Annotated in this window: 110 protein-coding genes, 1 rRNA gene, 1 pseudogene and 2 riboswitches (2 of these 114 only partly in view); of the genes and pseudogenes, 30 read left to right on the plus strand and 82 right to left on the minus strand. The window is 53.5% G+C overall.

Going from position 1 to position 115,343, the window contains the following annotated elements:
* A 16S ribosomal RNA gene (locus tag CIG75_RS18440) occupies positions 1-525 on the minus strand (it extends 1,020 nt beyond the left edge of the window).
* 439 nt (positions 526-964) lie between these two features.
* Here CIG75_RS18440 and CIG75_RS18445 point away from each other — a divergent pair.
* The gene (locus CIG75_RS18445; protein ID WP_094237948.1) at positions 965-1,405 is read left to right on the plus strand and encodes a hypothetical protein; all 441 of its coding nucleotides are present in this window, start codon (positions 965-967) and stop codon (positions 1,403-1,405) included.
* Positions 1,406-1,479: 74 nt separating this feature from the next.
* Here the strand turns inward: CIG75_RS18445 and CIG75_RS18450 are convergent, their stop codons facing one another.
* From CIG75_RS18450 to CIG75_RS18460, 3 genes are all read right to left on the minus strand, one after another.
* Positions 1,480-2,379 (minus strand): EamA family transporter, encoded by a 900-nt coding sequence (locus CIG75_RS18450; protein ID WP_094237949.1) that lies wholly within the window; start codon positions 2,377-2,379, stop codon positions 1,480-1,482.
* A 213-nt stretch (positions 2,380-2,592) separates the two neighbouring features.
* Entirely contained in the window at positions 2,593-3,507 is a 915-nt protein-coding gene (locus CIG75_RS18455; RefSeq protein WP_094237950.1) for an AlbA family DNA-binding domain-containing protein, read from the minus strand.
* Positions 3,504-4,820, minus strand: coding sequence for a glucose-6-phosphate isomerase (locus tag CIG75_RS18460; RefSeq protein WP_094237951.1), 1,317 nt, complete (start codon positions 4,818-4,820; stop codon positions 3,504-3,506). The genes CIG75_RS18455 and CIG75_RS18460 overlap by 4 nt, the downstream gene beginning before the upstream one ends.
* Before the next feature lie 249 nt (positions 4,821-5,069).
* Here CIG75_RS18460 and CIG75_RS21045 point away from each other — a divergent pair, with 249 nt between their 5' ends.
* Together CIG75_RS21045 and CIG75_RS18470 are read left to right on the plus strand one after the other, a co-directional pair.
* Entirely contained in the window at positions 5,070-6,488 is a 1,419-nt protein-coding gene (locus CIG75_RS21045) for a hypothetical protein (RefSeq protein ID WP_193791325.1), read from the plus strand.
* A gap of 199 nt (positions 6,489-6,687) precedes the next feature.
* Entirely contained in the window at positions 6,688-8,727 is a 2,040-nt protein-coding gene (locus CIG75_RS18470; protein WP_094237952.1) for a hypothetical protein, read from the plus strand.
* A 78-nt stretch (positions 8,728-8,805) separates the two neighbouring features.
* Here the strand turns inward: CIG75_RS18470 and CIG75_RS18475 are convergent, their stop codons facing one another.
* Genes CIG75_RS18475 through CIG75_RS18520 form a run of 10 tightly spaced genes read right to left on the minus strand, consistent with a single transcriptional unit; the run spans position 8,806 to position 20,605 of the window.
* Positions 8,806-10,725 carry a polysaccharide biosynthesis protein gene (locus CIG75_RS18475; RefSeq protein ID WP_094237953.1) on the minus strand — a complete coding sequence of 640 codons (1,920 nt, stop codon included), beginning with the start codon at positions 10,723-10,725 and terminating at the stop codon, positions 8,806-8,808.
* A gap of 30 nt (positions 10,726-10,755) precedes the next feature.
* Entirely contained in the window at positions 10,756-11,880 is a 1,125-nt protein-coding gene (locus CIG75_RS18480; protein ID WP_094237954.1) for a DegT/DnrJ/EryC1/StrS family aminotransferase, read from the minus strand.
* A 12-nt stretch (positions 11,881-11,892) separates the two neighbouring features.
* Entirely contained in the window at positions 11,893-12,516 is a 624-nt protein-coding gene (locus tag CIG75_RS18485; RefSeq protein WP_094237955.1) for an acetyltransferase, read from the minus strand.
* Between the two features lie 10 nt (positions 12,517-12,526).
* The gene (locus CIG75_RS18490) at positions 12,527-13,138 is read right to left on the minus strand and encodes a sugar transferase (RefSeq protein ID WP_094237956.1); all 612 of its coding nucleotides are present in this window, start codon (positions 13,136-13,138) and stop codon (positions 12,527-12,529) included.
* A gap of 25 nt (positions 13,139-13,163) precedes the next feature.
* Positions 13,164-14,336 (minus strand): glycosyltransferase family 4 protein, encoded by a 1,173-nt coding sequence (locus tag CIG75_RS18495; RefSeq protein ID WP_157729642.1) that lies wholly within the window; start codon positions 14,334-14,336, stop codon positions 13,164-13,166.
* Positions 14,324-15,601 (minus strand): nucleotide sugar dehydrogenase, encoded by a 1,278-nt coding sequence (locus CIG75_RS18500; protein ID WP_094237958.1) that lies wholly within the window; start codon positions 15,599-15,601, stop codon positions 14,324-14,326. The genes CIG75_RS18495 and CIG75_RS18500 overlap by 13 nt, the downstream gene beginning before the upstream one ends.
* Position 15,602: 1 nt before the next feature.
* On the minus strand, positions 15,603-16,625 hold the full coding sequence (locus CIG75_RS18505; RefSeq protein ID WP_094237959.1) for an NAD-dependent epimerase: 1,023 nt from the start codon (positions 16,623-16,625) through the stop codon (positions 15,603-15,605).
* Positions 16,626-16,657: 32 nt separating this feature from the next.
* Positions 16,658-17,839: a glycosyltransferase gene (locus CIG75_RS18510; protein WP_094237960.1), complete on the minus strand. Its 1,182-nt coding sequence runs from the start codon at positions 17,837-17,839 to the stop codon at positions 16,658-16,660.
* Positions 17,836-19,365 carry a hypothetical protein gene (locus CIG75_RS18515; protein WP_094237961.1) on the minus strand — a complete coding sequence of 510 codons (1,530 nt, stop codon included), beginning with the start codon at positions 19,363-19,365 and terminating at the stop codon, positions 17,836-17,838. Before CIG75_RS18515 ends, CIG75_RS18510 begins: the two co-directional genes overlap by 4 nt.
* Positions 19,331-20,605, minus strand: coding sequence for an oligosaccharide flippase family protein (locus CIG75_RS18520; RefSeq protein WP_094237962.1), 1,275 nt, complete (start codon positions 20,603-20,605; stop codon positions 19,331-19,333). Before CIG75_RS18520 ends, CIG75_RS18515 begins: the two co-directional genes overlap by 35 nt.
* A gap of 663 nt (positions 20,606-21,268) precedes the next feature.
* Here CIG75_RS18520 and CIG75_RS18525 point away from each other — a divergent pair.
* From CIG75_RS18525 to CIG75_RS18575, 10 genes are all read left to right on the plus strand, one after another.
* On the plus strand, positions 21,269-23,497 hold the full coding sequence (locus tag CIG75_RS18525) for a B12-binding domain-containing radical SAM protein (RefSeq protein ID WP_094237963.1): 2,229 nt from the start codon (positions 21,269-21,271) through the stop codon (positions 23,495-23,497).
* Positions 23,498-23,515: 18 nt separating this feature from the next.
* Complete coding sequence (locus CIG75_RS18530; protein ID WP_157729643.1) at positions 23,516-24,784, plus strand: MFS transporter; 1,269 nt, start codon at positions 23,516-23,518, stop codon at positions 24,782-24,784.
* A gap of 232 nt (positions 24,785-25,016) precedes the next feature.
* Positions 25,017-25,964, plus strand: coding sequence for an alpha/beta hydrolase (locus CIG75_RS18540; protein WP_157729644.1), 948 nt, complete (start codon positions 25,017-25,019; stop codon positions 25,962-25,964).
* Between the two features lie 63 nt (positions 25,965-26,027).
* Positions 26,028-26,702, plus strand: coding sequence for a response regulator transcription factor (locus CIG75_RS18545; protein ID WP_094237966.1), 675 nt, complete (start codon positions 26,028-26,030; stop codon positions 26,700-26,702).
* A complete protein-coding gene (locus CIG75_RS18550) occupies positions 26,699-28,063 on the plus strand; it encodes a sensor histidine kinase (protein WP_094237967.1) in 1,365 nt (454 codons plus the stop codon). The genes CIG75_RS18545 and CIG75_RS18550 overlap by 4 nt, the downstream gene beginning before the upstream one ends.
* Positions 28,064-28,136: 73 nt before the next feature.
* A complete protein-coding gene (locus CIG75_RS18555) occupies positions 28,137-31,241 on the plus strand; it encodes an efflux RND transporter permease subunit (protein WP_094237968.1) in 3,105 nt (1,034 codons plus the stop codon).
* Between the two features lie 209 nt (positions 31,242-31,450).
* On the plus strand, positions 31,451-32,341 hold the full coding sequence (locus tag CIG75_RS18560) for a LysR family transcriptional regulator (protein ID WP_172844483.1): 891 nt from the start codon (positions 31,451-31,453) through the stop codon (positions 32,339-32,341).
* 20 nt (positions 32,342-32,361) lie between these two features.
* The gene (locus CIG75_RS18565; protein WP_094237970.1) at positions 32,362-33,549 is read left to right on the plus strand and encodes an MFS transporter; all 1,188 of its coding nucleotides are present in this window, start codon (positions 32,362-32,364) and stop codon (positions 33,547-33,549) included.
* Positions 33,550-33,706: 157 nt separating this feature from the next.
* Entirely contained in the window at positions 33,707-34,279 is a 573-nt protein-coding gene (locus tag CIG75_RS18570) for a TetR/AcrR family transcriptional regulator (protein WP_094237971.1), read from the plus strand.
* A gap of 121 nt (positions 34,280-34,400) precedes the next feature.
* Positions 34,401-36,500, plus strand: a complete 2,100-nt coding sequence (locus CIG75_RS18575) for an MMPL family transporter (protein WP_094237972.1) — start codon at positions 34,401-34,403, stop codon at positions 36,498-36,500.
* A gap of 73 nt (positions 36,501-36,573) precedes the next feature.
* On the opposite strand, the gene CIG75_RS18580 is transcribed toward CIG75_RS18575, so the two are convergent.
* The 8 genes from CIG75_RS18580 to CIG75_RS20960 form a co-directional block, all read right to left on the minus strand.
* On the minus strand, positions 36,574-37,173 hold the full coding sequence (locus tag CIG75_RS18580; RefSeq protein WP_094237973.1) for a class I SAM-dependent methyltransferase: 600 nt from the start codon (positions 37,171-37,173) through the stop codon (positions 36,574-36,576).
* A 633-nt stretch (positions 37,174-37,806) separates the two neighbouring features.
* Positions 37,807-38,067, minus strand: coding sequence for a helix-turn-helix domain-containing protein (locus tag CIG75_RS18590; protein ID WP_094237975.1), 261 nt, complete (start codon positions 38,065-38,067; stop codon positions 37,807-37,809).
* A 304-nt stretch (positions 38,068-38,371) separates the two neighbouring features.
* Entirely contained in the window at positions 38,372-39,553 is a 1,182-nt protein-coding gene (locus CIG75_RS18595; protein ID WP_094237976.1) for a helix-turn-helix domain-containing protein, read from the minus strand.
* Between the two features lie 442 nt (positions 39,554-39,995).
* On the minus strand, positions 39,996-41,261 hold the full coding sequence (locus CIG75_RS18600) for an MFS transporter (RefSeq protein WP_094237977.1): 1,266 nt from the start codon (positions 41,259-41,261) through the stop codon (positions 39,996-39,998).
* Between the two features lie 3 nt (positions 41,262-41,264).
* On the minus strand, positions 41,265-41,480 hold the full coding sequence (locus tag CIG75_RS18605; RefSeq protein WP_094237978.1) for a hypothetical protein: 216 nt from the start codon (positions 41,478-41,480) through the stop codon (positions 41,265-41,267).
* 204 nt (positions 41,481-41,684) lie between these two features.
* Complete coding sequence (locus CIG75_RS18610; protein WP_094237979.1) at positions 41,685-42,398, minus strand: TerC family protein; 714 nt, start codon at positions 42,396-42,398, stop codon at positions 41,685-41,687.
* 164 nt (positions 42,399-42,562) lie between these two features.
* Entirely contained in the window at positions 42,563-43,384 is an 822-nt protein-coding gene (locus tag CIG75_RS18615; RefSeq protein ID WP_094237980.1) for an SPL family radical SAM protein, read from the minus strand.
* A 151-nt stretch (positions 43,385-43,535) separates the two neighbouring features.
* A complete protein-coding gene (locus tag CIG75_RS20960) occupies positions 43,536-43,661 on the minus strand; it encodes a M81 family metallopeptidase (protein ID WP_172844484.1) in 126 nt (41 codons plus the stop codon).
* A gap of 357 nt (positions 43,662-44,018) precedes the next feature.
* On the opposite strand from CIG75_RS20960, the gene CIG75_RS18620 reads away from it, so the two are divergent.
* The 6 genes and pseudogenes from CIG75_RS18620 to CIG75_RS18640 all read left to right on the plus strand — a co-directional run bounded on the left by CIG75_RS18620 (position 44,019) and on the right by CIG75_RS18640 (position 49,251).
* On the plus strand, positions 44,019-45,209 hold the full coding sequence (locus CIG75_RS18620) for an ornithine--oxo-acid transaminase (protein WP_094237981.1): 1,191 nt from the start codon (positions 44,019-44,021) through the stop codon (positions 45,207-45,209).
* A 385-nt stretch (positions 45,210-45,594) separates the two neighbouring features.
* Positions 45,595-45,759: pseudogene (locus tag CIG75_RS21660) on the plus strand (DUF6431 domain-containing protein); the annotation flags it as partial.
* Positions 45,760-45,844: 85 nt separating this feature from the next.
* The gene (locus tag CIG75_RS18625) at positions 45,845-47,170 is read left to right on the plus strand and encodes a right-handed parallel beta-helix repeat-containing protein (RefSeq protein ID WP_157729645.1); all 1,326 of its coding nucleotides are present in this window, start codon (positions 45,845-45,847) and stop codon (positions 47,168-47,170) included.
* Entirely contained in the window at positions 47,167-47,691 is a 525-nt protein-coding gene (locus CIG75_RS18630; RefSeq protein WP_094237983.1) for a nitrous oxide reductase accessory protein NosL, read from the plus strand. The genes CIG75_RS18625 and CIG75_RS18630 overlap by 4 nt, the downstream gene beginning before the upstream one ends.
* A 2-nt stretch (positions 47,692-47,693) precedes the next feature.
* A complete protein-coding gene (locus tag CIG75_RS18635) occupies positions 47,694-48,518 on the plus strand; it encodes an ABC transporter permease (RefSeq protein WP_094237984.1) in 825 nt (274 codons plus the stop codon).
* Positions 48,511-49,251 carry an ABC transporter ATP-binding protein gene (locus tag CIG75_RS18640; RefSeq protein WP_094237985.1) on the plus strand — a complete coding sequence of 247 codons (741 nt, stop codon included), beginning with the start codon at positions 48,511-48,513 and terminating at the stop codon, positions 49,249-49,251. Before CIG75_RS18635 ends, CIG75_RS18640 begins: the two co-directional genes overlap by 8 nt.
* Positions 49,252-49,425: 174 nt before the next feature.
* Here CIG75_RS18640 and purD read toward each other — a convergent pair whose 3' ends face one another.
* The 11 genes from purD to purE all read right to left on the minus strand — a co-directional run bounded on the left by purD (position 49,426) and on the right by purE (position 61,218).
* On the minus strand, positions 49,426-50,688 hold the full coding sequence (gene purD / locus CIG75_RS18645; protein WP_094237986.1) for a phosphoribosylamine--glycine ligase: 1,263 nt from the start codon (positions 50,686-50,688) through the stop codon (positions 49,426-49,428).
* A 29-nt stretch (positions 50,689-50,717) separates the two neighbouring features.
* Complete coding sequence (gene purH / locus CIG75_RS18650) at positions 50,718-52,265, minus strand: bifunctional phosphoribosylaminoimidazolecarboxamide formyltransferase/IMP cyclohydrolase (RefSeq protein WP_094237987.1); 1,548 nt, start codon at positions 52,263-52,265, stop codon at positions 50,718-50,720.
* Positions 52,266-52,293: 28 nt separating this feature from the next.
* The gene (purN, locus tag CIG75_RS18655; protein ID WP_094237988.1) at positions 52,294-52,902 is read right to left on the minus strand and encodes a phosphoribosylglycinamide formyltransferase; all 609 of its coding nucleotides are present in this window, start codon (positions 52,900-52,902) and stop codon (positions 52,294-52,296) included.
* Between the two features lie 4 nt (positions 52,903-52,906).
* Positions 52,907-53,941 (minus strand): phosphoribosylformylglycinamidine cyclo-ligase, encoded by a 1,035-nt coding sequence (gene purM, locus CIG75_RS18660; protein WP_094237989.1) that lies wholly within the window; start codon positions 53,939-53,941, stop codon positions 52,907-52,909.
* Between the two features lie 11 nt (positions 53,942-53,952).
* The gene (purF, locus tag CIG75_RS18665; protein ID WP_094238492.1) at positions 53,953-55,371 is read right to left on the minus strand and encodes an amidophosphoribosyltransferase; all 1,419 of its coding nucleotides are present in this window, start codon (positions 55,369-55,371) and stop codon (positions 53,953-53,955) included.
* Between the two features lie 8 nt (positions 55,372-55,379).
* Positions 55,380-57,614, minus strand: a complete 2,235-nt coding sequence (gene purL / locus CIG75_RS18670; protein ID WP_172844485.1) for a phosphoribosylformylglycinamidine synthase subunit PurL — start codon at positions 57,612-57,614, stop codon at positions 55,380-55,382.
* Positions 57,607-58,287, minus strand: a complete 681-nt coding sequence (gene purQ / locus CIG75_RS18675) for a phosphoribosylformylglycinamidine synthase subunit PurQ (protein WP_094237990.1) — start codon at positions 58,285-58,287, stop codon at positions 57,607-57,609. The genes purL and purQ overlap by 8 nt, the downstream gene beginning before the upstream one ends.
* 3 nt (positions 58,288-58,290) lie before the next feature.
* Positions 58,291-58,539, minus strand: a complete 249-nt coding sequence (purS, locus tag CIG75_RS18680; RefSeq protein ID WP_094237991.1) for a phosphoribosylformylglycinamidine synthase subunit PurS — start codon at positions 58,537-58,539, stop codon at positions 58,291-58,293.
* Positions 58,536-59,255 carry a phosphoribosylaminoimidazolesuccinocarboxamide synthase gene (gene purC / locus CIG75_RS18685; RefSeq protein WP_094237992.1) on the minus strand — a complete coding sequence of 240 codons (720 nt, stop codon included), beginning with the start codon at positions 59,253-59,255 and terminating at the stop codon, positions 58,536-58,538. The genes purS and purC overlap by 4 nt, the downstream gene beginning before the upstream one ends.
* Positions 59,256-59,362: 107 nt before the next feature.
* On the minus strand, positions 59,363-60,655 hold the full coding sequence (gene purB / locus CIG75_RS18690; protein WP_094237993.1) for an adenylosuccinate lyase: 1,293 nt from the start codon (positions 60,653-60,655) through the stop codon (positions 59,363-59,365).
* A gap of 50 nt (positions 60,656-60,705) precedes the next feature.
* Positions 60,706-61,218 (minus strand): 5-(carboxyamino)imidazole ribonucleotide mutase, encoded by a 513-nt coding sequence (gene purE, locus CIG75_RS18695; RefSeq protein WP_094237994.1) that lies wholly within the window; start codon positions 61,216-61,218, stop codon positions 60,706-60,708.
* 218 nt (positions 61,219-61,436) lie between these two features.
* Positions 61,437-61,536: riboswitch (purine riboswitch) on the minus strand.
* A gap of 173 nt (positions 61,537-61,709) precedes the next feature.
* Here purE and CIG75_RS18700 point away from each other — a divergent pair.
* Together CIG75_RS18700 and CIG75_RS18705 are read left to right on the plus strand one after the other, a co-directional pair.
* Positions 61,710-62,147: a hypothetical protein gene (locus tag CIG75_RS18700; RefSeq protein WP_094237995.1), complete on the plus strand. Its 438-nt coding sequence runs from the start codon at positions 61,710-61,712 to the stop codon at positions 62,145-62,147.
* The gene (locus tag CIG75_RS18705) at positions 62,144-62,545 is read left to right on the plus strand and encodes a hypothetical protein (protein WP_094237996.1); all 402 of its coding nucleotides are present in this window, start codon (positions 62,144-62,146) and stop codon (positions 62,543-62,545) included. The genes CIG75_RS18700 and CIG75_RS18705 overlap by 4 nt, the downstream gene beginning before the upstream one ends.
* A 114-nt stretch (positions 62,546-62,659) precedes the next feature.
* Here the strand turns inward: CIG75_RS18705 and CIG75_RS18710 are convergent, their stop codons facing one another.
* The 16 genes from CIG75_RS18710 to mobA form a co-directional block, all read right to left on the minus strand.
* Positions 62,660-64,060, minus strand: a complete 1,401-nt coding sequence (locus CIG75_RS18710; RefSeq protein WP_094237997.1) for an NCS2 family permease — start codon at positions 64,058-64,060, stop codon at positions 62,660-62,662.
* 44 nt (positions 64,061-64,104) lie between these two features.
* Positions 64,105-65,640 carry a glutamine-hydrolyzing GMP synthase gene (gene guaA, locus CIG75_RS18715; protein WP_094237998.1) on the minus strand — a complete coding sequence of 512 codons (1,536 nt, stop codon included), beginning with the start codon at positions 65,638-65,640 and terminating at the stop codon, positions 64,105-64,107.
* A 141-nt stretch (positions 65,641-65,781) separates the two neighbouring features.
* Positions 65,782-65,881, minus strand: a riboswitch (purine riboswitch).
* 54 nt (positions 65,882-65,935) lie between these two features.
* Positions 65,936-68,125: a DUF4129 domain-containing transglutaminase family protein gene (locus tag CIG75_RS18720; protein WP_094237999.1), complete on the minus strand. Its 2,190-nt coding sequence runs from the start codon at positions 68,123-68,125 to the stop codon at positions 65,936-65,938.
* Positions 68,109-69,332 carry a DUF58 domain-containing protein gene (locus tag CIG75_RS18725; RefSeq protein ID WP_094238000.1) on the minus strand — a complete coding sequence of 408 codons (1,224 nt, stop codon included), beginning with the start codon at positions 69,330-69,332 and terminating at the stop codon, positions 68,109-68,111. Before CIG75_RS18725 ends, CIG75_RS18720 begins: the two co-directional genes overlap by 17 nt.
* A gap of 1 nt (position 69,333) precedes the next feature.
* Positions 69,334-70,350, minus strand: coding sequence for an AAA family ATPase (locus CIG75_RS18730; RefSeq protein WP_094238001.1), 1,017 nt, complete (start codon positions 70,348-70,350; stop codon positions 69,334-69,336).
* 267 nt (positions 70,351-70,617) lie between these two features.
* Positions 70,618-71,652 (minus strand): murein hydrolase activator EnvC family protein, encoded by a 1,035-nt coding sequence (locus tag CIG75_RS18735; RefSeq protein WP_157729646.1) that lies wholly within the window; start codon positions 71,650-71,652, stop codon positions 70,618-70,620.
* A 177-nt stretch (positions 71,653-71,829) separates the two neighbouring features.
* Positions 71,830-73,461, minus strand: coding sequence for a chaperonin GroEL (groL, locus tag CIG75_RS18740; protein WP_094238003.1), 1,632 nt, complete (start codon positions 73,459-73,461; stop codon positions 71,830-71,832).
* An 86-nt stretch (positions 73,462-73,547) separates the two neighbouring features.
* Complete coding sequence (gene groES / locus CIG75_RS18745; protein ID WP_094238004.1) at positions 73,548-73,832, minus strand: co-chaperone GroES; 285 nt, start codon at positions 73,830-73,832, stop codon at positions 73,548-73,550.
* Between the two features lie 274 nt (positions 73,833-74,106).
* Positions 74,107-74,868 carry a DUF4230 domain-containing protein gene (locus CIG75_RS18750; protein WP_094238005.1) on the minus strand — a complete coding sequence of 254 codons (762 nt, stop codon included), beginning with the start codon at positions 74,866-74,868 and terminating at the stop codon, positions 74,107-74,109.
* Between the two features lie 108 nt (positions 74,869-74,976).
* The gene (gene tatC / locus CIG75_RS18755) at positions 74,977-75,750 is read right to left on the minus strand and encodes a twin-arginine translocase subunit TatC (protein WP_094238006.1); all 774 of its coding nucleotides are present in this window, start codon (positions 75,748-75,750) and stop codon (positions 74,977-74,979) included.
* A 33-nt stretch (positions 75,751-75,783) separates the two neighbouring features.
* Positions 75,784-76,002 (minus strand): twin-arginine translocase TatA/TatE family subunit, encoded by a 219-nt coding sequence (locus CIG75_RS18760; protein ID WP_094238007.1) that lies wholly within the window; start codon positions 76,000-76,002, stop codon positions 75,784-75,786.
* A 27-nt stretch (positions 76,003-76,029) separates the two neighbouring features.
* Positions 76,030-76,533, minus strand: a complete 504-nt coding sequence (mobB, locus tag CIG75_RS18765; RefSeq protein WP_094238008.1) for a molybdopterin-guanine dinucleotide biosynthesis protein B — start codon at positions 76,531-76,533, stop codon at positions 76,030-76,032.
* Positions 76,530-77,795, minus strand: a complete 1,266-nt coding sequence (locus CIG75_RS18770) for a molybdopterin molybdotransferase MoeA (RefSeq protein WP_094238009.1) — start codon at positions 77,793-77,795, stop codon at positions 76,530-76,532. Before CIG75_RS18770 ends, mobB begins: the two co-directional genes overlap by 4 nt.
* Positions 77,795-78,769 (minus strand): molybdopterin-binding protein, encoded by a 975-nt coding sequence (locus CIG75_RS18775; protein WP_094238010.1) that lies wholly within the window; start codon positions 78,767-78,769, stop codon positions 77,795-77,797. The genes CIG75_RS18770 and CIG75_RS18775 overlap by 1 nt, the downstream gene beginning before the upstream one ends.
* Positions 78,770-78,782: 13 nt before the next feature.
* Complete coding sequence (locus tag CIG75_RS18780; RefSeq protein WP_094238011.1) at positions 78,783-79,289, minus strand: hypothetical protein; 507 nt, start codon at positions 79,287-79,289, stop codon at positions 78,783-78,785.
* A gap of 2 nt (positions 79,290-79,291) precedes the next feature.
* Positions 79,292-79,897: a molybdenum cofactor guanylyltransferase gene (gene mobA, locus CIG75_RS18785; protein WP_094238012.1), complete on the minus strand. Its 606-nt coding sequence runs from the start codon at positions 79,895-79,897 to the stop codon at positions 79,292-79,294.
* Between the two features lie 172 nt (positions 79,898-80,069).
* On the opposite strand from mobA, the gene CIG75_RS18790 reads away from it, so the two are divergent.
* Positions 80,070-81,209, plus strand: a complete 1,140-nt coding sequence (locus CIG75_RS18790; protein ID WP_094238013.1) for a GGDEF domain-containing protein — start codon at positions 80,070-80,072, stop codon at positions 81,207-81,209.
* A 43-nt stretch (positions 81,210-81,252) separates the two neighbouring features.
* On the opposite strand, the gene CIG75_RS18795 is transcribed toward CIG75_RS18790, so the two are convergent.
* A complete protein-coding gene (locus CIG75_RS18795; protein WP_094238014.1) occupies positions 81,253-81,822 on the minus strand; it encodes a 5-formyltetrahydrofolate cyclo-ligase in 570 nt (189 codons plus the stop codon).
* A 134-nt stretch (positions 81,823-81,956) separates the two neighbouring features.
* Between CIG75_RS18795 and CIG75_RS20860 the strand changes: the two genes are divergently transcribed.
* Positions 81,957-82,226: a hypothetical protein gene (locus CIG75_RS20860; protein ID WP_157729647.1), complete on the plus strand. Its 270-nt coding sequence runs from the start codon at positions 81,957-81,959 to the stop codon at positions 82,224-82,226.
* Positions 82,227-82,357: 131 nt separating this feature from the next.
* Here CIG75_RS20860 and CIG75_RS18800 read toward each other — a convergent pair whose 3' ends face one another.
* Positions 82,358-83,218, minus strand: a complete 861-nt coding sequence (locus tag CIG75_RS18800) for a phosphatase PAP2 family protein (RefSeq protein WP_157729648.1) — start codon at positions 83,216-83,218, stop codon at positions 82,358-82,360.
* 137 nt (positions 83,219-83,355) lie between these two features.
* Here CIG75_RS18800 and CIG75_RS18805 point away from each other — a divergent pair, with 137 nt between their 5' ends.
* The 4 genes from CIG75_RS18805 to CIG75_RS18820 all read left to right on the plus strand — a co-directional run bounded on the left by CIG75_RS18805 (position 83,356) and on the right by CIG75_RS18820 (position 88,798).
* Positions 83,356-85,308 (plus strand): ABC-F family ATP-binding cassette domain-containing protein, encoded by a 1,953-nt coding sequence (locus CIG75_RS18805; RefSeq protein ID WP_094238016.1) that lies wholly within the window; start codon positions 83,356-83,358, stop codon positions 85,306-85,308.
* 383 nt (positions 85,309-85,691) lie between these two features.
* Entirely contained in the window at positions 85,692-86,894 is a 1,203-nt protein-coding gene (locus CIG75_RS18810) for an MFS transporter (protein WP_094238017.1), read from the plus strand.
* Positions 86,895-86,919: 25 nt separating this feature from the next.
* Positions 86,920-87,423, plus strand: coding sequence for a GrpB family protein (locus tag CIG75_RS18815; protein ID WP_094238018.1), 504 nt, complete (start codon positions 86,920-86,922; stop codon positions 87,421-87,423).
* A gap of 130 nt (positions 87,424-87,553) precedes the next feature.
* Positions 87,554-88,798, plus strand: coding sequence for an MFS transporter (locus CIG75_RS18820; RefSeq protein WP_094238019.1), 1,245 nt, complete (start codon positions 87,554-87,556; stop codon positions 88,796-88,798).
* 66 nt (positions 88,799-88,864) lie between these two features.
* Here CIG75_RS18820 and CIG75_RS18825 read toward each other — a convergent pair whose 3' ends face one another.
* Positions 88,865-90,538, minus strand: coding sequence for a thiamine pyrophosphate-binding protein (locus tag CIG75_RS18825; protein ID WP_227874286.1), 1,674 nt, complete (start codon positions 90,536-90,538; stop codon positions 88,865-88,867).
* 148 nt (positions 90,539-90,686) lie between these two features.
* Between CIG75_RS18825 and CIG75_RS18830 the strand changes: the two genes are divergently transcribed.
* A complete protein-coding gene (locus tag CIG75_RS18830; protein ID WP_094238020.1) occupies positions 90,687-91,010 on the plus strand; it encodes a hypothetical protein in 324 nt (107 codons plus the stop codon).
* A gap of 55 nt (positions 91,011-91,065) precedes the next feature.
* Here CIG75_RS18830 and CIG75_RS18835 read toward each other — a convergent pair whose 3' ends face one another.
* The 4 genes from CIG75_RS18835 to CIG75_RS20865 all read right to left on the minus strand — a co-directional run bounded on the left by CIG75_RS18835 (position 91,066) and on the right by CIG75_RS20865 (position 94,955).
* On the minus strand, positions 91,066-92,322 hold the full coding sequence (locus CIG75_RS18835) for a stalk domain-containing protein (RefSeq protein WP_094238021.1): 1,257 nt from the start codon (positions 92,320-92,322) through the stop codon (positions 91,066-91,068).
* 305 nt (positions 92,323-92,627) lie between these two features.
* A complete protein-coding gene (locus CIG75_RS18840) occupies positions 92,628-93,605 on the minus strand; it encodes an NYN domain-containing protein (protein ID WP_227874287.1) in 978 nt (325 codons plus the stop codon).
* A gap of 112 nt (positions 93,606-93,717) precedes the next feature.
* Positions 93,718-94,629, minus strand: a complete 912-nt coding sequence (locus CIG75_RS18845) for a COX15/CtaA family protein (RefSeq protein ID WP_094238022.1) — start codon at positions 94,627-94,629, stop codon at positions 93,718-93,720.
* A 155-nt stretch (positions 94,630-94,784) separates the two neighbouring features.
* The gene (locus CIG75_RS20865) at positions 94,785-94,955 is read right to left on the minus strand and encodes a hypothetical protein (protein WP_157729649.1); all 171 of its coding nucleotides are present in this window, start codon (positions 94,953-94,955) and stop codon (positions 94,785-94,787) included.
* Between the two features lie 201 nt (positions 94,956-95,156).
* On the opposite strand from CIG75_RS20865, the gene CIG75_RS20870 reads away from it, so the two are divergent.
* The gene (locus CIG75_RS20870) at positions 95,157-95,321 is read left to right on the plus strand and encodes a hypothetical protein (RefSeq protein WP_157729650.1); all 165 of its coding nucleotides are present in this window, start codon (positions 95,157-95,159) and stop codon (positions 95,319-95,321) included.
* A 15-nt stretch (positions 95,322-95,336) separates the two neighbouring features.
* On the opposite strand, the gene CIG75_RS18850 is transcribed toward CIG75_RS20870, so the two are convergent.
* The 5 genes from CIG75_RS18850 to CIG75_RS20875 all read right to left on the minus strand — a co-directional run bounded on the left by CIG75_RS18850 (position 95,337) and on the right by CIG75_RS20875 (position 100,541).
* Positions 95,337-96,506, minus strand: a complete 1,170-nt coding sequence (locus CIG75_RS18850) for an aspartate aminotransferase family protein (protein WP_227874288.1) — start codon at positions 96,504-96,506, stop codon at positions 95,337-95,339.
* A gap of 21 nt (positions 96,507-96,527) precedes the next feature.
* A complete protein-coding gene (gene argB, locus CIG75_RS18855) occupies positions 96,528-97,397 on the minus strand; it encodes an acetylglutamate kinase (RefSeq protein WP_094238023.1) in 870 nt (289 codons plus the stop codon).
* A gap of 15 nt (positions 97,398-97,412) precedes the next feature.
* Positions 97,413-98,639 carry a bifunctional glutamate N-acetyltransferase/amino-acid acetyltransferase ArgJ gene (argJ, locus tag CIG75_RS18860; protein WP_094238497.1) on the minus strand — a complete coding sequence of 409 codons (1,227 nt, stop codon included), beginning with the start codon at positions 98,637-98,639 and terminating at the stop codon, positions 97,413-97,415.
* Positions 98,640-98,667: 28 nt separating this feature from the next.
* Complete coding sequence (gene argC, locus CIG75_RS18865) at positions 98,668-99,702, minus strand: N-acetyl-gamma-glutamyl-phosphate reductase (RefSeq protein WP_094238024.1); 1,035 nt, start codon at positions 99,700-99,702, stop codon at positions 98,668-98,670.
* 335 nt (positions 99,703-100,037) lie between these two features.
* Positions 100,038-100,541, minus strand: a complete 504-nt coding sequence (locus CIG75_RS20875) for a hypothetical protein (protein ID WP_157729651.1) — start codon at positions 100,539-100,541, stop codon at positions 100,038-100,040.
* Positions 100,542-101,097: 556 nt separating this feature from the next.
* On the opposite strand from CIG75_RS20875, the gene CIG75_RS18875 reads away from it, so the two are divergent.
* Complete coding sequence (locus tag CIG75_RS18875) at positions 101,098-101,418, plus strand: YolD-like family protein (protein WP_094238026.1); 321 nt, start codon at positions 101,098-101,100, stop codon at positions 101,416-101,418.
* Between the two features lie 33 nt (positions 101,419-101,451).
* Here the strand turns inward: CIG75_RS18875 and CIG75_RS18880 are convergent, their stop codons facing one another.
* The 21 genes from CIG75_RS18880 to CIG75_RS18970 all read right to left on the minus strand — a co-directional run.
* Positions 101,452-102,090: a hypothetical protein gene (locus tag CIG75_RS18880; RefSeq protein WP_094238027.1), complete on the minus strand. Its 639-nt coding sequence runs from the start codon at positions 102,088-102,090 to the stop codon at positions 101,452-101,454.
* Entirely contained in the window at positions 102,083-102,481 is a 399-nt protein-coding gene (locus tag CIG75_RS21665; protein WP_094238028.1) for a Panacea domain-containing protein, read from the minus strand. The genes CIG75_RS18880 and CIG75_RS21665 overlap by 8 nt, the downstream gene beginning before the upstream one ends.
* Positions 102,482-102,930: 449 nt before the next feature.
* The gene (locus CIG75_RS20880) at positions 102,931-103,089 is read right to left on the minus strand and encodes a hypothetical protein (protein WP_157729652.1); all 159 of its coding nucleotides are present in this window, start codon (positions 103,087-103,089) and stop codon (positions 102,931-102,933) included.
* A 153-nt stretch (positions 103,090-103,242) separates the two neighbouring features.
* On the minus strand, positions 103,243-104,100 hold the full coding sequence (locus CIG75_RS18890; RefSeq protein ID WP_094238029.1) for an N-acetylmuramoyl-L-alanine amidase family protein: 858 nt from the start codon (positions 104,098-104,100) through the stop codon (positions 103,243-103,245).
* Positions 104,100-104,504 (minus strand): phage holin family protein, encoded by a 405-nt coding sequence (locus CIG75_RS18895; RefSeq protein ID WP_172844486.1) that lies wholly within the window; start codon positions 104,502-104,504, stop codon positions 104,100-104,102. The genes CIG75_RS18890 and CIG75_RS18895 overlap by 1 nt, the downstream gene beginning before the upstream one ends.
* Before the next feature lie 40 nt (positions 104,505-104,544).
* Positions 104,545-105,273 carry a hypothetical protein gene (locus CIG75_RS18900; protein WP_094238031.1) on the minus strand — a complete coding sequence of 243 codons (729 nt, stop codon included), beginning with the start codon at positions 105,271-105,273 and terminating at the stop codon, positions 104,545-104,547.
* A gap of 10 nt (positions 105,274-105,283) precedes the next feature.
* Positions 105,284-105,991 (minus strand): hypothetical protein, encoded by a 708-nt coding sequence (locus tag CIG75_RS18905; RefSeq protein ID WP_094238032.1) that lies wholly within the window; start codon positions 105,989-105,991, stop codon positions 105,284-105,286.
* 1 nt (position 105,992) lies between these two features.
* Entirely contained in the window at positions 105,993-106,274 is a 282-nt protein-coding gene (locus CIG75_RS18910; protein WP_094238033.1) for a ketopantoate hydroxymethyltransferase, read from the minus strand.
* Positions 106,271-106,855: a putative phage tail protein gene (locus tag CIG75_RS18915; RefSeq protein WP_094238034.1), complete on the minus strand. Its 585-nt coding sequence runs from the start codon at positions 106,853-106,855 to the stop codon at positions 106,271-106,273. Before CIG75_RS18915 ends, CIG75_RS18910 begins: the two co-directional genes overlap by 4 nt.
* The gene (locus CIG75_RS18920) at positions 106,848-107,927 is read right to left on the minus strand and encodes a baseplate J/gp47 family protein (protein ID WP_094238035.1); all 1,080 of its coding nucleotides are present in this window, start codon (positions 107,925-107,927) and stop codon (positions 106,848-106,850) included. Before CIG75_RS18920 ends, CIG75_RS18915 begins: the two co-directional genes overlap by 8 nt.
* Positions 107,927-108,115 carry a hypothetical protein gene (locus CIG75_RS18925; protein ID WP_094238036.1) on the minus strand — a complete coding sequence of 63 codons (189 nt, stop codon included), beginning with the start codon at positions 108,113-108,115 and terminating at the stop codon, positions 107,927-107,929. Before CIG75_RS18925 ends, CIG75_RS18920 begins: the two co-directional genes overlap by 1 nt.
* On the minus strand, positions 108,108-108,521 hold the full coding sequence (locus CIG75_RS18930) for a DUF2634 domain-containing protein (RefSeq protein ID WP_094238037.1): 414 nt from the start codon (positions 108,519-108,521) through the stop codon (positions 108,108-108,110). Before CIG75_RS18930 ends, CIG75_RS18925 begins: the two co-directional genes overlap by 8 nt.
* Before the next feature lie 4 nt (positions 108,522-108,525).
* Positions 108,526-108,792 carry a DUF2577 family protein gene (locus CIG75_RS18935; protein ID WP_157729653.1) on the minus strand — a complete coding sequence of 89 codons (267 nt, stop codon included), beginning with the start codon at positions 108,790-108,792 and terminating at the stop codon, positions 108,526-108,528.
* Positions 108,792-109,760 carry an XkdQ/YqbQ family protein gene (locus CIG75_RS18940; protein WP_094238039.1) on the minus strand — a complete coding sequence of 323 codons (969 nt, stop codon included), beginning with the start codon at positions 109,758-109,760 and terminating at the stop codon, positions 108,792-108,794. Before CIG75_RS18940 ends, CIG75_RS18935 begins: the two co-directional genes overlap by 1 nt.
* 12 nt (positions 109,761-109,772) lie before the next feature.
* Positions 109,773-110,450 (minus strand): LysM peptidoglycan-binding domain-containing protein, encoded by a 678-nt coding sequence (locus CIG75_RS18945; protein WP_227874289.1) that lies wholly within the window; start codon positions 110,448-110,450, stop codon positions 109,773-109,775.
* Positions 110,443-112,959 carry a hypothetical protein gene (locus CIG75_RS18950; RefSeq protein ID WP_157729654.1) on the minus strand — a complete coding sequence of 839 codons (2,517 nt, stop codon included), beginning with the start codon at positions 112,957-112,959 and terminating at the stop codon, positions 110,443-110,445. The genes CIG75_RS18945 and CIG75_RS18950 overlap by 8 nt, the downstream gene beginning before the upstream one ends.
* Before the next feature lie 24 nt (positions 112,960-112,983).
* Positions 112,984-113,301 (minus strand): hypothetical protein, encoded by a 318-nt coding sequence (locus tag CIG75_RS18955; RefSeq protein WP_094238041.1) that lies wholly within the window; start codon positions 113,299-113,301, stop codon positions 112,984-112,986.
* A 104-nt stretch (positions 113,302-113,405) separates the two neighbouring features.
* A complete protein-coding gene (locus CIG75_RS20965) occupies positions 113,406-113,546 on the minus strand; it encodes a hypothetical protein (protein WP_172844487.1) in 141 nt (46 codons plus the stop codon).
* A 20-nt stretch (positions 113,547-113,566) separates the two neighbouring features.
* The gene (locus tag CIG75_RS18960) at positions 113,567-113,983 is read right to left on the minus strand and encodes a phage tail assembly chaperone (protein ID WP_094238042.1); all 417 of its coding nucleotides are present in this window, start codon (positions 113,981-113,983) and stop codon (positions 113,567-113,569) included.
* A gap of 26 nt (positions 113,984-114,009) precedes the next feature.
* Complete coding sequence (locus CIG75_RS18965; RefSeq protein WP_094238043.1) at positions 114,010-114,477, minus strand: phage tail tube protein; 468 nt, start codon at positions 114,475-114,477, stop codon at positions 114,010-114,012.
* Positions 114,478-115,343: the 3' portion of a phage tail sheath family protein gene (locus CIG75_RS18970; protein WP_094238044.1), read on the minus strand. Its footprint extends 451 nt past the window's final position; only the last 866 of its 1,317 coding nucleotides appear in the window; its start codon lies beyond the right edge, outside the window; its stop codon occupies positions 114,478-114,480.

Below are 115,343 nucleotides of genomic sequence, written 5' to 3' on the forward strand. Positions count from 1 at the left end.
TGGCACGTAGTTAGCCGGGGCTTCCTCCTCTGTTACCGTCAGGGTGTGAGCATTCTCTTCTCACACTTGTTCTTCACAGAAGACAGAATTTTACAACCCGAAGGCCTTCATCATTCACGCGGCGTTGCTCCATCAGGCTTGCGCCCATTGTGGAAGATTCCCTACTGCTGCCTCCCGTAGGAGTCTGGGCCGTGTCTCAGTCCCAGTGTGGCCGATCACCCTCTCAGGTCGGCTACGCATCGTCGCCTTGGTGAGCCGTTACCTCACCAACTAGCTAATGCGCCGCGGGCTCATCCGACAGTGAAGCGAAAGCTTCTTTCTCGATCTCCTCATGCGAGGAAATCGCTTATCCGGTATTAGCACTCGTTTCCAAGCGTTATCCCAGTCTGTCGGGCAGATTGCCCACGTGTTACTCACCCGTCCGCCGCTAACCTTTGGGAGCAAGCTCCCTCCGGTCCGCTCGACTTGCATGTATTAGGCACGCCGCCAGCGTTCGTCCTGAGCCAGGATCAAACTCTCAATAAAAGTTGAAAAAGTTTGTATCTTGACTCGCATCAGATCTCTGTAACACTCGTTTAGTTTTCAAGGATCAACAGGTTGTTCATCTCCCAACATCGCGACAGAAAATCGCGCTCTTCGTTGGGCGATCACCGCGTGTCTCTCGCGGCGACAAGAGATAATTTATCACAGCCGACTTCGTAGTGTCAACCGCTAATTTTCTCTTATCTGCTCACCGCTCAATATCGCTCGCGGCGACAAGAAACATCTTATCATCTCCAACCCACTCCTCACAATGCGCCGCCTCAAACAAAACCTAACAAATCCAAGCCCATTCTCCCGTCCTCACGCCATTCCTTCTGCCAAACTCAGCTTCTTTCTCCTTTTCGCACGTCTATCTCTACCTCCCCTTGTGCAAACTGTAACCCATACCGCACAATTTTCAGCAGAAAAGGAGTTACTTACGATGTACTTGCACAGGACTACGCTCACCATCACAGCAACAATCCTCGCCTCTGCCCTGCTCATCGGTTGCGGCACGAAAGAAAAGATCACGCCCGGGCAGCAACAGCCGATCGACGAGCCGACTGCCGCCGCCATCGGCTCTCAAGCACCTGCCAAGCCGACTCTCAATATGAAAGTCGCCGTCTCCGGCAACCAAGCGACGATCACCTTCCTAACAACCAACATCAAACTTGCACCCGAACACTACAGCGGCCTACACATCCCCGGCGAAGGTCATATCCACCTGTTTGTCGATGGAAGCGTCACGCGGATCGGTGTCAAAGAAAACACCTATCGCTTACAAAACCTCACCAAAGGCAAGCACACCCTCGAAGCGACGCTGCATACGAACAACCACCAACCCTATAACGTCAAAGACACCACCGAATTTGTGGTCGATTAAACGAAAAGAACCCTGCCCGCCTCTCGCGAACAGGGTTCCTCTTTTCAAATGCTACTTACCTAATACTTACTACACTACGCCTTCGCCGCATCTTTGTTCCGCGCCCGCATGCGCAGCTCAGACACGACGATGCCAAGCAAGATCATCACGATGCCAACCCATTGCACACCGACCACATGTTCGCGCAACAGGAAAAATGCGGCCACGACGGCCACCGGCAGCTCGATCGAGCCGAGCACCCCAGCGAGCGAACCGCCGACTTTGGGAATCCCGATGTTAAAGAACACCGGCGGAATGACTTGACCCAGCGCCCCGATGATCAGCGCCCAGACCCACAAGCCGTCCCACAGCGTCCCATTCCATAAGAACGTCGGTGGGAACACGAAGAACACCGCCACCGTCGCTGCCACCGAGATGATCGCGCTGTTCACCCACGGAGATGTCCCGGGACGCACATAGCTTGTAAAATACAAGAACATGCTGTACGTCACCGACGACAACAACCCGAGCAAAATACCGGACATCGACACCCCGCTCCACTCCGTATGCCACAGATCGACGGCGAATACCGTTCCGGCCAAAATCAGCACGATCGCCGCCCATTTCGCTCTGTTCGGCTTTTTCCGCGTCATCACAAAATCGATCAGCATCACAATCCAAGCAAACTGGAACAAAAGCACGATCGCAAGCGACGCTGGCAGATCGGACAATGACAAGTAATAAAACACGCTGGTACAGCTCGACAAAAGCCCGAGAAAACCAAACAAGAGCACATCTCGTAGCTTCAACTGCTTAACATGTCGAAACTGAAACGCTGCGATCACAAGCAACAACGAAGCCGCCATAAAATACTGGGAAGAAGTCACATCTCCCGGCGTATATCCGGCTTCATACGCTTTCTTAACCACTGGCGAGATCAAGCCATAGCTCGCCCCGCCGATGAGCACAAACAAAATCGCCCACATACGACTCATCCTACATCCTCCACCTTCTACCCTCTCTCATTACTTCATAGACTATCGATCATACACCAAGCGGTTAACGTATGCACGACTTCACAGTATCATGATAAAATACCACAGAAAGACAAACAAAGACAACAACTGTTCTTAGGATGAAACATTTCCGCCTTCCACATCCCAGACAAAAAAATACCCAGTCTCCCTGATAAGGAAACCGGGTTCTGCTCACAATAAGCCTAACGTCGCAGCCGTCCGTGGTCCGATGCGACGTTTGATGTACAACTCTGCGACCACATACGGGTCGTCTACCCACACTGACTGATTGTTCTGCTTCACCGCCACCCTCCGCCGTTGTTGCCCACCACCTATCGTCTCCAGCACCGAATACATCGTCGTGCCAACAGGAACGTACAAATGTACAATTTTCCGCCCGCTCACGGTGAGGATTCGCACTTCTGGAAAAGGGGATAACAACGGATAGATTCGCGCGTGCAAAAGCGAAGAGACGGCGAGCAGGTAACGATCTTCACTTCCGTAGCGAGAGATTTCATGGTTGATCCCGACCATTCTTTTGTCATCGCTGATCCCTAAAAACAGGTTGCCGTTGTTCGAGTTGGCGAAAGCGACGACCGACTTGAGAATCTTCTCCTTCGAGTTCTGAAAATCGAGCTTAAACTCGATCTCCTGATTCTCCTCTCGTGCAATGGCGCGGAACACGTTGTCTTCCCGTCCGAGGTACAGATAGCGCGAGATCGCCCGCAGTCGATAGGTGTACGACTCAAACACGTCCTGATCGAGCACGATGTCTTCCAGTCGATAGCGCACTTCCTGCCACAACTGATCGATGCTATCGTGAAAACAGATGTCAAACTGCACCTTGCGCCCGAGCGCATAGATGTCAAACCCCACCCCGCAACTGACTTCACTCGGCTGGTACTGGTCAGCACCTTCCACGGCGAACACGCCCGCTTGCACCATTGCATCAAAATAAAGGCGCGGCACGACCACTTTTTTGCGAATCCGCTCCTTGAACACTGCCAGCCCCTCGCGCTCGACCTCATGAAACAGACGCACCCGCACCGTATCCCGCTCCACCTGTTGTAGCACAGCGATAAACTGACAGCTGATCAGCCTGTTCATTCGCTCCGTCCCGGTTTTCCAAGCAGTTTGAACATGTTTTGCTTATACGCTTCCACACCTGGCTGGTCGAACGGGTTTACCCCGAGCAGGTATCCACTGAGCGCGCAAGCTTTTTCAAAAAAATAGAACAGGTGACCGACGTGACGTTCATCCAACTTGCCGATCTGCAAAAGCAAATTGGGAACTGCTCCACTCTCATGCGCCTCGATCGTACCCAGCCACGCCTTTTCATTGACAAATGTGAGACCCTTGCCTGCCAGATAGTTCAGACCGTCCAAATCACCGTCCACCGCAGGCACCAACACTTCACAACCTGTATCTTCCACCCAAAGCACCGTCTCGAACAAATGGCGCGGCCCTTCCTGCACATATTGCCCCAGCGAATGCAAGTCGGTCGAAAATTGCACGGAAGCGGGAAAGATCCCCTTCCCATTCTTGCCTTCACTTTCCCCAAACAACTGCTTCCACCACTCCGCAAAGCCTGCGAAGGCCGGTTCATACGCCGCCAGCAGTTCGATCACCCGTCCTTGGCGATACAACTCATTGCGCCAGACCGCATATTGATAGCAGTGATTTTGTGTTACATCAGGTGTGGCGTAGCGCACGCTGGCATCCTGAGCCCCGCGCAACAACTCGCGAATATCCAATCCAGCCACACACATCGGCAACAGACCGACCGCCGTCAACACCGAATAGCGCCCTCCCACATGCGCAGGGATGACCAGCGTACGATACCCCTCCACTTCCGCAAATCTTAGCAATGCCCCCTTGAACTGATCGGTGGTCGCGACGATGCGCATAGCCGCTTCCTTGGCACCGTAACGTTTGATCAACCAGTCGCGCACGATGCGAAACGCCAGCGCAGGCTCAATCGTCGTTCCCGACTTGGAGATCACATTGACTGCAACCTCTTGATCGTCAAGATTCGACAAAATTTGCACTATATAGGAAGCGGAAAGATTATGCCCAAGAAAATAGACGTGGGGAGCGTTCGTTTTTCTTTTACGAAACGGCTTAAAATGCGAAGGGGTCAGCAGTTCAATTCCAGCGCGGGCGCCCGAGTAGGAACCGCCGATCCCGATGACCAGCAGCACATCTGCCTGTTGTCGAATCCTGTCGGCTGTCTGCTCGATCTGCGCCACTTCCTCGCTGTCCGGTGACAGCGGCTCCAGCCAACCGAGGAAATCTTGGCCCTGCCCCGTGCCGCGATGGAGCCCGTCATGTGCTCGCTGCACATCCCCCTGCCACTTTCCAGCCAGACTCCCCGCAAAAAAACGCCCAGCTGCCGGAAAATCGAAATGAATCTTCGACATCGTTTGGCCCCCTTTCCTCTCCCTTCGTTTTATCAATATGAATGGCTCAGCCCGCTCATACGTCCACAATATTTCAAAGGATTAACCGAACCGAGCTCTTTGTTGTTAATTTTCATTAACCTAACCACTTAGGAATTTTGATCTTTACGAAAAGAGTGTTATTAATATTTTTCGTTGACAAAATCTCTCATCACAATCAAAATAGCAAACAGGGGAAGTAAGGATCTATTTGTGGGAGGGGTAAACAAAATGAGAACAAAGAAAAGCTGGCTGCTCGGGGCGATTGGGATCGGCCTGGTAGCTTCTACGCTGGTGTTGTCCGATGGACTAGCTGCCAGCAATAACGGCAATGGCAACGGAAATGGGAATGCATATGGCCAAGGCAATGGGAATGCGTATGGCCAGAACAAGAATGATGATCAAGAATTGTTGCAGGAGTTGGAGCGCTTACGTGCTTCTTGGGACGCGCAGACGGCTGCCGTCAACTCTCTGCAAAACAGAGTCAACGCACAGGATCAATTGATCGCACAGCTGCGAACTGAACAAACACAACAAAATCTTGTCATCCAGTCTTTACAAACAACATCTGCTGATCAGTTGAACAAGGTCCAATCTCTGGAAACCAAGTCGGTGGAGCAGGCGACCGCCTACACCACCCTGCAGACGAAATCTGCAGCACAAGACCAGTTGATTCAAACTTTGCATACGAAATCGATCAATCAAGAGCAAACGATCGTCGGATTTCAAACCCAACTTCAACACGCGACCGGATTGGTCGAGGATTATGCGGTTCAGTTGCCGCTCTGGCAGAGCAAGGCGGAAGCGCTACAGGCGAAAAACGTGGAGCAGGACGATTTGATCAATGAACTGTATGGTCGCATCGCCAACTTGAATACACAAGATCATACGGCTGAACTGGCCAACCTGAACGGACAAATTTCCACGCAAGCGGGTGTGATCGAAGCTCTGAAAGCGAAACTTGCCGCGCTGGAGGAAAAGCTTGTCAACCTCACGCCGAACACGCAGTTGCCGACTCAACCCGATCCGGGCACTACACCGACTCAACCTGATCCGGGCACTACACCGACTCAACCTGATCCGGGCACTACACCGACTCAACCTGATCCGGGCACTACACCGACTCAACCTGATCCGGGCACTACACCGACTCAACCTGATCCGGGCACTACACCGACTCAACCTGATCCGGGTACCACACCGACTCAACCTGATCCGGGCACCACACCGACTCAACCTGATCCGGGCGTGATTCCGACGCAACCGACCGAAAAGGGGATTTATGAAGAAGGTTCCGCACTGATCTCCTACACAGGTACTTGGAGCGATTTCAGCACTCCGCTCACCAGCGGTGGTGGCGTTAAGTACAGCGACGCCAAAGGAGCTTCCTTTAAAATTGACTTCACTGGCACCGCCCTGAAAGTCGTCGGCTACAAATCCCGTTACATGGGGATCGCAGACATCTACTTAGACGGTTCCAAAGTTGGTACGATCGATTATTTCTCTGCGCAAACTCTCTATAAGCAGGTCCTGTTCAGCGCAACCGATCTGGAATTCGGTAAACATACCATAGAGATCGTAGCAACAGGTAAAAAGAACGATGCTTCGCTCAACTCGAACATCAACATCGACATGATTGTCATCGAGTAACGAGCTATGCAGTACAAAAGAACCACACGACGCCGCCTGTCGTGTGGTTCTTTTTTTCTATTGGCAGTTCTTCCGTCATTTCATGATTAATTTTGCTCAATTAAAATACTACTTATTGACTAGTTTTATAGAATCAAGGCATAATAAAGTTGGGGATAGATACTTAATTTAACAAGTGTAGGGAGAAGGGGTATGTGAGATGAAAGCTGCTAATACGACGCTGATCATGGCGCCGCTCGCGCTAGCAACGGCCATTTTGGTATTTGCCTTCAGCGGTCCAGAGATTCCGCCGACGACATCTAGCCAAGCAGCCGGTAACCAGCCGACTACGTCGTCACAACAGAAGAATGCCACTGTCAACAATCAAGGGGTACCGGGGGATCTCTCGCGCTTGGAAGAGCAGGTTCAAAAACTTGCTAAGCAGGTGACAACTCAGGAGAGTTTGATTCAAACTTTGCAGACAAAACTTTCCACACAGTCGCAAAGTTCAACCGGATTGGAAGGGCAACTCGCCAACCTTCAAGAGCAGACATCTGGACAACAGCAGCAGTTGGAGCGCCTACAAACCCAGTCATCATCCCACCAACAAGGGATCGCAGAATTAAAAAAAGTGACAGCATCGCACGGTCGGAACATCGAAGACCTGAACTCTACAACGAAGACCGATCGCAAAGAGATAAAAGAACTGCGGAACTTGACCGCCATTCAATCGTCAGAAATAGATGGTCTGCAATCTGTCGCCACAACGTACGAGCAGCAACTTGCAGGTCTTGAAATGGATTCTAAGCGCTACACCGCACAGTTCAAAGACATGCGGACCGTTACGAGCGCGCTTCAAGAAGACTACAAGTCACTGCAACGAGCCACCACGGACAACACCAACCAGCTCGGCAACATCAGCAACTCGCTGTATGCGCAAAGCATCAAGATCGCCGCGCTCAACAACAACCCAACTTCGATGACAACGCTGACCTCCCGTATCGCAAAGTTGGAGGAAGACACGGAAACGCAAGCGTCGAGCCTGAACAGCTTGCGCACGATGACGATCGGGCACAAAAACGAAATCGATGGATTGCTCGCACAAAACGCGAGCTATGGCAATCGCCTCACCGCTTTGGAGCAAGAGGATGGGCTGCTGAACTCCGCAATCACCGCTTTGAAAAATAAGGACCTGTCGCTCGACGGTGAGATCGCACGCCTGACCTCCGATCTCGCTTTGGAGACGACTGCGCGCACAGCGGCAGACACGGGGCTGGCAAGTGAGATCACAGGCGTGAGCAACGCCTTGAGCGCTGAAACCTCTGCCCGCGTGGCCCAAGACGATGCGCTTAGCGCAAGCCTGACAAGTCTGGGCACCTCGCTCGGCGAAGAGCTCACCGCGCTGAAAACTAAGCTCACCAATGACCTCGCAAGCCTAAGCAGCGCACTGCAAGGACAGATCGACACCCTGTTCACCGAGAACCAAACGCAAGACAGCGCCTTCACAGCATTCCAACAGGGACTGGCCACGCAGATTCAGACTCTGGTTGATCGACTCACCGGACATGATGCTGACATCAGCGAGCTGCGCACCACCTCGTCCGGGCTGACAGGCACCGTCCAAACCTTGCAGGACAGCTTGCAAACCCAAACGAACAGTCTGACCAACCTGACGACCACAGTCAACGGCATCAACACCAGCATGAACGCGGTAGACGGCCGGATCACCCAGTTGGAGAGCAAAGTCACCCAGATGGTGCAACCGGGCGGAGGGACCACCCCAGACCCAGGCACCGATCCAGGCGCAGGTCCGGGAGGAGGAACCCCACCCGCTCCGATTTACAAAGAGCTGGAAGAAACGGACCCCACCTTCACCTACAGTTCAGGCTGGGCCGATTTCTCGGGAGCGAACTTCTCCGGCGGAAAACTGATCTGGTCAACCGGCAGTTACAACCCGTCCTTTCCAAAGGACAATGTCACATTCAAATTTACGGGCACCTCGTTCAAACTGTTCGGCTACAAACACAAATATCAAGGTATCGCCTACGTGACGATCGATAACGGCGCACCTGTCGAAATCAATTTCTACAGCGCAACTACGCTCTACAAACAGGAGATTCTCAGCATCAGCAATTTGGACAACAAGGAACATACGGTCAAGATCGAACGCGCTTACGTGAAGGGCGACGCGGCTGGCTTGGGAGACTATATCAACCTCGACAAAGTCATCCTCAACTTCGAGAACAAGCCCACACCGTAACCACAAAAAAACCGCTGACTCAGACAGAGTCAGCGGTTTTCTCTTCCTATTAAATAGGGTCAATCCCGATGGATAGAATCATTCCCGATGGGCAGCAACTTCGGCCAGCGACGCTTCCAGCTCCTTGCGCGCGTGCTCCTCCGCCCCCTCCTGTGGCTTCCACAGATAAGTCGGGACAATCTGTTTAAACAACGCCTTGATCGCCTCCGCCTTCCGCTCCACATCGGGCGCAAACGCCATCTGCTCCAGACGCTTGATCATAAACTGCAATTCTTCCCACGAAAAGTCGAGCGGACGGCCCACAAAAATGCGATTGTGCTTCGTCTCCTCCGTGCCCTCTTCGTTGGTCAAAATCTCTTCAAACAACTTCTCACCGGGTCGAATGCCCGTATACACAATATCAATATCTTCTTCCGGTCGCAATCCGCTCAAGCGGATCAAGTCACGGGCTAGGTCGGCGATGTTCACAGGGGCTCCCATGTCGAGGATAAAAATCTCCCCGCCTTCTGCCAGCGCCCCCGCCTGCACGACCAACTGTGACGCTTCCGGAATCGTCATGAAATAGCGCACCATATCGGGATGTGTCACCGTCACCGGACCGCCCGCCAGAATCTGGCGTTTGAAGATCGGGATCACACTGCCGCGGCTTCCCAGCACATTGCCGAATCGCACCGCCACAAACTGCGTCTGCGAGATACGGTCAAGCCCTTGAATAACCATTTCAGCCACCCGCTTCGATACACCCATCACCGAGGTCGGGTTGACCGCCTTGTCGGACGAGATCATCACAAAGCGCTTCGCCCCATATTCGTGCGCGCACTCCGCCACATGCATCGTCCCTAAGACGTTGTTCTTGATCGCTTCTTGTGGGTTGCGCTCCATCAGCGGCACGTGCTTGTGCGCCGCCGCATGAAACACAACGCTTGGCCGATACGTATCAAACACCGCATTCAGCCGCTTGCGATCTTGAATGTCCGCGATAATTGTCACCAAAGGCAGCGCCGGAAACTTATTGCGCAGTTCCAACTCAATCTCATAGATCGAATTCTCCCCGTGTCCCAGCAACAAAAGCTGCTTCGGTGCAAACTTGCTGATCTGGCGGCACAGCTCTGACCCGATCGACCCGCCTGCTCCCGTCACCAGCACCACTTGGTCCGAGACGTAGCTTGCGACGCCTTCCAAATCGACCGTAACCGCCTCGCGTCCCAGCAGATCTTCGACGCTGACCTCGCGGATCATGTTCACCGACACCTTGCCCGCCACGATGTCTGCCACGCGCGGCAACGTGCTGATCTGGCAGTTGGTGAGTTTGCATATCTCCAGAATCTGCGCGGTCTCTTTCTCCAAAGCCGACGGAATGGCGATCAAAATCTTTTGCACCCCGTACTTTTCAACCGCATGAGGGATCTTGCTCCGCCCGCCGACGACAGGTAGACCTAAAATCGACAGGCCCTGCTTTTTCAAGTCATCATCGATAAAAGCGACCGGATTCAGCGTCGAATAGGGGGACGTCTTCAATTCCCGGGCGATCAGCACACCTGCACTCCCCGCGCCAACGATCAGCACGCTGGGCAGGCTCGGCTCCGTGCGCGCGACCGCATCACGAAACATTCGCTGCGCCAAACGCATCCCACCCACACCAAGCAAGGTGAGCAACCAAGTCAACAGCAACACGGTACGCGGCACAACAAACCATTCAACTTGCAAGTGAATCATCTGCTGGATCAAGGTTAAAATCAGTCCGGCCACGACCGTCGCCTTCAAAATGGTCTTCAATTCCCCGATGCTCGCATATTCCAGCACCGAATGATACATTTTCATCGCATAGAAGATAATCGGCGTCAACACCACATGCATCAGCAGCAGATATGGGAACGCACTCATAAATTGTGGCAATACTTGAAAGTCAAAGCGCAAGCAATACGCCAAAGTCACCGCCATCGCGGCAATGCACGCATCGAGCGCGCCAAGCGTGAGCAATCGCAGGCGACCATTCACCAGACTCTCCCCCTAACACCCATTGCGTCACTACAGATTCACTTGCTCTTTTGCATGTTCGATTTCTTCTTGAATCGCCGCCACTACTTGATCGACCTGTTCTTCGGTCAAACTGTTAAAGAACGGGATAGCCAACGTCTTTTCGGCCACACGCTCCGTGACTGGGAGATCCCCCGGCTTAAACCCAAACCGCTCCACATAGAACGGTTGCAGGTGAATCGGGGTAAAGTATGGTCGGCAACCGATCCCACGCTTGCTCAACCGCTCCATCACCAGATCGCGGTTGACCGTTTCGGCAAAGCGAATCACAAACACGAACCAACTCATCTTCACATCGGCATCCACATGCGGCAGGATGATTTCTGGTATAGCTTTCAACTTTTCCAGATACAGCTGGGCCACTCGCTCACGATGCGCCAAAATCTCATCGATGCGCTCCAACTGGGCAACACCAAGCGCTGCACTCATCTCATCCATGCGGAAGTTGTAACCCAACCGCACGTGTGACAGCCACAAGCCATCTTCTCCACGCCCTTGGTTGCGGATCGAGTGGCACAGCTCGGCGATCTCATCGTTGTCAGTTACGATGATCCCGCCTTCTCCGGTCGTCATCTGCTTGTTCGGATAGAAGGCAAACACCCCGGCATCGCCAAGACCACCGACGCGCGCACCTTTCCACTCGCCGCCGATCGCTTCACAAGAGTCTTCGATCACCCACAGGTTGTACTTGCTGGCAAGAGCGCGAATCTCATCCATGTTCGCAGGCTGGCCAAACACGTGCACTGGCAAAATCGCCTTGGTCTTCTCCGTGATCTTCGCTTCGATCTGCGTCACGTCGAGATTGTAAGTCGCTTCATCGATATCGACAAAAACGGGAACGGCACGCTCGAACAAGATGCAGTTCGCCGAGGCCACGAACGAGAAGGAAGTGGTGATCACTTCATCGCCTTCGCCAATGCCCATCGCAGCGATCAGCATGTGCAGACCGCTCGTTCCACTGTTGCAGGAAATGGCGTGCTTGACGCCCACATAGTCGGCCATCATCTGTTCGAACTGGCGCATCTTCGGCCCGAGCCCCAAAATGCCCGAGTCCAGCACTTCCATGACGAGATCTTTCTCGCGCTGTGTAATATCGGGTCCCGAAAGTGGAATCATGATCGTCGCTCCTCATTCATTCGTTTTGATTATTTTGGCCGGCACGCCGACCGCCGTCACACCATCTGGAACATCCCGCACCACGGCCGCACCTGCACCGATCACAACCCGATCCCCAATCTTGACCGACTGGATCACCGAGGCCCCGATGCCGACATGCGTCAGGTTGCCGATCTGCACCGTTCCGGCCACATGCACGCCAGGTGACAGATGTGAGCCGTCCCCGACGACGCAGTCATGATCGACAGTCGCTGCCGTATTGAGGATCACCTGTGACCCGATCGTGCTGTCCGCATTGACGATGCATCCTGGCATGACCAGCGTACCCTCGCCCACCGTGACACCGCTGCCCAAGAGAGCGGACGGATCGATGAGCGTGGCCAACTTGGCACCCGCTGCCTTCAATTGCTCCGCTACCTTTTGCCGCACCGGGTTGTTGCCGATTGCGACAAAAAACCAAGTGTCCGCATACTGTGCATACGGAAATTCATCCACGGTTCCCAAGTAGGTCCCGTGTGGCGCATCCGGCTTGCGATTGTCCAAAAAGCCGAGCAGTTCATACCCGCTGCGCCGCGCCACATCGGCGACCACTTTACTGTGGCCGCCCATGCCTATGATGATCAGCGTTTTCTTCATCCCGCACTCCTTACAGCGAAGCTCGCGTATTTCTCGACGGACCTTGGAACTTGGAAATCGTCACATGCCCGGCCTGATTGATGTCTTCGGAACGCACTACTTTCATCGCGGTCAGGTAGAGAATCTTCAGATCCAATCCAAACGAACGATGCTCTACGTACCACACATCGAGTCGGAATTTTTCTTCCCACGAGATCGCGTTGCGCCCATTGACTTGCGCCCATCCGGTGATGCCCGGCTTCACATCGTGGCGACGCGCCTGCTCCTCCGTGTACAGCGGCAGGTACTCCTTCAACAGCGGGCGCGGCCCGACCAGCGAAATGTCGCCTTTCAGCACGTTGAACAACTGCGGCAATTCATCCAAGCTCGTTTTGCGCAACAGTTTGCCAAACGCCGTCAACCGCACATCGTCTGGCAACAGCTCTCCGTTCGCATCGCGCGCATCGGTCATCGAACGAAATTTATACAAGTTGAACAGCTTACCTTGCAATCCTGGACGCTCCTGCTTGAAGATCACAGGCGACCCAAGCTTTTGTCGAATCAAAAACGCCACAACCAAAATGACGGGCGACAACACCAGCAACAAGACGGCAGATACCGTCACATCAAAAATACGTTTCATTTACCCACCCCATTAACCACAATCTCTAACCGATAAATCTCCCACTTGCCGCCAGCTCGTAGATCCGCATCATCTCAGCAGAGATGAAGGAAAGATCGTATGGCGCGGCTTTCTCTTTGCTGCGCGTCCCCATTTCAGCGCGCATCTTTTGATCTTGATACAACTGATAAAATGCGTCAGCCGTAGCTTCCACATCACCCGTTGCCACGAGATACCCATTCTCGCCGTCCTGCACCAAGTCGCGATTGCCACGCACATCGGTCACGACCAGCGGCAATCCCGCCGCCATCGCTTCCATCACCGAACGCGGGAGCCCTTCCCGCTTCGACAACAATGTGCTGACATCGGCTGCCAGCATCAGGTCGGGAATGTCCAGCCGATACCCCAAGAAGGTCACGATCTGGCTCAAACCCATTTCTTCCACCTGCTGCTTATACGTCGCTTCCAGTTCGCCGACTCCGACGAGCAGACAGCGCACGGCAATCCCGCGTGCCGCTGCCCGTTTCACCGCTTCGAACAGTTGCGATTGATTTTTGTTAGCGTTCAGTTCGGCCACGCATAAAATGACCATCTCTTCTTCGTGAAGCCCCAGCTCACCGCGCAACCGCGCCCGCACAGCGGCCTGATCTGGCGGCTGAAACACCTGCGTGTCCAACCCCACGCCAGGCACATAGCGCACTTCGCCGCGAACAGGAAACTTTTGAGCCCTTGCATAGTCTTCCTGATTGATCGTGATCAGCACATCAGTCTGGCGCGCCATCAGCCACTCAACAGGGGCGAACAGCAACCAGTTCGCTTTGGGCGCCCCGGTAAAAAAATGAAAGCCGTGTGCCGTGTACAGCACGCTTGGCACCCCGCAGACTCGCGCGGCGATCCGGCCCAAGATCGAAGCGACAGGCGTGTGCACATGCACCAGCGTGAACTGCTCCTCCCGAAACGAGCGGATCAGCGCCCGAAGCGCCGCGACGTTCTTCGGCTGGAACGGGCTCCGTTCAAATTGCACATCATGGCAGATCAGCCCGCGCGCTTCCAAACGCTCCTTGGCGTAATCGGCGGAAGCGTACACATGCACCTCGTACCCTCTGTCCTGTAACCCGGTGAGAAAAGGAAGATGAAACAACTCAAAATGGCGGTAGACCGAAGCGACAAACGCCGCTTTTTTGCTGTTCAAATTCCCTGATGTTGCTACAGCCTCCACAGCGTCACACCGTCCGGGCACTTGCTTTGGTCGAGCATGTTTTTCACATCGACGACGATGCCCGTCTTGGCATCGAGTAAATCTTGAATGCCCGCCCAGCCAAGGTCGCGATACGCTTGATGCGGCACCGCAACGACCACCGCATCTGCTGGTGCCAACTTTTCGAGCGGTACAAGAGGCAGTCCGTACTCATGCTCTGCTTCCTGCGCATCGGCCAGCGCGTCGGTCACGGTGACGACGATGCCAAATTCGCGCAGTTCTTCGATGATGTCGATGACGCGGGAATTCCGCAGGTCGGTGACGTTCTCTTTAAACGTCAGTCCGAGCACGGTGACGCGCGCGCCTTGGATCAGTTTGTTATGCAAAGCGAGCTGCTTGACGAGCGAGGTGGCAATAAATTTTCCCATCGAGTCGTTGATGCGGCGTCCCGCCAAAATCACTTGCGGGTGATAACCGATGCTTTCCGCTTTGTACGTCAGGTAGTAAGGATCGACGCCGATGCAATGCCCGCCGACCAGACCTGGCGTGAATTTCAAAAAGTTCCATTTCGTCCCCGCCGCCGCCAACACTTCGCTGGTATCGATGCCGAGGTGGTCAAAAATGATCGCCAACTCGTTCATCAGTGCGATGTTCAGGTCGCGTTGCGTGTTCTCGATCACTTTGGCCGCTTCGGCCACTTTGATCGAGGACGCGCGGTACACGCCAGCCTGCACCACCATGCCATATGTATCGGCAATGATCGATAACGTATCCTCGTTCATCCCCGAGACGACTTTGACGATGTTGGTAAACGTGTGCTCCTGATCGCCCGGGTTGATCCGCTCCGGCGAGTATCCGACAAAAAAGTCCTTGCCACAGGTAAGCCCCGACATGCGCTCCAGAATCGGCACGCAGACTTCTTCGGTCGTCCCCGGATAGACGGTCGATTCGTAGACGACGATCGCGCCTTTGGTCAGTTGACTCCCAACCGTCTCCGATGCTTTCATCAGCGGAACCAGATCTGGCTTCTTGGCCTGATCGATCGGCGTCGGCACTGCGACGATAATAAAGTCACACGATGACAACCGTGTCGGATCGGCCGTGTACTCGATGTTGGTTCGCTCCAGATCAGCGGCCGACATCTCACCTGTGTAGTCAATTCCCTGTTGCAGGGTTTCGATGCGGTGGCGATTGACGTCAAAACCCACCACCGGCACCACTTCCCCAAAAGCGGCCGCTACTGGCAAGCCGACATAGCCGAGCCCTACAATCGCGATCTTTCTCATCTTATTTCACCCCGTAGTAATCTTTGTACCAGGCGACGAATCGGTGGATTCCATCTTCGATCGAGGTGGCCGGTTTAAAATCAACATCGCGCATCAGATCATCCACGTCCGCATACGTTGCCGGAACGTCGCCATCTTGCATCGGCAGCATTTCTTTAATAGCCTGCTTGCCGAGCGCCTTTTCTAACGTTTCAATAAAGTAGGACAATTGCACCGGCGAGTTGTTGCCGATGTTGTAAATTTTATAAGGTGCATAGGACGTGCCTGGATCGGGTGCGTCGCCCGTCCACTCCGGGTTCGGCTCCGGCACCTTTTTCGTCAATCGGGCTATGCCTTCGACGATATCATCGACGAACGTGAAGTCGCGCTTCATCTCGCCGTGGTTGAACACCTTGATCGGCTCGCCCGCCAAAATCGCCTTCGTGAACAGGAACAGCGCCATGTCTGGCCGCCCCCACGGCCCATAGACGGTGAAAAAGCGCAGCCCTGTCGTCGGCAAGCCGAACAGGTTGCTATACGTGTGTGCCATCAGCTCGTTCGACTTTTTGGTCGCCGCATACAAAGACAGCGGATGATCCACATTTTGATGCACAGAAAACGGCATCTTGGTATTCGCCCCGTAGACGGACGATGACGAGGCATAGATCAGATGCTTGACCCCATGATGACGGCATCCTTCAAGGATGTTCAGAAAGCCAACCACGTTGGAGTCGATATAGGCGCGCGGGTTTTCCAGCGAATAACGCACGCCCGCCTGCGCCGCCAAGTTGATCACCGTGTCAAAGCGATGCTCGTGGAACATGCGCTCCACCGTCTCTTTGTCTTCCAAAGACGCTTCGACCAGCGTGAAATTTTGATGATCCTGAAATTGTGCGAGGCGATCTCTTTTCAATTGCACTTCGTAGTAGTCGTTCAGGTTGTCCAGTCCGACCACTTCTGCCCCCTCAGACAGCAAGCGCTTGGCCAGATGCGAACCGATAAAGCCGGCCGCTCCGGTGATCAGTACCTTTTGCGTAGCTCCCATGCGGTTGTACCCCTTTCCCCAAGCCTATCCTGCTAGCAGATGCGCTGCTCGGCCAGCCGCCGCAAACGAGTATAAAAAGTGTAGCGGCGTTCATCGAGCTGGTTTGCGTGATATTCTTTTGCTTTTTGCCAATTCTGTTCGGAACGCTCCGTATACAGCTTGGCGTCTTCAATCATTTCAGCGATCCGTTGAGCCAGCGCCTCGGCGTTCTCCACCGGGACGAGGTCGTCGCTTGCGAGCAGTTCTGGTATCCCGCCAATGTTGGTGCCGATGCAAGGCAGCCCCCTCGCCATCGCTTCGATCACCGCCCGCGGCAACCCCTCGGTGCGCGACGGCAAGATAAACAGATCGGCGCGATCAAGCTCCTGCCTGACCGCCTCTGCTCCTGGCAACATCCCTAAAAAATCGACTTTACTCGAAATATCTAAGGAGGCAGCCACTTCTTCAAATTGCTGGCGGCAGACGCCGTCTCCCGCCAGCACCAGCCGGGCATTGATTCCATTCTGGATCAAGCGGTGCAACGCTTGAATCTGCACGTCCTGCGCTTTATACAGCGTCGCCATACTACCGGCATTAAAGATGCGCACTTCCCCTTGCGGCGCGTCGGCCCGAGGAGAATCGGCATACGCAATGTCATGCAGCTCGATCGACGAATAATGGGTCTGAAACGCGGCCCGGTTCGGGTAGCGCTTTTGCAACGTTTTTTCGGTGACATAGGAAACGCCGTCCGCCTGATCGCATTGGCGTCTCAAATTCCATGTGGTCATCACCCGCGCCACCGGGCGGGCGATGCTCTTCACCGTGCCTGGTGCCAGCGACTCCCACGGATCGCCGACCACTTCACAGGCGTACGGTATGTTCGTCTTTTTCACGACGTTCCAGACCAAGGTGCCGATCGCGCCAGGCACGCGCAACAACACGGCATCGGCCGACTTCACCGCTTTTTTGACTTCCTCTTGCAAGGAGCGGCGTACCTTTAGATACTGCCACGGGCCCTGATAGTCGGGCAGGCACCAGAACTCGACGTTCTCGCCGCTGGATAGCTTCCATTTCGGGTCGGCCACTGCGACCTGCTTGACGCGAGCGACGACGAGCACCTCATCGAAAACGTGGAGGTAGCGCTGCCAAAACGAGGCGTCTGAGACCGAATCATTCCAGACCTGACCGTCGGGCGTGCGAAAAAAATGTGCTTCCAGTGCGACTAACAGCTTCATCGACGAATCTCCTTTTGTTCAAGCGCAGTGTGGTACACCGTTTCTTTATTCGAAGCGAGATATAAAATCATAAAGGGCACGGCACCATTTTTGATACATACAAAGACCAAGTTGTCCGAGTCACTGCCAAGCATCAGCAAACTCAAATTGATCAAAAACGGCAAGATGAGCAGGCGACTGTCTCCTTTTTCCCACGTTAGAATCCAGATTCTCAGCCTTCGCACATACACGCCAAAGATGATAAACGAGGTCGAAGCGGCAAAGATGCCAAAGTTCAGCATCGCCTCTCCGGTCAGCCCGTAAATGCGTGAGGAAAATTTTTGTCCCGGTGAATCTTCGATTGAGCCGTATTGCAATTCGGTCCCTTCCTTGAGCTTGGTGTCAGGACGACCCGGCCAGAACGAAGACGGAATCAATAGCGCAGCCGACCCTAAATAGGTCCGCCCATAAGCGTATTCAAAGCCGTTGTCCGGGATGTTCAGCCGATAGAGCAGATAGGCTTGTACGTCGCTTCTCCCAAGGTCGGCGAGCAAGGTCGTTTCGAGGCCGCGATTGTGGGAGGACTGCAAATCTTCTTTTGCCGACCCGCCTTCGACCAACGCCTGAATCCCTTCGACGCCACCCGCTTTATAAAATCCATAGATGTACATAAAGGAGATGAGGAAAACCAAAGCGACGGCGATAAACTGTTTGGACATCGGACGCACCCAAAGGTGGATCATGCCCGCAGCCCAAAACAGACCCCAGATCGTGTTGGAACGAGAACCGCGCAGACCGCCGAATAATAATTTCAGTATGAAATAGACGCCGAGGATGGCGATGATCACCAGCCAGCTTTTCGACCATTTTTTCTCTTGGGTATAGACCACCCAGAACATGAGGAAGAGGATGGGGAAGCTCTCGGAGATCATGAACACGAAGCCCATGCCTTTGAAGTTTTCCGCAGCCCCTTCTTCAAATGCGGTGATGTAGCCGACGATCCCGCCGCTTTGTGCGTAGACGATCATCTGCAGGCCACCGGTGAGCAACAGCCCACCGATGACGAAGATCAAGAACCGCCGTCTGTTGATCGTCCAGCGCATCGTCCGCTTGGGAAGCGATTTGATGCTGAATCCAAAGTCGCGTATGACGCGGTAGATCACCAGTCCGAAAAAGTTGACCCATGCCATCCATCCGAGCCAGTCCCGCCAATCGGCTGGCGGGATGACGTAACGCATCCAGTAGTCATACGTGATATGCATCAGTGGAGCAGCAAAGAAAAAGTGCGCCATGAACAGCCCCAGGATGCCGGCCGGATCGAACAGGTCGTATCTTCCGGTCATCCAGTTCACCGCATCGATCAGCACGATCAGCCCGCTCAGTCCGATCGGCACCAAAAACCAGTGCAGATAGTGCGGATCTTTATACACGAGCCAGGTGAAGATCGAGACCACGATGTAACTGGGCAGGACATAACTCAAAATGCGCATGTTGGCTTGTTGACGATCGACTCTAGTTTGCAGAAACAATTGTTGCAGATTCGTCATGGGGTTCCCCCTTGCGCAACGCGTACAGATTCAGACCGAGCGTTGCGAGCGTCAAAAACGCGTAGCCTACGGTCATCGCGATCGCGGCGCCCATGATGCCTTGCACCGGGACAAGCCACCAAGAGAGGGCGGTCACCAGCGCTGTCATCAGAGCAAACAGCGGGACCTGCGCTTTGAACAGGCGAGCGGCCGTCGCACCATACCAGAAGATTGAGGACAGGTTGGAAATGCCGGAACCGATCATCAGAACGAGCAACACATCTGCGTGCAGCGCGTACTCCGGCCCATAGGACAGCTCCAAAAATGTTGCACCGAACAGCCAAGCGCACAAGACGCCAAACGCTCCGATGCCAGCACCGAGCGCGGTCAATTTGAGCAACAGCTTTTTGAACGCGGTGCGATTCGTTTGAAAGTAGACGGCGAGCCGTGATGAAGCGGTCTGCCCGAGCGCGTTGATGATCGTCTGGTTCGCCAACCACAAGTAGGCCAAAGCTGCATAGATGCCAAGCTCGGCCACGCTCCATGCATGTTCAATAAAATAGCGAGGCACGTTGAAGTTGAGATTGGTCAGCAAGGACGCGATGCCCATCGGCAGTGCCAGTCGCGTCAACATCCACAGGCGTTGGCGCTGGAAAGCAGGCTTGGTGCCAAACGGTTCCGGAGCGGCCAAAGCGAGCCGATTGCCATTTTTCGCATCATATAGGAGAAGGCTGACCAGCCACATCACCGCCTGAGCGGTGACAGCCCAAACCACAGAGCCTGTAGCAAACAGACAGATCACAAACAAGATCAAGGTACCGACGCCGCGCAACACCAGCGATTTGGAGATGAGATCCATCCGCTCTCGCTGCTGAAACAACCCGTAATACACGTCGGAAACCGCTTCAAACGCTTTGGCCAAGCCAACGAGCAAGACCACATACGCGGTGGTCGGGTCATAGCCAAAGAGGACGGTAAGCACGGCGATGACGACGAGTGACAAGAGCGCCATCAACAGCCGCAACCCGAGATAATCGGCAAAAAGGTAGGTCCGCTTGGCGTCTGTCGCTTGTACCATGCGCAGCTGTAAATTCAAAAACAGCACCACCGGCGCTGTCAGTGCCAACCCCAGCGCATACTGCCCGACCATCTCCGGATTCCCTAGCTGTGCCAAGGCGACCATCATCCCCCACTGACACACCGTGTACCCCAGATTACCCGCGAGCGTCCAAGAAAAATTGCGTCGTAACGAGAATCCCATCTTCTTCTCAGATCCCCCAATTGCAGGCCATATTAGATTTTTTGCTTTAGCGATTATTCTAATATACTTAATTTACATTAGAACATAACTTCATGGGGTTATTATACCATATCCCCCAAAGAATTCTGTGATAGATTCGTGAGTTCTCGACAAATAGTTAAAATGACTTTATTTAAAAATGTAACTATATGCAATCATATTTTTGTAACGGACTTACTCTGTCCCCTATATTAACATCTATGGAAATTAAGGATGTTTTTCCTCCTTGTTCTACAGGTCACCTCCTACTCAAGAAAGTCTGATTCTCACGCAGTTACATTTCACCACAAAATATTATCATTTAATTATTTCGAATTTGTCTTTTGTGTAGTTACATTAATAAAAATCATTTGCTAAATATGTAATCATCTGGTAAAATAAAAAACGAAGGGGCTGACATAAGTTCTAAGTTCAGTTCCCTCTCCTATGATCCATAACACGGAGGTGAGTTACATGTCATTGCTGGCACAGGTAAAAACAATCACTGCAAATGTAGAACGCACTCGTAACGAAACTAACAACATCAACATCAATTAAGAATCGGGAGGGAATGCTGCTCGTTCTGCTCGCGACATCTGCGACACGGAACGAGCAGTATCCTTTTTCAAAAGGGAGGTTTTCAGGATGAGCACACTCTTGTTATATCCACCGATCACTGATCCAACCTCAGGCTATCACAGCTTGATTTACCTAGAAACGTACGCCCGTCAACAAGGCTTCCAAGAAATTGACATCATCGATACGAACATCGAGGCGTTTTTATATACAATGACTCCCAACCAAATTGAACAGATCAAACAACACATCCGTATGCGACGCGAGCAATTGGAGTCTCAGGTGAACTTGGATGCGGCCGAACAGATGGAGCTTTTGCACCTGTGGAAGTCTGAACATTTCAACTTCGACAGCTTGCAAACTGCCGTAGCCACATTGCGGGATGAGCGTGCTTTCTACGATTATTTCCAATACCGTCCTGCTGCCGAACTACTCTCAAACTGGCTCAATGTTTTGTCTGTCCTCGGATATCCTGGGCAATTCGCAGGGTTTAGCCTCTCGATCCGTTCGCAATTCAATTTGATGAGTTCAAACGACATGAGTGATCATGAAATTACGAAACGCGTCACACAACCTTTTGTTCCCTACTATCAAGAAATACTCTTCCCGCACATCCGTGACAAAGGCTACAAAACGATCGGTATTAATGTAACGTACTGTGCACAGCTGCCCTTCGCACTCGCGCTCGGTCGCATGATCCGTGCAGAGTTCCCGGAAACTATCATCCTGTACGGCGGCACAGAGGTCGCCGATGTTTGGAAGTACCTCACTCACAAATCAGAGTTCTTCACCATCTTCGACGTAGCCGACGCCTGTGTTGTCGGTGAAGGGGAATCTGCCTTCACTAGCCTGCTTCGCATGGTTGAGGAGGGAGGAAATTTCAGCCCGCTCGCCAACACGTTGTTCCATCCGAAACATGAGCTGGCAGCCCCTGAAGAATTGATCGTGTACCAACCGATTCATGATTTGCCGACCCCGGACTATAGTAAGTTGAATTGGGATCTTTACCTGTCGCCTCACCCCTATGTCTACTACTCTCCATCACGGGGCTGTTATTGGAACAAATGCACCTTTTGTGACTATGGATTGAATTTCGATTCTCCGACCAGTCCTTGGCGTCAAACTCCCTTGGACAAAATCGTGGAAGACCTGAGAGTACTCTCCAGACAGTATAAGCACATCTATTTTTCAGTCGATGTACTTGCACCCGCCCTCTTGTTGAAGTTGGCCGAACGTCTGCTCGAAGAGAAGATTGAGATTCGCTGGGGTGCTGAGATTCGGTTGGAGGAATATTGGTCCCCCGAGCGATGCAAACTGCTGAAAGCAAGCGGGTGTACCGATATTTCTGTTGGATTTGAATCTGGCAATCAACGAATTTTGAATCTCATCAACAAAGGTACGCAAGTCATGAAAATTCAAGAAACCATTCAGAATTTCTACGATGCGAACATCGGGGTTCAGGTGATGGGTTTCACCGGTTTCCCTACTGAAACGCTCGAAGATGGCTTAGAGTCGGTTCAGTTTTTGCATGAGCATATTGAGAAGTGGACATTTGGCGGTTTAGGAACGTTTGTCTTAACACCTGGAGCGATCGTCGCCAAAGAACCTGCCCGTTTTGACCTACACAACGTCGGTCCTTACCAAGGGGAGGACATCGTCCGCCAACTGCATTTTGAAAATCCCTCCGGTCAGAGCCTAGCCGATCAGGACACGTTGAACGAAGCGAAGAAAAAGTTAGTAAAAAACCATTTTGATCGACCTTGGGTTGGGGGAATCGATACCGGACATACGATGTTTTACCATGATCGCTATGGAACAGAAATAGTCCGTGTCCTGCATGAAGGTGATCATACGGCCAGCGTGGAAGAGGTCTACACGCTTAACGGGATGATCGCGGAAGATATCCCGCATTTCCCGGTTGAGTTCCTGTTCAGTGGAGGCAATTTGGATGATCTGCACCACGTATCTACCAACAAACAAAAAGGCTTGATGCATCATGAAATTCAAGCTCTGCTCCGAGAGCGCACGTTACAGCGGGCAGACTCGGTGACTGAACTCCGCCGCTATTTCATCAAAAATGATGGGACCCCGTTCCCATTCCCAGAAGCGATGATCGATTTCTTGACGCATTTCTCGTCGCATCGATCGCTCAGCGATCTGCTGCCTCAATTGCCAGAGGAACTTCGAGAGGTGTACAGAGAGCTATGGGCGCATAGTGTGGAGCATCATTTTATCCGTCCGCTGACCCAGTACGATCAGCAACCGATCCCCACAACTCACGAGCTCACAACTTCCTAAGAGATTGGAATGTTCCCAATGTCCTCACTTTCTGCTGGATTGGGCAGCCTATTTAGCAACCGGAATTTTCGAAATCTTTGGTTTGGACAGACTATCTCCTCTTTCGGCGATGTCGTGTACAGCATTTCGATTTCGTGGTACGTGTTTGAACAAACAGGCTCGTCCATGCATGTGGCACTATTACTCGTTGCAACCTTTTTGCCTGAAGTGATCTTTGGCATGTTCCTCGGAGCCCTTGCTGACCGCTGGAATCGGAAGTTGCTGATGCAGATCGCAGATCTGTTTCAATTTACAGCAACCGCTTTGCTTGCCCTCTCCTTTTGGTTCGGCACATTTGCACTGTGGCAGATCTATCTGGTATCGATTTGCTTATCGCTAGGAAAGTCACTTTTCTCCAGCTCACTCACTGCATGGCTACCTGAAATCGTTGAAAAGGAGCAGTTGCTGCGCGCCAATTCTCTCATGTCTACATCCAAGCAGGTCAACCGCTTGTTCGGCGCAACGGTCGGAGGGATCCTGATCGCTTGGGCGGGCGCTATTGTCACAATTGCGATCGATTCACTTACCTTTTTGGTCTCCTTGGGATTTCTCATGATGGTACGGTACCGAGTGAGTGAATCACTCGATCGGAAGACATCTGACACCTCGATTTGGGCCGATATCAAGGTAGGCCTCCGCTGGATGAGCAAGCAGCCGATCATCCTCCTGCTCGTCGTGATCGGGATGATCAGCAATGTGGCACTCGGGCCGACCAACGTGCTACCCCCGATGTATATTCAGGTGGAAATGCAGTCGGATGCCAGTGCGTTGGGTTTGTTCGATGCTGCGATCGGACTTGGTTTATTACTCGGCGGTATTTTGATCGGTGTAGTTTCCCCGCAAAGAATTGGCAGATGGTTTATCGGCGGTCTCGGAATACAGGGGCTAGGCATGATGCTCGTAGCACTAGCTCCTGCGCTGCCAGTCGCTTGCATCGGTAACTTCTGTATCGGCTTTGCGGTGATGATGTCAGCCTTGCCACTCGGAACGCTGATTCAAGTGCTGACACCTTCTGCCATGCGAGGTCGGGTTGGTAGCGTAATGTCGATCGGTCTATCCTTGGCCATCCCGATCACTTACGGGGGGATTGGCGTTTTGGCTGCGCAGATCGGATCGAGAATGACGTATGTCCTTGGCGGTGGTCTCTTGCTAAGCTGCGTACTGCTAGGCATCCTCAACCCGCGATTGCGAGGCTACAGCCTAAACCAAGCTCCTGTCTCTACTCCAACCGTTGAACAAAGCGCCTAAAGGACATCTCATACGGGATGTCCTTTTTTTGTGTACACTATTTTTGAAACTTGTGAACCTTTTCCAGATCTCAAACGTACTATCTTTGAACTCATCTGTCTGTTTCTAAACGCCCGCAAGCATGTCCATAATCGCTGGTTTTGGGCATCTGAGGATTGATTCAATGCCCGTTTCCGACGCTGTTCTACCTGTTGTTCGCCCGAAAAATATTTCGCAAAAGGAAGTGACGTTCATGCCCGCACATGAAGTGACCATACCTAGCACCTTTCCGCTTCAAGGCACGCTCAACATACCGCACCACAGCTCAGACCTGCTTCCCGCCATCCTCTTTCTGCACGGGTCCGGCCCGATCGACCGCAATTCGGATGCGCCAGGCCTGCCGATCAATTTGTTCAAACAGCTTGCTGAACACGCGGCCCGCATCGGATTTGCCTCGCTCCGCTATGACAAGCGCGGGATCGGCGCCAGCGGAGGCGATTACCACGCGGCAGGGATGTACGATCTAGTCGATGACGCGGTGGCTGCCGTCCGCTTTTTGAAAAACCAACCGGGCATCGACCCGGAGCGCATCTACGTGCTCGGCCACAGCGAAGGCGCGATTCTCGCCCCGCAATTGTTCGAGCGTGAAGCGGTCAAAGGGCTGCTCCTCCTCTCCGGCATCGCCGAATCGCTGAAAGTCACCGTCGCTCGCCAAAATGACATGGCCTTCACCGAACTTGCCAAGATGTCCGGATGGAAGGGCTTCCTGATCCGCCTGTTCAAAGTGGCCGACAAAGGACGCAAAGATAGCGACAAGACGGTCGCAAAGCTTACCAACTCCACGACCGACACGATCCGCATCAAAGGGGTCAAAGTAAACGCCAAGTGGTTCCGCGAACATTACGCGTATGATATTTGCAATACCTTGCCCCATGTGAGCTGCCCGACGCTGGTCGTCACTGGAAGCAAAGACATCCAAGTCCTGCCCGAGCACGCCGAAACGATCGCTTCTCTCGTCTCCGGCCCGAGCGAATGGCATCTCATCCCCGACCTCCACCACCTCCTGCGCAAAGATGCGGGGGAACCATCGATGCTCGGCCTGAAAGCAACGTACAAAAAAGCGGTGCAACTGCCGATCGACAAAGAGCTGCTCGACCTGATCAACGATTGGCTACAACGCCAAGAACGAGCGGAGTCATAGAGTGTAAAACGAAGCCTTCGGGCTTCTTTTTTGTTATCATGATCTCGAAAGGTGGGACCACCCATGATCAAAATTCTCATCACCGATGATGATCCGCACATTCGCGAACTGATAAAACACTATTTGCAAAAAGCGGGCTTTCACACGCTCGAAGCGCAAAACGGCGTCGAAGCGTTGCGGCTCGTGGAACAAGAGCTTCCCGATCTGATCGTGCTCGACATCATGATGCCGCAGATGGACGGATACGAATTTTGCCACACGATCAAACAGGAGTATGACCTGCCGATCCTCATGGTCACCGCCAAAAGCGAATCGGAGCAAAAAATCAAAGGCTTTCAGCTCGGCACCGACGACTATCTCGTCAAGCCGTTCGACCCGCTGGAGTTGGTCATGCGGGTCAAGGCGCTGCTCAAGCGCTACCGTATCAACGCCTCGCAAACGCTTCGCATCGGCGATGTGCAAATCGACAGCTTGACCTATGAAGTGGTCAGCTCCGATCAACGTATCGCCTTGCCGCCCAAAGAGTTTGAACTGCTCTACAAACTGGCCGGGTACCCTGGGCAGATTTTTACGCGAGCGCAGTTGATCGAAAGCATCTGGGGGCTGGACTATGAGGGCGATGACCGCACGGTCGATGTCCATGTCAAGCGGCTTCGCGAACGGTTGCAGCCCTTGGTGACCGCTTTTAAAATCTCGACGGTGCGCGGACTTGGCTACCGCTTGGAGGTCAACTCATGATCAAGTCGCTCTACCTGCGCATCGTGCTCACGTTCATCGGGGTCGTGCTCGTCAGTCTGATCGCTACCTTCTTCATCTCCCTCTACCTGTTCCAAACTGAAGCGCTCGAAATGGTGCAAGAAGACATGACCAAAGTCGGCAAACAGGTGATCCGCCTCTTTGATACGCAAAGCCCAAAAGATGTAGACTCGTTCTTCCGCAACATGTCTGTGCTCAACGACTATTGGCTCGTGCTCTACCACGAACAGGGCGGCAAGCGTTTCTTCGCCCCTTACCCGACCAAAGATCGACCCGAAATCGACCAAAGTGTGGTCAGCAAAGTGCTGCAAGGCGGCGTATATCGCAGTTCGCTGGAGGGCAAAGTGAATTTCGAGAAAATTTTGGTCGGAATGCCGCTGCAAATCGACGGTAAGCGTTACGCCCTGTTTGTCCAGCCCGCTTCTGGCAAACAGGCGCAGGAGGCGCACTACTACCTACTCATCGTGCTGTCGACCATTCTCGGCATCGGCTCGTTGCTCATCTTGGTCTCGTCGCGCTTGCTCGTCCGCCCGCTCAAACAGATGACGACTGCGACGAACCGGCTCGCCACTGGCGATTTTGATGTGCGCATCAAGTATCGGCGCAAAGACGAACTCGGCACGTTGGCCAATAGTTTCAACCACATGGCACAAGAGTTACAACAGCTTGAACAAATGCGCCAAGACTTCGTCTCCAACGTCTCGCATGAGATCCAATCGCCGCTGACTTCGATTCGCGGTTTTTCCAAAGCGCTGCAAGATGGTGAGCTGTCACCAGAAGACCAAAAGCGTTACCTGCAGATCATTTCCGATGAGAGCGAGCGCATCTCGCGCCTCAGTGAAAATCTGCTCCGCCTCGCCTCTTTGGAATCGGAGCACTATCCGTTCCACCCGATACCGTGCCGACTCGATGAAAGCATCCGCCAAGCGGTGATCGCGGCCGAGCCGCAATGGTCCGCCAAAGAACTGAACATCGAACTGCTCCTGCATCCTGTGACGCTTCCCGTCGATGTCGATCAGCTCAGCCAAGTCTGGACCAACCTGCTCGCCAACGCGATCAAATACACCCCGCCCGGCGGTACGATCCGCATCGAGTTGCGCCTGCAAGAAAACGCCGTCACCGTCGCTTTTTCCGACACGGGAAGCGGAATCTCCGCCGCCGATCTGTCCAAAATCTTCGAACGCTTCTATAAGGCTGATAAATCGCGCGACCGCGCGCTCGGTGGGAATGGTCTGGGTCTTGCCATCGTCAAAAAAATCATTGCGATCCACGGCGGCAAGATCAGCGTCAAAAGCCAACTGGAGATCGGCACCACGTTCGAGATCGACTTCCCACGAATTTGATGTTGTTCATATTCAGTTCACATAGACACACTATGCTTACCTCAGTTAAGCAAAGAAAGGGGTAAGCATTTTGATGAGTGGAATTACCAAACTCAGTTTGAAACATACGGTCGCCGTCAGCATCCTCTGTGTGCTGATTCTGATCGGCGGGCTGTTCTCGACCAGCCAAATCAAAATCGAAACCTTCCCCGACGTCACCTTCCCAGGCTTGCTCGTGCAAGCGATCTATCCTGGCGAAGCGGCGGCCGACGTGGAAAAGGAAATCACCAACCCGATCGAAAAGTCGCTCCTCGCCATGCAGGGGACCGACGGGATCACCTCCAATTCAGCCGAAAACGCATCGACCATCTTTATCTCCTACCCGTTCGGTACCGATATGACCGACATGACGAGCAAGGTGGAAGAGGCGATCGCCAAAATCAAACTGCCCGATCGCGCGGATGTCAACGTCATCCGCATGTCGGGCAACTCGATGCCCGTCTACCAAGTGGCAGTCTCTGGCTCCAACGCGACCGAGCTGCAAAACTTGTTCGAAAAAAGCGTGATGCCCGAACTCAAACAGATCAATGGCGTTGCTAATGCCGCGCTCAAAGGCGCTCAGGTCACCGAACTGCAAGTGGTGGTTGACCAAGACAAAGCCCAAGCGCACGGCCTAACGCTTGCCGCTATCAAAGATGGGATCCAAGCCAAAGAGTACTCGCTCCCGCTCGGCAATGTAGAGAGCGCTGGCAACTCGATCCCCGTGCGCCTGACTGGCGACCTCAACAGTGTCGATGAGTTAAAAAAACTCAAGCTCGCCGCAGGTCAATCTGCGTCCGTACCGCAAGGAATTCCCGGTCAAACACCGAATCTGCAGGGCGGTCAAGGACAAACTGCCGTGCAGACGGCGCCGGTACTACTACAAGATGTGGCCACCATCTCCGAAGTGACCACCCAATCGGAAATCACGCGCTTCAACGGCCAGCCCTCGCTGACCATCGAAGTGCAAAAGACGCAAGACGCCAACACTGCCGAAGTGGTCACCAAAGTCAAAGATGTTCTGAGCAAATGGCAAGCGGAGAAAGATCTCACCTTCCATGTCATCTTTGACCAAGGGGCGGAAGTGGAAAAATCGGTCTCTGCGCTGATCCGTGAAGGTCTGCTCGGCGCCATGTTCACCGTCCTGATCATCTTGCTCTTCCTGCGCAGTGTGCGGGCGACACTGATCTCGATTCTGTCCCTGCCGCTGTCAATCATGGGTACGATCTTCGTGCTCAACCAGTTCGGCTACACGCTGAACATCATGACGCTCGGCGGTTTGGCTGTCGCGATCGGCCGCATCGTCGATGACTCGATCGTCGTCATCGAAAACATCTACCGCTGGCGTCAGGAAAAAGGCGACACGATGAGCGGCAAAGCGCTCGCTTACCACGCGACCAAAGAAGTAACTGGCGCCGTCGCTTCCTCGACGTTTGCCACGGTGGTCGTGTTCGCACCGCTCGCCTTGGTGTCTGGCATCATCGGCGAATTTTTCCGCCCGTTCGCCATCGCCGTCGTCACCTCGATTCTCTTCTCGTTGCTCGTCTCGCTGGTCTTGATCCCAGTGCTCGGGAGCACGTTCTTCAAAAAGATCAAGCTGGAGCATAAAGAAGGCAAGATCACGCAAGGGTTTGAAAAACTGCTTCGCGCTTCCCTGCGCAAAAAAGGTCTCGTCATCAGCCTGACCGTCGTTCTGCTGGTCGGCTCGCTGGCGATGATTCCAGTGCTCGGCGTCTCCTTCCTGCCGCAAGGAGAAGGCAAGCAGATCCAAGCGACGATGAAGCTTCCGAACGGCACCTCGCTGGAACGCACCGATGAGGTCGCCAAGAAGGTCGAAGCTTACCTGAAAGACCAAAAAGGCATCGAGTACAGCCAAGTCTCGATCTCCTCAGGCACGTCGCTCAATCTCCACGAAATGGGCAGCACGCCGAACGAAGCAAACTTTACGATCCATCTGCAAGATGACGTGTCCTTGTCTGACATGATCGATACGACGAAAAAAGAGTTGACCGCACTGGTCCAAGAAGTTGAGAAAAACGCTGAAATCACCGTCAAGGAAAGCCAAGACCAAGGCGGCCCACCGTCTGGGAACAACATCAACATTCAACTGTATGGGCAAGACTTGACGGCGCTTGGCAAAGCGGCGACTCAAGTCGAAGAAGCGCTGAAACAAAACCCGGATTTGAAAGATGTCACCAACAACATGAACGAACAGCGCCCAAAATGGGGCATCACGTTGAACAAAGCGGGTGAAGACGCAGGAGTCAGCGGATATGTGCTGATGGCGGCCGTCTCCGAACAACTGCGCCCCGTCGCAGTCGGCAACTACGAATTGGGTGGCAAGACCTGGGAGGTCACCTTGAAATATTCGGAGGCGATCACGACCCAAGAGCAGTTGGCAGCCGTCAAACTGCCGACCGCAGCAGGTGTGAAAACGCTGGGCGAAATCGCCGACATCAAGGTCGAAGAAACTCCGGTCGCCATCCCGCATCAAGATGGCAAAGTGTATGCGAGCCTCACCGCCAACATCAAAGGCTCCGACACAGCAAAAGTGACCAACGCTGTGTTGGCCGACCTCGACATGATGACCTTGCCGGATGGGGTCACCCATGAGACGGGTGGCGGACTGGAAATGATCACCGAAGGCTTTACCGATCTAGGCATGGCGATGGTTGCAGCCGTCTTCCTCGTCTTCCTGATCTTGAGCATCACCTTTGGCGGCTTGAAAACGCCGCTGGTCATTCTGTCCTCGCTCCTGTTCGTGCCAATCGGTGCCCTCGGTTCCCTGCTCATCACTGGCGAACCGCTGTCGATGAGCGGCATGATCGGTCTGCTCATGCTGATCGGGATCGTCGTCACCAACGCGGTCGTCCTGCTTGACCGCGTCGAGAAAAACCGTGATGCAGGCGTAGAAATGACCGAAGCGGTCGTCGAAGCGGCCAAAACGCGCCTGCGTCCGATCGTGATGACGGCGCTGGCTACCATCTTCGCGCTGCTTCCGCTCAGCCTGTCGCAAGAACAGGCGGGTCTGATCTCGAAAGGTCTGGCCCTCACCGTCATCGGTGGCTTGACCACCTCCACCTTCCTCACCCTGCTGTTCGTGCCTGTCCTGTACAGCATGGTGACGAAAAAACGCAAACCGCGCATCGAAGAGTTTTAAGCGACGATGTGCCACTCCCCGAGCTGTCAGTGGATCAACTTCCACTGACAGCTTTTTTTTGTGGGCTCATCTCGCGTCCTCCGCTGTGATTCGACCTGTTCTTTTTTACCAGTCTTGTTATAATGGTCTTAACTATCTTTTCTCTATCAATCAAATCTGATTTTATGATAGATAAATATCAGCACACCTATAGAAGAGGAGGGGACGCGGTGACGCTGTTGCAATTTCAGGTGTTTGTGACGGTGATCGAATCGAAGAGCTTTACCAAAGCGAGCGAGCAGTTGGGGCTTTCGCAGTCGGCCGTTTCACAGACGATCTCTGCGTTGGAAGGAACGCTTGGCGTAATGTTGCTCAATCGGAGTCGCAGTGGGATCACACCGACCAAAATCGGAGAGCATATGTTGATGCATGTCCGGGAGATTTTACGTCGAACGATGTTAATTAAACAAGAAGCGGACGCCTTGCGGGGACTGGAGGTCGGGACACTGCGCATCGGGTCGATCCCTGGCATCGCGTCCAAGCTCCTGCCAAAGATCATCGGGACGTATGCAAGCCGTTTTCCGGGGATTGAACTGATCGTGTCGGAAGGCAGCCAAGAGGAGGTCACCAACTGGGTCTTCCATTCGGTCGTCGATTTGGGCCTGCTTCCACTGCCGATCGAAGGGGTGGGCAGCTTCCCTTTGATCCAAGACCACCTACAAGTGTTCCTGACACCACACCACCCTTTGCAACAGCAAGCGTCACTGAGCATCGAGCAGTTGGCAAACGAACCACTCATCCTCCCGAAGTACAGCTGTGTCGGGCAGGTTCGCGAACAGTTTGCGGCAGTCGGTCTGGTGCCACAGGTGTTGTTTGAAGTGCGTGATACGGCGACGATCCTCGCGATGGTACAAGAAGGCATCGGCGTGGCGGTGTTGCCCGAATTGAGCATTCCGACTAGTTTGCACCCAACGCCAGCTCTGCCGTTGCTGCCCGCTAGCCCACGTACGCTGGGGCTTGTCACGCGCTGTATTCAGACGGTGTCTCCTGCGGCTTCCAAGTTTGTCATCCATGCACAGGAGTACGTAAAGCAAGACTGTCCGCATCTACTTGCGGTGTAAGATGAGTGGGGGAACGAAAGATGAACACGAAAGGGGTACGCAACAATGTGTGGCTGATCTACGGCTACACGTTTGCGACCGGATTGTTTTTTGACCGCGCGCTGTGGGTCTTGTTTTTGGTGGAACGCGGAATGAATATGGCACAGGTCGGCTTGTTGGAATCGCTGTTGCACTTTGCGATCCTGTTTTTTGAAGTGCCGACCGGGATTGTTGCCGATCTATACGGGCGGCGAAAGAGCATGTTGATCGGAACGTTTATTTCACTGTTCTACGCCCTGTTCATGATGATCTCGGGCAATTTCTTCACCTTCACGCTCGCCTTCTCCCTGATGGGACTCGCGATCACGTTCAAGTCGGGCGCTTCACAGGCTCTGCTCTATGAAACGTTGCAGGCGGGCGGCAAGGAAAGCAGTTATACGAAGATCACGGGCAATGAGACCGCCTTGTTTCTGCTTTCGCTGTCGATCGCACAATGGACGGGCGGATTGATGGCCGGGCTGAGCTGGAATTTGGTCTATTCCTCGATCATCGTCGCACAACTGCTCGCGATGGTGGTGGTCTGGTTTGTCAAAGAACCGGAGCGGGTAGCCGTGCCGGAGGAGAAAAAGACTACCTTGCAATTGTGGAAGGGGCAGTTTGTGGACACGCTCTCGATCTGGAAAAAGGAGCCTTCCCTGCACCGTCCGGTCATACTGTTCATCTCGGTGGTGACGGTCATGACGGTCGTGATCTTCTACGCGCAAGAGTATTTGAAACGGCAAGGCTTTTCGACAGGCGAGATCGGATTTATTTTCATGGCCGAATCACTGCTCGGTGCGGCGGCGGCCAAACTGGCGCATCGCGTCGAGGAAAAGATTCAATTTTCCAAGCTGTTTCAAGTGATCTATTTTGGGTTTTTGCTATTTTTGATCATCTTTGCTGTCGTCAACGGTTGGGTGTCCGTGCTGCTGCTGTACGCGATGGGGATGCTGAGCACCGGACTGGAGCCGATCTTCAACAATTTTGTGCAGGCCAAATTGACCGCCCAAGTGCGGGCGACCTTCTTCTCGCTGATCTCGCTTTTGACTTCGTTTGGGATCATGCTGATCTTTCCGCTCTTCGGAGCGGTCGTTGATAGTATCGGGTTTGTGTACTCGTTTATCGGCCTCGCCGTTTTGTTGGTCTTGATGCGAGTTGTACTGATGAACAGGGGACCGCGCGCTGCGTAACGGGCAGCGCGTTGCTTTTTGCAAGCGACAGGCGACAGGCAGCGCGCACGCCTGTCGCTTTTGTTTTTTCTATCACCTAGGCACCAACATGCCTGATACAGCCACCTTTCGTGTTACACTGATGGGACAGATTATTTTTGGTTAATGAGGTGAACCGATGGCACGTGAAAGAAAGTTCACGACAGATCAATTATTTCAGGAAGTGAAACAGCTCCTGCTACAACACAAATATGAAGGATTCCATTTTGGATTGCTGGCCGAGCGCCTCGAAGTCTCGCGTGGCACCCTTTACAAATACTATGAGAACAAGGAAGAGCTGATCTCCGATTTCATGATTTATGAGATGGAGTTGATGCTCGGTGAAATCAAGCTGATCGAAAACCACACCGGATTTACTGCACAATTCGATTACTTGATGCAGGTGATTTTCCGACATAGCATGATTCATCAAATTCTCGGGATGATCCATCAACTTCCGGTCAGTTCCAATCCGAAAGTGATCGCCAACAAAAAAAAGATGGACGAGTCCCATCTCAGCCTCTATCAACTCTTGCAACGCTTTATCGACTTAGGCCGCCAAGAAAAAATCCTCAAGGACGATCTGCCTGACGGACTCTTGTTGGGGATCATTTTTCAAACGATCAATCTCCCCAATCATTTTGGGATCGCACAGGACGAGTGGCTGCGCTCCATCAAGGAGATTTTGCGTCACGGAATGTTCACAAAATGATAATTGACACTTGTGTCACCTAAGGAAGATAATAAGGGTGACACCAGTGTCATTTTTGTATGGAGTGAGTATTGAGGGCCCTCGATTGCAACTCTGGTTCAAAATGAGAGGCGGATATCAAATGAAAAACGTATTGCGCAAAGTGACCGATTTTACTGCAACAAAAAAAGGGATGTGGATCACACTCAGTCTCTGGTTCGTGATGACGATGTTGCTGGCTCTGTTTGCGCCAGGAGCCAAGGAGTACGAAGTTTCCAGCATTGATTCGTTACCGCAAGATGCCCAATCGGTCATCGCCCAAATGAAAGTCGATCAGAATTTTGAAGGTACGGAAGATGTGCCTGCCTTACTCGTGTTTCAGTCCAACGCAGGCGAGCTGAAAGCGGACGAACTGTCTGCCCTGCTGAACGAGATACGCGGTGCCTCGATCGTCGGACTAAAGGAAGTGCTGTCCATTGATGGATTACCGCCCCAAGCGGTCGCCAGCTTTTTCTCAGATGACAAGACGACAGCTGTCATCCCCGTCCGTTTCGATTCTGGACTGGAAAGCAAGCAATTGGACGAAAAGCTGACCCAAATCAAAGACATCGCCGATCAGTCCTCGTCGCTGGCGATGTATGTCACGGGTCCTGCTGGCATTGCTGTCGATTCGTTAAACCTCTTCTCCCGAGCGGATGTCGTATTGCTGTTGTCTACCGTCGGCCTGATCCTGATCTTGTTGATCGTGATCTACCGTTCGCCACTGCTGGCCTTGATCCCACTGCTTGCGGCGGCCTTTGTCTATGAAGTGGTCAATCAGTTGTTAGGGCTGTTTGGGAAAGCCGGACTGGAACTGAGCAAGCAGTCCTTGTCGATCATGTCCATCCTGCTATTTGCGGCGATTATCGACTATTCACTCTTTGTATTTTCCCGATTCCGTGAAGAATTGAAACAGCATGAGAACAAGTTCGATGCGATGAAATGGGCGATGCGCGAAACGGGGCTTCCGGTCTTTTTCTCCGGCGGTACCGTCTTGGTGGCGATGCTCCTCTTGTTTTTTGCAGAGTATGGAGATTATCGCAACTTCGCCCCGATTTTCGGTACGACGATGTTCGTAATTATGCTGGCCTCGGTGACTTTGGTGCCTGCCTTATTCACACTGTTTGGCCGTAAGTCGTTCTGGCCGAAAATCCCGAGAGTCGGCGACCAACAGATTTCCCCGAACTCCGTCTGGTCAAAAGTGGGGCGCATGGTCACAAAGAAACCGATCATCTCCGCACTGTCCATTCTGATTCTGCTGGTCCTTTCGGCCAGCAATCTGTTCAATCTGTCGTATGAATTCGATACGATCAAATCATTCCCGAACGACATGCCCTCGCGCGTCGGCTATGAAATTCTGGAAGACAAGTTTGAAAAGGGCGATCTGGCCCCAACCACCGTCCTGTTCGAATCTGAGCGCGCCCTGTCCCAAGCCGAGCAAGAGAGTTTGCGCGACACGCTTTCCGCACAGCCCTTGGTCAACAACGTTCGGTTGAGCGAGCTGTCTCCGAATGAAAAAGTGGTCCGCTACAGTCTGACCTTCACCGAAAGCCCTTATGCGATCGAATCGATGGACGCGCTTGAAAACATGCGTGAGGAGTCGGGCGCACTGGTCCAAGCGAGCGGACTGGAAGGAACGCTCTATTTTGCCGGAGAGACGGCGACAAAAGTGGATGATCGGGCGGTCAACAACCGCGACCTGTTGGTGATGGTTCTGCTTGAGTCCATCCTGATCTTCCTGTTGCTGATCGCGATGACTCGTTCGGTGAAAATGCCGATTTATATGATCGGTACGATCTTGCTGTCCTTCCTGTCTGCCGTCGGGCTTGGACTTTTCCTGACCGACCTTCTATTTGACATCGAAGCGGTCAGCAACCGAGTTCCGCTGTACACGTTCGTGTTCCTGGTCGCGCTCGGGATCGACTACAACATCATCCTGATCTCCAGATTCATGGAGGAGCGGCGAAAACATCCGGTCAAAAAAGCGGTCGAACTTGCGGTCGCCTCGACGGGCGGTGTGATCTCATCGGCAGGTTTCCTGCTGGCTGCGACGTTTGCTGTGCTGATGACCCAGCCGATTCAAGTCTTGTTCGTGTTTGGATTTATCGTGGCGATCGGCATTCTGCTCGATACCTTCCTGATCCGCGGAATCCTGTTGCCAGCCTTGATCGTCATGTTTGAGAAAGACAAACCGGCGCGCTAAGCGCAGGAGCGGTTCTCCGCGCCAAATGAAACGCAGTCGAAAAAAGGGAAGCCCGTGACAGGCTTCCCTTTTCTTATTGCTTTTGCGCCAAAAGCTGGATCACGTGGGACAGACCTTGGTGACCCGTCCCTTCCTCGCGAACCACTTCGCCCATGAAAAAGTGGACAATCTTCCAATCGGCAAACGCTTGCAACAGATCCTCCGCTTGGTACAGCAACGCCTCATCTTTCGGTCCACCGCTCTTGTAGGGCAGTTGATACTTCGAATAGACTTCGGTCAGATAGTACCCGCCCGGTTTGACCGCCGTTTTCACGCCTTGCAAGGTGCGATTCCGCAATGCTTCCGGGAAATGACCAAAGATGCAGACGATGCCGTCCCACTGTGCGGGCTGCCAAACGGCGTTGCTGAGATCGACCCATTCGGTCGCGACCGCAACGTTGCGCTCGGCGGCGAGCTGTTTCGTTTTTTGAAGGCCCGATTCCGCCAAGTCCCAAGTGGTGACGCGATGCCCTTGCTCAGCGAGGAAGACGGCGTTGCGCCCCTCGCCTTCCGCGATGGCCAGCCACTTGCCCTCCGCTGGTAGTCGATGGGCGATCGAGGCCAGAAAAGCGTTGGGCTCTTTGCCAAACACATAATCGGCGGTGTTGAAGCGCTCATGCCAGTGGTTGTTCATCATTCGTTTCCTCCTTTGACTCGACCAGATCGTAGACGGCGACGTCCGGCAGGCACTGGATGCACCCATGGTGGTACAACGACTACAGGGCCCACCTCTCCCCAAATAGAGAAAAACGCTACGCTGTGTTTCCAGCCTAGCTTATTTTTGACAACCATACAATCTTGGATGCGGTGGCATCACATTGGCCATCATCGGCAGTGCTGCTCGGGACGGGCAGTTTGCTCTTGGCTTTATTCAATTGCTCCAAGCTGTATTAACCTGCGTGGGGTTGCCTCCTAACGGTTTTCAAAACCGCCCCGTATTGCTTCGTACCAGTCTATGATCTATTTGAGCTCTACCACTTTTTTCTTACAATTGGTAGTAAGCTAGTGACTACTAATAAGATCAAAGTATAAGCGCCATAATTGTGATAGGTACCTGTCCTAACATCTGAGGTTAAAGTGCATGAAAATAGAGACAGCTGCATACTTACTGTCTGCCCCTCGCTGCCGGTCCATAGCGAATGTATGACTTCCACTTGCTCAAAAAAGAGGAAAAACAAACCAATCGTTACTAATGCTAAAAGGAAATTGATATATCGCAACATATTTATACCCCCTCTGTAGAATGAAAGTAAGAATGCGCGATGATCTACAGATCACCGCGCTTTTGTTGCAGAGCCATCTTGTATTTACTTGAATTCTCCAGCTCGAAGTTGACCTCTTTTACAAGATATTCAAGTGGAACTTCGAGCCGCGCTGCGAGTGCAACCAAGATTTTGTATGACGGACGAGCTCGATCAGATTCGATCTGGGACACCATTGACGGAGTGCAAAGACCTTTCGCCAGTTCGATTTGCGTGAGACCTGTTTTCAAACGTATTTCCCTAATTCGTTGCCCAAGAGAATGCATAACACCCACCTCCAAGATGTGTTCGTCCTATCAAAACAATAAACCACCTCGTAAAATCTGAGGTGGTTTATCGTTCAAATTTTTGGTCGTCTTTTAATCGGTGACAATTGTCACTTCAGATGAGTGACAATAAAAGGCCCCTCATAATGAATGTACGAGGGACGAAAGAATTAATACACTGGAAGATAAACGATTCCTGGCGGTTGTGGGGGTTTCGTTTCAGCGGTTATGTTCATTTTTGTTGAACCGAAAACGAAGGTTGCAACTAGGATTAATCCTACTCCCAAAAGCATTTTTCTTTTCATCAGAATCCCCTCTCATTCATAAATTCACTCTTCGTATTTGAAAATATGCGACTTCTTTCATAGTAACTCATGGCTGTTTCTGCGTCATTCTTCAAAAAATAAAATTCCATGAGGCACTTACAAGCATAGAAACGTACCGAACGAGAAAATTCATCACTTCTGCTTACGCTGGCTGCGTACGAAGGATCGTCTTTCGCGACCGTATACATGATCTGTAGTTTGCCCCAGTATTCTGGATACTGCTTGGTCAAACTAGCGTATTCTTCGATCAATTGGATAGCTGTGGTGTAATCTTTAAGTTGAATTAGAGACTTCACGTATTCCTTGATGATTAAAGCCAAAGTGTCCTCAAAAGACTCTGCAAAATGCATTGCTTCAGAAAGCAATTTAGCAGATTCCGTATAGTTCCTTATTATATATTCGTAATGCGCGGCATTTAGAAGAGCAATCGCAATTTGCTCATTGCTATCGATCTGTTTAAAAAACTCTAAGGACTTGTAAGCATGTTCCATTGCTTTTTGAATGTTACCTCGGTCCTCTTGCATGATCATTCTTGTGTATTGTGCCATAGCAAGTGTTTCAGCATCATCTACAAAAACAGTTTCGACCATTTGAAGTAACTCATGACAACTGCTGTATTCCTTAAAAATGGTATAACATAACATAAGACTGGCTGTTACTAGATGAAGTAGCCTTTTTTCTTTATATTGTTCGTTCAGTTTCTTGGCGTAATCCATCGCACTAGTCCAAACATTGTAAGCCTTCTCGTATTCGCCTTGCGAATAATAGATTCTACCAAGGTTATTCAGACTGAAACCTCGTTCAGTTGAGCCTAAAGCCATCTCGACCAACTCTTCAGCGAATGCAGTATTACGAATATACATGGGCTTTGTTCGATTATCCGAGTTAAAGAACGCTTCTAGTTCTTGTTGTTGTTTATAAGTATCCATTTGTTTTAGACGAGCCACTGAGACCCCTAACCCATTTGCAATTTCCTCGACTTCAGAAGGAGAAACGGGTCGTTCAGCAACAAGAATCAAACGTAACGTCTCACGACTCATATGTAGCCGAGAGGAAAAACCACGTATGGTTTCCCCTTTTTCGTACATGATCTCTATAATTCTCCGAAGCAGATTGACATTTTCCATTTCGGAAACCATTTTATGTTCAGACGTGCTCACCTATATCCCCTCCGTGAACAATATATGTCATTTTGTAAACAAGTAATCAATTACCAATATTTTTAATTATAACTACGAAGTAGAAATTAGTCTATCAATTGTAACATTTGTTTGAATATACTACCTATTATTTTGTTACGATCAAAAACGACATTTCATTAAATTTTTATTTACTCCCCAAACCTTTCTCCATGCTTATCGAGACTAGTTAAGTAAGTCACGCACTTCAAAATAAAAAGCCGTTGCTAACGCAACCGCATCAAATTGCAGACAAATGCCCTTCTTGCCAGAAAACAAGAAGGGCATTTCAGCGTGTAGTCAAAGTACCTTTCTGTACGAGGTCTACACGCTGAGACCACCACAATAAAATTGCGATAGCTTTCTAGAACTTAGTTGATACGAGTTGAGTGTCATGCAATTATGTCAAAACTCCAAGTGACAATCAAAGCCCCTTGAGATCCTTTTTCGCAAGTAGAATCCCTTGTGCTTTAGAGGATGACATCCCGTTCACCTGTTTGCGTTTGACCATGACATACCCGAGGATCAACAAACTGCTGAGGGCAAGCCCGTTTAAGATCGTTTGAATGCCAAACCAGTCGGTCATCACTCCAACCGGGAAGGACGCCATTTGCGCCGCTGATACTACAGCACTTTGCACCCCCATCACTTTCCCCATATGCTGGTCGGGAGTGGTCGTTTGTAGCGCATTGCTGATGACAATCCCGCCAATCGAAGCCACCGCACCACGAATGGCGAGCGCGATGCAATCGATCCATAAGTAGGGCGAGGCGGCGATCGCCCATGTGGTCAGACATAAGGCCAGCGTATTGAAGATCAAGGTCGCGAGAACATTTTGTTTGAAATACTTTTCGAATGTCCCACATAGCACCGAACCGATCACATATCCAATTCCCAATGAGGAGTTCAACCAGCCAGCAGTTTCCACACCAAGGTGGAGCAGTTTGTCAGAGATTGATGGAAACAGATAGTCGATCCGGCCCAAAGCGATAAACAGGAAGTTGAGAATGACCATCGTCAGGAGCACCCGATGCAGCCGGAATGCTTCACCCGCATTTTTTAGTTCGGAAAACAAAGTAGGTTGGACACTGACGTTCTGGATTTTGTCTGGAATCTTCATCTGCCAGATCGCATAGAGGATGGCCGAAAAGCTCAAGAAGTTTAGATAGAACACCATTTTGTATCCAAACAGCGCAACCAAAGTCGATCCGATCACCGGACCTGCAAACATCGCCAATTGAAAAGTCGCGTTGTAAACCGACAATGCTTTCGACAACTGCTCAGGCGGAACGATGTTTGGAACGATCGAACGGCGAGCTGGAAGATCAAGACCGATCAATAATCCATATAAAAAATTGATGGTGTAGTACAGGTAGAGATCCATCACGTTCATCGTGATGAACACGGCGAGCAGCAAGGTCAAAAACGCTTGCATCCCCTGCGTGAAAAACAGCAACTTGCGTCGGTTAAACCGATCGGCAAGGATACCGCCTAACAACATGAACAGAATGTTCGGCACCGCTTGCACAAAAATGAGCATGGAAACGTCGGTCGCTGATTCATTGAAGGAGAAAACATACCATTGTTCTGCGTACAACTGCGCCCACGTGCCAAGGTTGGAAACGATCAAACCAAGCCAAAGCAGTCGAAAATCACGAATCTTCAAGACGGAAAACATATTGGATGCCATTTGCTACACCTCTTGCAGAGCAGGCTTTCTGTCGTCATCCGCTAAGAAAACCATCTCTTCTAGTATCCAGACCGCATCAACCACTTGGGCATGATGACAACACTCACCGATCGCAAGGTGCGCAAGTGCATCTTCCGTCACGTAGGTCATCATTTGATAAGTGCCATTCAGAACTGGCCACTCTGTTGCAAGGCTCCCTGCCCTACCACTCCCTTGCATGATCGATCACCTCTTCTCTGCTATATAACCACAGCATCGTCATATTTCCCGATTATAAATGAGGATACGGTTTTCGTTGATACTCTTTTACATCTCATCTTAGATAGGATACTCATGATTACCTTGTATTGTCAATTATGTAAATTGATATTATTTATGATTTTATATAGTTTGGTTTCCTTCATCTTTCTTAAAATGCCAGACTCATCTGAGCCTGGCATCATCATACTTTTTACTTCTGGAAAAAGGCACGCTGACCACGCGATTTTGCCTTTTCCAGCCGTAGAGCAGGAAGCTCGCGATGAGCAACCACGGGATCAACGCGTCCGCCTGTGCGAGATGTGTGGAGAGGAAGAGCCCGACGACCAGATCTTGCCGCACCATTTCCCATGCCGTATACCCTAAAAATGCGGCAGCCGCAGAGATCACAAATGGGAAGCGCTCCATCAGCCGCGTCACAAAATCGGCGCTGAACATGATCACCGGAACTGAAACGGCAAACCCGATCGCGATCAACAGCAGGTTGTCACCCGCGACGGCCGCGACGGCGACCGTGTTGTCGATGCTCATCACGAGGTCGGCGAGCATGATCGTTTTCACGGCACCCCACAGTCCAGACTGCGGATCGCGCAGCCCAGTCTCATTCTGCTCTTGGCGAAGCAGCCCGATCGCGATGTAGACGAGCAAAAGTCCGCCCACCGCCTGCAGAAAGGGAATCTCCAGCAACTGCGCCGCCACAAAGGTCAAACCAACTTTCAACACCACCGTCCCCATGCTGCCCCACCAAAACGCTTTTTTCTGCAGTTGAGCGGGCAAGTTCCAGCAGACAAGAGCGATCAGCAAGGCGTTATCACAGCTTAGAACGATGTTGATCAGAATCAGTTTGATCAGTTCTCCGGCAAACGGCTCTGCGAACATCAGGACATACACCTCCGGCTTGACAGTCGTAACTATCTCTAATGTATGTACGCCGCGGACAACTAGAGCCCATTTGCGAAAAAGAACCTACATGATCTCGCGCACTCCTCGGGGTATCAGATCAGGACAACCCAACTAGCCAAAGCTTCGCAGGGAAGCTTTGGCTAGTTGGGAAGAAATCCTAGTTGGGAGCGAAAGAGTTGCTCGGGTGGAAATTCCTGTTGCAGTTGTTGCCAGACGCGCAGGTAGGCAGTTCGGTCGTACCAGTCATTGAGATCCGCTTCCCGGTAGAGGTCTTGGATACCCAACCGCTCGGTGCGCCTGCCCCCGCTACCATCTCCCATGAAGTAGTCGTCGAGGCAGACGCGGGTGACGATGCCCGCCAGCGTGCGGGCGAAGTTGTCACTGCACGGCAAGACGGGCGCGATCGCCGCTTGGACGGGGAGCCCAGCATCGGCGATCGTTTGCAACGCTTGGAGCCTTGCTCGAATCGGCGGGGCTTTCGGTGCGAACAGCCTGCGGATCTCGTCGCGGTCCGTTTCGACGGTGATCGAGATGCGAATGCGGTCTTTCAATTGTGCAAAGAGGTCGAGGTCGCGAGTGACGAGCGGACTGCGCGTTTGGACAAACAGGAAGTCGGGCGGCTCCTCCACCATCGTTTCGAGCAAACCGCGAGTGACTTTTTCCTGCGCTTCGAGCGGTTGGTACGGGTCGGTGCTGGAGGACATAAAGATGGTGACCGGACCTTTTTTCTTGGCGCTTTGCAGTTCCTTTTTTAGCTTGGTGGCCGCTTCCGTCTTCACGTCGATCCAAGTGCCCCACTCTTCGCCCCGAAACAACGCCACTGGCATCTGGCGCACATAGCAGTAGGAACAGGCATATGAACAGCCTGTGTACGGGTTGAGCGTGTGGCTGTACCCGCTGAGAAATCCGCTGGCCGGATTGAGCAGTCGGGACGGCTTTTTGTGGGTGATCGTCAGTTTCATCTCGCACCTCCCCTCATGTGATGTCAAGCGGCCAGATCGGGCGGGCAACCTTGTGGTACAAAAAGCGGTGCGCAGCCAAGGTGGGGATGACGTCCCAGCCCGCTTGTTCCGCATAGTCGAGAAAAGCGCCGACGGGCGTATGGCTTCCCTTCTAGACGGTCAGGATGTCATCGCCTGAGCTCAAGCCCCATTTTTCCCAGGCAACACGCGGAGTGGGTACCGGGGAAAAGCTGTTCGATTCATGGCTGATCATGCCGATCGCGACTCGTTTTTTCATAAGTACCTCCGATCCATGCAGTTGTATAAATTTTATCACAAAAAAGAAAAGCCGCTGTGGGCTTCCCTTTTTGCTGTGTTCGTTTGGCTTACCCGCGCGCCATGTACGTGAAGTGCTGGTCACTACACGACTTGCCAAATGAAACGGATTAGCAAAGCGGTAGTGTTCTGATCCCCCACATTAGCTGAGGCATTTCCGCAGTTCCAACGGAATCTCATCGACGTGTACTCTATTCTTGAGCGATCTAACACATCAGTTCAAGGCCAACTCAAATGTGGAACAAGCACAAATGGATGCGTAAATTTTCCAAGGGATATGATATGTTAGGAATGGAACAAAGAAGGGGGATGTCAGCAAATGAATCGATCTGGAAAAGTGATTCAAACGACCGAAAAGTATGGAGCGAAAAATTATCATCCGCTGCCGATTGTGATCTCGCAGGCAGAGGGTGTCTGGGTAGAAGACGCAGAAGGCAATCGATACATGGATATGTTGAGCGCCTATTCCGCACTCAACCAAGGACATCGTCATCCGAAGATCATTCAGGCGTTAAAAGACCAAGCGGACCGCGTCACGCTGACCTCACGGGCGTTTTACAACGACCAGTTGGGAGATTTTTACGAACAGATGTCAAAGGTGACGGGCAAAGAGATGATCTTGCCGATGAACACTGGGGCTGAAGCGGTTGAAACCGCTTTAAAAGCGGCGCGCAGATGGGGCTATTCGGTGAAACAGGTGCCGGAGAATCAGGCGGAGATCATCGTTTGTGAAGGTAACTTTCACGGAAGGACGATCACGATCACTTCGTTTTCTTCAGCTGAAGAGTACAAGCAAGGGTTTGGACCGTTCACCCCAGGGTTTCGAATGATCCCATACGGCGACATTGAGGCGCTTCGGGCAGCGATCAACCCAAACACTGTCGCTTTTCTCGTCGAACCGATCCAAGGCGAAGCTGGCATCATCATACCGCAAGATGGGTTCCTGAAAGCGGCGGAGGAGTTGTGCAAAGAACATCGCGTGCTGCTGTTGGCCGATGAAATCCAAACCGGCTTTGGCCGCACCGGCAAGATGTTCGCCTCCGATTGGGAAGATGTGAAACCGGACATGTACATCATGGGCAAAGCGCTAGGCGGCGGGGTGTTCCCTGTATCTGCCGTAGCGGCAGACAGCGAAGTGCTCAGCGTCTTTGAACCGGGCTCTCACGGCTCCACGTTTGGAGGCAATCCTCTGGCGGCAGCAGTCGCGCTCGCATCCGTACAAGTGGTGGAAGAAGAGCAGCTTCCACAGCGTTCGCTGGAGCTCGGCGCCTATTTTCTAGAGCGGTTGCGCGCCATTCAACATGAGACGATCCAAGAGATCCGCGGACGCGGACTGTTCATCGGGATTGAGCTGAACACAGCGGCGCGCCCCTTCTGCGAGAAACTGAAAGAACTGGGGCTGCTGTGCAAGGAAACGCATGAAACAACCATCCGTTTCGCACCGCCGCTCGTGATCACACGGGAAGAGTTGGACTGGGCGCTGGAGCGCATTGAGCAAGTGTTTGCATAAGCAAAGTAGTGCTGGATGCCGGATCGGTAGATGATCCGGCATTTTTGCGCTTTCCAGTCAAAAAACTCCGATGTTGAGAGCACTGCAAAACACAGCATAAAACCTGGAAACTAAACAGGTAGAGGTACGATCACTCGATGTAAATTGTTACAGCCGATTCTAAATGACCAAAGGTTGACGGATGTATTGACCACCATACATACCCTAGAACAGAAAAAGGACGCCTCTGAAAGATGTGCCACTGCGCCAACAGTTGCACCAGAGCCGTCCCCCAAAAAACCATATGGTTATAGTATCTCATTATCAATTTGAAGAAAAGCTTGGTGTTTTTCATACGGAGTGCAGAGAAGCATATTTACCCAATATGTAAGATGACTTATACACAAGCGGGAGTCGGAGGCGCGTAGGACGAAAGCCAATCGACGATCGGATCACCTACGTCATTCGTCGTTTTCGTTTCAAAGGTTGCGAGCGGATTCATCATGAATTACCGGATTTGCTCGCCCTGCCGGATCGGGTTCTCGATGCTTTCATGGAGCGAAAGTCATGAAATGGTAACAAAATTAGCCCAGTCGAGTCATATGGAGCGCTCTCGCTCCTCGTCTATAATCAACCTTGTAACAGGAGGTGACCACATGAAGAGATCGGAACGGGTTCTCTGTGTCTTGCCATTTCTGGTCTGTGCCTTTCTTTTTTCTGGAACTGCTCACGGGCAAAGTTCGGAGCGCCCGACCAACGTACAGGCTTTGATTGACAGTGCCAAGCCAGGCTCGACCGTTCAGCTTCCCCCAGGGTTGTATGAGGGACCTGTCGTCATCAGCAAGCCGTTGCAACTGCGCGGGAACGAGGCGCAACTGGTCAGGGCGTCTGACGCGCCGACAGATCAACCGTTGTTGCAGGTGAAGGCGAGCGGAGTTGTCGTGTCTGGGCTCATTTTGCAAGATGACCAAACGCCGCTCGTCTTGGAGGGTGATGCGAACGAAGTGACTAACACCTCGATCACGAGCAGGCAGACGGCGATCAAACTGATCAACGCCGATCACAACCTGTTGCAAAATTTGCAGATCAGGGGAACGGAACCGGAGCTAAACGACAGAGGGCATGGTATCGAACTGCGGCAGGCGAATGACAACCGCATCGAGAACTCACAGTTCCAGTTCGTCCAAGATGGAATCTATCTTGAGCACAGCGCCCGCAACCAGATCAGCCACAACCACATCACCGACTCCCGCTACGGGGTGCATCTGATGTTCACCGAGCGGTCACGAATCTCCGACAATCTATTGGAAAGAAACGTAACCGGTGCGATGGTGATGGAGGATGTCGGCAGCCACATTCTAAACAATAGGATTTTCAAACAGTCTGGGCACGTGCACTCGCAAGGTGTGCTGTTGTACAACGTGACGCATGCGAGCATTGCCAACAATCTGATCGCCGACAATCGCATCGGACTCTACGTAGACAGTTCCACTGCCAACTCGATCCTCGACAACGATATCTCCAACAATTTCTTGGGTGTGCTGATGACGGGGGCAACCGACAATGAACTGCGCGGCAACGTATGGAGCGGCAATGTCGTACAAGCGCAAGCGGTTGATAGCAGCAACAACCGCTTGTGGGCAAATTTCTGGGATACCCACCGTGGTTTGGATTTGAACGGCGACAATCTTTCGGAATTGCCGTATCTCGCCTCCCCCTTTTTCCTCGCCCTGACCGATGCGGTGCCTGCCTATCAGCTTTTCTTTCAGGCGCCTGGTTTTGCCGTGCTAGAAGAAATGTTCACCAGCAAGACCGATCATTGGCTGCAAGACACAGCTCCACTGCTGGCTGCACCCGATCATCCAGCAAACGAAGCACAGGCCGAGCCGCTCCCCAAGCGAGTGCTCTTCGTGTCTCTGCTCATGCTGGCGGCAGGAATACTGCCCTTTTGGAAAAATAGAATCTGGAGGTCTTCAATATGAAAAAACAAAACTTACTCTTCACCGCGCTTGCCGCACTGCTGATCAGCACGACGCTGAGCGGTTGTGGTACAAAAGAGGTGCAACCGGTAGCCGTTGACGAAAAAGTGGACAAATGCGCTATTTGTAACATGCTGGTAAAAGACGACAAATTTGCGGTCGAACTGGTACAAGAGAATGGGAAAGCGATGAAATTTGATGATATCGGTTGTTTGTTCGCCTGGGCAGCCAAAAATGGCACCGATCAGGTTCAACAACAGTTCGTCCGCGATTACAACACCGATGAGTGGGTCAAGATCGAAAAGGCTGCGTATGTGTTTCACAAGGACATCATGACACCGATGGCCTACAATGTAATCTCCTTCAAAGAAAAAGCGGATGCAGAAGCCTTTTTGAAACAGCATGGTCAAGGGAGCTTGCTGACCTACGACGATCTGACCAAGCATTCGTGGGAGATGAACAAAGAGATGATGAAAGAAAAGATGGAGCATAACCATTCCGGCTCGGGCATGTCTGGCATGTAAAGATGAACATCTGGATACTGGCCAAACGGGAGATGAAACTCGGGTTTCGCAATCCGTGGTCCTACTCATTTCTGGTCTTGTTCTTCCTGTTTAGTCTCGCCCTTTTGCTCATCCTGTCGGACGGCGGGCTCCACCTGCAAGGCTATACCCATTCAACTGGGATGATGATCAACTTTATCCTGTATCTGCTACCGCTGATGACGTTGTTGCTCGGCTCCTTTTCACTGACCTCCGAAAAAGAGGATGGGACATGGCGTTTGCTTTCCACCTATCCGCTCTCCTCTTTTTCCTTTTTGCTCGGAAAATTTATCGGTCTGTGCGCCGTCTTGCTGGCGATTCTCTGCGCTGGATTTGGTCTGTTCGGGATCATGGGCGCGTTGCTGAACCTTACAGTCAGTCTACAGCAGTTTCAGATTTTTATTTTCTTTTCCATCGCGGTGATGCTGATGTATCTGGGGCTTGCGATGCTGATCGGAACGCTGGCGAAAAACAGGTGGCAGGCGCTCACCGTATGCGTTGGCATTTGGTTTCTCACCGTGCTCGCCTGGCCGACGCTGTTGATCGGGATGCTCCAACTGCTGCCATATCCGGCCATCCAGCCAGTGCTCGGCCTGCTTACGCTCCTGAATCCAGCCGAGCTGGTGCGCATCGTGACGGTGATCAAAATCGGCGGCGGCTCTGTGTTCGGACCCGAATATTACCGCTTTGTCGAATGGGCGCAAGGAAGCTATGGCACGATCATCGCTACTCTGTACGGTTGTTTGTGGCTCATCGGGTTGACAGGTTTGGCCAGTAGGTTGTGGGAGAGAGGGCGCCATCATGACTGAGCATTATTTCGAAGTGGAAAATGTTAGCAAAACGATCAAAGGGAAGACGTTGCTCCACCCGCTGTCCTTTGCGCTGAGTGAGGGAAAGGTGCTCGCGCTCTGCGGGGGAAACGGGGCGGGGAAAAGCACGTTGCTCAAGATGATCGCGGGGATCAGTCGGCCCACGACCGGCACGATTCGGCTTATGAATATCGAGCCAGAGCGCGATCGGACTGCCTATGCGGAACGGCTCGGGTTTATGCCGGATGATTTTCAGTTTTCGGTCGGTTTGAGCGCTTGGGATACGTTGCAGTTTTACGCCGGATTGCGTGGAGTAGGCAAGCGGCGGGTTGCCGAAGTGTTGGAACGAGTGGGGCTTACCGCGGCGCGCAACCAATCGGTCACCTCCTTCTCCAAAGGAATGCGCCAACGCCTGCTGTTTGCCCAATCTCTGCTCGCAGAGCCCGCTTTGCTGGTTTTAGACGAGCCGACCAATGGGTTGGACCCCTTCTGGATGGAATCGTTCATCCATCTCCTCCAGGAAATCAAACAGGCGAAACAAACGGTCATCTTCTCCACGCACCAACTGGATGTGGCCACAGCTGCTGCCGATGAAGTGCTGTTCTTAAACGGCGGGAAAGCGATCAGTCAGGGCAGCGTTGCAAGCTACCTCCAACAATATCCGGTGCACGGGTTGACCGATGCATTTGCAGATTCTTTGCGCGGACAATACCACAAAGACCCCCTTCATTAGGAAAGGCTTCAAGATTGCAAACAAATGCCCTTCGTTGCTCGGCGCCAGAAGGACATTTTCCAATTGTTTGACCGTATGTAGAATCACAGTGGGCCTTTCACCCGCTTTTAGCTGATTTCCAAAGAACTCGATCAAAAAGAGCCCCGCTCCGCAGCAGGGCTCTTCGTTGATCAATTAGCGAAACGCTTTTTCCGCGATGTCTTTGCGGTAATGCACATCGGCGAAGTGCACCTGCTCCACCGTGCGATAGGCCGCTTCTTGGGCGGTTTTCAAATCTGCACCGAAGCCAGTCACACCCAGCACTCGACCGCCGTTGGTGGTGATGCCCGCTTCTGATTGCTTGGTGCCCGCATGGAAGATGACCGCCTCGTCGCTCGCTTGGTCGAGCCCGGTGATCAGATCGCCTTTGCGATAGTCGGCCGGATAGCCGCCTGCCGCCATGATCACGCAAACGGCAGCGCGATCGCTCCACGTCACTGCCAACTCTTCCAACGTGCCGTCGATCGTAGCGTTGAAGATGTCCAACAGGTCGGTTTCCAAACGCGGAAGCACCACTTGGGTCTCGGGATCGCCAAAACGAGCGTTAAATTCGATGACTTTCGGGCCATCGGCGGTGAGCATCAGGCCCACGTACAACGTGCCTTTGTATTGGCTACCGTTATTGGCGAGGAAGTAGATCACCGGACGGATGATCTTCTCTTCCACCGCTGCCAACAGCGCTTCGTCCACCACCGGAACTGGCGAATAGGTGCCCATCCCACCCGTATTCGGGCCTTGGTCTCCATCGTAGGCCGGCTTGTGATCTTGAGCTGGTGCCATCAGCTTGACGGTGTCGCCGGAGATGAAGGCCATCACCGTCGCTTCTTGGCCGCTCAGGAACTCTTCGACCACAACTTGTTTGCCCGAGTCACCAAACGCTTTGTCTTTCATCATCAGGTCGATCGCCGCATCCGCTTCGGCGATCGTGTGGGCGACGACTACGCCTTTTCCTGCGGCTAGACCGTCCGCTTTGATCACGATCGGAGCTCCTTGCGCACGGACGTATTCTTTGGCCGCTTCCAATTCGCCAAAATAGGCCGAAGCAGCAGTCGGCACATTGGCAATCGCCATCACTTCTTTGGCGAACGCTTTCGAACCTTCGATCAGCGCGGCTCCTTTGCGCGGGCCGTAGATGCGCAAGCCCCGTTTTTCAAATTCATCAACGATGCCGAGCAACAGCGCCGCTTCTGGACCGACGACGGTCAGTTCGATGCCTTCCGCCTCGGCAAAGTCGGCGAGTGCCTGCACATCTTCTGCGGAGATGTTCACACAGGTTGCCAGCTGCGCGATGCCAGGGTTTCCCGGCGCGCAGTACAACTTGGGCTGCTGTGGTGACTGCGCCAGTTTCCAGATGATCGCATGCTCGCGGCCACCGCCGCCTACCACTAGGACTTTCATCAACTCAGCCTCCCTTTCTCTCGTTTGGTTTAGTGTTTAAAATGACGAACGGACGTGAAGATCATCGCGATCCCCGCCTCATCTGCCGCCGCAATCGAGTCTGCATCTTTGATCGAACCGCCCGGCTGAACGATGGCGGTCACACCTGCCGCCGCGGCCGCTTGCACCGTATCTGCCATCGGGAAGAACGCATCGGATGCCAACACGGAACCTTTGGCTAGGTCGCCCGCTTGCTCGATGGCGATCTTCGCCGCACCGACGCGGTTCATTTGCCCAGCACCAACCCCGACCGTGCGGTCTGCGCCAGCCAGCACGATCGCATTCGATTTGACATGCTTGACCACTTTCCACGCGAACAGCAACTGCTTCATCTCTTCGCTGGTCGGCTGGCGTTTGGTCACCACTTGGACGTCCGTTTCGGTGACCGTTTGCAAGTCGAGGTCTTGGATCAAAAGCCCGCCCTGCACTTTCTGGGTGGTGCGCGGTGTGCCAAGCGCCGGGATGCCGCCTTGCGGGGTCATCTCGACGGTCATGACGCGGAGGTTTTTCTTTTGGGTCAACAGCTCGAGCGCCCCGGTGGTGTAGGACGGCGCGAGGATGATTTCGAGAAACAGTTCGCTCATCTTTTGCGCGGTCTGAAGGTCCACTTCACGATTCAGCGCGACGATGCCACCGAAGATCGACACGGGGTCCGCTTCGTACGCTTTGATGTACGCGTCCAAGATGGTTTCAGCAATGCCGACCCCGCACGGGTTGGTATGCTTGATCGCCACCACAGCCGGCTCGTTGAACTCTTGAACGATCGCAAGCGCGGCGTTGGCATCGTTAATGTTATTATAAGACAATTCTTTGCCGTGCAGTTGCTTTGCACCTGCAATCGTGTGCGAAGCCGCACCCGGCTCGGCATAAAAAGCGGCCTGTTGATGCGGGTTCTCGCCGTAGCGCAGGTCTTGCACCTTTTCGTAGGTGACGGTCAGGCGTTCTGGAAACGCTTCGCCTGTCGCTTGCGTGAGGTACTGCGAGATCAGCGCGTCATACGCTGCCGTGTGGCGGAACACTTTGGTCGCCAAGCCCAATTTTTCGGCACGGGTCAGCGGGTTGTCGTTGTCGAGCCCATCGATGATCCGCGCATAGTCGCCGCTATCGACGACGACGGCAACGTCCTGATAGTTTTTCGCCGCAGCCCGCAACATCGACGGACCGCCGATGTCGATGTTTTCGATCGCTTCTTCAAACGTTACGTTCGGCTTTTCAATCGTGGCTTGGAACGGGTAGAGGTTGACGATCACATAGTCGATCGGCTTGATGTCGAGCCCCTCAATCGCTCCCATGTGCTCGTCGTTGGCACGGATGGCGAGCAGGCCGCCGAAGATGTTCGGGTGGAGCGTCTTGACGCGGCCATCCATGATTTCCGGAAAGCCTGTGATGTCCGAAATGTTGGTCACGGGCACACCCGCTCCGTGCAGCAGTTTGTGCGTGCCGCCTGTGGAGACGACTTCGACGTCGTGGCTGACGAACGCTTGAGCCAGTTCGATGACACCCGTTTTATCCGATACCGAGATCAGTGCGCGTTTCATAGATTTAGTTCCTCCGTTCTCTCTTCCACTACTTTTTCTCTGTCTCGATTTTGCCGTTCACAAGCTGTAACTGCCCGGTCAAAAATTGTGCCGCCACTTCTGGCAGCAACCGATGTTCCGCAGCATGAATCTTCGCTTCCAGCGTTTCGAGCGTATCTTCCGGAGCGATCCAGACCGTCTCTTGACGGATGATCGGGCCGGTATCCACGCCTTCATCTATAAAATGCACCGTGACGCCCGTGTACTTCACGCCCGCTTCGAACGCGTCGCGAATCGCGTGCAGCCCTGGAAACAGCGGGAGCAAAGAAGGATGCAGGTTGATCGTCCGCCCCGCATACGCTTCCAAAAACGTCGGGCCACAGATGCGCAAATAGCCAGCCAGCACGACATACTCCACACCGCGCGCGCGCAGATCGGCGACAAGTTGTGCCTCATACGCCGCTTTATTTACGAACTCTTTCGGTGAATAAACGAGCACAGGAACCTCCGCTGCCTCTGCTCGTTCGATCACCTTCGCCCCTGGTCGGTCACAGACGAGGCAGGCCAGTTCGGCGTCAATTTTTCCTGCCCGCACCCAATTGATCAGGACCTGGGCATTCGACCCAGATCCTGATGCCAAAATTGCAAACTTCGCCATATGCTTAGATCCCCTTCAACTGTACGTCGTGCGGACCTTCGATGATCGCGCCGATGATGTTCGCTTCTTCGCCGAGCGCTTCGGCTGCTGCCACCACGTCTTTCGCTTGCGCTTCTGGCAGGATCAAGATCATGCCGATGCCCATGTTGAAGGTGCGGAACAGGTCAAACGTCTCGATGTTGCCGAGGCGACGCATCGTGTTAAACACCGGCTGAATCGGCCACGACCCGACTTGAATCTCCGCCGACAACCCTTCCGGCAACGCCCGCGGGATATTTTCCAAAAATCCGCCCCCGGTGATGTGTGCCATCGCGTGGATGTCGAAGCGCTCGAGCAGTGCCAAGATCGTTTTCACATAAATCTTGGTCGGGGTGAGCAGCACTTCACCGAGCGGCTGCCCGATCTCCGGGAACACATGGTCGAGCGAATATTCGTTGTCGCCGAAGAACAGCTTGCGCACCAACGAGTAACCGTTGGAGTGGATGCCGCTGGAGGACAGGCCGATGATCAGGTCGCCCGCTTGGACGTTTGCGATGTCGATCAGTTTGTCTTTGTCCACCACGCCGACCGTAAATCCGGCGATGTCATATTCCCCGTCCTGATACATGCCCGGCATCTCGGCCGTCTCGCCGCCGATCAGCGCACAGCCTGACTGCTCACAGCCGTCGGCGATGCCTTTGACGATGCTTTCGATCGTCTCCGGAACCACTTTGCCCGTCGCGAGGTAGTCGAGGAAAAAGAGCGGTTCAGCGCCCATCACCACGATGTCGTTGACGCACATCGCCACCGCATCGATGCCGATCGTGTCATGCTTGTCCATCGCAAAGGCGAGCTTCAACTTCGTGCCGACACCGTCGGTGCCGGAGACGAGCATGGGGTTTTTATATTTGGATACGTCGAGCTGGAACCCGCCGCCAAATCCGCCGAGCATCGTCGCCACTTCCGGGCGCATCGTGCGCGCCACGTGGGATTTCATGCGGTTGACCGCTTCGTTGCCCGCGTCGATATCGACGCCCGCCGCTTTGTACAGTTCGCTCATCTTGTATCCTCCTAGCGATCCATGATCGATTTGGTCAGGTCTTCATACACTTCGGTCGGGTATTTCCCGTTGAAACAAGCGTTGCAATGCCCGTGCTCTTTGCCGTCCATGATGCCAAACGCCTGCATCATCGTGGCTTCGGTCAGGAAAGCGAGCGTGTCCGCACCGATGTACTCGCGAATCTGCTCGACCGATTTATTCGAAGCGATCAGCTCATGGCGAGCCGATGTGTCGATACCGTAGAAGCAGGAATGGGTGACAGGCGGCGAGGCGATGCGCACATGCACTTCGACCGCTCCCGCTTCGCGCAGCATGGTGACGATGCGGCCCGAGGTGGTGCCACGCACGATCGAGTCGTCGATCATCACGACGCGCTTGCCTTCAACGATCTTGCGCACCGCGTTCAGCTTGAGCTTAACACCGCGCGCGCGCAGTTCTTGGCTCGGTTGGATGAAGGTGCGGCCAACGTAGCGGTTTTTGATCAGCCCGATCTCATAAGGGATGCCCGATTCTTCGGCATAGCCGATCGCCGACGAGATCGAAGAGTCTGGCACGCCGATGACGACGTCCGCTTCGACCGGATGTTCCCGGTAGAGCAGTTTGCCAAAATCTTTGCGCACCGCATGGACGTTAAAACCGTCGATGTCCGAGTCGGGACGCGCGAAATAGATGTATTCGAACGTGCAGAGCGCGCGCTTGGCCGAGCCTGCAAAGCGGGTCGATTCCACTCCGTCTTTGGAGATGATCAGCATTTCGCCTGGCTCGATGTCGCGGACGAACTCAGCGCCGATCGTATCGAAGGCGCAGGACTCGGACGACACGCAGTACGCATCACCAATTTTGCCGAGCACCATCGGACGCAGGCCGTTCGCATCGCGCATCGCATACAGCTTGTCATCGGTCAGGATGCAGAACGCATAGGCTCCTTTGACGATCGACAGCGCTTCCCGAATGTTGTCCGCCATGTCGGTGTGGCCGGAGCGAGCGATCAGATGTGCGACCACTTCGGTGTCAGAAGTCGATTGGAAAATGGCACCGCGGTGCTCCAAGAAGCTGTGCAGTTGGTGGGCATTGACCAAGTTGCCGTTGTGAGCCAGCGCCATGTTGCCGCGCTGGAAATTGAACACCAGCGGCTGTGCGTTGATCAGTTGCGAAACGCCAGTCGTCGAGTAGCGCACATGGCCGACCGCCGCATGGCCTTTGGAAAGACGAGGCATGGCCTCGTTCGGAATCGCTTCCGACACGAGACCCATGCCTTTTTGATGATACAGTTTGAGACCGTCAACGGTCGCAATCCCCGCCGACTCTTGACCGCGGTGTTGGAGCGCTACGAGCGCGAAGTAGGTGAGCTGTGCCGCATTTTCATGGCCAAAGATAGCGAACACGCCGCATTCTTCATGCCATTTGTCGAACAGCTCGTCGTCCGTCATGTCCAGGTTTAGTTCATCAGACATGGGATTGCTCCTTTCCACGTAGCTTGCAGATGCTCCACCTTGTCGTCGATAACGGTCGTGCCGTTGACGCGGATCGTCAAGCTGTCCCCGCTGAGGATGCCGAGCGCGGTCAGCGAAGCGGAGTGTTCTGCCATCAGCGCTTCGAAAGCGGCTTCGTTCTCCTGCTTCACTTCGACGAGGATGCGGGATGCCGCTTCCCCAAACAGCACTTCATCCAGTCGTTGCTGGGATGTGATGTCGATGCTGGCACCGATCTGACCGCCGATCGCCGATTCGGCCAGCGCGATAGCGAGACCGCCTTCTGCAAGGTCGTGTGCCGCTTCAATCAGGCCGGATTGGATGGCGGTGAGCGTCGCTTGTTGCACCGTTTTTTCCACGTTCAGGTCGAGCGGCGGCGCATCGCCCGCCACCGCGCCATGCACGACGCGCAGGTACTCGGAACCACCGATCTGACCGTTTTCGGCCGGGCCGATCAGGTAGATTTTGTTGCCCGACGCTTTGAACGATTGGGTGGTGATGTGCGCGGTGTCTTCGATCAGACCGACCATGCCGATGATCGGCGTCGGGTAGATATCGACATCGTTCGTCTGGTTGTACAGTGAGACGTTGCCGGAGATGACCGGGGTGCTCAGCACGCGGCACGCTTCGGAGATGCCCGCACAGCTTTCTTCGAACTGGTAGAAAATCTCCGGTTTCTCCGGCGACGAGTAGTTGAGGCAGTCGGTGACAGCCAGCGGTTTCGCGCCGGAGCAGATCAGGTTGCGCGCCGATTCTGCAATCGTGTGCGCGCCGCCGAGGTACGGATTGAGATAGACGTAACGACCGTTGCCATCGGTGCTCATCGCCAGCGCCTTTTGAGTGCCGCGAATGGAGACGACCGCAGCGTCGGAGCCTGGACGCACGACGGTGTTGGTGCGAACCATGTAATCATATTGCTGATAGACGTATTCTTTCGACGCGATGGTCGGCGTGCGCAACAGTTCATGCAAGGTGTCGGTCAGGCTGGTCGGAACGCTAACGCTCGACGGGTCAAAGGCGAGCGTGGCGTCGAGATAGGCCGGACGCTGGGACGGACGGTGGTAGACGGGCGCATCATCGACGAGCGTGGAGACGACGATTTCAGCCACCGTTTCCTCGCCCCACTTCAGGCGCAACTTGCTGTCGTCTGTCACGCGACCGATGACGGCCGCTTCCAGACCCCATTTTTCAAAAATCTCCGTGGCGATGTGCTCTTTGCCTTTTTCCATGACGACGAGCATCCGCTCTTGCGATTCGGACAGCATCATTTCATACGGCGTCATGCCTTCTTCGCGGCACGGCACTTTCGTCATGTCAAGCTCGATGCCAGAGCCGGCGCGGGCTGCCATCTCCGAGGAAGAGGAGGTCAGGCCAGCCGCCCCCATATCTTGGATGCCGATCACATCGCCCGTCGCGATCAGTTCGAGGCAAGCTTCGAGCAACAATTTCTCCATGAACGGGTCACCGACTTGCACAGCCGAACGCTCTTTGCTGTGCGGATCTTCGGTCGAGGCGAACGTCGCGCCGTGAATTCCGTCGCGACCTGTGCGCGCGCCGACCGCAAGCACCGGGTTGCCGACGCCGCTCGCGAAGCCTTTGGCGATCTGGTCGTGAGTCATCAGGCCGACACACATCGCGTTGACCAGCGGGTTGTGGCGGTAGCGATCATCAAAGACAACTTCGCCGCCGACCGTCGGGATGCCGATGCAGTTGCCATACCCGGCGATGCCTGCGACCACGTTGGAGAACAGGTAGCGGTTGTGCACATTGTCATCGCCTTCGATTTCGCCAAAGCGCAACGAGTTGAGCAGCGCGATCGGACGCGCACCCATCGTGAAGACGTCGCGGATGATCCCGCCCACTCCGGTCGCCGCCCCTTGGTACGGTTCGATGGCGGACGGGTGGTTGTGCGACTCGATCTTGAAGGAGACGGCGAGGTTGTCACCGATGTCGATGATCCCGGCGTTCTCCCCCGGCCCTTGCAAGACGTGCGGGGCTGTGGTCGGGAACTTTTTCAAGACCGGGCGGGACGATTTATAGGAGCAGTGTTCGGACCACATGACCGAATAAATGCCCGTCTCCGTATAGTTAGGCTGACGGCCCATCAGGGTGACGATGCGGTCATACTCTTCATCGTTCAGTCCGAACGTGCGATAGATTTTTTCTTCAGCAATTTGCTTAGGAGTCGGTTCGTTACGCACCTTGTTTGTCCCTCCATGCTTTCAGAATCGACGTGAATAGCGCTTTGCCATCTTCGGAGCCGAGCAATTGATGGACGGCGCGCTCCGGGTGCGGCATCATGCCCAGCACGTTGCCAGCTTCATTGCAGACCCCGGCGATGCGCTCCAGCGAGCCGTTCGGATTGTGCTCATAGTAACGGAAAACGATCTGATTGTTCGCTTTCATCCGGGACAAAGTCTCTTCGTCCACATGGTAGTTGCCTTCGCCATGCGCGATCGGGATGTGGATCACTTGGCCTTGTGCGTAGTCGGACGTAAACGGCGTGCTGTTGTTCTCGACGACGAGCGGTGAGATCGCACAGCGAAATTGCAGGTGGTCGTTGTGGCGCAACGCGCCCGGCAGGAGCCCCGATTCGGTGAGAATCTGGAAACCGTTGCAGATCCCGATGATAAATTTGCCCTCGGCAGCAGCCTGTTTGACCGCTTCCATCACAGGCGAAAAGCGGGCGATCGCACCGCAGCGCAGGTAGTCCCCGTAGGAGAAGCCACCCGGAACGATAATCGCATCATAGCCGGAGAGATCGGTGGTCGTGTGCCAGACCGGTTCGACCGCTTCGCCCAGCACGTCTTCCACCGCTTTCACCGCGTCGATGTCACAGTTGGAACCCGGAAAAACCAGGACGGCGAACTTCATCGTTTAGGCCTCCACAAGTTCAAATTCGTATTTTTCGATCACAGTGTTTGCCAGCAGTTTTTCACACATGTCGGTCACACGCGCTTCCGCTTGGGCGCGATCTGCCGTGTCGAGCTTCAGTTCGAGAAACTTGCCGATGCGTACATCCTGTACTTCCGCGTAGCCCAGCGCATGCAGCGACTTGGTGACGGCGGTGCCTTGCGGGTCGAGAACGGACTGTTTAAGCGTGACGTGAATGCGAGCGGTGATCATACTTCGACTCCTCCTAAGCGGCGCAGCATTTCTTGATAGGCTTCTTCCACATCGCCCATGTCGCGGCGGAAACGGTCTTTGTCCAGCTTTTCGTTGGTGTCCGCATCCCAGAAGCGGCAAGTGTCGGGCGAAATCTCATCGGCCAGCAGCAATTCGCCTTGCGGGGTGATACCGAATTCGAGTTTGAAATCGACCAATTTGACGTTGCGGTCTTTGAGGTAGTTGATCAGGATGTCGTTGATCTGACGGCCATACGCGGCCATCTGCGCCACCGTCTCCGGGGTCGCCAGCTCCAGCACGTCGATGTGCGAGTCATTGATCAGCGGGTCGCCGAGGTCGTCGTCTTTGTAGTAGAACTCGACAACCGCTTTCGGCAGGACGGTCCCTTCGGCGAGGCCGAGGCGTTTGGCAAGCGATCCGGCCGCAATGTTGCGGACGACAACTTCAAGCAACACAATTTCGACTTTTTTGACCAGTTGCTCGTTGTCGTTCAACTTGGAGATGAAGTGGGTCGGAATGTTGTGCTTTTCGAGCATCTCCATAAAGATGGTGGAGATGGCGTTGTTCAGTTGGCCTTTGCCAGTGATGGTGCCTTTCTTTTCGCCGTTGAATGCGGTGGCATCATCTTTGTATTCGACAATATATTGATCCGGGTGTTCGGTATGGTAAACGCGTTTTGCTTTGCCTTCGTAAAGCATTTCGCCTTTGGTTGTCATGGTAGAACTCCTCCTCTTGATCAAAACACCGGGACTCACTCCCCGCCTCCTCTCGGTCAAGGGATGGAGGCGGTCCGGCAGTAAAGTCCCGGATTTTTTATATTTGATTACAGGCCAAGACGGTCAAAGATGGTATCGACGTGTTTGAGATGCCAGTTGTAATCGAAGCAGTCATCCAGTTCGGCTGGCGAGAGGTGAGACGTGATCACCGCATCGCTTTCCACGATTTCGCGGAAGGAGCGCTGTTCTTCCCACGACTGCATCGCACGAGCTTGTACCGTGTCGTATGCCGTCTCGCGGGTCAGCCCTTTGTCGATCAGAGCGAGCAGGACGCGCTGGGAGTAGATCAATCCGTACGTGCGATCCATGTTGCGCTTCATGTTCTCCGGGAACACGGTCAGGTCTTTGATGATGCGGATCATCTTGCGCAGCATGTAGTTGACCAGAATCGTGCTGTCCGGGATGATCACGCGCTCGACGGAGGAGTGCGAGATGTCGCGCTCATGCCAGAGCGGTACGTTTTCATAAGCGGCCAGCGAGTTGCCGCGCAGAATGCGGGCGAGACCGGACACTTGCTCACAGGAGACCGGATTGCGCTTGTGCGGCATCGCCGAGGAGCCTTTTTGCCCTTTGTAGAACGGCTCTTCCGCTTCGCGGAATTCGGTTTTTTGCAAGGCGCGAATCTCAGTGGCGATCTTGTCCAAGGTGCAGCCGATGATCGCCAGCGTGCTCATGTAATGTGCGTGGCGGTCGCGCTGCAAAGTCTGGGTCGAGATCGGTGACGCTTTCAGGCCGAGCTTTTCGCAAACGAACTGCTCGACGAACGGGTCGATGTTCGCATAGGTGCCGACCGCACCCGACATTTTGCCGTATTCGATCGTTTCGGTCGCTTGATTGAAGCGTTCAAGGTTGCGCTTCATCTCTTCGAACCAAAGGCCGACTTTCAGACCGAACGTGGTCGGCTCGGCATGCACGCCGTGCGTACGACCCATCATCACGGTGTATTTGTGCTCTTTCGCCTTGGTGCCGAGCACCTCGATGAAGTCTTCGATGTCTTGGCGAATGATCTGGTTGGCTTGACGAATCTGGCTGGACAACGCCGTATCGACAACGTCTGTCGAGGTCAGACCGTAATGCACCCACTTCGACTCATCGCCGAGCGATTCGGAGACCGCACGGGTGAATGCCACCACGTCATGACGGGTCGATTCTTCGATCTCCAAGATGCGCTCGACGGTGAAGGTAGCTTTTTCACGGATCAGTTTGACATCCTCTTTGGGGATGATGCCCAATTCTGCCCATGCTTCGCAAGCGAGAATTTCTACTTCGAGCCAATTGGCGAAGCGATTGTGCAGCTCCCATATTTTACCCATTTCCGGTAAGGTGTAACGATCGATCACAGTTGGTTCCTCCCATGTCCCCAATGTTGCAGGTGTGTATAGTAGTCGTTCTAGTTGTTCAGATAGGCTTCTACGCCGATCGTTTGCAGTTTGTCGTCTTTTGCTTCCACTTCGGAAGCGAGTTGTGCGCGGTAGCTGTCGAGACGAGTTGCGAGTTCATCGTCTGCAGTCGCGAGAATTTGTGCAGCGAGCAGTCCGGCATTAAAAGCGCCGTTGACGGCGACCGTTGCGACCGGAATGCCTTTGGGCATCTGTACGATCGCGTAGAGTGCGTCGATGCCTTGGATCGCCCCACCTTGGATCGGAACACCGATCACCGGAAGAGTCGTGCAAGCGGCCACAACGCCCGGCAGATGAGCGGCCAGGCCCGCGCCGGCGATGATCGCGCCGAAGCCATTTTCGCGAGCGGAGCGCGCGAGTTTCATCGTTTTATCAGGTACGCGGTGTGCCGAAGAGATGCGGATTTCCGTCTCGACTTCCAGTGCGTGCAGTGCTTTTGCCGCTTCGTTCATCACTTTCAAATCGGAATCACTGCCCATGAGAATCAATACTTTTCTCGCCATGATTGATTGTCCTCCCTTTCAGGAACCAGCGTTAGTTTTCACCAAATTTTTGTCACAAAACCCTAAAAGCTACATACGAAAGCCCAGATGGGTAGAATTCGTCGCGGCACGTCGTGCGGTCGAGCGAAACCTACCCGCCTGGGCTTTTATCCCTTCGGTGTCATGTCCACGATGAGTAGACATGTGAATCGCTCGGACCTGCTCGTAAGAAGCGGAACCCTAGATTCACTTTCGTTCGTAGTCCAGCGATTCCGGTCGCCGGGTAGAGACTCTCGGGCCAATTCCCAAGGATATACGATCAGATTCAGTTGTTGTCTTTGTCTACTGTAAGCATACCAAAACGCATCTGGGGACGTCAATGAAAAACCGAACATTATAGGTGAACTTTTTATGATCGTTCGAATTTTGGCCCGAAAAATGGATTTTGACATACTTTTTCCCCGTCTTCAATAAACTTGTCGTAGATCTGGAACTGTATGGAGTGATTGGACATGGCACGCATCTATCGGATACGCGACACGCAACGCTTTCTATTTTTGCCTTTGTTGTTCCCGTTGATCCCGCTCCTGCTGCAATGGATGCGCCCAGGCAATGCTGTGGTGTTATTTGGCGTGGTGACGATCTATGTGCTGTTTACCTTTCGCATGCTGTTTTTGCGACGCGAACTGGAGATCGGCGAGCAGGAGATTCGCATCGATAGCGGGCGCTGGAAGCAAGTGTATTCGCATGAGCAGATTTATGAAATTTTTCTGAGTAAAAATCAGGTTGTGCAGATGCGCATCGGTGAGCGCAACCGCTACATTCGCATTCTGACCCCCGATTACTGGGATGCGATGAACGCCATTCAACACTTTGCATGGCGACATGCGATTCCTGTGACCGACAAGCGGCCGAAACAGCTGAGTGGACGGAGGAGGGAAGTTTCATGATGCTGCGCGACTATTTGCGGACACTGCCTCAGTCTCATCTGTTCGACCTGTATGAAACGCTGTACCAGCAGGAGACGAACGTCCACCTTACGGAGGTCGAGTTGTGTGAGGAGATCGTGGCCTATTGGGAGAGCCCTGCGCATTGGGATGAATTCGTGGCCGCCCTGTCCCCTTTCGAGCGCCGAGCGATGACCCGACTGGCCCTGCATGAGCGCTGTCGGATCGACGCCTTTATGGAGGAGGCAGCAACGCTAGGGCTTGTGATCTTATATCGTGAGCACAACCGCTATGAGATGCCAGATGACGTCCGCGTACAGCTGTTGGAGCGACTGCCCTCCTTACGCGACCTGCTCCGGGCCGAACCGGAAGGAGATGCGGACGGCACGACGCCTGTGTAGCAGGATTTTTATGCAAAAAAAAACATGTAGATCGGCACCAGTAGGTACCGATCTACACGCGTTGCTCTTCCGATCAGGAAGGGCTTTTTGTCGTGCCAAACGCACGATGACTGCCTATTCGCCCGCCAAGAAGATGTAGCGCGCCAGAGCGAGAATGGCGATGACCCACATCAGCCAGTGCACCTTGACCTTTTGATCTGCGTCTTTGGTGAACAGGTTGCGGATGACATTCAGGATCACGAAGAAGATGATCCCGATCGAGATGCCGTTGGCGATCGAGTAGGTGAACGGCATCAGCGCGATGGTCAGGAATGCTGGCATCGCGATGCCGAAATCATTCCACTCGATATGGCGGACCGAACCCATCATCAGGACACCGACCACGATCAGCGCAGGTGCGGTCGCCGAATCGGGGATCACCGCCACAAACGGCGACAACAGCACGACGGACAGCAGGAACAAAATCCCGGTGGTGACGGCGGTCAAACCGGTGCGGCCGCCCGACTCGATGCCCGCTGCCGACTCGATGTATGCCGTCATCGGCGTGACGCCGAGCAGCGCGCCGATCGAAACGCCAGAACCGTCAACGAACATCGCTTTGCCCAGACGTTTTTCGCCGTCCGGACGATTCAAAAGACCTGCACGGTTCGCCGTGCCGACCAAAGTACCGAAAGAGTCAAATAAAGTAACAAAGACGAAGATGATGACAACTTCCCAGAAGATCGCACTGCCCAGCATCGAGAAGTCGAGCTTGAACAGAGCCAAGTCGCCGAAGTCCGGCAGGAACGTCGGGTTGCTCAGGGCTTCTGTGCTCGTCACGCCAAGCGGAATGCCAATCAAGGTAGTCAAGATGATCGTGATCAACAGCGCGCCGCGCACACGGATCGTGGTCAACACACCTGCGATGAGCAAACCGATCAAGGTCAGAGCGGCCGCTTTGTTCGCGATGAAGTCGGTCAGGCCGATGTTCCATTCGAAGAACAGCAGGTTAACTACCGGCGCTCCGTTTTTGATCGCCTCAGCGGACGGTCCGCCGACGAAAGTGACGGTGCTGACCTGCCCCAGTTTCAAGCCGATCAAGGTGATGAACAGACCAATACCTACGGTGATCGCATATTTCAGTGAATCGGGCAACGCTTTGACCAGCATCTGACGGAATCCGGTCACCGTCAGCAAGATGAAGATGATCCCGGCTACAAACACCGCTCCTAACGCCACTTGCCAAGTCATCACGCCACCATTGGCAGCTGCGACGACCGCAAAGTACGCATTCAGACCCATCCCGGGGGCCAGTCCGACCGGGAAGTTGACGAACAGGCCCATCATGATGGTGACAAGACCGGCACCGACCGCGGTTGCGAAGAACACGGCGCCCTCCGACATGCCCGTCCCTTTCAGAATCACTGGATTCAGGAACAGAATGTACGCCATGGTGACGAACGTGGTGATCCCGGCGATGATCTCGGTGCGCGGGTTGGTGCCAAATTCGCCAAGTTTAAACAGACGCTCTAACATCAATAGCTCCCCCTACTCTACTCTCTACGGCTCTGGTTGTGTTTTTATTCCCACTCAATCGTTGCTGGTGGCTTCGAGGTGATGTCGTACACGACACGGTTGACATCACGCACTTCGTTGACGAGGCGCACCGACAGACGCTCCAGCACATCATATGGGATGCGCGCCCAGTCTGCAGTCATGCCGTCGCTCGATGTGACGCCGCGAATGGCGATCGTGTAGGCGTAGGTGCGCTCATCGCCCATGACGCCAACCGAGCGAACGTCAGGCAGAACGGCGAAGTATTGCCAGATCTCACGGTCAAGACCGGAACGGCGAATCTCATCGCGCACCACAAAGTCAGCATCTTGCAGAATCTCCAACTTATCGGCCGTCACGTCCCCGATGATGCGGATCGCCAGACCTGGACCTGGGAACGGTTGACGCCAGACGATCTCGTCTTTGATGCCAAGCTCAGTGCCTGCTGCGCGCACTTCGTCTTTGAACAGGGCGTTGAGCGGTTCGACCAACTCGAACTGCATGTCCTCCGGCAAGCCACCCACGTTATGGTGCGACTTGATCGTCGCAGCCGTAGCCGTGCCCGACTCGATGATGTCGGTGTAGAGCGTGCCTTGGGCCAAGAAGTCGAACTGGCCAAGCGCTTTGGACTCTTCTTCGAAAACGCGGATAAATTCTTCACCGATGATCTTACGCTTGCGCTCTGGATCGCTCACGCCAGCCAAGCGGCCGAGAAAACGGTCGCGCGCATCGATTTTGACCACGTTCATTTTGAACTCGCCAGCAAACATCTCCATCACTTGCTCTGCCTCATTTTTGCGAAGCAGCCCATGATCGACGAACATGCAGGTCAGGTTGTCCCCGATCGCCCGATGCACCAGCACGGCCGCCACGGAGGAATCGACACCGCCAGACAAGGCGCAGAGCACTTTTTTGTCGCCGACTTCCGCTTTGATCTTGGCAATCGCCTCATCGACAAACGAAGCGGAGGTCCAAGATCCGCTGGCCGCACAGACCTCATACAGGAAATGCTTCAACTGCTCTTGGCCAAATTCGCTGTGGTTGACCTCGAGGTGATACTGCACCGCATACAGCTTGCGAGCCGCATCGCTCATCGCCGCGACCGGGCAGGTAGCGGTGGTCGCATCGACGCGGAAGCCGGACGGTACGGATACCACTTTGTCGGAGTGGCTCATCCAGACTTGCTGGGAAGCAGGCTGTGCGGCAAACATCACATTGTCGCTTTGCACCTCGATCACCGATTTGCCATATTCGCGCACATCGGCGCGCTCTACTTTCGCGTCAAAGTGGTGGGCCAGCAGTTGCATCCCATAGCAGATGCCGAGGATCGGCACGCCAAGCTCAAAAATGGCCGGATCGACTTTCGGCGCTCCGTCTGCATAGACCGAGTTCGGGCCGCCAGAGAACACGATCCCCTTCAGGTTCAGTTGCTTCAACTCTTCGGCGGTCGTCTGATACGGCATCAGTTCTGAGTAGACGTTCAATTCACGAATCCGGCGGGTGATCAACTGATTGTATTGCCCCCCAAAATCCAGTACAACGACGATCTCTTTTTGTTCCATGCTTATGAATCGCTCCCGTCCCTCAAGGTTGTAAAAAAGAAAAACACCCTGTCGTTCCACAATCAACCTTAGTATGGAAAAACCATACGCAAGGCATACGAGGAGAACAGGGTGCTGCATTGACTTCATCAGTCAGGAATCTGCACGATGTCGAGTCCTCGTAGTCAGTTCTTTCCGGGAACTGGTAGAGACTACCGGGCCATATCCCCGGAAATATACGAGACATATATGTTTTCGACATCATTCTACTTCAAAAGACGAACATTCGTCAACCGTAAATCACACAACGTTCGCGTTAACGCTTGTTCAATCGGCCTGCTTTCCGAACGATACGCGTCCAGAGGTCTTGAATTTGCGATTTTTCCCCATCGGAAACGGAGCGCTTGCCGTAGCGCACACGTTCGAAGATCTGCGCGAGCGTGATCATTTCCCGTCCGCGCAGGTCGGGATTTCCAGAGAGGTAGAGCGCATATTCACGCAAACTCATATCGTCTTGCCGCTTCCATCCGAAACGGTTCATGATTAAGAGCAAGCGGAGCATCGCGTTCATCGCCACATCGCCATCGCCTTTGTAGGCGCGACGCAGATAGTAGGCGGTCAGCAATCTGCGGCGGTTGATGAAGGCTGCGAGCAACACGATCAGCGCAATGATGCCCGCGTACATTCCGACCGCTTTCCAATCGATGTCGAACTTGAACAGCGGAGTTGACTTCACTGCCGCTTCTTCCTTTTCCTCTTCTTCCCCTTTCCCCGACTTGACCGGGGGCGTGATCGCAGACTGCGTTTCATCCGGTTTGTACAGCGGGCGCAGTTGGAAAGATGAGGTTGGTTCAAAAGCTACCCAGCCGATCCCGTCAAAATACACTTCCGCCCAAGAGTGGGCGTTTTTGTTTTTGACAGTATAGAGGTACTCATCATCGTTCCTGCCATCATAGGTCAAGTCCACATCGCCGCGGGTGAATCCTTTCACCCAGCGCGCGGGCATGCCGAGCGTGCGCGCCATCACGACGAACGACGAAGAGAAGTGGTCGCAGTAACCTCGTTTCGAATCAAACAGGAACTGATCGACAAAGTCCTGCTTATCACTGGGAATCGGCACATCTTCCGTCTCATAGCGGTAGTTGCCGCTCAGATAACTTTCCAGCGCCTTGGCGCGATCATACGGCGAGTTCGCCTCTTGCGTGACCTCTTTTGCCAAATCGCGAATTCTCTTCGGCAGATTGGCTGGCAGCGATACGAACGCCTGCATGGCACCCAGCAATTTTTCCTGATCTGGAAGCCGCGCCGCTTTCAGGGCGTCCGAATCGTGATACGGCACCTCGGAGACGACGGTGTAGGTGTCGCCCGGCTCCAACTCATTGACTTCGACGCGATTGTCGAGGCGCGAGAACCGCACCGTCTCGCTGTTGATATTCGGGCCGGACACGCCTGTCATCTGCGCATGGCCGAACAACAGCGGCACGATGTTGTCCTGCACGTTGATCGTTTGTTCAACATGCTTCGTTTCCAGCGTCGTCCGTCCGAAGAACGTATCCGCTCCCAAATCGAGCGGATTGCGCACCTGTTCGGCAGGAGATACGGACAGCCAGCCCTTCCCGGTATAAAACGCCTTCGTCTCCCCACGGTAATAGCCATCTACCGTTGACGCCACCGTGAAGACGACCGTGTCATCCATCTCGAACGGTCCGCCGAGATGGTCATCATTGCTGCCATACCCGATCTTTTGCAGCAGGATTCCGCCGTCTTTCAAACCACTGAGGTAGGCGACCGGATCGGGCCACGCCGGGTCTTCCGCTTTCGGCACCACCAGCCCGACACCGGTCACAGCCAGCGACAGGATCAGCGTCCATACCAGCCAGTGTGCGGGCCAGCCTTTGAGATGGCGCGGCATGCGTGCCAGCCGTTCGACGGTCGGCAGTTGGCGGAAGGCGAGGATGACCAGGCCGATCAGCATGAACAGCACGATGTTCCACGCGGTGCCCTCTTCCACATAGAACGTATCGAGCACGCCGAGCCCGACCAAGCCGAGCACCAAGAACAGAAACATCCAAATGCGTGTTTTCAAGAGCTGGCGAAACAGCACCTGAAACAGCCAAAGCCCAAGCAGCATCGCCGTCGTCTTCGCCGACATCGTCATCGCCACATATTCGCCCGCTTTGGCCGCATGATAGGAGATCGTCAAATCATCTAGCCAATGCGAAAGCCAGGCGGTAACTTCAACGAACGGATGGACGCCTTTGTAGTGAAACTGAAACACGAAGTTGATCAAGACCAGCGCTTTTAGCAAAAAGCGCAAGATCAGGTGCCCGACCAGCAAATCGCTGATAAACAACAGCAGCAGGAAGGTCAGAAAGAACCCGATCGACTGGACATCGCCCACTTCCCCGAGCGGGAAGAGCAGCTGCGCGATCCAAAGCCAGAGCAAGCCGAACAAGACGGTGTCGCGAAGCGGGCTGCCTGTCACCCATCTAGCTGTTTGAAGCATAGGATATCGGCCCCCTCACTACATCTTCCAGTTCGTTCTCATCGCGCACCACGTACGTATGGACACCAAGCATCTCCAATTTCCCCATATGGACCAGATCGAGTTCGCTCAACTGACGTCCTCCGACGATGTAGAACAACTCCGTCTTAATTTTGCGATATTCCAAAAAACCGATCAGTTGCACCAGCGGTTGGTCGAGCACCGGCGTGACCAATACGATCGTCGATCCGCGCTGCAAGTAGTTGACCTCGCGCAAGACCGCCTCGTTGTATTCATCGCTGCCGTCCGCCTGCACGATCGCCAAGTGCTCGATGATGCGCAGGTATTGTTCAAAATTCCGACTTTGCGCAATCGTCACCCGCTCGCGGCCATAAGAGGTCAGACCGACCGAATATTTTTTGCTCGACGCATGCTTGATCAGCGACGCTGCTGTCGTCACCGCCAGTTCGAACAGTTGATTGGAGCCGCCGCGGTAGGCGTCTTCGGAACGGTTGAGGAAGAACATCATATCATTGGTCACGTGCAACTCGAACTCTTTGGTCTTCAGCGTTCCGGTGCGGGCCGACGCACGCCAATGAATGCGCGAGAGACGGTCGCCTTGCGCATAGTCGCGCACGCCGATCACGTTTGACGAATCTTCGGCCATGCGGTTTTGGGCATTGGTGTGACCGAGGTTAAATTTGTTGATCGTATGCCAATAGGGAATGGGAATGATCTTCGGATAGACGGTCACCTCATCCATGCGCCTGTGTATAAGCTCCTTTTTGGTCAGTCCGAAAATATCGCCGGTCACCAAGCGAGTATCGCCGAGGATATATTTGCCCCGCGGCATGTTCGGGAGCGAATAGGACAGGCGCAGTTTGCGGTTATAGCCTGGAAAATGAAGTTCGCGGTTCGAACCGCTCTGCAGCAACAGCCGGGTCGGGAGCGTATCTTCGACCACCATCCACGGCAACGGCCACTTGCCTTCGATCTCCACGATGATGTCCACGTCCAGCGTCTGTCCCGCATTGATCTTCAGCGAGGACAGCTTGCGCTCCGACGTGGCATTTCTCAGCGCGAAACGTGCGGTGGCCAGCTCATAGGCGGCGATCAGGAACGCCGCGTAGAACATAAACCAAGCGGCAAAACCGCCTTGAAATTTGCCGTAAGCAAACGTGGCGAACAACAAAATCAGCCACAGGAGAATGCTTCCGAATCTCCTCACCTTACTTCACCCTTTCACGGGCTTTTTCAGGGGAAAACTCACGCGTGACCGGAACAGGCACCGCTCTCATGATCTCAGCCAGCACTTTTTCCACGGTGGTGCCGCCCAGACGAGCTTCCGATTTCAAAATCAGACGGTGTGCGAGCGTCACCGACGCCAAATGCTTCACATCGTCAGGAATCACATAGTCGCGGCCGAGCACGAACGCGAGGGCCTGCGCCGCTTTGAACAGGGAAAGCGAGCCGCGCGGTGATGCACCCAGATAGACAGCTTGATGTTTGCGGGTCTCAGTCGTGATGTTGACAATATATTTGCGGATCGAATCTTCGACATAGACTTCGCGCACTTTTCGTTGCATCGCCTGCAAGGTCTCCTGATCGGTGACCTGCTCCAACAGTTCGATCGGATGGGCCAACTGCTGGCGACCGAGCAGATCGACTTCCTCCTCCGGCGTCGGATAGCCAAGGTTCAGCTTGAGCAGGAAGCGGTCGAGCTGCGCTTCGGGCAGCGGGAAGGTGCCTTCATATTCAATCGGGTTTTGCGTCGCCATGACGAGAAACGGTGACGGCAATTTATAAGTAGTTCCATCGACCGTGACGTTGTGCTCCTCCATCGCCTCGAGCAGCGCGGACTGCGTCTTCGGAGAGGTGCGGTTGATCTCGTCGGCGAGGATGATGTTGCCCATGATCGGGCCTGGGCGGAATTCGAATTCATTGATCTTCTGGTTATAGATAGAAACACCTGTCACGTCGGAGGGCAACAAGTCAGGTGTGAATTGAATGCGCTTAAAGGAACAGCCAAGCGATTTGGCAAGTGAGCGAACCAACATCGTTTTGCCCACACCGGGAACGTCTTCGAGCAAAACGTGGCCATCGCAAAGCATCGCGACCATGCAAAGCTGGACCGCTTTCGATTTGCCGATGATCACCTGCTCGACATTGTTCACCACATCGGTCAGCACTTTGTGCGGGTTGTCAAATTCGCGGTTCACAAGATCTCTGTTGTCAGTGTAATGCATATTTTTTTCCTCCAATTCAGAAAAATGCCTATCACCTATACTTCTCTAAACGGGTCTAAAGTCCTTCCAATTGTTAGCATCTTGAGATTTACCGATTTTTCACGCCAGTCTATCTGGTATAGCGTAACAGAAGGGAAACTGCCCTGTCTCCACACAAGTATTGGATGGGCAAGCACCTACCTCTTAATATATATGAAAATTCACATTAATCTCCACAAAAAAATCTCCGGTTGTTGCTCACCGGAGATTCGTGCTGACTGTTGAACGTTACTGTAGGTAGGACATCGGATTGACGTAGGCGCCGCCGCTTTGGATCGACAAATGCAGATGGGCTCCCGTCGAGTACCCATCATTGCCAACGGCTCCGATCACTTGGCCCTGACGCACCGTCTCGCCGCTGTGAACATAGACGCCGTTGCTGTACATGTGGCCATAGATCGAGGTCATGCCGTTGCCGTGGTCCACGACGATCCAGTGCCCGTAGCCGCTGGCCGAGCCTGCCTGCACAACAACACCGTCGGCGATCGCCACAAACGGCGTACCGATCGGCGCGACGATGTCGATCCCTTTATGAAATTCTGATCCGCGCATGCCATAGCCAGACGAGATCGAATAGGACGAAGGAACTGGCCATCCATATGTAGCATTGCCCTTCCCCGGGATAAATTGCGGTCCGTTATAGTCTTGATACGCCTGCTCGACGATTTCCTGATCTTCAGCCGGCGCTGCAATCGCTGCGGCCAGATCACTCTTCAAGTTTTTCGAGCGTTCAAGCAGTTCCTGCTCCGCCTTGCGCATCTGTTCCTGCTTAGCTCGGCGTGCTTGCTGCTGCTCATCGAGCTTGGCCTTCGTCGTCTTTAATTGGGCTTGGTCCGCTTTGAGTCGGTCGATCATTTGCTGGTCCGACTCGACGATCATCGTCAACAGTTTCATCCGATCGAGGAAGTCGCTAAAGTCGGTCGCAGCGAGCAACACTTCCCAAAACGACACATCCCCTTTTTCATATATCACTTTCACGCGCTCTTTGAGCTTTTCGCGCTGCGCGGCGATTCGCTTCTCCAGCGTCGTGATCTCTTGGCGCATCCGTTCTGTCTCTTTCATGCCGCCAGCCAGTTCGGCTTCTAGGCTTTTCATCGTATCTAATGTCTGTTGAAGTTCGTGATCAACGCTGTTTAGTTCTTGTTGAATTTTTTCTGCTTGCTCGCCCTTTTGTTCGGCAGCCAATGCCGCACTCGGCAACGCTGTAATCAAGAGCAAACCGGCCAATAAGCAGATCCCTAGTTGGTCACCCTTCTTTCTCATCCCTCTTTTCACTCCTTTTCGAGTATTCATACATACTACCGAATGCTGCATGCAGGGACAACCGATTTTGCCAAACTGTAACCAGACTGTCATCTCTCTGGAATTCCTTGGGAGTGATTGGAGAAAAGAAAAAAACCACCCTCATAAAAGAGAGTGGTTTTTCGAAAGGGGCAGACCTTACATCATGCCCATGCCGCCCATGCCGCCCATATCCGGCATGCCGCCGCCAGCCGTCTTCGGCTCCGGCTTGTCAGCGATTACCGCTTCGGTGGTCAGGAACAGTGCCGCAACAGAAGCTGCGTTTTGCAGCGCGGAACGGGTTACTTTTGCCGGGTCTACAATGCCCGCTTCAAGCATGTTCACCCATACGCCAGTCGCTGCGTTGAAGCCGATGCCGACTTCTTCTTTTTTCAGACGCTCTACGATTACTGCGCCTTCTTGGCCGCCGTTGATCGCGATTTGACGAACCGGAGCTTCCAGCGCCGCGCGCACGATTTGTACGCCGGTCGCTTCGTCGCCTTCCAGTTGTACTGCGTCGAGTGCGCGGATGACGTTAACCAGTGCGGTACCGCCGCCCGGGACGATGCCTTCTTCAACCGCTGCACGGGTTGCGTTCAGAGCATCTTCGATGCGCAGTTTCTTCTCTTTCAGCTCTGTTTCGGTCGCAGCGCCGACTTTGATCACCGCTACGCCGCCTGCGAGCTTCGCGAGGCGCTCTTGGAGCTTCTCTTTATCGAACTCGGAAGTGGTCTCTTCCAGTTGAACTTTGATTTGGTTGACGCGTGCTTCGATTTCAGCCTTATCACCGGAACCGTCAACAACGATCGTGTTCTCTTTGGAAACGCGAACTTGGCGAGCGCGGCCCAGTTGAGTGATCAGGGTGTTTTTCAGTTCGAGGCCGACTTCTTCGGAGATCACTTGACCGCCGGTCAGAGCCGCGATGTCTTGCAACATCGCTTTGCGGCGATCGCCGAAGCCCGGAGCTTTTACAGCAACCGCGGTGAAAGTGCCGCGCAGTTTGTTGACGATCAGGGTCGCTTGCGCTTCGCCTTCGATGTCTTCTGCGATGATCAGGAGCGGACGGCCAGATTGTACCACGCGCTCAAGTACCGGCAGAACTTCTTGAATGTTGGAGATCTTTTTGTCGGTGATCAAGATGTACGGCTCGTCGAGCACAGCGATCATCTTGTCGGTGTCGGTCACCATGTACGGGGAGATGTAGCCGCGGTCGAACTGCATACCTTCGACAACTTCTACCTCGGTGGTGAAGCCTTTGGACTCTTCAACGGTGATGACACCGTCTTCGCCGACTTTTTCCATCGCTTCAGCGATTTGTTGGCCGATCTCTTCGTCGCCTGCGGAGATAGAGGCAACGTTTGCGATGCCTTCTTTCCCTTGCACCGGAGTGGAGATGCGCTCGATTTCTGCAACAGCAGCGCGAGTCGCTTTTTCGATCCCGCGGCGCAGACCGATCGGGTTAGCACCTGCAGTTACGTTTTTCAGACCTTCGCGGATCAGCGCCTGCGCCAGAACGGTCGCGGTGGTGGTGCCGTCGCCTGCGATGTCGTTGGTTTTGGTCGCAACTTCTTTAACCAGTTGCGCACCCATGTTTTCGAATGCATCTTCGAGCTCGATCTCTTTGGCGATCGTCACACCGTCATTGGTGATCAGCGGGGAGCCAAATTTCTTTTCGAGCACGACGTTACGGCCGCGCGGGCCGAGTGTTACTTTTACAGCATCAGCCAGAGTGTCCACGCCGCGCAGCATGGAACGGCGAGCATCTTCTTGGAAACGAATCTCTTTAGCCATTGTTCGTACAACCTCCTGTTTTGTCGGTTTACGTATGTGTCGGAACTTGAGCTTGTTCTATGTTTTCCGGACGGCTCCGGAGTCGCTTACGCTTCGACGATCGCGAGGATGTCAGCTTCGCGCAGGATCAGATACTCGGTGCCGTTGTATTTCACTTCGGTACCCGCGTATTTAGAGAAGATGATGCGGTCGCCAACGTTAACGTCGAGCGCCACAACAGCGTTGCCCACCACTTTACCTGTGCCAACTGCCACTACTTCAGCTTCTTGCGGTTTTTCTTTTGCGGTGTCCGGCAGGAACAACCCGCTTGCTGTTTTCTCTTCACGTTCTACAACTTTGATGACGACGCGGTCGCCGATCGGTTTAATCATGCAAAACCCTCCTCAGATTTTGATGAGTTGATTGTTGATTGTTAGCACTCAGGACTGCCGAGTGCTAATTCCATTTCTTATGATAGTCAAATGCCTTGTTGTTTGCAAGAGGGGAGACAAAAATTTTCTTTGCATTTTCGTAAAATCCCACACAACTAGATAGTATGACCTCCCAGTGCCAACATTATACATAACGCCAGAAGGCATGTACCATAGGAAGTTTCCACGAATCGGCTCGAATTGAGTGGAAAAGCCGGGCGTGGCCCGGCTTTCGTTATTGATAGTTCACCGTTAGCTTGTATCCCACTTTGCCATACAGCTCTTGGAGCGCCTTTTCCGCATTCTGTTCTGCCGACTTCAAAATTCCGCTCGCCCCCGCTTCGGAGCGCAGTTTGGACAACACCTGCTCCTGCGTCATCATGCTGAGCCCTTCTTTCAGGTCGGTCGAACTGCGCAGGATTCCTTCGCTCGTAAAGATTTTAATCTGATCAAGCTGGACCGCCTCTTCCAAAAACACCGCGTGCGGCAAGGTCAGCTCGATCGTCTTCCGGTCATGATCGATGCGCACATCGTCGGTCGTCAATTGCCCGACATCTACACCCGCCAACATCTTCGCCGGAATAACAAACAGATAAGTGCGCTTGGTGCCGGGAACGTTCAGGTCGATGTCGAAGCCAAAGAGCCTGTTGTCCGTCCCCTCGATCGTGGTCATCACATACGCTTCGGCCGTCGCCAGTGCCGACAGCTCGCGCACGCCCGTCACAAAAACGGAGGCATTCGGCTTCTCTTCTTCGTTTAAAATCGACCAAGCGCCAGCAAATCCTGCGAACAAGGCGATCAGGAGCAGTGGAATCATCAGGCGCTTTTTGCCGAACAGCCCTTTGAGGTCCGCCTTCGTCCGGTTGGGCTCCGCGCGGTCAGGCAGCAGAGGCAAGCTGTCCACCGTGATCGCGGCCGACGTTTCTTCCTGTGCCTCTTTCAACTGTTTCACCAGCTCTTCCAATTCTGCGATGGATGGCTTTTTTGGTTCTGTCACAAGCAGCCTCCTCTCTCATACATAGTTGATGATGTACTGAAATATGCCTGTAAACGAACAGCCTTTTCCCGCTCGGAAAAAGGCTGCATCACATGGTGTCGTAAAATATTAAGCTTCTTCTTGCGCCAGACGCGCTTCCGCTTCCTGTATCGCCTGCTCGCGCTTGCGCCACGACCATTTGGCGATGACGATCGACAGCTCATAGAGCATGATCATCGGGGCGGCGACGGAGATGTGCGAAACAAAGTCTGGCGGCGAGATCATCGAAGCGAGGATGACGAGCCCCAGATAGGCGTACTTGCGCACTTTGACCAACGTGTGCGGCGCCAAGATCCCGATGCGGGAGAGGAACAGCACTGCGACTGGCATTTCGAAAATCAGTCCGAACGGAATGACGATATTCGTCATAAAGCCAAAATAGTTGGCCGCCGTGTACATGATGTTAAAGCGTTCCACCCCGAGCTGGTACAAAAATTTGTACAGGAGCGGGAAGACAAAATAGTACCCGAATAAAATACCCGCGAAAAACATCCCTGCCACCAGCGGCAAGAATTTGTAGGCCAGCTTCGCTTCTTTCTCCTCTAAAGCAGGCCTGATAAACGCCCAGAGATGATAGAGCAAAAACGGAATGGTCAGCCCGAAAGCGGCCAGCCCCGCGACGGTGAAATATACTTTTAAAATCTCACCTGGGCCAAGCACGGTCAACTCGATCTCCCCCATGCCAGGGAAGAGTCGCGAGGCGTCATTGACCAAGGTGTAATAGATCGGATCGACAAAAATAAACGTGATCACGATGTTGATCAGGAAAATGACCAAAACCCAGATCAGCCGTTTGCGCAATTCTGCGATATGATCGACCAGAGTTTCCGGCTCAATGCTCACAAGCTCACACCTTTCTTGCCGCCTGTGTCAGCATTACTTGGTCTGCAGACCTTTTTCGTCTTCTTTGCTCAGCAGCGTTTGCGTTTCAGACTTCTTTTCATCCTCTTCGGTCAGCCCTTTGGTTGCCGATTTGAATTCTTTCAGCGTGCGGCCGAACGCGCGACCGATCTCTGGCAGTTTGCTCGGGCCAAAGACGATCAAAGCGATGACCAAGATCAGGATCAGGCCCGGAACACCAATGTTTTGGAACATAGCAGTACCCTCCAGGTAGTAAGATTGTTATTCGTGCAGAACACGAGATTTGATTAACAAGACAAGTGCCTCAATATCATCTCTATCATACACCTGCTCCTGACCCACTGCAATTGACGACGATTGACAATTTTGCACCCAAGCGACAACGTTCGTCATTTCTTCAATTTTATCCGCGCCGACCATGACAATTTTCGGCAGTGTCGAACGTTTCCACCCTTCGACGATGACCAGATCGAGAACTGGTTTTGCTTGCGCCAACTGCTCCAACAGCAGTTCGAGCGACGGTTCGACCGCCTGGTACTGGCGCAACACCGTCTCTGTGGCCGAGGCGAGCAGCGTCACGTCCGCCCCCGCTTGGCGATGCCGCCAAGTGTCGGTGTTCGGAGTATCACCTGTGACCGGATGCCCACCGCCTTCATGTTTGCAGGTGCCCACGCGGTACCCTTGCGCTTTGAATGCTGCGACAAGGCGTGCGACCAGCGTCGTCTTGCCCGAATTCTTATAACCGACCACAGCCAACGCTTTCATCTGGCGAACGCCTCTTCCTTCAGCAGAAAGACCTCGACGAGCGCACCGTTTTGCACCTGCTCGCGCGCCGGAATCCGCACCAGCCCTTGAATGCCGACGAGCGAGGTGAGAATGGCCGCTTTCTGCCCACGGCCAACCTGCGCGACGAGACGTCCGTCCACCGCGACCAATTCCGCACGCAAAAAGCGGTCGAGTCCGATCACCGCAGTCCGGCCTGCGCTTTCCAAATAGGCTTTCACCGGGCGGTGCAGAACATGTGCAAAACCTGCCAGTTTGCGCAACACCGGCACGACCAGCATGACAAAATTGACATAGGCCGCAGCCGGATTGCCCGACAGACCGTACACCGGAGTTCCCGCCACTTCAGCAAAGGTGACCGGAGTGCCCGGCCGCATCGTCACTTTCCAAAACAGGACTTCACCACCCGCAAGCTCATAAGCGTCGCGCATCAGATCGTACTCCCCGACCGAGACGCCTCCGGTGGTCAGAACGAGGTCGCATTCTTCCGCCATGCGTTTGACCTGCCTCGCGATCGCGTCCAGTTCATCGCCGACCTGCCCGTACAGCACGGGATCGCCACCCAGATCGCGCACGAGTGCTGCCAGCATCGGGCCGTTGCTGTCGTGAATCTGGCCGGGCAACAGGTCCCCGCTCAGCGGGCGCACTTCGCTGCCCGACACGAGAATCCCGACGCGCGGCTTGCGAAAGACGGACACTAGCGCATCGCCATTCGTCGCCAGCAACGCCGTCTCCGCCGCACCGATCACACACCCTGCCGCCAAAAGCTCCGCCCCGATCGGCGCATCTTCTCCCTGCACGCAGATCGCTTCCCCAGCAGGCACTTCCAGCAAAATACGCACCTGTTCCCCCGAGGATGCGGCGTCCTCTCGGCCCACTTCGACCCGTTCGACCGCTTCCTTGCGCACCACCGCATCGGCCCCGCTCGGGATCGGCGCACCGGTCATGATCCGCGCCGCCTGTCCCGCTGCGACCACCCGTTCGGGCATCGCTCCGGCCACCACCTCTTCGCAGACGAGCAGTTCGACCGGAGACTGCGGCGAAGCACCCCGCACATCGGCTGCCCGCACCGCATACCCGTCCAGCGCCGAGCGATCAAAGGGCGGCATCGGTGCTTTGGCCCGCACCGCTTCGGCCAGCACCCGCCCATACGCCTCAACGAGCGGCACCGTTTCGACCGCACCTGCTTTCGTGCGCTCAAGCGTCACCTGCCACGCCGCTTCGAGACGCAGAAACTGCTCCATCACAGCAGTCCTCCATGCCCAAGGCGCGCCACCTCTGCTCGCGTCACCTTTTCCCCTGCCAACACGCGGGGCAGGAGGATGTCAAAGGAAGTGAAGTCGTCAAAGATCACACAGCCTGGCAAACCGAAGATCGGCATCCCCTCGCGATAGGCCAACATCATCATTGACCCTGGCAGGACAGGCATCCCGTAGGACACGACCTCCGTCGCCACCCGTTTGATCGCGCCCGGCGTGCGGTCATCCGGATCGACCGACATGCCGCCAGTGCAGAGCACCAGATCTGCGCCGTTCTGCTGGAACTCGACGATCGCCTGCGCGATGTCCTCCAACCGATCCCCGACGATCTTCTGTTCGATCACCTCGGAGCCGAAGCGCTCCAACTTCTCTCGCACCCGCGGGCCAAATTTGTCCTCGATCCGCCCGTTCAGCACTTCCGATCCGGTGGTGACCACGCCTACTTTCATGCGTTGAAACGGCTTGATCGAAAAGACAGCCCCGTCCGCGGCGATCCGCTCGACTTGCTCCACCTTCTCCTCCGCCACCGTCAGCGGAATCGCCCGCAGCCCGACGATCTTATCACCAGGCGCAAGCACCGTGTCGGTCTGTTTGGCGACCACGGCGATCTCATCGATCATGTTGATCGCAAACAAGCGCTCCACATCGACTTTCAAGAGCCCCTGCTGATTGGCCTTCAGCACCACTTTGCCTTCGTGCGGCTCCCCGAACGTCATCTGCTCGCCAGCCAGCGCCGCCCCCATCCGCAGCGCCGCATCATCTTCATGCAGTTCGCCCGCTGTGAGTTGCAAAATGTAGATGTGCTCTTTCCCGATATCTAACAGTGCCGGAATGTCTTCCTCCGCGATCAAATGCCCTTTTTTAAACAGGCGGCCTTTAAACTCCCCCGGCACGATGCGGGTCAGGTCGTGCGCGAGGCGCATCCCGATCGCATCTTGTACGCGAACTTCCTTTTTCATCCCACAACGCCTCCTACTGGATGACCGGCAGTTCCTCCGGCCCTTGATACGGAAACTCAATCATCATCTCCGAGCGGTCTTCCGTCACATAAAAGCGGCACCCGACTTGCTCCTGCATCCAGACCAGCGCGTCGCGCGGCACATCAAAGCCGTCACAGTAGATCTGATATTCGGGCAGTTCCGCTTCCGGATCATCCTTTTTCAGATAAATGCGGAACTGGTTGTTCGAAACGGTCGCATCTTCCAAGATGAAAAAGATGAACAGGTCGTCACGCTCGGTCACAGCCCGCTTGCCAAACTCGGCAAACGTTCGCACATAGGAAGCGCTCGGATCGGATGCTCCGATCACGTACTCCTGCCCGTTTTCGGTCGCGCTTACAAAGTCTTGGATAAATTTGTCCCGCGCCGCAAAATCGGCCTTGTTCTCCTGCCCGATCAGGCAGCGGAAATTCCACTCAAACCACGCGCTCGCTCCTCGATCTCCACCGTAACCAAGCGCCAAATAATAACGTTCTTCCATCCTCAACAGCCTTCTTTCTTCCATAAGATACTCGCCCGCTCATAATCGTCCGGCGTATTCATATTGAGAAAAGGTGGCGGGTCATATGCCGCATATCGCTCAATCGGCACATACCGCACCTGCAAGTTTGCCAAAAAACGCCGCATCGCATTTTCCCCATTCTGTAAACAGGATGCCGCAATTTCCCGCACTTGTCCATCATACAGCGCACAGACAGGAAACGGGCGTGATCCATCCTGAGGCACGACCGCCTGCACCCCCGGCTCCTCGTCGAACTGCTCCGCTAAATCGCGCAAGATGTCGGCTCGCAAAAAGGGGAGATCACAGGCGACCAGACAGGCTTTTTCACCCTTTGCCAACCCACTGAGCCCAGCATGGAGTCCGGCGAGCGGACCTTGACCCGCATATTCATCTGCAATCGCGCGTACTTGTAATTGAACAAGTCGCTCGCGCTCTTTTTCCTCATGCGTGACCACCACCACATCGCTGCACACCGCATGCAAGGTCTCCAACGTATGCAACAGCAATGGCCGTTCTGCAAACGGCAACCATTCCTTCCGCCGCCCCATCCGTCTCGACGCTCCACCGCAAAGCAGAATTCCACGCATTATTTTACATCCTTATTTTTAGTTTAATTTACATGATTATTCAACTAATATAAGCAATACCCTCTGTTGCACGATTCAAGCATATGATACACTACAATCATTAGGGGATCTGTATGATTTTACAATTACTACTCATAGGCCATGCAAATCCTTTGGAAAGGAGTCGCGTACCATGACGTTCCTCTTTCGATTCCTTACGAATTACGAAGTCTTGTTGCTGACCGTGCGATTTTTTATCACTACGACGCTAGTGCTGTTCGCATGGAATCCAAATACGAACTCATTTGACTCGATCATGCTCGTGGCTCTCGGTTACTACGTTTTTACTACAGCGGCCCTGCTCATTTCCTTCGGCAAAGGGGAATGGTGCTGGAAAATGTGGCGCGTGCTGCTGTTCACCGATCTGGCGACCATCTCGGTGATGGTGTACAACCAAGGCGGTTTGCAAAGTGATGTGTACTATGCCTACTATGGGCTGCTCATGATGGCATCCGTTATCTTCAAGTATAATCTTACCTCGCTGTTCGTTCTGTTTACCAATGCGACCTATCTGACGCTGCTGTTCATCGCACCTGGAACAGCCTCGATCCGTGACATCGCAATCCGCATGGTCTTTTTCCTGTTCCTATCGCTCTTGTTCCCCTTGTTATCTCTGCTGGAATCACGACATCAAGAATCACATTCCGTTTCCTCCCAGCTCAATCTGGAAAAAGAGCAGTTGGTGCAAGAGATGGAGTCGATCTCGCGCCAAGTGGCCGAATATACGTTTGACCTGCACAACAAAGCGGTGCTCGACCAGTTGACCGATCTGCACAACCACTCGTACCTGCACTCGCAATTGATCATCGAAGTGGAAAAAGCCAAGCAGACCGGGCACCCGATGTCGCTGGCGATGTTCGATATCGACAACTTCAAGCGCGTCAACGATACGTTTGGTCATTTGATCGGCGACGAAGTGTTGCGCATGATCTCCAAACGCTTGAAAGATGTGCTAAAAGGCACCTATCACACGCCTTGCCGTGCCGGGGGTGAAGAGTTGGCGGTCATCCTGCCGGACACGTCGATCGAAGATGCGTTTACGATGGCCGACTACCTGCGCCAAGAGATTGGTAAAGTCAAGATTCCGCTGGCCAATGGCGAGTTCTTGCGCATCTCCACCTCGGTCGGAGTCGCCTCCTTCCCCGAGACGAGCCACAACCACCAACACCTGATCGACTGTGCCGACCAAGCGATGTATTTCGCCAAGACGTCAGGCAAGAACCGCACCTGCCGTTATAATGCAGCCCTAGATGAATCCAATACTGCCGGATAAAAGAGAGGAGCGATCCTCTCTTTTTTTGTGTTCGCCGCGTGTGTTAGACCCGGCGCCAGACCCCATTTTCGGTCACCAACAGATCCAACATGGTGTCATGCGGCTCGATCGGAATCTGATCGACCACTTGCAGCTCATAAGCGACCGCAATTTTGGTGACGTCTGGGCGCAAGGTCGGCAGAAAGCGGTCATAATAGCCACCGCCGTACCCGAGCCGCCCGCCCGAGCGGTCAAATCCAACGCCCGGCAGGACCACGAGGTCGATCTCTGTGACAGGAACGACAGCTTCGGGGTGATAGATCGGTTCGCGGATGCCGTACGCCCCGGCGCGCAATTCCTGCAAGGAGCTGACGAGCACCGGAATCATCTTGCGCTCCGCTTTGATCGTGACGGGCGCACAGACCGTCTTGCCCGCAGCAAGGCACGCTTCGATCATGCCGTCCGACTCCACTTCGCCGCGAAAGTCGAGGTAGAGCAGGATCGTCTTGGCCGCCTGCACCTCGGGCAGTGCTGTCAGACGCTGTAAAATCGCCCGATCGAGCGGGGTGCGTTCTGCTAAGCTCATCGCTTGCCGCTCGGCGAGCAGGCGTTGGCGCAGTTCCTTTTTCTCCATCGTGCACCGCCTCCTTTTTGTTCCTAGTGTACCAAACTTCTCGCTGGCTACCGCATTTTATCATGCGGTCCACATGTTTAGCCTGTTCCGCCTAATCGGTGGTAAAAGTCGCTTGTGTATGGTTAATTTCCCGAATGCACCAGCTATCTAGCGAGCTGTTGCAGGGTGCGCTTGATCTACCGGGTAGAAGCGGCAAGGAAGCACAGGCCGCCCTTGCTGATATGTCTTCATTTGAAAATAAAAAGCGACGCTCTGTAATAGAGCGTCGCTTGGAATCTTCTCTATGTTCTTCCTTTTCGCTTCCAGATATTGGGCAAAAAGATCGCAACGATGAACAACAGAACAACCAAAAAGTGCTGTCCAATGCTCAAGTGATTTGTTACCTTAACCAACACAACCGATAAAACAAAATAAAACACGATCATCTTCAAGTTCTTCATCGGCAAACACCATTTCCTTCGATTTCTATCAAGTTGCCCCTGTGATCAGGGCAATAGTCCCACCTGTCCCCTTGCAAAAGCGAAGTTCGTAGCGCTTATGCAGTCCCGCGCGGATACCAGCGCAGTTTGACGAACAACCAGGGGATCGCAAGCGTTGCAGTAAGCCCCACCAACAAGTAGCGCACCAAATCCCACGGAGCGCTGAGCGGGAGCACATCTTTGAGCAGGGCGCGCAGACCGAACAAGATGGCGACCCCGACCAGTGAAGGCAGGATGCGCTGCCAGATCGACTTCGGCAAGGCCATGCGAATCGTGTGCGATTCCAGCACATACCCGCTCCAACAGCCGAGCAAAAAGCCGACCATCTTCCGACCGTCCGCCTCGTGATAGACCAACAGCAAGAGCAGCGGCAAGGCGATCCCCAGCGCCAATTTCACGCCAAAAGACAGCGGGCGTTCGGTCATGCGGCCATCCGCCCAGACCATGCCCGCCACAAACAGCAGGCCAAAGACCAATCCGGCGGCGACGTCGATCGGCCAGTGCACGCCTAAGTACAGGCGGGACAGCATGATCGACAGCACCATGAATCCGGCGAGGCCGTAGAACCAAGGCTTTCTGACCTGTGTCGCCAAATACCCCCAATAGGTCGCCGAACCTTGCGCATGGCCGCTTGGAAACGACATGCTCGGAGCTGACTCCACATAGAGGCTCCGAATCCCTTCCACGCCGATCGGGCGCGGCGCGTTGAAAAAGACCTTCAGCGCATAGTTCACAAATGTTGACATGGCGAGCACGATCGCCAGCCGCACGCCGGCCCGCTTCGAGATCAAATAGTAGATCAGCGGTACTGTCGCCACATAAAATTCTTCATCGCCGACAAAGGAGAACGCGATCATCAGCGTATCCAGCCAAGATGCCGCAAAGCCCTGTATCCAGAGCAACATGTCCTTTTGCAAAATTCTGATACCCCTTCCAGCCGAGTCTCTTGATGTCATGTATATGTTTCGGAGGACGAGTTCAGAAATCCTTTTCAGAACGAGGTGACTGGGGTACACTTATAAGAAAATTCCAGAGAGATTTTAGGTGATGAAAGATGATTCTCGTGCAAGCGAATGACATAAAGAAATCGTACGGAACGGACGTGATCTTGGACAGTGTGTCGATCGTCGTGCAGGACCGCGAGCGGGTCGGGCTGATCGGTCCGAACGGGGCAGGGAAATCGACGTTTTTGAAAATTATCGCCGACGAAATTAGCGCCGACTCGGGCACGATTCACAAGTCCAAAGAGACGACGATCGGCTATTTGGCGCAAACTTCGCAGATCAGCTCGGAACAGACGATCTGGAACGAGATGATCACCGTCTTTGCTGATGTCTACCGCCTTGAAGCGAAGATGCGCGAGTTGGAGCAACGCATGGCCGACCCGGCTTATTACGAAGATGAGACCAAGTACGGACAGCTCACCGACGAGTACGCCCGACTGCAACAGGAGTTTACCGACCAGAACGGCTATGCGGCCGAAGCGAAAGTGCGGTCGATTCTGCACGGACTCGATTTTCCCGAAGCGATGCACAGCCGCTTGGTCAACTCGTTGTCGGGTGGGCAAAAAACGCGCCTTCAGCTCGGCAAGCTGTTGATCACACAGCCCGATCTGTTGATTTTGGACGAGCCGACCAACTATTTGGACATCAAGACGCTGACCTGGCTCGAAGACTATTTGAAAACCTATCCCGGCGCCCTGCTGATGGTATCGCATGATCGCTATTTTCTCGATTCGCTGATCAATGTGATCTATGAGATGGAACGCGGGCGGACCAAACGTTGGAGAGGCAACTACTCCGATTATCTGGAGCAGAAGTCGGCCGACCTCGCCCAGCAACAAAAGCGCTACGACCAACAGCAGACGGAGATCGCCAAGCTCGAAGACTTCGTGAGCCGCAACATCGCCCGCGCCACGACGACCAAGCGTGCGCAAAGCCGCCGCAAGATGCTGGAGAAAATCGAGCGTATCGACCGCCCGACACTGACTCAGGAGCAGGCCCACTTTTCGTTCAACATCGACAAGCAAAGCGGCAACGAAGTGCTCGTCGTGGAAGATGTCTCGCTCGGCTACACAGACAAGGTGTTGTCACACAACCTCAACCTCAACGCCTACCGCGGAGAGCGCATCGCCTTGATCGGGCCGAACGGAATCGGCAAGACGACCTTGCTCAAAGCGATCAATGGCCGCTTGAAGCAACTGAGCGGTCGGATCAAGCTGGGCACGAACGTGTCGCTCGGCTACTACACGCAGGAGCAGGAAGACCTGACGCCGAGCAAGAGCGTGTTGAATGAAGTCTGGGATACGTACCGCACCTTGGAACAGACGCGGGTGCGGACGGTGCTTGGCAACTTCCTGTTCACTGGCGACGATGTGACCAAGCCGATCGCCGCTCTGTCCGGCGGTGAGAAAAGTCGAGTGGCGCTGGCCAAGCTGATGTTGCTCAATGCGAATTTTCTGATCCTCGACGAGCCGACCAACCACCTCGATCTGCTCAGCAAAGAAGTGTTGGAAAATGCGCTCGACAACTATCCGGGCACGCTGTTGTTCATCTCGCATGACCGCTATTTTGTGAACCGACTGGCGACGCGCGTCGTGGAGTTGGCCGAAGATGGCATCACCTCCTACCTCGGCAACTACGACGACTATGTGGAGAAGAAGGCAGAACTGGAATTGGAGCGCAAAGAGCGTGAAGCGGCGACCGCCGTCACGGGAAACAAGCAACAACCGGAGGCTCCCGTTGACGACTACCAACTGCGCCGTCAACAGGATAAAGAGCAGAAGCGCCTGTTGAAAAAGCGTCTGGAACGCCTCGCAAACGTCGAAGCTCGCATCGCGGAACTGGAAGAGATGATCGGCACGCTTGAAGCGGAGCTCTGCCTCCCCGAAGTGTTCAACGACCATGTCCTCGCCGCCGACAAAAACGCCGCTCTCGAAGCGGCTCAGACCGAGCTCGAATCGTTGATGGAAGAATGGGCTGAGCTTGAAGCGGCCGGAGAAGAGTGAACTGAGTAAAAACGCGAGATCAAAAGCATGTCCTGACAGCGGGGCATGCTTTTTTGTTCTACGCGGCCGATGATCGGTTCGATGCAAAGACTGCGGCTTTGCTCTTTGCTCCCCCCATTCTCCTCGCGGTCGCATCTTCCTCACAGTCGATCAACCGCTCGCCCCACCACTTTTCGTAAGCGTTGCTAACACACCTCTCAGAAGACACTCTTTCGATAGAGGAGTTTTCGGTGCGATCGGTTGATGAACTTGGCCGCTTGGCTTGCCGCTTGCAAACGAGCCATTTCCTGCCGATTGATCTAGACTGCCCCGCAAATATTGGTTATGATATGACCATATTAAGTTGAATTCATTTGTTTAGTGATATGAGGCAGGTGTAGAGAATGGCTGTAAAGCAAAATAGTAAAGCTTATCTGTATGTCAACGCCCTGTCCGAATTGGGCGTGCGGATGGATTTGATCGCGATGGGGGCTTTGGTGCTGGTCGCGACAAATGGGAGTGCGCTGTGGCTGTCCGCTCTGTTGCTCTCCGGGGTGCTCGGCGGATTTTTATCCAGTTTGGTCTCTGGGGTGGTCGCAGATCGGTTCGAGCGGCGGAAGATCATGATCGTGAGCGACCTTCTGCGCGCGGGTCTGATCTCGATGCTCATCTTTGCACCTGAGCCGTGGTTGATCTTGCTGGTGCGCTTTTTGATCGGGATCTGCTCCTCGTTTTTCGAAGTCTCCTACCGCGCAGAATTGCCTGAAATTTTCGGCAGGGAGCGGGTGTTGGAGATCAACGCGCTCGTCTCACGGCTCAGTTCGATTGCGATGGTGATCGGATTTCTCTGCGGCGGCTTTTTGTATGAGCTGTTGGGCTATCAGGCCGTCTTTCTGTTTGATGCTCTGTCGTTCTTGGTGTCGGCCTTCTTTTTGTACCGCGTCAACTGGAACAAGGTGGAGTCGCAACCGCTCGGCGCGAAAGTCCTTTCCTTGCGCAATGATTTCCGCGAAGTGCTCTCCTACTTGAAACTGCACCCGGTGCTGTTCACCGTGTTCTTCGTCTATGTGGTGGACACGTTCGGCTCTGCTTCACACAACCTCGGCATCCCGCTGTTGGCCGAAGGAGTCGATCCGGAGCGGCAAGCGATGTACTATGGCCTGTTCTGGTCGATCTGGGGAGCTGGCAACGTCCTCTCCTCGATCTTGATCCCCAAGCTCGCCATTTTGCGGAAAAATCTCGTCTACACCTACTTTTACGCAACGTTTGGCATGTCGTTTGGGTTCATCCTGTTTCTGTCCTCCACCACGGTGCCTTGGATTCTCTGTTTCGGCTTCCTGACCGGACTGTTCGATGCGGTCTCGGTCACCTCGAAAGCGACGATTCTTCAACAGAGTGACAATGCGATCCGCGGCCGGATCATGGGCGTGTCCGGCTTCTTGAACCGCACTGGATTTGGCATCGGCTTTTTGGTCGCCCCGCATGTGCTAGAGGCGTTCTCCCTGCCTGTTATGGTGATGATCTTCCACGGCACGATCATCCTCTCCCTGCTCCTCGGGCTCGGAAATTTGCGTCGGAAAGCGGGCAAGCAGAATCTATCACTCTAAGCTCATACCAACAGGGGGTGAATGCATGGAACGCGTGCAATTTGCTGAGCAATCGAGCTTCCACCAAGCGGCTGAACGACTGTTTGCCGAACAGAAAGCCCGCATCATCAGCCTGTTGCCTGCCGCTCAAGTCGAACATGTCGGCAGTACGGCCGTACCAGGGTCGCTGACAAAAGGGGACCTCGACATCCAAGTCCGCGTCGCCAAGGCCGATTTTGAACGCGCGGTCGAACTGCTATCTGAGCTGTATCCGCGCAACGAGGGCAATCTCCAAACGGACAGTTTCTGCTCGTTCCAAGCGGATCAACTGCTACTTCCACTCGGCGTCCAACTGACCGCGTTCGGCTCCGAGTACGATTTTTTCTGGAAGTTTCGCGAGGTCATGTTGGCGAATCCAAGCTACGTGGACCAGTACAATCAACTGAAGCGCCATTTTCAAGGAAATGAGATGGACGCCTATCGGATCGCCAAGCACGAATTTTTCCAAACGCTGATGCAGTCACTAGAATTTCAAGCACTGACAGAGTAAAAAGCTCCCGTTTACGGGGGCTTTTTCTTATTTGCCCATAAACAGGAAACTTTTTATACATATCTATATACAAAGTATAATTTTGGAGGTACAATAAATCTAAAGATTCCCACGGAAGGGGTGAACGGAAATGTTTGGTGTTTTGAAAGACAGACGGATTCAGTATTTGTTGACTGCGAACATCTTCTCATCGATCGGGTCGGGGATCACGATGATCGCGGTGCCGTGGTTGCTCGTCAACCGTGCGGGGGGCGACCAAATCTTTGGATATGCGACGCTGTTTTCAACGCTGATGTTGTTTTTCGCATCGCCGTACATCGGGGTGCTGATCGACCGATTTTCGCGGAAAAAGACGCTCCTCGCGGCAGAGTATTTCGGGTTATCGACCGTGCTGGTCTTCGCGGTGTGGGGCTATCTGAGCGGACACTTTGAGACGTGGCAGTTGGTGGCGATACATTTTGGCGGGTCCCTGTACTATTCGATCTATTTCCCGACCAAATTCGCTTTGATTCAGGAGATTTTCGACAAGGAGCACTTCCGGTCGCTCAACTCGGTGCTTGAGGTGCAAAACCAGTTTGCGACGATGGTTTCCGGTGGTCTGGCCTCGCTTGTGATCGACAAAATCTTTCTATCGCATCTGTTGGTGGTGGATGCGATCACCTATCTGATCGGAACGGTTTTGATCCTGCTGTTGCCGTATCAAGCGCAACCCAAAGAGAAGGATCGGGCAAAGAAATCCTTTTTTGCCGATATTAAAGAGGGCTTCGTTTATCTGAAAACCAAACCGCTGCTCATTCTCTACCTGCTTTCGGCGTTGATGCCGTTTATCGGGGTGATGATGGGGAACTATCTGTTCCCGATCTATGTGACACAGACACTACAGTCGAATGCGTCGGTGCTGGGGCTCGGCAGCACGGTCTACGCGATCGGTGCGATTGTGGCCGGACTGACGATCCCCTATATGATGAACAAGCTAAATCCATACAAAACCTCGATTGCGACCGGACTGGTCTACGCCGTCGGGGTGACGGTGACAGCGCTGTTCCCAATGGCTCTGATCTTCATGGCGATGCAGTTTTTGCACGGATGGGGCAACGCGGGAATTCGGGTGGCGCGCAACACGGTGATGATGGAGATCGTGCCGAACTTTTTGATCGGGCGGATCAACTCGTTTTTCTCCGCAATCGGGATGGCGCTGCGCGTCTCACTGCTCGCCCTGTTCACGCAGACGATCGTCTACACAGGCCCGACTGGGGCGCTCTACATCCTCAGCGCCGTGATGATCACCGCCGCTTGTGGGGTCATCGCCTCGCGCAAACTCTTTCAATCAGGTCTCGTCAAACCGGCCGAGCAATCGGTCAAAAAGAGCGCATAATACAGCACAGCAAGCCCTCTCTTGATCGCCAAGAGTGGGCTTGTTTCGTTTTGATCGACCCTCTGCCTACCCTTCCTGCGCAGTGGTGTTGGGAAACATCAGTGCGGAAACGGTGATGTCGAGCAGGACAGGGCCGGGGAGGGAGAGCGCTTGGGCCAGCGTTTTGTCGAGATCGGCCGAGTCGGTCACACGGAACCCTGCCATGCCGCAAGCTTCGGCCACTTTGACAAAATCGGGGTTGGTCAGATCTGAGCCTAGCTGTGTATGCTCCCCGACCTGTTGGCGATCGGCCTCCATCTGCAAGTGACCGTTGTTGACCACGATCACCGTGATCGGCAGATTGTACCGCACCGCCGTCGATAAATCGGCCAACGTCATCCCCAGACACCCATCCCCGACCAGCGCCACCACCTGCCGATCTGGCGCGGTCAGTTGGCAGGCCAGCGCCGCCGGCAACGCGAAGCCCATCGAGCGCCACGTTCCGGAAAACAACACTTTCTGCCTCCCGCTGCCCGCAAAGATCCGGTTGAACCACACCGTATGATCCCCTGTATCCACGCAGATCAACGCATCCTCCGCCAACGTGTTTTGCAGCGCCCGCATCAAGCGAGCAGGGTGAACAGGCGACCCTTCACTGCTCGCCTCTTTTTCCACCTGTGCATACCATTTGGCTCGCGACTGCCCGACATAGGACAGCCACTGTTCATTTTGCTCATGCCCCTGTAGCCGCTCTACAAGAGCCGGCACGATCTGTCCCGTCGCTCCGACCAGCCCGAGCTCGACTGTAAACCGCGTGCCGATGTTTGCTATCACCTTGTCGATCTGAATCACTCGCGCCTGTTCCGGCACATAGCCCTCCGGCCACCACGTATCTCCGGCGAGCAGTATCACGTCCGCTTTTTTCAAAAGCTGTGACGCTTGCGGACTGCCGCCTTTGCCGATGCCGCCGAGCAGTTGTGGGAAGCTTTCCGCGACCATCCCTTTCGCCCCGAGCGACAAGATCAGCCCGGCTCCCCACGCCTCGCAAAGCCGTTTTACATCTGCAGCCGCTTCCCGCGCACCCAGACCTGCGACCACCACCGGCTGCTGGGCGCTTTTCATGATCGATATGGCTCGCTCCACATCCTGTGGATCAAACTCCAGTATGCCACTGACCAAATGCGGACGTTTACGAATCGCTTTCATCTGCTGTCTGCTCCACAGATCTTTCGGCACGGACAGGTGCGTCACCGCGCCCCGCTCCAGTGCGGTGTGGATCGCTTTGGTCACCAGCTCCACAGTCGCCTCGGGAGCGGTCAACAGCGCAGAATAGGCGGCCAGCGGCTCGATCAACACTTGCTGATCCAAATACTGCTTCGTATCGGTGCCGATCAACTTCGTCGGCACCTGCCCAGTGATCGCCAGCACCGCCACCCCGTCTTGATACGCGTCGCCAAGCCCGTTGAGCAGATTGGCCATCCCAGGCCCCGACGTCGCCACACAGACGCCGAGCTGGCCTGTCAATTTCGCTTCTGCCGATGCCATAAAAGCGGCTGTCGATTCATGCTTCACCGCCACGAATTGCAGCGACGAACGTTTCAACGCATCCAAGAAGTCTAAAAAGGTATCGCCCGCCACGCCATAGACCTGTCGTACGCCCCACGCTTCGAGCTGTTTGACAAATGTCTCAGCAACGGTCATAATCTGCTTGGTCGGCATCGTCACCGCTTGCAAACTTTGTTGAATCGGTCCTTCCGACATGACAAACACACCACCTTCTTCCATTCGATCAATGCCTCACTAGGATGTTCGCAAAAACTTATCGACATACCCATACCCTCATTCGACAAATTCTGCTACAATAGGATGTACTTTAGATTAACTTAGTGAAAGAGGTGGTGCATCTGACATGAAAACCCTACGTGATACGCTCAATACGGTCGAATCAAAGATCCTTCCTGTCAACCATGTCGATCATCGTTTCCGCCTCGAAAGCATTTCATTTGACCTTGATCAGATTCGGTTGCAAGCGCGGCTTTTAACATCGAATGAGCAAGATTACACCATACAGTGCCGCTATTCATACAACCAGCGCAACTTTACGCGTTGGCAGATGATCGACCATGAGGAGAACGAATTTATCGTGGTCGGAATCGTTTCGAAAACGCTCTATTACTTTGCGCACCGAGCTACCGTCTCGATCATCGAAGCGTTGGGCCATGAAATCGCATAAAAGCCGATCAGCAAAACAGGCAGACCCGCTCCGTTGCAGGTCTGCCTGTTTTCGTTTATCTGTTCCGCTCGGGTCGGAGCAACAACTTTTCATCGATCGCATCCATGAACGGATCATCGAACACGCGCAAGATCCAAAAGCCGACACCTTGCAGATTGTAGCGTTTCGCAAGTCCAATCTTCTCCTGCACCCCGCGAGGTGTCTCGCTGTACGCATTGATGCCCAAGATCAACTTCTCCGGCCCGACCGCAGCTACAGCGGCGCGAATGTCGTCGTCGATCTTGTTAAGCGGCTGTGGCAGTCTGTCGTCTACATAGGAGTACGCCATGATGAACAGCGCGTCGGCCGACTTGGCCAGCTCCTTGTAGTCATAACCGCGGTACCACCCGTGCTCCAAGGGTGCCATCACCACCGTCAGCTTCTTGCCCTTTTTGTGCAGTACGTCAGCCACCCGCTGCACAAACGCCGCATACTTCGCCCGCACGTCTGCAATGTTCGAAGCCCCCCGCGGAGCCAGTGCCTCAAAATCGAGGTACGCGCCGCCGATTCCCTTGTTGACCAACATGGCGGCCAAATCCTGTGCAAACTTCTGTTGCAAGGCGACATCGTTCAGCAGTTTGGTCAGTTCACCGTGCTCATCGACCGAAAAGACCATCAGCGACGTGTCCACACCTGACGACTTCACCTCTTGCAACAGCTCTTCCGCCCCTGACTCGGGCCAGCGGTATTCGCTCTCCCCCGTCGTCAGCACTCCGTTCTTGTCAAGACGGCTCCACGTAAAGGACGCCTCGTCAAAATAAGGCAGATAGCCCTTTTTTGCATACGAGCCCAACCCGTAAAACACCATCGTATGTAAATCGCGCTGTTGCGATTCGATGATCACCGTGTTATTTTTCCAATCGACTTTCGCTCCGATCGACTCACTGAAAAAGCGCAGCGGGATCAAGCTGCGACCGTTGGAGATAAACGGCGCCACCTCCAATTGCACCACGCGATCACCGACCTGTGCGACCGTGTTGCCCATCTGAATGCGCAGGACCTGTCCATGATTGTTCGCAACCACCGTCGAAGTCTCATGCTCCCAGAACACCTCGATGCCGAGCGCTTCTGCGATCGGGCGAAACGGCACCATCACATGTCCGTCGTAGTTGATCGGTTCCGGATCGGTCAACAGAGGATACCCGTCCAACATCACGGCTGGCGCGCTCACCTTGCTCAGCGCCATGCCCACCGCTGTGGCCTGTTCGGTGAACAGACTTCCCGGAAACAGCAACGATACAATCGCGATCAGACTCACCCAAAATCGTTTCATCTTCACCTCTCCTAACGCGACTCTCCCAACGCGGATTGCCAGTTTTCTAGTTTTGTTTATTTTACCATATTCTATGATATGGGAAGGTTTGAAAGATTAGACGAATATAGACAAATTGCGACAAAAAAAGACAGGAGCCATCTGGCTCCTGTCTTGGATACATAGCGAATCATAGATAGTGTATAGACAAATAGCGAATTAATTAGTACACGGATAACTCATATGCTATGTCTATATATTACAATCGAGCTAGAAATCTGTCAAACGTATTTCGACAAAAAGTCTCCCATTTCCCTAGATTGTAGTTATTCTTTGGAGGAAGCCGTTTCTTTTTCGTAATCTTGCAGACACTGAATTCCTTTTTTCGCGAGACGGTAACTCTTTTTCATCGTGTGTTCGTCTTTGATTTTATCGTAGTATTTCTTGTTATCCAGCAAGATGTACTCTTTGGTTTCCAGGAACTCCAACAGTTGGCTACACGCGCTCTCCGGGATCGCCAGCACTTCGCGCAGCTTCATGAACAGCCAGGAACGACCAAGGAACACTTCCGGATTCTCTTGGAATTTGCGCTCCCAGTTTTCGATAAACTCAAGCGCTCCGGTCACGTAGTCTTCGATCTTGTACTCTTTGACCTGAATGTTTAAAAACTCCAACAGATCGACGGCGCGATGTGCGTAGGAAGTGATATCGAATTGCTTGGAGGCAGCACTTGGCACGTAATACAGTTCGACATGTTTCCCTTTGTACATCAGGCGGCTCATGATCGGAATCATGTCACTGTCCGCCGTGACAAACACGTAACAAGAGATGTTCGGGTCGGTATAGGTCGTTTCGATCGCATCGAGGCACAGTTCGATGTCTGAGGCGTTTTTGCGATGCTCATCCTTCTTGCCGTTCGCATAGACGTGACGAAGCTGGATGCGCTTTTTCTGCAGCGATGTCATATCACAAGCGATCTGCTCAAAATCACCAAACGCCTTGAACACGCGCACATTGTCGCGGTCATACGTGTTCCAAAGCTGTGTAAACAGGTTCTTATCCAGATTCTTGTCGTCCGGATCATGGAGATAGCTGTTCTTCAGGGTCCAATAGACATTATCATAGTCCACATAGATCGCCACATTTTCAAGCTGGCTGTGTTTTGCCCAAACTCGTTCCGATTTCATCGCGGTCTCACCGATCGTCTCGGCCAGCATGTTGACCATTTCGCTGGGGGTCGGTCGCCGTCTGTTGCCATTTGGTTCGGTCACAATCAGGCCATTCCCTTGCAGGTTATCCAGCAAAGTGCTCCCTCCTTCTTCCATATCCATCAAGTTCAACAACAAGCCCTAACTTCCCTTCATAAAAAAAGAAGCCGTCTCAAGACAGCCTCCTTTACACGCTTTAACGGTCCTGTTATCGTCCCGCTCGCGGCTTTTTCAATGTCTGTACACACAGATAACACAGCGTTCCGAATAGGCAGGTGATGATCGCCGAGTGCGTCAGCGTCGCATACAGATGCAGTTGCTTGAGCACCACAAAACCGCCGGAGATCACTTGTGCTACGATCAGCACCCAAACGATGATACTCGCCACATACAGATCGCGGCGCGTCTGCCGATAGCGTTTGAACGTCCAAACAAAGAGCACGGAGATCAGCACGAACAAGGCCAACGCCCCCAAGCGGTGGACAAACTGCACGGCCACCAAGCCTTCCAGTTCTGGAATCAGGACGCCCTCTTGACACAGCGGCCAACTCGGGCAGGCCACGCTCGCCCCAGTATGGCGGACGTATGCGCCCAGATAGACCACGCCGTACGCAAACAGCGCGACAAACCACGCGTAATACCGATAGGCGTTGGAGACAGCCGTCTTGATCAAAGCCTGTGCACGATTTTGCATCAAAATGTAGATCGTCAGCAAGAGCACTCCGGTAAACGCCAGCAGCGAAAAGCCGAAATGCAGGGCCAGCACGGGCGAGGACTGCGGCTTGATGACAGCAGCAGCGCCGAGCGCCGATTCAACCATGATGAAAAACATTCCGAACAGCGCGAGGTTGCGCACCTCTTTGTTGCCTCTGTTCTTCCACCAAGCAAACACCGAGAACAACAGCACGACGATCCCAGCAACACCTGTGATCATGCGGTGCATATACTCGATCATCGAAGAGATCGTGTACTCCGGAACCCATTTACCGTTGCAGAGCGGCCACGAATTGCCACAACCCATGCCCGACTCGGTTTTGGTAACCAAAGATCCTGCGATCATCACCATGAACATGACGATGGTCGCAACGTATGCTAATACTTTTAGCCACTTATTGCTCATCGACCGAATCCCTCTTTCTACGAAACAGAAACTCTCCCTTCTTAACATAAAGTAAGGACTGCGCGAAAACAAGACGGGTATCGGTGGGAATTATGTATTTTCCATAACAAATAAACCGTCAACTCTGCCGAATCGACGGTTGGCCCGCTCACGGCTCACGAAGACTGCTGCTTCCGTTCGCGGATGCGGATAAAGGGGCTGAGCAGTGCGAAGATCAGCGTGCCCAGCAACAGCCTCACCCACCAAGAAACGCCATACTCGCTCAAGATGATATTGATCAAAATCAAGGCGGCAAACATGAGAAGCAGGTTGCTAACGCGTACCATACGCCATCTCCCTTCCCACAAAGTACCCGTATGTGCCTACCTTTTATCCATATGTGTTTCGAATGGAATCTATGCAGTATTTGAAAAATTTCTTCCGAATTGATTACTAGTCTTTTGCATTTAGTATTGAAAAACAGTCTCACTCTTGATATAAAGTTTGTATGTAACTATTTTAATAACTATTTCACCGGGGGCGTTTTTATGAAAAAATTCTGGTTGTCTGTTGCGATCGCTGCCGTTGCGGCGTTCAGCGTGCAAGCAAGCACTGCACAATTGGCGAGTGAAGTGGACCCGTGGAGTCCGAAAGCATCTCTCGTCGCGAGCATTCCGGATGTTGACCCGTGGCGCGGGGTCGTACAGGCCTAACAAAAACGAGCGCCATCAGGCGCTCGTTGCTTCTTCCGCTACTGCTTTTTCTAACATTTTGATCGCTAAGTGGAGATCGGCCGACGTGACATTCAGCGGCGGCAACAAGCGCAACGTATGCTCACCTGCTGACAGCACCAGCAAACCATATTCGAGGCATTTGCTGACCAGCGGCGCCACAGGACGATCCAAAACGAGCCCTTGCAACAAGCCCTGTCCGCGCGCTTCGAGCAGGAACGAGTAGTCATCGGCCAATCGCTGCAACCGCCCATTTAGTTCCTCGCCCATCTGCACCGCATTGGACAGCAGATCCTCCTCTTCGATCGCCTCCAGCACCGCCTGTGCCGCTGCCATCGCCAGCGGATTGCCGCCAAATGTCGATCCGTGCGAGCCTGGTGTAAACGCGGCCGCTACCTCTTCTTTAGCCAGCATCGCGCCGACCGGGACGCCATTGCCAAGCCCTTTGGCCAGCGTCACGATGTCGGGCAGCACCCCGTAGGTTTGGAAGCCGAACATCTTGCCGGTCCGTCCGATCCCCGTCTGCACCTCGTCAAAGATCAACAGAATTCCTTTTGCATCACACAGTTCGCGCAGCCCTTGCAAAAACTCAGCCCCTAGCGGCAATACGCCGCCTTCGCCCTGCACCGGTTCGACCAGCACGGCACACGTCGCTTCTCCGATCGCCTGCTCGATGGCGGCAAGGTCTTTCTGCACGTAGGCAAAGCCCGGCATCAGCGGAGCAAACCCTTCTTGGAACTTCGGCTTGCAGGTCGCCGTCACCGTCGCCAGCGTGCGCCCGTGAAAGCTGTCGTGCAACGTTAAGATCTCATGCTTGTGCGGGCCGAATCGCAGTTGGCTGTACTTGCGGGCCAACTTGATCGCCGCTTCGTTCGCTTCCGCCCCTGAGTTGCAAAAAAATGCTTTGGGGAGCCCGGACAGCTCAGCCAGCTTCGCCGCAACCTGTTCTTGCAAAGGGATTTGGTACAGGTTGGACGTGTGCAGCAACATTCCCGCCTGCTCATGCAAGGCGGCCGTCACTTTCGGATGCGCGTGTCCAAGGTTGGTCACAGCAATCCCGCTCGTAAAATCGATATACTCGCACCCCTGCTCATCCCACAGTCTGCATCCTTCCCCTTTGACAAACGCGACCGGCAGTCTGGAATAGGTGTTCATCAAGCTGGTCATCTCGTCGCTCCCCCTGTCTGTTTACTTCGCTTCATAGACCAGCGTGCCAACACCCCGCTCGGTAAAAATTTCGAGCAGGAGAGCATGCGGATCTTTCCCGTTTAAGATATGAACCTGCTTTGCACCGCCTGCTAACCCAGCCAGGCACGCTTCGACTTTCGGCACCATGCCCCCTGCGATCGTGCCGTCCTCGATCAGCGAATGCACATCGTCCGACGACACTTGGTTGATCACCTGACCCTCTTTCAAAATGCCAGGCACGTCGGTCAGCAAAATCAGCTTTTCAGCACCGAGCGCCGCTGCGATCGCCCCGGCTGCGCTGTCTGCGTTGATGTTGTAGCGCGCTCCGTGCTCATCGCTGCCCAGCGGAGCGATGACAGGCAGGAAGCCATTTTGCAACAGCGCGTGGATCAGGTCGGTGTTGACCGCCTGCACCTCACCGACGCGGCCGAGATCGCCCAGCGGATGCGTTTTTTGACGCGCGCTGAGCAGACCGCCGTCCACTCCGGTCAAGCCAGCCGCTTTGCAGCCGCCCGCGTTGAACGCCGCGACGAGCTGCTGGTTGACAAGACCGCCCAAGACCATCTCCACCGCCTCTAGGGTCGTCTCATCGGTCACCCGCAGCCCATCGACAAACTGCGCCTGATGGCCGAGCCGTTCGAGCAGTCGAGTGATCGCTTTGCCCCCACCATGAACGACGACCGGGAACAGGCCGACCTGCTTCAGCCAGATGATGTCGAGAATCACTGGATCGATCGCCCCGCTGTCCGGCTCGATCGAGGAACCGCCGTATTTGATCACGACGATTTTTCCGGCGAACTTTTGAATGTAGGGCAATGCCTCAAGTAAGACGTGTGCTTTTTCGGCCGGAGAAAGTGTTTCTGTTACCATGTCCACACTCCCCCCTTACGTCCGATAGCTGGCGTTGATACGCACATAGTCATAGGTCAGATCGCAGCCGTATGCGGTCGAAGCGGCATCCCCCATGTTCAGATCGATCGTGATTTGCACCGTGTCGCCCAGCAGATGCGCTTTGGCGGCCGCTTCGTCGAAGTTCAGCCCCATGCCCTGCGCCGCGACCTGCACTTCTCCGAGCCAAATGTCAACGCGCGCCGGGTCGAACGGTACGCCTGCGTAACCGATGGCCGCCAAGATCCGGCCCCAGTTCGCATCGGCGCCGAAGACTGCCGTTTTGACCAACGAGGAACCGACCACCTTTTTTGCGATCTGGGTGGCGACCAGTTCGCTGACCGCTCCGTTTACTGCGACTTGAACCAATTTGGTCGCCCCTTCGCCGTCGCGGGCGATGTCTTTGGCCAGTTTTTCCGATACATAGCGGAACGCCTCCACAAAGGCGAACCAGTCTGGGTGCGTCTCGTCTAAGCTCTGATTTTGCGCGAGTCCATTCGCCATGACCAGCACCATGTCGTTCGTCGAAGTGTCACCATCGACGGTGATTCGATTGTACGTCTGGTCGGTCGTGCGGCTCAGCAGGGACTGCAAAGCGGACGGTTCCACTTTCGCATCGGTGGTGACAAAGGCGAGCATCGTCGCCATGTTCGGATGGATCATCCCCGACCCTTTGGCCGCACCGCCGATCGTGACCGTCTGCCCGTCGATGGTCAGTTGCACGGCGACCTGTTTCGTAAAGGTGTCGGTCGTCAACATCGCTTCAGCAAACTCGTCGCCACCAAGCTCCGAGAGCCCAGCCGCCGCTTGCTCGATGCCAGCTTTTAACGCCTCCATCGGCATCTGTACCCCGATCACCCCGGTCGAAGCGATCGCGACCGCATGTGCTGGCAGTCCGAGTTTTGCGGCGGTGTGCTGTTGCATCTCCTTAGCGTCCGCATCGCCTTTCGCGCCTGTACAGGCGTTGGCGTTGCCCGAGTTGACGATGATCGCTTGCAGATAGGGCAGCGCTTGCAGTTGCTGTTCATTTTGTGTGACGCAAGCTGCGCGCACTGCATTTAGCGTAAAGACTCCCGCTGCTGCGGCAGGCACAGCGCTGACCAGCAGACCGACATCCTTTTTCTTGCGCTTGATCCCAGCATGCAGACCCGCCGCTTGAAAACCGCGCGGGGTTGTGACCGTCCCTTCCGCCAGTAACGTAAAGGCAGCGTTTGTTACCATCATGTTCACCATTGAATCCCCCTTGTGGTTGCTAGAAGTAGACGGGTGCGGTGCGCAACCCCGTCGTTTGCGGCAGGCCGCAGAGCAGGTTGGCATTTTGGATCGCCTGACCTGCTGCGCCTTTGATCAAATTGTCGATGACCCCGATCACCGTCACTCGCTTGGTGCGCGGATCGACCCGCAGGCCGATGTCGCAAAAGTTGCTGGTGCTGACATCTTTGGTCGCTGGCATGTTCCCTTTTTCACGTATGCGGACGAACGGCTGGTCGCGATACGTTTCTTGGTACAGCGCAAGCAACTCTTCTGTCGAAACGTCGCTGGTCAGCTTGGCATAGGAAGTGGTTAAAATGCCGCGCGTCATCGGCACGAGATGGGTCGTGAAGGAAAGGGTGACTTTTTCCCCGCAATGCTGGGAAAGCACCCCTTCGATCTCCGGGATGTGCTGATGCACGCCGACTTTATATGCTTTAAAATTTTCATTGACTTCAACAAAATGCGAACTTGGCGATACCGCTTTGCCCGCACCGGAAACGCCCGATTTGGCATCGACGATCAGCGTGTCCGGATCGATCAAGCCCTGTTGGACCAAAGGAAGCAGCGACAACAGGGTTGCGGTCGGATAGCAGCCGGGATTGGCGATCAGGCGAGCTGTCGCAATCTGGTCTGCATAATATTCTGGCAGACCGTATACGGCCTGTGCGAGCACCTCAGCGCTCGGCGGCGTTTTCTGATACCACTGCTCGTAGTCTGATTGGGACAGCCTGTGATCGCCCGCGAGGTCGATCACTTTCAAACCTGCGCCCAGCAATTCCGGCACCAGACCGGTGGACAGCCCGGACGGCAGTGCAACAAACGCCAAGTCGGCCTTGAGAGCCAGCTCCATCGCCTCTGCCCGTTGCAATGGTTCGTGTACCAACCCTTGCAAGTGCGGGTATACTTCGGTCAACATCGCACCTGCCTGCGAGTCGGACGTGATCGCTGTCACGTTCAACTCCGGGTGCTGCATCAACAGCCGCACCACTTCCAATCCTGTATATCCGGTCGCCCCGATTACGGCAACGTTCATCCACGCTCACCTCGTCTTGAATCTTGGTCTCACAATATGAATTATTATACATACATATGCATAAACAAGCAACAAAAAACCCTTCCAAAACTTTTTGGAAGGGCTGCAAAAGGGTGTGGAATCCGTCGTGTGAATCCCAGAGAGTGTTGTTATGCCAAAACTATTCATCCGTTCCTAAGTGTTCCTAACGAATCATGAATAGTACCGAATTAGCTCGGTTTATCCTTGTGCTGGTGAGCTATTTTCCCATCTGTTCATAACCGTTCATAATGACTCTGTTAGGAAATTGGTTAGGACAAGCAGTTCGAACAAAAAGACCCCGAAACGGGGTCTTTTTAATGGAGAGGTGGGTTGAGTGGTAGCTTATTCGCAAACGGCCACGGTGGATTCTGTTCCGTTTCGATAAACGGATCAATCGGGTTCGGGTCGCAGGCAAGAGAATTGGTGCTATGATCGCTATTCGGAAACGGTGGTTTGAACTCGCCACAGGACAGCCGACCGGGCGGGTCATACGAGATGAAGGGGTCGGTTGGGTTCTGATTACCAAAAAGTAGGTCTACTTGATACGGATCGAAACGGAAGTTGTTCGGCCCGATCGGGATAATTTCGCCGAACTTGATGGAGGAAGGTCCGGGTCCGACAAACTCGCCAACCTTGTTCGGGTCGGGCGGTTTGACCTCGCCACACTCCAAAGGACCGGGCCCAGACTGACTGTATCTGCTCCACGGGTCGGGAGGAACATCACTGAACTCCATGCCGTCCGGCGTACCCGGCTTCACCTCACCAACATGCGTCGGTTGCGGAGGGACGTTGTTATACGGAATTGGCGGTGCATCCATGAAGCGAAAGTCTGGCCCCGGTGGTGCCACGCTGTTCCGGCCCGGATGCTTCAGCTCACCAGCTCCGAAACGGAAGGGATCAGGAGGGACATTGTAACCCGGCGGGTTTGGCCCCCACTCTGAAGCTAGGTATTTTCCCAGCGGACACGGATCAGAGGCAAAGCCAGGTGGTGTTGGCCCCGGCTCCATTGAAGGATGCGAGCCAATAGGATCTGGTTCGATCGGTTTCCCTAGTGGGCCCTGAGGAAGCAGTTCACGAGGAAAATCAGCGATCATCGGAGTCGGCGGTAAGATTTGCGAGCGAATCATCATCAACACCTCCTAGTAGTAGTAAGAAGATTCGGGAGATGCGCAGTGCATTCCTGCAAGACTTTACGCCTGCATCAGCTCCTGAAACCTGCTCTCTCGCCTGTCTCCTGCGTATTTCTATCCACGCATAGAGAATTTCACCGCCAACGCGAAAAACCGCGCAGAAAGCCTCCTAAGCGGTTTGATAAACATTCCTCAGTTGTCATAGAATAAGAACATACATTCGCAATCAAAGGAGACGCCATATATGCAACGAGGCAACAAGCTATGGGAAGGCAACCGCATGATCCTCCCGGAACACAGGCGAGTCATGATCGAGATGGAGATCAGGAAAGAGAACTTCGTCGAGAGGCCAGTTTTGGACGAGCACGCTCATGAGGAGATACAGCGGACCATTTCCGATGCAATGGAGGCGGGTTCACTTGTGACGCTGCGGGTGTGGAAGTCCGGTCGTATCGAAGAGGTGAGTATGGTTCCGAAATGGGTACGAGTTGATGTGCTGAAAGGTCATGATCTGGCTGGGAAAGTTGTAGGTGTGGAGTTGGCAGGGATCGTGGGGGTGGATTAAAGAAAAAGAGGTTCTCGGAGAACCTCTTTTTCTTTATGCACTAGGATTGCTTTGCCCATCTAGGGCATCCTCTAACATCTGAAATAGTTCTTTATTTTCTTGCAATAGAGTATCGTTTTTTGCTTTTAATGCTCGGTTCTCTTCTTCGACGAGATCGGTGTACGACATTACCGGAGGATATGCTTTGTATCCTCCGTAATTATCATCTGGATATAGGTTGTGCTCTCGATCAATCCAAACCAGATAAAACTCGTTATCGACCATAAACCCATAAACTCTACCCTTTGATTTTCCCAAACCAAATTGAAACGCTGATTCATGCGCTTCATCCAAGATATCAACAGGCACATTAAACTTATAACCCTTCTCTTCGACAGGTATAGGATGGAATTTGTAATGCCGTCCAGTCGTTTCGAGCTGTTTCCTTGTCAATTTTGAAATTTCCTTCAAATGATCGATAAATAGCAGAAACCAAGGGACGTCAACTTTGGGACTTCCTAAATTAAAGGCTTCCTCAGACCTGTAATCCAGATGCCAAAAGGAAAACAAAATTCTATCCTCATGGAATTTCTGGATTACTTCCCTGTTGGAAGCCTTGTTGAACTTATTCTGCTCTTTTCCAACGATCCTTTTGGCGATTGCATCACGATTGGGAAGTTTCTTCTTAGTCATTCTGACCTTCTTCGTAAACTCGTTGGTAATATTCCCGAATTACTTCATCTCGAAGCCTGGTATTACAAGCTGCAGTTGCAGGAAGACCCGCACGTGCCGCAAGCCAAGGGGTTTCTTGATGCGAAAGGTATTCCAACTCGTCACCCGTGAAGTCCCCATAAGACTCCCAAATGTCCTCCAAGAACGAGACTACATCATCTTCAAATTTAGGAGCGGACCCTACAACAGGAATCGGTCGCCATCCAAATGATTTATATTCCTGATAAAGCCCTGGATCTACTGGACCATGAATCCAAGCCTCAAAACGATTGTTAATGAGCTTATCCTTGTAGAGTGTAAGGTACCAGGAATACGCATAGTAGCAAAGCTTTTGGAGCTTCTTGTGAGTCATCTCTTATTTAGTGCGGAAAAATAGCGCAAGATCAGAAATATTAATTTTAGGCATGAGTCTTCCCTTCCAATCTTTGATATAGAAGATTTTTGCCATCATCACCAACTCCTCACATACCAGTTCTCTCCATCATATTTATTTCCAATACGAAGGATGAATATGGAGTGACGCTAACATTGGATCAGACTTTGTAACTCCATTCTACTATAATAGCTATGAAAATAATACTACAAATGTTAAATTTTTATACCATTTGGTATTGTTTTGTATCAATTGGTATTGTTCTGTCCTAATTAATCCACTTTTTTGATGGTTATTTCATTGTGCAAAATGGACCGAAAATCACGATTGGCTACATTTAAAATTAATCCAATCCAGATTACATATTATCTATACCTTTCGAAATACGGTTTCATGAGGTGAATAAAGACGCTCACCACAGGTAAGCGTCACGCAGGAGAGTCTACTTCAAAAGCATCTTGCGCTACTTTATCTGAATCGACCAACAGCTCTAGATTCCTTAAAGCAGTTACAACGGGCATATCTGGCATCTTGCGTAATATTCGTGCGAAGTGATCCAGAATTTCCGCGAGCTCATGTGTCTTCATCCATTTCACCTCCATGCGGCTATTTCAATATTACGAGCGCATGATCATTCCTTAGAACGCAAAAAAAGACCAGCCAAGGGCGCGCACCCTCGCTGGTCTTTTTTATTTGCGCATCCGCAATGGATGACAAAAGGATAGTGTTATTTTACACGACTATTTTACATTGCGCAACGCCTCGGCCGCATGATGGAAGCAATCCCGCAACTCCTCCGAACGTGCCCCCTCCCACATCGTGCCAGAAGCCCGAATGATGATGTCCGCTGCCGCTTTGGTCGGCTTGCCCAGATCGGTTGTGATCTCGAGCCCTACCGCCCGCCGGATCGCGTTTGCCGCGTAGTTGCAGGCAACGGTGATCTCCTCGACGGATGTTTGCGTGATCGAGCCGTAGAGTGCGATGGCGAGCTTCGCAGCCACAGGGTCGAGTTTCGGTGCGGAGGAGACTGGTGTTGCTGGCTTGTACGGTACGCCCAGCGCCTCGCAGATCCCGCGGGCAGATGCCTCGCTCATCTCCACGATGAACGCCTCATTTTTGAGCAGCAGCGCGTCGGTCGGATTGTTGATGAACAGCAGCTCGAACAGCGCCGCATCCATCGTTGTTTCCCGCGTCACCGCCAAGTCTTTAGACTTCCATCTCCGATCGGCAAGCCCATATTTCAGGGCCACCTTTGCCATGTGGTGATGGATGATCTTCCGCTTTCGATCTGTCTCTCCTCCTGTGCATCCGATCTGAACATATGACTCAAACCCTGTCCCTGGCTCGCCTAGGTTGCTGTTCAGGTGATAGGAGACATAGAAGTCGGCGCCAAGCTTGTTGGCGAATGCCGCGCGCGGAGACAGGTCGATAAACTCATCCGAAGTCCGCGTGTACTCAACGCGCAGGCCGGAGCGCAGCAGGTGCACGCCGACCATCTGCGTGAATTTGAGAGTGAAATCTTTCTCCCGCAGATCGCCGGACACAGCGCCTGGGTCTTTTCCTCCGTGACCAGCATCGAGGACTACTAATTTGGACATTACTTCGCACCGCCTTTCTCTCGCAAAACCTCAACTGCATTTTTCAGCATGGTCGGTAGCGGGAGGCCAATGCGACCTGCATTCTCGATGATCGACAGTGCTTCATTTGCCAAGTAGAAGAAAATTGCCGCGTCTCGCACCAGATGCCCGTTGCCGAGAGCTGTGTCCACCATATGGCACATCGCAATGATCGCAAAGATGAGCGCCTTTTTCGCGGCCCCAACATAGCTGATCTTGCTCTTGAGTTTGCCTTCCATTCCTGCTGCGACCCAGCCTGTTGCAAAATCGATCACCGCAAACACCACTAGGATGCTGAGCAGGTAGCTCCATCCGCCCCAAAGATACCCGGCAAGACTGCCGCCCGTCGCAATAATTGCTTTTACCGCTGTTTCCACAAATATCATCCTCACTTGTCATTTTTGGTAAAACAAAAAGAGACCGCCCCTAAGCGCCCTCCGTGTTTGTTCTTATGACTGACCAAGATGTAGTTGTGGTTGTAATGAGTGTTTCGTTCCAATCAATCTGTTGTACTTCATCAATCGTTTCACACGCCAGTACCGCTTCACGAAGAGTCCGGAAGCGGTCTAAAGCTGGTACCGCTGCATCCACTCCGTCGGCAAACACTCTGTTCAGTTGGGCGAGCGTGTGTGGTAACGGTCCGCTATCAAGCGTGAGGTACGCGAAGGTCGGCAAGTTGTCCGGATCGGTCAGGTCAATGTCTGCGGCCCGAGCATCGCTTTCAGCGATCTCCAAGCGCTTGATGACGATTTGCAGGTCTCTTTGGGCTTGGTCGTTGGACGGATATATGTGCTCATCTCCGAGAGCGGTCGAGGTGAAACCTGATTCGATCGATTGTTTGTAGAAGTCTTCGAGTTGAGCAATCTTTGCCACTTTCAGTTGGTCGAGGTCCACCCCCGTGCTGTCAACGCCCCATAGAATCGCCTCGGTTGCCGGATCGATGCGGTACGGATAGCGGGAGAAGTTCTCCGCGTGTTCACCGAATGCGAATTGGATAACGCCGACACTCTCCGGTACGCGTTCAGCAAGTGCCATATAAGCCGCAAAGTCTTGTCCTACTGTTGTTTCGACCACATCACCAGCCCTTTCGCCAGTATCAAGGATTACGTTACCCGTCGTGATCTCGTAATAGATTTTCCGTCCAATGAATTTCATAGCAAACCTCCTATTCTACTGCATACCACCGAGTTGTAGCGTTAATACCGAACCAGGTCAAACCCGTGAAACCTCCCGCAGTCGGGGCGACCGTAACGCCTTGGCTCCCCGTTGTTTGTCCACTAGTTGTAGTCTGCTGGATCCTCGTTTGCCAGATCGCCGAACTCGCGTCGTATTCATTCCTAATAATCCACTTCAGAAGATCCGAATCAGGATTGACAAGAATGATAATTTTCGGGCTGAAGGCAAGCCCAGTGACAGTAACAGGATTTCCAGTCGAGCTGCCCGCAACGGCGGAGCCGCTTGCGAATCGTTTTCCTGTGGCAATTCCAGCAATTCCGTTAGTCAGCTCCTGAAAGCTGTGGGGAGCAGTCCCTGCAACCGTGCCCCCCTTGGCGATAATGGCGGTCTTGATTTGCGCTTTCCCATTATCGACAGAGGTAAAAAGCTCAGCCAGCGCCTCTTCGACGTTACTGGCCGTGAACTGGCTGGCCGTGTCCTCGATGCTGATCGCGCTGGCCGCGTGTGCGCCTGTTGTGGTGTTTTTATGAGCGTCCACCTTGGCCTGCGCTCCTGCTGGCGTTTCTGCGCCGATTTGCGCGGGTGTGATCGCGTCTACTTTCTGTAGAGACTCTTGGATACCGCCTTCGATTCTGTTCAAATCGTTTTCCGCGACAGTTTCATCATACCGCCAGTCTGTCTTTGGTACGTATGGCATGCTACACCTCCAAGATTTTGATCGTGTGAGAGATCACAGTGTCCGTCGCAATCGGTACGTAAACAACATTGGAACTTACGGTGTTGTTCGCAGCATCCTTCAGCTCGATCTTGGTGATCGTCGAGACTGCCGAGGATGGCACCATAAACCGCAATATAAGTTCACTACCAGTGATTGCGCGGCTTTCAAACGAAGTGATCTCGTGCGTCTCATTCAACACAACTTTGGCGATACGTGAATCTGTGTATGACGCTACATCATGCAAAAATGCTGATTCGATCACTTAATGATCACCTCCGGTCCCGCTTCCGAAATCGGAACTACTCCAAGTCGCCACGTAGTGCCGAGTCGCATTTGGCGATGAATCGAGCGGGTAGTGATGTGCTCTGAAATCCCGATTCGGCCTGTCAAAGCGGTTTTTTGCTGATAGACCAGATTCGCAGGAATGGTCGTGCGGACGGTATGCTCAACTTCTTTGAATATCGAAGCGTTGTCAATGTCGGCCGCGATCGAGAGAACGAAGTTTCGCGGGTCAACGTCGACTGTCGCTCGGCCGGGTCCAACGAGACTGTTCAGTCGCTCTTGCAGAAATCGAATTGTGAATGGCGGCTTAGTTGAGTAGCGGTTGATGAGCCGCAGTCTTCGAAATTCCAGCGATTCAGTAGCCGGATCAGCCTGGATGCCGAGCATCTGTTCTCGCCGCTTTATGGAGCGCTCGCTGGCCGTCATGACGAACTGGTCATCAAGCAGGCGATCGATAGCGGCGCGAAGTGCGTTGACCTCCACTTCTTCGGTGCTCATCAGCTCGGTGAAGTCTTTGATCTCGCTGTAAAACGGCGGCAGGTAGTTCATGAGCTTAGACATTGATCGTCACCGTCCCGAGTGTTGGGATCTCATCACTGTTTAACGTGATATTGGCGGCCGTGCCGTTCAGCGTTGTTCCAGTCACGTCTACCACACCACTCACGTTCAGAATCCTCGCTTCGATCTGGCTGATACGAACGACGAGTGATTGCTGATCTTTCCATGACGTTCGTAATGAGAGCAGGTAAGCCGCTACCTCTGCCTCAACGTCCGCCTGCACCATGCCCGGAGTCGTTCCTGTGGCTAGCGTTAGTGTTGTGGCTACGTTTATCGTGACGGCCGATGCTCCAGTGATCGTAACCACATGTCCGATCGGCGCTAAGCCAAGCCCTTCCCCTTGATTCACTTCAGGATCGATCAGCGTCTGCACCTCGTCGATCAGCGTCGCAGATGGGACACTGTAGTCGCTTGCGATGATCGTGCACTTGACCGTTCCACCACCTTGCCATACGGGATACACTTTAACGCCACCGACCCCCGGTACTGATTCGATCTTTTCTTTGTAGTCGGCCGCGTTTCCGCCAAACGATTGTTGAGTGATTGTCGCCAGGTACCGCTTCCGCAAGTCCTCGTCGCTCTCTGCGTCCTCGCCCGGAACCAGCACGTCGGCCAACTCAGCTGTGACCAATCCGTCGAGATAATCGATCGGGAGTAGCGCGCCGAACTGTTGGTTCCCTACCATGCCCGCTCTCTCGCACTCTAAAACGAACGAGCCTGTCGTAATCTTGCTGGTCGCGACATAGGTCAGCTCGCCGATCGCGAATCTGCTACCGATCGGTACATCGACAGGAGCTCCGCCCTGCCCACTGAACATTCCCAAACGCCGCGCCTTAGTCGCCGCGTGGCGGGTTACTCCGAACTCTGCAGTTCTTCGCTCCAAATACTCACCGCTGGACGTGTCAGCGAACGACAAGTTTTTGTCGATATCCATCTCGACGTACATCTGGGCCATCTCAGCGGCGGCTGGAGCTAGCGCATCATAAATGATGCTGCCCTCCCGCTTGTCCACGTCGCCAGGCACGCGGTCCAGCATGCGACTCAGGATTGCTTCGTATGTTTGATGCTTGTACATTACGCCATTGCTCCCGCCGATTTAAGACCGTCTGCCAATCTCCGTTCAATTCGCCGGGCGACTGCATCAATATCTATCGGCTTTCCGTCGTTCACGATCTGCACGACAGGTGATTGCATCACTACTCGCATAACGAAAGATGCTTCAATCTCTTCTCTCACGATCTCCCGAACTCGCTCCTCATCCATTGTTCATAACCTCCTGTCTGATCTGTGCATTCCCAAACGTCGATACCACAGTGAACTCCACAAGCACCGAGTCAGCGCCGAACCTGAACTCCATCGCCTCAACACCAGTGATACGGTCATCTTGCAGCAGAGCCTCGCGGATACGCCGCCGTAACTCCGACTGGATGTACTGCCGCTGGTTTCCGTGCAGTCCGGCGTACTCAGCGCCGTAGTCGGAGCTGTAAATCAGGTTTTCAAAGCGATCCGTTTGCAGAATCTTGTACACGGATTGCGTGACCGCTTCAATACCGTCCACCGTTCCGATCGCTCGTTTCTCCGACCAGTCGATGCGATATGTGCGGCTCGGCTGTTCCGTTTCCTCTAAAGTCTCTTCTCCGGCGCTCAGTACGCCGCCCAGCGGAATCATGTGCTCACACCACCTTATCTATCACCACGAATTGCTGGCCGCCTTGAACACGGAGCAAAACAACCGAGTCATTTACTGCCAATGAACGGACCTTTTCCGTCAGAATCAATGTCTGTAGAGATGGATCTGAAACGCCATCATTTGATAGCGATAGGCGTTGATCCACTAGCACTTCGATCGGGCTGACCTTGGTCACAGTGCCGAACATCACGGCAACTGGACTCCCTGCCTCTTGTGTGTTGGTTGCGATTTGTTTCAGAACCTCCAGCATCAAATCACCTTCAATTCAAGCGCCATAGTGTGATCGGCGCCTTCTATTGTGTGCGTGCACTCATCAATGAGGAAATATTGGTTGATGCTAATTTCTTGGATGATCACCGGAACGTAGCATCCAGCGCGGACGCGAATGTCGCCGATCGCGCTCAGTCGTAAACTCTTCTGCTCTCTGTTTTTCAGTTTGAGCAGATTGTTCAGCATCTCGTTGATTTGAGCAGCGTTGGCTTTCTCGTCCACAGTTTCATATAGCTGCAAGCGGCCCCAACGTGCGATGTTGGCTGAGTCCTGTGCGATGTACACGTCACGCTTGCCGGACTCTTTGTTGTCGCGAACGAGCTTCACGCGGTTGTGCGTGTCGCTGTCAATCGATCGCTTGAATTCGTAGTCATACAGCAAACTTCCGTCTCCGACTACGAACTCAACAGCCATCTCGTTGATGTTCCGTAAGCGCAGCGCGCCGAAATCATCGTAGAAGACGTAATTCCGTGTCGTGGCAATGAGCGTCAAATCGAGAGCCTTGCAAACGATGTCCATGAGCTTCTTGCTGTCTTCGATCATTGACGGGATCTTGTGGCCCGTGTCGGCCAGTGCGCCGACTTTAAGTCCGAAGTCACCGGCGATCCGCTGGATGACCTGCGTAGCCGTTACGTTTTTGAAGACGTATGTGTCGTTCGACATGAGATAGCGAAGCTGGTCATATGCGGTGATCTTCACCTGCTCGTCTTTGCCAGTGTCGATGCTGAAAATGTAGCCGTAGAAGACGCCGAAGCCGTCCTTCTTCACGCGGAGGATGTCGCCGTTGCTATAGCGGAATGACTTGTTCTCGTAGATGCCGCCTTTCACAAACTGAAGTTCAGCACTCGAAGCCTTACCGATCCGCCCGGTCTTCCACTGGAACGAAGAGACAAGGTCAGAAATGTCCCAGACGTTGCCGTCTTTGTTGTCGATCATCACTTCCAACATGTACGCCACCTCCTACGGCAGTTTCAACACTTTTCCGATCTGCAGCCGCTTGAGATCTGCGTCGGACAGGTTGTTCAGCTTCTGAATCTCGGGGTACCTGGCACCATTTCCAAGGTGCTTCTGAGCCACAGACCAGAGCGAATCACCCGCCTTCAAGGTGTGCGTCTTCGGCTGCTGACGATCATCCGGCCGCGTTGCGGTCTGCTTGACGAGCGATGTCTTCGATGCGGCTTGTGCGATCGGCACAACTTTTTTCGCCGCGTAGAAAACATATTTTTTCAAAGTAAGCGAGTATTCAATGTCACCGGGCGATCCCGCAACCTCGCGCCATTCGAACGATTCGATGCTGGCAGGAGTGTTGATGTCGAAATTGCTTCCGACGAAAACAAAGCGGATGGGCCGCTTGGACTCCATCCACTTCTTAATGAGTTCGACGTAGAAAAGCACAGGCTCCAGAAGACCGCCAGACGCATTTGAGATGACGAACGGGTATTGCTGCGCCGGAAAGATGCCTTCGAACTTGTACTCGGTCAGGCTCGGGCTCTTGATGACGTTGATCTCACCAAGTGTCGTAATGTCATATGTCTTCCCGTTGCTCTTTTCCCGCATCTCGATAGATGCGGGATTGACGGGCAACTGAAAGCCTTCTTCCTGGTTGTTGAAACTCAACCAGATTCCATAATCACGCACCGTTATACACCCCCGCTGCACTGGTTGCGATCTGCTCTTCTAGTGACTGCTCGATCCGTCGAATGATCGTGTCGATGTCGTAACCGTTTCGGATGTCGCCCGTTTGCACATTCACGGTTGGCGTCAAGGTGACGAAATTCTGAATGCTTTGCATCTCCGCCAACTCGCGCATGACCTTCAGGTCCTCACTTGAAACGTCCACAGAGTCCTTGATCTTGCCGACCTCATCCACTGACCCGATTTTGTCGATCTTCGGGACGTTATACGAAGCGTTTGGATCGATTCCCGGTAACTCGGGCATTTTGAACTTGCTGAGCAGTCCCGCACCAGCGCTGTATCCGACATCAAACGACTGCTTGATGTCCTTGGACTGCATACGTGGTGTTGAGACAACACCCTTCGTGCTTGTCGGCTTTTCGAGCATGTTCATCATCGATTTAACTCGATCACTCACCGCGTTGACGTTGTTTACGTCGTATAGCTCTACTTTCGGGATGTTGAAGCCTGGAATGTTGTTCATTGCATCGACAAGCCGATTGATGCCGCCAAGCACCTTGTTTACTGCCTCCAGTACCGTAGTCATAAATCCGCCCGCGAAACCTTCAGCACCACGGAGCATGTCATACGTGTACTGCAAGAAGGTCATCATCAAGTCGTAAAACAGCTTCTTAATTGCGTACACCGGATCAATGAAGATGTTGATCAAGAACTCAGCTACAGCTGCAAAAACATTGTAGAACAACGCTACGTTGTTCCAGATCGTAGCAAACAACGCCATAAACGTACCAGCTACCATTCCTAGTGCCTGTTCTGTCGATACACCGAAGTAATTCAAAACTTCGATCAGCGCCCACACCGCTAGGATAATTACAACGATCGGCCAGTTCAATGCCATCCACGCGATAGCTGAGCGAACCAGTTGGGCGGTCATGACGCTAAGCATCGAGATGATTTGCACCAGATAGACCGAGGCAATCGCAATCAGAATCGGCTGAATGGTTGACCAACTAGAAAGAATGAAATTATACAGAAACCTGACGCCGTCAAACAGTAAACCGACAGCTTGCGTCGTGGCATACAGTCCGGTTTGCAGTTTTGAAAAGAATGTTGCGGATCCATCGCTATCAAAAAATGCATTCACACGGTCAATCAGCGGTGCAAACGCAGCGAGCGCCCCTTTGCCCGCCTCGGCAAGTCTCCACCGTGTGTTTCCGATCAGCTTTTCCCACTTTGCAGCGGGGCTGTCCAGCATCTTTTCAAACGCTTTTTCGGTCATGTTCTGCTGGTTGAGCAGTTTATCCATGCCCGCGATGAATCCGGACACGTCCCCGGCTTTAGCAGCTTTCAGAGCGTCGCTATCCTTGATGACCGATCGTCCGATGTTGAAGCGTTCAACAATCGAAACGTAGTCTCCGGCCATAAGTTCTTTCATCGAAAATGCGGCACCCTCGAGCCCCTCTAACGGGTTAAGCTTAGAGAGCCGCATCGCCAGCTTATTCAAATCGGTCAATTGCTTCGGGTCCATCGACAGCGACATGAACGAATTTGATGCACGCATCGCCTGATCTACTTTTTGTCCGAATTGTAACGCTTGTTTGGACACTTGATCGTAAATTGCATTTCCGAGCGCCTCGTTGCCAGCACGAGCGACAAATGTGTCCAGGTACTGTTGCTGCTCCATAGCTGCCCCAAGTGTTGAGGAAACCAATTTCTGTGCCGCTGCGATGCTCAAGTATGCCGCTGCGATTCCTTTTAGGGTCGATAGCATCCCGTTCGCATCACGTCCACCTTCGCGGATTCGTTCGTTCAATTGCCGTTGCAGTTGGTTTATCCGCGCTTCAAGTTGAGCGATACGTTGTAGCGCATCCTGAAGTTGTCTCGCGCCAGAGATCGGAAAGTTCGAGTTGAGTTGCCGCACAGATCGCAGGAGCAGTAGAACGAGCCTGCGTAAATTTTCTACCGCAGTCGTCACTGTCGATGAGAATTGAACTTGTATTTCCGCTCGGATCGATCCGATTTCAGTTTGTATTCTCGTTCGGAGCCCATTCAGTGATGCCCGTGAAATGCGCAGATCAATGTCGGCATGAAGCGTACTGATTTGCGCGCTTAGCCGGTCTCGGAACCGCTGAATATGGCTCGTTGAGTTGTTAGATAAACGCAATTGAATATCGGTCTGAACGGTGCCGACCTGCGTCGAGATCATCCTTCGAATCCTTTCGACTTGTGACGAAGTGAAGGATGAAGATCGCAACTGAATATCGACTTGGATGACGCCGATGGTAGATGTGATCATTGTCTTCGCACGCTGTATCTGAGTCTGAACTGAAGAAGTGTCGATTCTAAGTTGCAGGTTGGTGTTCAGTGCATTCTGCAAGCGATGAGCAGAACCTGTCATGCGATTTAGCGACTGCTCTGCTCGGTTAGCGTTATTAGAGAAGCGATCGAGAAGTTGCAAACTTGTACTAACGGTAGCCATCACCTTGTCTCCTTTCCTCAAAAATAAAAGCACCCGATTTCGCGGGTGCCTTCGTAATTACAGATCGTATTCTCTTCGCATTGTAGTTTTCGACTTTTGCGCCGCGCTAACCATGATCAGAATGCCGGACAAAAGGTGCATTACCCAGCCGACAAACGGTATCCAAGCCACTAATGATGTCACAATCCCCAGCACTGATCCGTAAATCGGCTCCTTGTTTCGTGCAGAGAGAATCAAGGCCACTACATGCAGAATGAACATTATTCCGAGTGGTACATAGGCGAGACTAACGACGATCAGTGCGCCTAGTGCCGGGATCGCCAAAAAAATTTCTAGCGATCCAGTAAGCCATCTCATAATCCTTGAAGCAGTCATGCCAACTCCTCCTACTTTATATAAATCATGTCAAGATTTAGTATAGAGCATTGGATTGAGATTAGCTATGACAATTGTGAACTTTTTCGACACATTTTTTGGCGTTATTTTTTTTGCCGCTTCTTCTCTTCAGCCACACGCACATCGATCATAGCGAAAATCGCGGCCCTTTCAGGCCGCGACATGTTCGCCAGTTCATGCGGGAGAATTTTCAGTTCATGGAGAGCGTAGTAAGCGTATGTCATCTCACCGTCACCCTCCTTGATCAGTTTTTTACATCATCCATCAACTCTGACGTTTCTTTTTCGTACCCGTTGATCTCCTGCACAGCTGTGACAAGATCAACAAACTCGCCCGGCTTCAACATCTTGCGGAGCAGGTTTTCTGCGCCGCGAACGCCGTAGGAGTTTTGCAACTCTGCGTTCTTGAGATCGGGGAACACAACGCTCGCTACTACCAGCTTAGCCAAATACTCGTATTGATCGGTCTCGGTGATGAATTGACCTTTCACTTTGGCGCGTTTGGTCGAGGCTTTGCGCAATACTTCGCTCTCCTCTTCAGTCATAGCTCGGATTACCCATTTCGCTGGTTTGCCATCTTCTCCTTTAAAGCGATCGGACACTACGATCTCCTCGGTGGTTTCTGTTACCGCGTTCTGTGCGAAAAATGCACTCAAGCTCATTTGCAATTCCTCCAATGTGTGTGTTATTAACCGAGAACAGGTTTACCGAATTCGTCCAAAATGTCGATGTCGCTGTACTTGAAGTCCATCGACTCGTCGAGGAATTCGCTATCTAAATCAAGCTTCGCCATGGTCACTTTGCTCAAAGTGACATTCCGGATGATTACTGTTTGCTTGCCGATGCTGCTGGAAGGATCGTCATTGACAACTTGAATATCAAAGTAGGTTACTATGCCTGTCTTGATATATCGCAAAGCAATCTTGCGAAAGATCGACGTCGCATAGTAGATATCCAAACTACCCGTTCCTTTCCATCCGGTGATCTTAGTTTGAGTTCCACGATGACCGAATGATTTGAACTCAGCTTCGTCAAATTCTGCGTCGATTTGAATGTTCTTGCAGTAAAACATCTCTTCGACTTGTCCGTCAATGATCGTGTAAGAACGACCTTCTTTGCCTGAGATTGCATCTTGTGCATGGAAGAAGTCCGGCAATTATCTCACCTGCACTTTCATGTATATTTTCTCCACGGCATCAACCGGCTGCACGTTGACCTCCGCATACACGCTTTCGGAGTCATCGCCGACTTTCACGAGAACGTCCGTCTGCGCATCGAAGTTTTGAATCGCGCTCAGGTTCTGCAACAGATCAAAGTATTTATTGTACTCGTTACGAATGAGATTGCGCCCGTCATCCGTGTTCGCCACTTTGCCGACGAACGTGCTTTCGAACGTTCTTTTCATGTCGTTGTTGATACCGTCCAGAACTCGCAAGACGCGGTTTTTCGAGAAGTGCCGTTGTTTGGTCGGCGTGTAGCTGGACAACGTGTTGATGTCCTGCTCCACGACGATGCGGCCGTTATTCCGCGTAAATACGATCTCGCCAGCGCGCAAGGCCGCTTCGATTTGTGAGTTGGTATAGCGAGGATTCGCATCGACAGCATCCTCATACGGCGAGTAGGTCAGCGACTGGTTCACAGCCGCACCCGCCGTTGCAGCCGCCATCCATGCTGTTGCCTGCGCCGCGGTGAGCGACGTGCCGTCCGACAGCACCACGCCGTTTTTGACAGAGATGACACCTTCATAGTCGGCCGTTGCATAGTTTTCCAGCACCGCCTGCACCTTGACCCCCTCACTGTCGCGAAGACGCTTCACAAACGCTGTGTACAGCGTCTTGAGCGTGTTGTCTGTCGAGACGAGAGCGATCGTCTGGAAGTCTGTCAGCTCGATCGCTTCCAAGTAGTCGCTGTGATCCTGATTTGTTGCCGTGCCGTCTGCGCCGCCTGTGAGTGGAGCGGATGCTGTGGCAGTGAGTGCGCCTGTGCCGCTAAACGTCAGCCAGTCGTTAGCCTGCAAGCCAT

It is taken from the genome of Tumebacillus algifaecis, from assembly GCF_002243515.1.
Classification (GTDB): domain Bacteria; phylum Bacillota; class Bacilli; order Tumebacillales; family Tumebacillaceae; genus Tumebacillus_A; species Tumebacillus_A algifaecis.

Coding starts and splice junctions, on each gene's coding strand:
- CIG75_RS18445 (WP_094237948.1), top strand. CDS start 965: ATGTACTTGCACAGGACTACGCTCACCATCACAGCAACAATCCTCGCC.
- CIG75_RS18450 (WP_094237949.1), bottom strand. CDS start 2,379: ATGAGTCGTATGTGGGCGATTTTGTTTGTGCTCATCGGCGGGGCGAGC.
- CIG75_RS18455 (WP_094237950.1), bottom strand. CDS start 3,507: ATGAACAGGCTGATCAGCTGTCAGTTTATCGCTGTGCTACAACAGGTG.
- CIG75_RS18460 (WP_094237951.1), bottom strand. CDS start 4,820: ATGTCGAAGATTCATTTCGATTTTCCGGCAGCTGGGCGTTTTTTTGCG.
- CIG75_RS21045 (WP_193791325.1), top strand. CDS start 5,070: ATGAGAACAAAGAAAAGCTGGCTGCTCGGGGCGATTGGGATCGGCCTG.
- CIG75_RS18470 (WP_094237952.1), top strand. CDS start 6,688: ATGAAAGCTGCTAATACGACGCTGATCATGGCGCCGCTCGCGCTAGCA.
- CIG75_RS18480 (WP_094237954.1), bottom strand. CDS start 11,880: ATGATTCCACTTTCGGGACCCGATATTACACAGCGCGAGAAAGATCTC.
- CIG75_RS18485 (WP_094237955.1), bottom strand. CDS start 12,516: ATGAAGAAAACGCTGATCATCATAGGCATGGGCGGCCACAGTAAAGTG.
- CIG75_RS18490 (WP_094237956.1), bottom strand. CDS start 13,138: ATGAAACGTATTTTTGATGTGACGGTATCTGCCGTCTTGTTGCTGGTG.
- CIG75_RS18500 (WP_094237958.1), bottom strand. CDS start 15,601: ATGAGAAAGATCGCGATTGTAGGGCTCGGCTATGTCGGCTTGCCAGTA.
- CIG75_RS18505 (WP_094237959.1), bottom strand. CDS start 16,625: ATGGGAGCTACGCAAAAGGTACTGATCACCGGAGCGGCCGGCTTTATC.
- CIG75_RS18510 (WP_094237960.1), bottom strand. CDS start 17,839: ATGAAGCTGTTAGTCGCACTGGAAGCACATTTTTTTCGCACGCCCGAC.
- CIG75_RS18515 (WP_094237961.1), bottom strand. CDS start 19,365: ATGACGAATCTGCAACAATTGTTTCTGCAAACTAGAGTCGATCGTCAA.
- CIG75_RS18520 (WP_094237962.1), bottom strand. CDS start 20,605: ATGGGATTCTCGTTACGACGCAATTTTTCTTGGACGCTCGCGGGTAAT.
- CIG75_RS18525 (WP_094237963.1), top strand. CDS start 21,269: ATGAGCACACTCTTGTTATATCCACCGATCACTGATCCAACCTCAGGC.
- CIG75_RS18530 (WP_157729643.1), top strand. CDS start 23,516: ATGTCCTCACTTTCTGCTGGATTGGGCAGCCTATTTAGCAACCGGAAT.
- CIG75_RS18540 (WP_157729644.1), top strand. CDS start 25,017: ATGCCCGCACATGAAGTGACCATACCTAGCACCTTTCCGCTTCAAGGC.
- CIG75_RS18545 (WP_094237966.1), top strand. CDS start 26,028: ATGATCAAAATTCTCATCACCGATGATGATCCGCACATTCGCGAACTG.
- CIG75_RS18550 (WP_094237967.1), top strand. CDS start 26,699: ATGATCAAGTCGCTCTACCTGCGCATCGTGCTCACGTTCATCGGGGTC.
- CIG75_RS18555 (WP_094237968.1), top strand. CDS start 28,137: ATGAGTGGAATTACCAAACTCAGTTTGAAACATACGGTCGCCGTCAGC.
- CIG75_RS18565 (WP_094237970.1), top strand. CDS start 32,362: ATGAACACGAAAGGGGTACGCAACAATGTGTGGCTGATCTACGGCTAC.
- CIG75_RS18570 (WP_094237971.1), top strand. CDS start 33,707: ATGGCACGTGAAAGAAAGTTCACGACAGATCAATTATTTCAGGAAGTG.
- CIG75_RS18575 (WP_094237972.1), top strand. CDS start 34,401: ATGAAAAACGTATTGCGCAAAGTGACCGATTTTACTGCAACAAAAAAA.
- CIG75_RS18580 (WP_094237973.1), bottom strand. CDS start 37,173: ATGAACAACCACTGGCATGAGCGCTTCAACACCGCCGATTATGTGTTT.
- CIG75_RS18590 (WP_094237975.1), bottom strand. CDS start 38,067: ATGCATTCTCTTGGGCAACGAATTAGGGAAATACGTTTGAAAACAGGT.
- CIG75_RS18600 (WP_094237977.1), bottom strand. CDS start 41,261: ATGGCATCCAATATGTTTTCCGTCTTGAAGATTCGTGATTTTCGACTG.
- CIG75_RS18605 (WP_094237978.1), bottom strand. CDS start 41,480: ATGCAAGGGAGTGGTAGGGCAGGGAGCCTTGCAACAGAGTGGCCAGTT.
- CIG75_RS18610 (WP_094237979.1), bottom strand. CDS start 42,398: ATGTTCGCAGAGCCGTTTGCCGGAGAACTGATCAAACTGATTCTGATC.
- CIG75_RS18615 (WP_094237980.1), bottom strand. CDS start 43,384: ATGAAACTGACGATCACCCACAAAAAGCCGTCCCGACTGCTCAATCCG.
- CIG75_RS20960 (WP_172844484.1), bottom strand. CDS start 43,661: ATGAAAAAACGAGTCGCGATCGGCATGATCAGCCATGAATCGAACAGC.
- CIG75_RS18620 (WP_094237981.1), top strand. CDS start 44,019: ATGAATCGATCTGGAAAAGTGATTCAAACGACCGAAAAGTATGGAGCG.
- CIG75_RS18625 (WP_157729645.1), top strand. CDS start 45,845: ATGAAGAGATCGGAACGGGTTCTCTGTGTCTTGCCATTTCTGGTCTGT.
- CIG75_RS18630 (WP_094237983.1), top strand. CDS start 47,167: ATGAAAAAACAAAACTTACTCTTCACCGCGCTTGCCGCACTGCTGATC.
- CIG75_RS18635 (WP_094237984.1), top strand. CDS start 47,694: ATGAACATCTGGATACTGGCCAAACGGGAGATGAAACTCGGGTTTCGC.
- CIG75_RS18640 (WP_094237985.1), top strand. CDS start 48,511: ATGACTGAGCATTATTTCGAAGTGGAAAATGTTAGCAAAACGATCAAA.
- purD (WP_094237986.1), bottom strand. CDS start 50,688: ATGAAAGTCCTAGTGGTAGGCGGCGGTGGCCGCGAGCATGCGATCATC.
- purH (WP_094237987.1), bottom strand. CDS start 52,265: ATGAAACGCGCACTGATCTCGGTATCGGATAAAACGGGTGTCATCGAA.
- purN (WP_094237988.1), bottom strand. CDS start 52,902: ATGGCGAAGTTTGCAATTTTGGCATCAGGATCTGGGTCGAATGCCCAG.
- purM (WP_094237989.1), bottom strand. CDS start 53,941: ATGAGCGAACTGTACAAAGCGGCGGGCGTCGATATCGACGCGGGCAAC.
- purF (WP_094238492.1), bottom strand. CDS start 55,371: ATGACGGACGACGAGCTGTTCGACAAATGGCATGAAGAATGCGGCGTG.
- purQ (WP_094237990.1), bottom strand. CDS start 58,287: ATGAAGTTCGCCGTCCTGGTTTTTCCGGGTTCCAACTGTGACATCGAC.
- purS (WP_094237991.1), bottom strand. CDS start 58,539: ATGATCACCGCTCGCATTCACGTCACGCTTAAACAGTCCGTTCTCGAC.
- purC (WP_094237992.1), bottom strand. CDS start 59,255: ATGACAACCAAAGGCGAAATGCTTTACGAAGGCAAAGCAAAACGCGTT.
- purE (WP_094237994.1), bottom strand. CDS start 61,218: ATGGCGAGAAAAGTATTGATTCTCATGGGCAGTGATTCCGATTTGAAA.
- CIG75_RS18700 (WP_094237995.1), top strand. CDS start 61,710: ATGGCACGCATCTATCGGATACGCGACACGCAACGCTTTCTATTTTTG.
- CIG75_RS18705 (WP_094237996.1), top strand. CDS start 62,144: ATGATGCTGCGCGACTATTTGCGGACACTGCCTCAGTCTCATCTGTTC.
- CIG75_RS18710 (WP_094237997.1), bottom strand. CDS start 64,060: ATGTTAGAGCGTCTGTTTAAACTTGGCGAATTTGGCACCAACCCGCGC.
- guaA (WP_094237998.1), bottom strand. CDS start 65,640: ATGGAACAAAAAGAGATCGTCGTTGTACTGGATTTTGGGGGGCAATAC.
- CIG75_RS18720 (WP_094237999.1), bottom strand. CDS start 68,125: ATGCTTCAAACAGCTAGATGGGTGACAGGCAGCCCGCTTCGCGACACC.
- CIG75_RS18730 (WP_094238001.1), bottom strand. CDS start 70,350: ATGCATTACACTGACAACAGAGATCTTGTGAACCGCGAATTTGACAAC.
- CIG75_RS18735 (WP_157729646.1), bottom strand. CDS start 71,652: ATGAGAAAGAAGGGTGACCAACTAGGGATCTGCTTATTGGCCGGTTTG.
- groL (WP_094238003.1), bottom strand. CDS start 73,461: ATGGCTAAAGAGATTCGTTTCCAAGAAGATGCTCGCCGTTCCATGCTG.
- groES (WP_094238004.1), bottom strand. CDS start 73,832: ATGATTAAACCGATCGGCGACCGCGTCGTCATCAAAGTTGTAGAACGT.
- CIG75_RS18760 (WP_094238007.1), bottom strand. CDS start 76,002: ATGTTCCAAAACATTGGTGTTCCGGGCCTGATCCTGATCTTGGTCATC.
- mobB (WP_094238008.1), bottom strand. CDS start 76,533: ATGAAAGCGTTGGCTGTGGTCGGTTATAAGAATTCGGGCAAGACGACG.
- CIG75_RS18770 (WP_094238009.1), bottom strand. CDS start 77,795: ATGGAGCAGTTTCTGCGTCTCGAAGCGGCGTGGCAGGTGACGCTTGAG.
- CIG75_RS18775 (WP_094238010.1), bottom strand. CDS start 78,769: ATGAAAAAGGAAGTTCGCGTACAAGATGCGATCGGGATGCGCCTCGCG.
- CIG75_RS18780 (WP_094238011.1), bottom strand. CDS start 79,289: ATGGAAGAACGTTATTATTTGGCGCTTGGTTACGGTGGAGATCGAGGA.
- mobA (WP_094238012.1), bottom strand. CDS start 79,897: ATGCGTGGAATTCTGCTTTGCGGTGGAGCGTCGAGACGGATGGGGCGG.
- CIG75_RS18790 (WP_094238013.1), top strand. CDS start 80,070: ATGACGTTCCTCTTTCGATTCCTTACGAATTACGAAGTCTTGTTGCTG.
- CIG75_RS18795 (WP_094238014.1), bottom strand. CDS start 81,822: ATGGAGAAAAAGGAACTGCGCCAACGCCTGCTCGCCGAGCGGCAAGCG.
- CIG75_RS20860 (WP_157729647.1), top strand. CDS start 81,957: ATGCACCAGCTATCTAGCGAGCTGTTGCAGGGTGCGCTTGATCTACCG.
- CIG75_RS18805 (WP_094238016.1), top strand. CDS start 83,356: ATGATTCTCGTGCAAGCGAATGACATAAAGAAATCGTACGGAACGGAC.
- CIG75_RS18810 (WP_094238017.1), top strand. CDS start 85,692: ATGGCTGTAAAGCAAAATAGTAAAGCTTATCTGTATGTCAACGCCCTG.
- CIG75_RS18815 (WP_094238018.1), top strand. CDS start 86,920: ATGGAACGCGTGCAATTTGCTGAGCAATCGAGCTTCCACCAAGCGGCT.
- CIG75_RS18820 (WP_094238019.1), top strand. CDS start 87,554: ATGTTTGGTGTTTTGAAAGACAGACGGATTCAGTATTTGTTGACTGCG.
- CIG75_RS18825 (WP_227874286.1), bottom strand. CDS start 90,538: ATGTCGGAAGGACCGATTCAACAAAGTTTGCAAGCGGTGACGATGCCG.
- CIG75_RS18830 (WP_094238020.1), top strand. CDS start 90,687: ATGAAAACCCTACGTGATACGCTCAATACGGTCGAATCAAAGATCCTT.
- CIG75_RS18835 (WP_094238021.1), bottom strand. CDS start 92,322: ATGAAACGATTTTGGGTGAGTCTGATCGCGATTGTATCGTTGCTGTTT.
- CIG75_RS18845 (WP_094238022.1), bottom strand. CDS start 94,629: ATGAGCAATAAGTGGCTAAAAGTATTAGCATACGTTGCGACCATCGTC.
- CIG75_RS20865 (WP_157729649.1), bottom strand. CDS start 94,955: ATGGTACGCGTTAGCAACCTGCTTCTCATGTTTGCCGCCTTGATTTTG.
- CIG75_RS20870 (WP_157729650.1), top strand. CDS start 95,157: ATGAAAAAATTCTGGTTGTCTGTTGCGATCGCTGCCGTTGCGGCGTTC.
- CIG75_RS18850 (WP_227874288.1), bottom strand. CDS start 96,506: ATGACCAGCTTGATGAACACCTATTCCAGACTGCCGGTCGCGTTTGTC.
- argB (WP_094238023.1), bottom strand. CDS start 97,397: ATGGTAACAGAAACACTTTCTCCGGCCGAAAAAGCACACGTCTTACTT.
- argJ (WP_094238497.1), bottom strand. CDS start 98,639: ATGATGGTAACAAACGCTGCCTTTACGTTACTGGCGGAAGGGACGGTC.
- argC (WP_094238024.1), bottom strand. CDS start 99,702: ATGAACGTTGCCGTAATCGGGGCGACCGGATATACAGGATTGGAAGTG.
- CIG75_RS20875 (WP_157729651.1), bottom strand. CDS start 100,541: ATGGATGCACCGCCAATTCCGTATAACAACGTCCCTCCGCAACCGACG.
- CIG75_RS18875 (WP_094238026.1), top strand. CDS start 101,098: ATGCAACGAGGCAACAAGCTATGGGAAGGCAACCGCATGATCCTCCCG.
- CIG75_RS18880 (WP_094238027.1), bottom strand. CDS start 102,090: ATGACTAAGAAGAAACTTCCCAATCGTGATGCAATCGCCAAAAGGATC.
- CIG75_RS21665 (WP_094238028.1), bottom strand. CDS start 102,481: ATGACTCACAAGAAGCTCCAAAAGCTTTGCTACTATGCGTATTCCTGG.
- CIG75_RS20880 (WP_157729652.1), bottom strand. CDS start 103,089: ATGAAGACACATGAGCTCGCGGAAATTCTGGATCACTTCGCACGAATA.
- CIG75_RS18890 (WP_094238029.1), bottom strand. CDS start 104,100: ATGTCCAAATTAGTAGTCCTCGATGCTGGTCACGGAGGAAAAGACCCA.
- CIG75_RS18895 (WP_172844486.1), bottom strand. CDS start 104,504: ATGATATTTGTGGAAACAGCGGTAAAAGCAATTATTGCGACGGGCGGC.
- CIG75_RS18900 (WP_094238031.1), bottom strand. CDS start 105,273: ATGAAATTCATTGGACGGAAAATCTATTACGAGATCACGACGGGTAAC.
- CIG75_RS18905 (WP_094238032.1), bottom strand. CDS start 105,991: ATGCCATACGTACCAAAGACAGACTGGCGGTATGATGAAACTGTCGCG.
- CIG75_RS18915 (WP_094238034.1), bottom strand. CDS start 106,855: ATGTCTAAGCTCATGAACTACCTGCCGCCGTTTTACAGCGAGATCAAA.
- CIG75_RS18920 (WP_094238035.1), bottom strand. CDS start 107,927: ATGTACAAGCATCAAACATACGAAGCAATCCTGAGTCGCATGCTGGAC.
- CIG75_RS18925 (WP_094238036.1), bottom strand. CDS start 108,115: ATGGATGAGGAGCGAGTTCGGGAGATCGTGAGAGAAGAGATTGAAGCA.
- CIG75_RS18930 (WP_094238037.1), bottom strand. CDS start 108,521: ATGATTCCGCTGGGCGGCGTACTGAGCGCCGGAGAAGAGACTTTAGAG.
- CIG75_RS18935 (WP_157729653.1), bottom strand. CDS start 108,792: ATGCTGGAGGTTCTGAAACAAATCGCAACCAACACACAAGAGGCAGGG.
- CIG75_RS18940 (WP_094238039.1), bottom strand. CDS start 109,760: ATGTTGGAAGTGATGATCGACAACAAAGACGGCAACGTCTGGGACATT.
- CIG75_RS18955 (WP_094238041.1), bottom strand. CDS start 113,301: ATGACTGCTTCAAGGATTATGAGATGGCTTACTGGATCGCTAGAAATT.
- CIG75_RS20965 (WP_172844487.1), bottom strand. CDS start 113,546: ATGACATACGCTTACTACGCTCTCCATGAACTGAAAATTCTCCCGCAT.
- CIG75_RS18960 (WP_094238042.1), bottom strand. CDS start 113,983: ATGAGCTTGAGTGCATTTTTCGCACAGAACGCGGTAACAGAAACCACC.